This is a genomic window from Amycolatopsis sp. NPDC004368, assembly GCF_053602515.1.
In genome coordinates this window covers 57,672-160,188 of record NZ_JBSGDT010000020.1, presented here as the reverse complement: position 1 = coordinate 160,188, position 102,517 = coordinate 57,672, and the positions used below count along the sequence as shown (strand labels likewise).

General features: G+C 71.9%; 106 protein-coding genes and 2 pseudogenes (1 of these 108 running past the window's edge). 58 read left to right on the top strand and 50 right to left on the bottom strand.

Annotated features, from left to right (window positions below):
* The 6 genes from ACWEOE_RS26165 to ACWEOE_RS26140 form a co-directional block, all read right to left on the bottom strand.
* Positions 1-1,152: chloride channel protein (locus ACWEOE_RS26165; RefSeq protein WP_452013471.1), on the bottom strand; the 1,152-nt coding region annotated here is incomplete at its 3' end.
* Between the two features lie 59 nt (positions 1,153-1,211).
* Positions 1,212-1,643 (bottom strand): ester cyclase, encoded by a 432-nt coding sequence (locus tag ACWEOE_RS26160; RefSeq protein ID WP_452013468.1) that lies wholly within the window; start codon positions 1,641-1,643, stop codon positions 1,212-1,214.
* A gap of 99 nt (positions 1,644-1,742) precedes the next feature.
* Positions 1,743-2,471 (bottom strand): mycothiol-dependent nitroreductase Rv2466c family protein, encoded by a 729-nt coding sequence (locus tag ACWEOE_RS26155; protein WP_452013466.1) that lies wholly within the window; start codon positions 2,469-2,471, stop codon positions 1,743-1,745.
* A 99-nt stretch (positions 2,472-2,570) separates the two neighbouring features.
* Complete coding sequence (locus ACWEOE_RS26150; protein WP_452013464.1) at positions 2,571-3,848, bottom strand: amidohydrolase family protein; 1,278 nt, start codon at positions 3,846-3,848, stop codon at positions 2,571-2,573.
* Positions 3,845-4,747, bottom strand: coding sequence for an isocitrate lyase/PEP mutase family protein (locus tag ACWEOE_RS26145; protein ID WP_452013462.1), 903 nt, complete (start codon positions 4,745-4,747; stop codon positions 3,845-3,847). Before ACWEOE_RS26145 ends, ACWEOE_RS26150 begins: the two co-directional genes overlap by 4 nt.
* A 15-nt stretch (positions 4,748-4,762) precedes the next feature.
* On the bottom strand, positions 4,763-5,404 hold the full coding sequence (locus ACWEOE_RS26140) for a GntR family transcriptional regulator (protein ID WP_452013460.1): 642 nt from the start codon (positions 5,402-5,404) through the stop codon (positions 4,763-4,765).
* A 114-nt stretch (positions 5,405-5,518) separates the two neighbouring features.
* On the opposite strand from ACWEOE_RS26140, the gene ACWEOE_RS26135 reads away from it, so the two are divergent.
* The 3 genes from ACWEOE_RS26135 to ACWEOE_RS26125 all read left to right on the top strand — a co-directional run bounded on the left by ACWEOE_RS26135 (position 5,519) and on the right by ACWEOE_RS26125 (position 9,022).
* The gene (locus ACWEOE_RS26135) at positions 5,519-6,058 is read left to right on the top strand and encodes an N-acetyltransferase family protein (RefSeq protein WP_452013457.1); all 540 of its coding nucleotides are present in this window, start codon (positions 5,519-5,521) and stop codon (positions 6,056-6,058) included.
* A 166-nt stretch (positions 6,059-6,224) separates the two neighbouring features.
* Positions 6,225-6,545, top strand: coding sequence for a VOC family protein (locus ACWEOE_RS26130; RefSeq protein WP_452013482.1), 321 nt, complete (start codon positions 6,225-6,227; stop codon positions 6,543-6,545).
* 86 nt (positions 6,546-6,631) lie between these two features.
* Positions 6,632-9,022, top strand: a complete 2,391-nt coding sequence (locus ACWEOE_RS26125) for an ATP-binding cassette domain-containing protein (RefSeq protein ID WP_452013455.1) — start codon at positions 6,632-6,634, stop codon at positions 9,020-9,022.
* A gap of 207 nt (positions 9,023-9,229) precedes the next feature.
* Here ACWEOE_RS26125 and sigJ read toward each other — a convergent pair whose 3' ends face one another.
* Positions 9,230-10,117 carry an RNA polymerase sigma factor SigJ gene (sigJ, locus tag ACWEOE_RS26120; protein WP_452013452.1) on the bottom strand — a complete coding sequence of 296 codons (888 nt, stop codon included), beginning with the start codon at positions 10,115-10,117 and terminating at the stop codon, positions 9,230-9,232.
* Between the two features lie 237 nt (positions 10,118-10,354).
* Here sigJ and ACWEOE_RS26115 point away from each other — a divergent pair, with 237 nt between their 5' ends.
* The gene (locus ACWEOE_RS26115) at positions 10,355-11,134 is read left to right on the top strand and encodes a lysozyme (protein ID WP_452013479.1); all 780 of its coding nucleotides are present in this window, start codon (positions 10,355-10,357) and stop codon (positions 11,132-11,134) included.
* A 48-nt stretch (positions 11,135-11,182) separates the two neighbouring features.
* Complete coding sequence (locus ACWEOE_RS26110) at positions 11,183-12,265, top strand: winged helix DNA-binding domain-containing protein (RefSeq protein ID WP_452013449.1); 1,083 nt, start codon at positions 11,183-11,185, stop codon at positions 12,263-12,265.
* 128 nt (positions 12,266-12,393) lie between these two features.
* On the opposite strand, the gene ACWEOE_RS26105 is transcribed toward ACWEOE_RS26110, so the two are convergent.
* The 3 genes from ACWEOE_RS26105 to ACWEOE_RS26095 all read right to left on the bottom strand — a co-directional run bounded on the left by ACWEOE_RS26105 (position 12,394) and on the right by ACWEOE_RS26095 (position 17,511).
* Complete coding sequence (locus ACWEOE_RS26105; protein WP_452013447.1) at positions 12,394-13,875, bottom strand: metallophosphoesterase; 1,482 nt, start codon at positions 13,873-13,875, stop codon at positions 12,394-12,396.
* Positions 13,876-13,998: 123 nt separating this feature from the next.
* Complete coding sequence (locus ACWEOE_RS26100) at positions 13,999-15,321, bottom strand: dihydrolipoamide acetyltransferase family protein (protein WP_452013444.1); 1,323 nt, start codon at positions 15,319-15,321, stop codon at positions 13,999-14,001.
* A gap of 27 nt (positions 15,322-15,348) precedes the next feature.
* The gene (locus ACWEOE_RS26095) at positions 15,349-17,511 is read right to left on the bottom strand and encodes an alpha-ketoacid dehydrogenase subunit alpha/beta (protein WP_452013442.1); all 2,163 of its coding nucleotides are present in this window, start codon (positions 17,509-17,511) and stop codon (positions 15,349-15,351) included.
* A 105-nt stretch (positions 17,512-17,616) separates the two neighbouring features.
* On the opposite strand from ACWEOE_RS26095, the gene ACWEOE_RS26090 reads away from it, so the two are divergent.
* The gene (locus tag ACWEOE_RS26090; protein ID WP_452013439.1) at positions 17,617-18,117 is read left to right on the top strand and encodes a VOC family protein; all 501 of its coding nucleotides are present in this window, start codon (positions 17,617-17,619) and stop codon (positions 18,115-18,117) included.
* Positions 18,118-18,161: 44 nt separating this feature from the next.
* Complete coding sequence (locus ACWEOE_RS26085; RefSeq protein WP_452013437.1) at positions 18,162-18,827, top strand: GntR family transcriptional regulator; 666 nt, start codon at positions 18,162-18,164, stop codon at positions 18,825-18,827.
* Positions 18,828-18,831: 4 nt separating this feature from the next.
* Here ACWEOE_RS26085 and ACWEOE_RS26080 read toward each other — a convergent pair whose 3' ends face one another.
* Entirely contained in the window at positions 18,832-19,119 is a 288-nt protein-coding gene (locus tag ACWEOE_RS26080) for a hypothetical protein (RefSeq protein ID WP_452013434.1), read from the bottom strand.
* 49 nt (positions 19,120-19,168) lie between these two features.
* On the opposite strand from ACWEOE_RS26080, the gene ACWEOE_RS26075 reads away from it, so the two are divergent.
* Positions 19,169-19,834 (top strand): ABC transporter permease, encoded by a 666-nt coding sequence (locus tag ACWEOE_RS26075; protein WP_452013431.1) that lies wholly within the window; start codon positions 19,169-19,171, stop codon positions 19,832-19,834.
* Positions 19,835-19,844: 10 nt separating this feature from the next.
* Here ACWEOE_RS26075 and ACWEOE_RS26070 read toward each other — a convergent pair whose 3' ends face one another.
* Positions 19,845-20,354: a CGNR zinc finger domain-containing protein gene (locus ACWEOE_RS26070; RefSeq protein WP_452013429.1), complete on the bottom strand. Its 510-nt coding sequence runs from the start codon at positions 20,352-20,354 to the stop codon at positions 19,845-19,847.
* 120 nt (positions 20,355-20,474) lie between these two features.
* Between ACWEOE_RS26070 and ACWEOE_RS26065 the strand changes: the two genes are divergently transcribed.
* Together ACWEOE_RS26065 and ACWEOE_RS26060 are read left to right on the top strand one after the other, a co-directional pair.
* Entirely contained in the window at positions 20,475-22,406 is a 1,932-nt protein-coding gene (locus tag ACWEOE_RS26065; protein WP_452013427.1) for a Na+/H+ antiporter NhaA, read from the top strand.
* 303 nt (positions 22,407-22,709) lie between these two features.
* Positions 22,710-23,165, top strand: coding sequence for a DUF6010 family protein (locus tag ACWEOE_RS26060; RefSeq protein WP_452013424.1), 456 nt, complete (start codon positions 22,710-22,712; stop codon positions 23,163-23,165).
* Here the strand turns inward: ACWEOE_RS26060 and ACWEOE_RS26055 are convergent.
* The 14 genes from ACWEOE_RS26055 to ACWEOE_RS25990 form a co-directional block, all read right to left on the bottom strand.
* On the bottom strand, positions 23,088-23,318 hold the full coding sequence (locus tag ACWEOE_RS26055; RefSeq protein ID WP_452013422.1) for a hypothetical protein: 231 nt from the start codon (positions 23,316-23,318) through the stop codon (positions 23,088-23,090). The two genes, ACWEOE_RS26060 and ACWEOE_RS26055, sit on opposite strands and share 78 nt — an antisense overlap.
* Before the next feature lie 72 nt (positions 23,319-23,390).
* Positions 23,391-24,221, bottom strand: coding sequence for an HpcH/HpaI aldolase/citrate lyase family protein (locus ACWEOE_RS26050; RefSeq protein WP_452013419.1), 831 nt, complete (start codon positions 24,219-24,221; stop codon positions 23,391-23,393).
* 112 nt (positions 24,222-24,333) lie between these two features.
* Positions 24,334-25,542 carry a CaiB/BaiF CoA transferase family protein gene (locus ACWEOE_RS26045; RefSeq protein ID WP_452013417.1) on the bottom strand — a complete coding sequence of 403 codons (1,209 nt, stop codon included), beginning with the start codon at positions 25,540-25,542 and terminating at the stop codon, positions 24,334-24,336.
* On the bottom strand, positions 25,539-27,470 hold the full coding sequence (locus ACWEOE_RS26040) for an SUMF1/EgtB/PvdO family nonheme iron enzyme (protein WP_452013415.1): 1,932 nt from the start codon (positions 27,468-27,470) through the stop codon (positions 25,539-25,541). The genes ACWEOE_RS26045 and ACWEOE_RS26040 overlap by 4 nt, the downstream gene beginning before the upstream one ends.
* Complete coding sequence (locus ACWEOE_RS26035; RefSeq protein ID WP_452013413.1) at positions 27,467-28,351, bottom strand: ribokinase; 885 nt, start codon at positions 28,349-28,351, stop codon at positions 27,467-27,469. The genes ACWEOE_RS26040 and ACWEOE_RS26035 overlap by 4 nt, the downstream gene beginning before the upstream one ends.
* Positions 28,348-29,694, bottom strand: a complete 1,347-nt coding sequence (locus tag ACWEOE_RS26030; protein WP_452013411.1) for an ADP-ribosylglycohydrolase family protein — start codon at positions 29,692-29,694, stop codon at positions 28,348-28,350. Before ACWEOE_RS26030 ends, ACWEOE_RS26035 begins: the two co-directional genes overlap by 4 nt.
* 2 nt (positions 29,695-29,696) lie before the next feature.
* Positions 29,697-30,872 carry an ADP-ribosylglycohydrolase family protein gene (locus tag ACWEOE_RS26025; protein WP_452013409.1) on the bottom strand — a complete coding sequence of 392 codons (1,176 nt, stop codon included), beginning with the start codon at positions 30,870-30,872 and terminating at the stop codon, positions 29,697-29,699.
* Between the two features lie 36 nt (positions 30,873-30,908).
* On the bottom strand, positions 30,909-32,192 hold the full coding sequence (locus ACWEOE_RS26020) for an ABC transporter substrate-binding protein (protein ID WP_452013407.1): 1,284 nt from the start codon (positions 32,190-32,192) through the stop codon (positions 30,909-30,911).
* A 56-nt stretch (positions 32,193-32,248) separates the two neighbouring features.
* Positions 32,249-33,076: a carbohydrate ABC transporter permease gene (locus ACWEOE_RS26015; protein WP_452013405.1), complete on the bottom strand. Its 828-nt coding sequence runs from the start codon at positions 33,074-33,076 to the stop codon at positions 32,249-32,251.
* Between the two features lie 3 nt (positions 33,077-33,079).
* Entirely contained in the window at positions 33,080-34,051 is a 972-nt protein-coding gene (locus ACWEOE_RS26010; protein ID WP_452013403.1) for a carbohydrate ABC transporter permease, read from the bottom strand.
* 133 nt (positions 34,052-34,184) lie between these two features.
* Positions 34,185-35,219 (bottom strand): LacI family DNA-binding transcriptional regulator, encoded by a 1,035-nt coding sequence (locus ACWEOE_RS26005; RefSeq protein WP_452013401.1) that lies wholly within the window; start codon positions 35,217-35,219, stop codon positions 34,185-34,187.
* A gap of 289 nt (positions 35,220-35,508) precedes the next feature.
* Positions 35,509-37,743, bottom strand: a complete 2,235-nt coding sequence (katG, locus tag ACWEOE_RS26000) for a catalase/peroxidase HPI (RefSeq protein ID WP_452013398.1) — start codon at positions 37,741-37,743, stop codon at positions 35,509-35,511.
* Positions 37,736-38,191, bottom strand: a complete 456-nt coding sequence (locus ACWEOE_RS25995) for a Fur family transcriptional regulator (RefSeq protein WP_452013395.1) — start codon at positions 38,189-38,191, stop codon at positions 37,736-37,738. The genes katG and ACWEOE_RS25995 overlap by 8 nt, the downstream gene beginning before the upstream one ends.
* Positions 38,192-38,471: 280 nt before the next feature.
* Positions 38,472-39,263: a class I SAM-dependent methyltransferase gene (locus ACWEOE_RS25990; protein ID WP_452013393.1), complete on the bottom strand. Its 792-nt coding sequence runs from the start codon at positions 39,261-39,263 to the stop codon at positions 38,472-38,474.
* A 130-nt stretch (positions 39,264-39,393) separates the two neighbouring features.
* On the opposite strand from ACWEOE_RS25990, the gene ACWEOE_RS25985 reads away from it, so the two are divergent.
* From ACWEOE_RS25985 to ACWEOE_RS25970, 4 genes are read left to right on the top strand one after another with little or no spacing between them, the layout of a single operon-like run.
* Complete coding sequence (locus ACWEOE_RS25985) at positions 39,394-40,791, top strand: fatty acid desaturase (RefSeq protein WP_452013390.1); 1,398 nt, start codon at positions 39,394-39,396, stop codon at positions 40,789-40,791.
* Positions 40,791-40,982, top strand: coding sequence for a ferredoxin (locus ACWEOE_RS25980; RefSeq protein ID WP_452013388.1), 192 nt, complete (start codon positions 40,791-40,793; stop codon positions 40,980-40,982). Before ACWEOE_RS25985 ends, ACWEOE_RS25980 begins: the two co-directional genes overlap by 1 nt.
* 39 nt (positions 40,983-41,021) lie before the next feature.
* Positions 41,022-41,651 carry a TetR family transcriptional regulator gene (locus tag ACWEOE_RS25975; protein WP_452013385.1) on the top strand — a complete coding sequence of 210 codons (630 nt, stop codon included), beginning with the start codon at positions 41,022-41,024 and terminating at the stop codon, positions 41,649-41,651.
* Positions 41,652-41,679: 28 nt separating this feature from the next.
* Positions 41,680-42,045: an RNA-binding S4 domain-containing protein gene (locus tag ACWEOE_RS25970; RefSeq protein WP_452013382.1), complete on the top strand. Its 366-nt coding sequence runs from the start codon at positions 41,680-41,682 to the stop codon at positions 42,043-42,045.
* Between the two features lie 4 nt (positions 42,046-42,049).
* Here the strand turns inward: ACWEOE_RS25970 and bla (ACWEOE_RS25965) are convergent, their stop codons facing one another.
* The 3 genes from bla (ACWEOE_RS25965) to bla (ACWEOE_RS25955) are packed head-to-tail and all read right to left on the bottom strand — an operon-like array spanning position 42,050 to position 44,444.
* A complete protein-coding gene (bla, locus tag ACWEOE_RS25965) occupies positions 42,050-42,970 on the bottom strand; it encodes a class A beta-lactamase (RefSeq protein ID WP_452013380.1) in 921 nt (306 codons plus the stop codon).
* A gap of 11 nt (positions 42,971-42,981) precedes the next feature.
* A complete protein-coding gene (locus ACWEOE_RS25960; protein WP_452013378.1) occupies positions 42,982-43,530 on the bottom strand; it encodes a D-alanyl-D-alanine carboxypeptidase in 549 nt (182 codons plus the stop codon).
* Positions 43,527-44,444 carry a class A beta-lactamase gene (gene bla / locus ACWEOE_RS25955; protein ID WP_452013376.1) on the bottom strand — a complete coding sequence of 306 codons (918 nt, stop codon included), beginning with the start codon at positions 44,442-44,444 and terminating at the stop codon, positions 43,527-43,529. The genes ACWEOE_RS25960 and bla (ACWEOE_RS25955) overlap by 4 nt, the downstream gene beginning before the upstream one ends.
* A gap of 73 nt (positions 44,445-44,517) precedes the next feature.
* Here bla (ACWEOE_RS25955) and ACWEOE_RS25950 point away from each other — a divergent pair, with 73 nt between their 5' ends.
* The 3 genes from ACWEOE_RS25950 to ACWEOE_RS25940 all read left to right on the top strand — a co-directional run bounded on the left by ACWEOE_RS25950 (position 44,518) and on the right by ACWEOE_RS25940 (position 47,256).
* The gene (locus tag ACWEOE_RS25950) at positions 44,518-45,414 is read left to right on the top strand and encodes a LysR family transcriptional regulator (RefSeq protein ID WP_452013374.1); all 897 of its coding nucleotides are present in this window, start codon (positions 44,518-44,520) and stop codon (positions 45,412-45,414) included.
* Positions 45,411-46,313 (top strand): serine hydrolase, encoded by a 903-nt coding sequence (locus ACWEOE_RS25945; protein ID WP_452013372.1) that lies wholly within the window; start codon positions 45,411-45,413, stop codon positions 46,311-46,313. Before ACWEOE_RS25950 ends, ACWEOE_RS25945 begins: the two co-directional genes overlap by 4 nt.
* 178 nt (positions 46,314-46,491) lie before the next feature.
* Positions 46,492-47,256, top strand: a complete 765-nt coding sequence (locus ACWEOE_RS25940; protein ID WP_452013369.1) for a crotonase/enoyl-CoA hydratase family protein — start codon at positions 46,492-46,494, stop codon at positions 47,254-47,256.
* Between the two features lie 35 nt (positions 47,257-47,291).
* Here ACWEOE_RS25940 and ACWEOE_RS25935 read toward each other — a convergent pair whose 3' ends face one another.
* The 6 genes from ACWEOE_RS25935 to ACWEOE_RS25910 all read right to left on the bottom strand — a co-directional run bounded on the left by ACWEOE_RS25935 (position 47,292) and on the right by ACWEOE_RS25910 (position 55,113).
* A complete protein-coding gene (locus ACWEOE_RS25935) occupies positions 47,292-48,590 on the bottom strand; it encodes a cation:dicarboxylate symporter family transporter (protein WP_452013367.1) in 1,299 nt (432 codons plus the stop codon).
* A 46-nt stretch (positions 48,591-48,636) separates the two neighbouring features.
* Positions 48,637-49,521: a hypothetical protein gene (locus ACWEOE_RS25930; protein WP_452013364.1), complete on the bottom strand. Its 885-nt coding sequence runs from the start codon at positions 49,519-49,521 to the stop codon at positions 48,637-48,639.
* Positions 49,514-50,374, bottom strand: coding sequence for an amidohydrolase family protein (locus tag ACWEOE_RS25925; RefSeq protein ID WP_452013361.1), 861 nt, complete (start codon positions 50,372-50,374; stop codon positions 49,514-49,516). Before ACWEOE_RS25925 ends, ACWEOE_RS25930 begins: the two co-directional genes overlap by 8 nt.
* A gap of 379 nt (positions 50,375-50,753) precedes the next feature.
* Positions 50,754-51,227, bottom strand: a complete 474-nt coding sequence (locus tag ACWEOE_RS25920) for a carboxymuconolactone decarboxylase family protein (RefSeq protein WP_452013359.1) — start codon at positions 51,225-51,227, stop codon at positions 50,754-50,756.
* A gap of 79 nt (positions 51,228-51,306) precedes the next feature.
* Positions 51,307-53,202: a beta-N-acetylglucosaminidase domain-containing protein gene (locus ACWEOE_RS25915; protein WP_452013356.1), complete on the bottom strand. Its 1,896-nt coding sequence runs from the start codon at positions 53,200-53,202 to the stop codon at positions 51,307-51,309.
* A gap of 15 nt (positions 53,203-53,217) precedes the next feature.
* Positions 53,218-55,113 (bottom strand): alpha-L-fucosidase, encoded by a 1,896-nt coding sequence (locus ACWEOE_RS25910; protein ID WP_452013353.1) that lies wholly within the window; start codon positions 55,111-55,113, stop codon positions 53,218-53,220.
* 289 nt (positions 55,114-55,402) lie between these two features.
* On the opposite strand from ACWEOE_RS25910, the gene ACWEOE_RS25905 reads away from it, so the two are divergent.
* The 4 genes and pseudogenes from ACWEOE_RS25905 (at position 55,403) to ACWEOE_RS25890 (ending at position 56,424) form a co-directional block, all read left to right on the top strand.
* Entirely contained in the window at positions 55,403-55,807 is a 405-nt protein-coding gene (locus tag ACWEOE_RS25905) for a glycosyltransferase (protein ID WP_452013350.1), read from the top strand.
* Positions 55,789-55,977, top strand: coding sequence for a hypothetical protein (locus tag ACWEOE_RS25900; protein WP_452013348.1), 189 nt, complete (start codon positions 55,789-55,791; stop codon positions 55,975-55,977). Before ACWEOE_RS25905 ends, ACWEOE_RS25900 begins: the two co-directional genes overlap by 19 nt.
* A pseudogene (locus ACWEOE_RS25895) lies at positions 55,962-56,030 on the top strand (hypothetical protein); the annotation flags it as partial. The gene ACWEOE_RS25900 and the pseudogene ACWEOE_RS25895, both read left to right, overlap by 16 nt.
* A gap of 160 nt (positions 56,031-56,190) precedes the next feature.
* On the top strand, positions 56,191-56,424 hold the full coding sequence (locus tag ACWEOE_RS25890) for a hypothetical protein (protein WP_452013483.1): 234 nt from the start codon (positions 56,191-56,193) through the stop codon (positions 56,422-56,424).
* Here the strand turns inward: ACWEOE_RS25890 and ACWEOE_RS25885 are convergent.
* Positions 56,397-56,837 (bottom strand): YkgB family protein, encoded by a 441-nt coding sequence (locus ACWEOE_RS25885; RefSeq protein ID WP_452013345.1) that lies wholly within the window; start codon positions 56,835-56,837, stop codon positions 56,397-56,399. The two genes, ACWEOE_RS25890 and ACWEOE_RS25885, sit on opposite strands and share 28 nt — an antisense overlap.
* 247 nt (positions 56,838-57,084) lie before the next feature.
* Between ACWEOE_RS25885 and ACWEOE_RS25880 the strand changes: the two genes are divergently transcribed.
* The 3 genes from ACWEOE_RS25880 to ACWEOE_RS25870 all read left to right on the top strand — a co-directional run bounded on the left by ACWEOE_RS25880 (position 57,085) and on the right by ACWEOE_RS25870 (position 60,677).
* A complete protein-coding gene (locus ACWEOE_RS25880; protein WP_452013343.1) occupies positions 57,085-57,855 on the top strand; it encodes a class I SAM-dependent methyltransferase in 771 nt (256 codons plus the stop codon).
* A 15-nt stretch (positions 57,856-57,870) separates the two neighbouring features.
* The gene (locus ACWEOE_RS25875; protein WP_452013340.1) at positions 57,871-58,476 is read left to right on the top strand and encodes a TetR/AcrR family transcriptional regulator; all 606 of its coding nucleotides are present in this window, start codon (positions 57,871-57,873) and stop codon (positions 58,474-58,476) included.
* 761 nt (positions 58,477-59,237) lie between these two features.
* Positions 59,238-60,677: an MFS transporter gene (locus ACWEOE_RS25870; RefSeq protein ID WP_452013338.1), complete on the top strand. Its 1,440-nt coding sequence runs from the start codon at positions 59,238-59,240 to the stop codon at positions 60,675-60,677.
* Positions 60,678-60,716: 39 nt separating this feature from the next.
* On the opposite strand, the pseudogene ACWEOE_RS25865 reads toward ACWEOE_RS25870, so the two are convergent.
* Positions 60,717-60,932 (bottom strand): annotated as a pseudogene (locus ACWEOE_RS25865) (potassium channel family protein); the annotation flags it as partial.
* A 245-nt stretch (positions 60,933-61,177) separates the two neighbouring features.
* Complete coding sequence (locus ACWEOE_RS25860; RefSeq protein WP_452013336.1) at positions 61,178-62,590, bottom strand: DUF2252 domain-containing protein; 1,413 nt, start codon at positions 62,588-62,590, stop codon at positions 61,178-61,180.
* A 112-nt stretch (positions 62,591-62,702) separates the two neighbouring features.
* On the opposite strand from ACWEOE_RS25860, the gene ACWEOE_RS25855 reads away from it, so the two are divergent.
* The 9 genes from ACWEOE_RS25855 to ACWEOE_RS25815 all read left to right on the top strand — a co-directional run bounded on the left by ACWEOE_RS25855 (position 62,703) and on the right by ACWEOE_RS25815 (position 69,794).
* Complete coding sequence (locus ACWEOE_RS25855; protein WP_452013334.1) at positions 62,703-64,037, top strand: diacylglycerol/lipid kinase family protein; 1,335 nt, start codon at positions 62,703-62,705, stop codon at positions 64,035-64,037.
* Between the two features lie 91 nt (positions 64,038-64,128).
* Entirely contained in the window at positions 64,129-64,560 is a 432-nt protein-coding gene (locus ACWEOE_RS25850; protein WP_452013331.1) for a DUF7144 family membrane protein, read from the top strand.
* Positions 64,529-65,239 carry an HD domain-containing protein gene (locus ACWEOE_RS25845; protein ID WP_452013329.1) on the top strand — a complete coding sequence of 237 codons (711 nt, stop codon included), beginning with the start codon at positions 64,529-64,531 and terminating at the stop codon, positions 65,237-65,239. The genes ACWEOE_RS25850 and ACWEOE_RS25845 overlap by 32 nt, the downstream gene beginning before the upstream one ends.
* Positions 65,236-65,727, top strand: a complete 492-nt coding sequence (locus tag ACWEOE_RS25840) for a DUF1269 domain-containing protein (protein WP_452013327.1) — start codon at positions 65,236-65,238, stop codon at positions 65,725-65,727. The genes ACWEOE_RS25845 and ACWEOE_RS25840 overlap by 4 nt, the downstream gene beginning before the upstream one ends.
* Positions 65,728-65,740: 13 nt before the next feature.
* Entirely contained in the window at positions 65,741-67,057 is a 1,317-nt protein-coding gene (locus tag ACWEOE_RS25835) for a hypothetical protein (RefSeq protein ID WP_452013325.1), read from the top strand.
* Positions 67,054-67,506 carry a hypothetical protein gene (locus ACWEOE_RS25830; protein WP_452013323.1) on the top strand — a complete coding sequence of 151 codons (453 nt, stop codon included), beginning with the start codon at positions 67,054-67,056 and terminating at the stop codon, positions 67,504-67,506. The genes ACWEOE_RS25835 and ACWEOE_RS25830 overlap by 4 nt, the downstream gene beginning before the upstream one ends.
* On the top strand, positions 67,490-67,957 hold the full coding sequence (locus ACWEOE_RS25825) for an RDD family protein (RefSeq protein WP_452013321.1): 468 nt from the start codon (positions 67,490-67,492) through the stop codon (positions 67,955-67,957). Before ACWEOE_RS25830 ends, ACWEOE_RS25825 begins: the two co-directional genes overlap by 17 nt.
* A 125-nt stretch (positions 67,958-68,082) precedes the next feature.
* A complete protein-coding gene (locus tag ACWEOE_RS25820; protein WP_452013319.1) occupies positions 68,083-68,817 on the top strand; it encodes an SDR family oxidoreductase in 735 nt (244 codons plus the stop codon).
* Positions 68,818-68,858: 41 nt separating this feature from the next.
* The gene (locus ACWEOE_RS25815) at positions 68,859-69,794 is read left to right on the top strand and encodes an RNA polymerase subunit sigma-70 (RefSeq protein ID WP_452013316.1); all 936 of its coding nucleotides are present in this window, start codon (positions 68,859-68,861) and stop codon (positions 69,792-69,794) included.
* 41 nt (positions 69,795-69,835) lie between these two features.
* Here the strand turns inward: ACWEOE_RS25815 and ACWEOE_RS25810 are convergent, their stop codons facing one another.
* Positions 69,836-70,204, bottom strand: a complete 369-nt coding sequence (locus ACWEOE_RS25810) for a YciI family protein (RefSeq protein ID WP_452013314.1) — start codon at positions 70,202-70,204, stop codon at positions 69,836-69,838.
* A 240-nt stretch (positions 70,205-70,444) separates the two neighbouring features.
* Between ACWEOE_RS25810 and lexA the strand changes: the two genes are divergently transcribed.
* Positions 70,445-71,098, top strand: coding sequence for a transcriptional repressor LexA (lexA, locus tag ACWEOE_RS25805; RefSeq protein ID WP_452013311.1), 654 nt, complete (start codon positions 70,445-70,447; stop codon positions 71,096-71,098).
* A 64-nt stretch (positions 71,099-71,162) separates the two neighbouring features.
* On the opposite strand, the gene ACWEOE_RS25800 is transcribed toward lexA, so the two are convergent.
* Positions 71,163-71,882, bottom strand: coding sequence for an SDR family oxidoreductase (locus ACWEOE_RS25800; protein WP_452013309.1), 720 nt, complete (start codon positions 71,880-71,882; stop codon positions 71,163-71,165).
* Between the two features lie 197 nt (positions 71,883-72,079).
* Between ACWEOE_RS25800 and ACWEOE_RS25795 the strand changes: the two genes are divergently transcribed.
* The 3 genes from ACWEOE_RS25795 (at position 72,080) to ACWEOE_RS25785 (ending at position 74,061) form a co-directional block, all read left to right on the top strand.
* Positions 72,080-73,072: a LacI family DNA-binding transcriptional regulator gene (locus tag ACWEOE_RS25795; protein ID WP_452013307.1), complete on the top strand. Its 993-nt coding sequence runs from the start codon at positions 72,080-72,082 to the stop codon at positions 73,070-73,072.
* A gap of 160 nt (positions 73,073-73,232) precedes the next feature.
* A complete protein-coding gene (locus tag ACWEOE_RS25790) occupies positions 73,233-73,613 on the top strand; it encodes a histone-like nucleoid-structuring protein Lsr2 (protein ID WP_452013304.1) in 381 nt (126 codons plus the stop codon).
* A gap of 94 nt (positions 73,614-73,707) precedes the next feature.
* On the top strand, positions 73,708-74,061 hold the full coding sequence (locus ACWEOE_RS25785; protein ID WP_452013301.1) for a DUF1622 domain-containing protein: 354 nt from the start codon (positions 73,708-73,710) through the stop codon (positions 74,059-74,061).
* A gap of 15 nt (positions 74,062-74,076) precedes the next feature.
* Here ACWEOE_RS25785 and ACWEOE_RS25780 read toward each other — a convergent pair whose 3' ends face one another.
* On the bottom strand, positions 74,077-74,658 hold the full coding sequence (locus ACWEOE_RS25780) for a TIGR03086 family metal-binding protein (RefSeq protein ID WP_452013299.1): 582 nt from the start codon (positions 74,656-74,658) through the stop codon (positions 74,077-74,079).
* 105 nt (positions 74,659-74,763) lie between these two features.
* Between ACWEOE_RS25780 and ACWEOE_RS25775 the strand changes: the two genes are divergently transcribed.
* From ACWEOE_RS25775 to ACWEOE_RS25725, 11 genes are all read left to right on the top strand, one after another.
* Complete coding sequence (locus ACWEOE_RS25775) at positions 74,764-75,099, top strand: cupin domain-containing protein (RefSeq protein WP_452013297.1); 336 nt, start codon at positions 74,764-74,766, stop codon at positions 75,097-75,099.
* 301 nt (positions 75,100-75,400) lie between these two features.
* Entirely contained in the window at positions 75,401-76,375 is a 975-nt protein-coding gene (locus tag ACWEOE_RS25770) for a dihydroorotate dehydrogenase (RefSeq protein WP_452013295.1), read from the top strand.
* A 40-nt stretch (positions 76,376-76,415) separates the two neighbouring features.
* Positions 76,416-77,663 carry an MFS transporter gene (locus ACWEOE_RS25765; RefSeq protein WP_452013292.1) on the top strand — a complete coding sequence of 416 codons (1,248 nt, stop codon included), beginning with the start codon at positions 76,416-76,418 and terminating at the stop codon, positions 77,661-77,663.
* Between the two features lie 21 nt (positions 77,664-77,684).
* Positions 77,685-78,482, top strand: coding sequence for an IclR family transcriptional regulator (locus ACWEOE_RS25760; protein ID WP_452013289.1), 798 nt, complete (start codon positions 77,685-77,687; stop codon positions 78,480-78,482).
* Positions 78,479-78,955 carry a hypothetical protein gene (locus tag ACWEOE_RS25755; protein ID WP_452013287.1) on the top strand — a complete coding sequence of 159 codons (477 nt, stop codon included), beginning with the start codon at positions 78,479-78,481 and terminating at the stop codon, positions 78,953-78,955. Before ACWEOE_RS25760 ends, ACWEOE_RS25755 begins: the two co-directional genes overlap by 4 nt.
* A complete protein-coding gene (locus ACWEOE_RS25750) occupies positions 78,952-79,419 on the top strand; it encodes a hypothetical protein (protein ID WP_452013284.1) in 468 nt (155 codons plus the stop codon). Before ACWEOE_RS25755 ends, ACWEOE_RS25750 begins: the two co-directional genes overlap by 4 nt.
* Positions 79,416-80,711 carry an allantoate amidohydrolase gene (locus ACWEOE_RS25745; protein ID WP_452013281.1) on the top strand — a complete coding sequence of 432 codons (1,296 nt, stop codon included), beginning with the start codon at positions 79,416-79,418 and terminating at the stop codon, positions 80,709-80,711. Before ACWEOE_RS25750 ends, ACWEOE_RS25745 begins: the two co-directional genes overlap by 4 nt.
* Positions 80,708-81,565, top strand: a complete 858-nt coding sequence (locus ACWEOE_RS25740) for an iron-sulfur cluster-binding protein (RefSeq protein ID WP_452013279.1) — start codon at positions 80,708-80,710, stop codon at positions 81,563-81,565. Before ACWEOE_RS25745 ends, ACWEOE_RS25740 begins: the two co-directional genes overlap by 4 nt.
* On the top strand, positions 81,562-82,884 hold the full coding sequence (locus ACWEOE_RS25735) for a dihydroorotase (protein ID WP_452013277.1): 1,323 nt from the start codon (positions 81,562-81,564) through the stop codon (positions 82,882-82,884). The genes ACWEOE_RS25740 and ACWEOE_RS25735 overlap by 4 nt, the downstream gene beginning before the upstream one ends.
* The gene (locus ACWEOE_RS25730) at positions 82,881-84,272 is read left to right on the top strand and encodes an aspartate ammonia-lyase (RefSeq protein ID WP_452013275.1); all 1,392 of its coding nucleotides are present in this window, start codon (positions 82,881-82,883) and stop codon (positions 84,270-84,272) included. The genes ACWEOE_RS25735 and ACWEOE_RS25730 overlap by 4 nt, the downstream gene beginning before the upstream one ends.
* Before the next feature lie 352 nt (positions 84,273-84,624).
* A complete protein-coding gene (locus ACWEOE_RS25725) occupies positions 84,625-85,524 on the top strand; it encodes a MurR/RpiR family transcriptional regulator (RefSeq protein ID WP_452013272.1) in 900 nt (299 codons plus the stop codon).
* Positions 85,525-85,547: 23 nt separating this feature from the next.
* Here the strand turns inward: ACWEOE_RS25725 and proC are convergent, their stop codons facing one another.
* Positions 85,548-86,357: a pyrroline-5-carboxylate reductase gene (gene proC / locus ACWEOE_RS25720; RefSeq protein WP_452013270.1), complete on the bottom strand. Its 810-nt coding sequence runs from the start codon at positions 86,355-86,357 to the stop codon at positions 85,548-85,550.
* Positions 86,354-87,346: a proline racemase family protein gene (locus ACWEOE_RS25715; RefSeq protein WP_452013267.1), complete on the bottom strand. Its 993-nt coding sequence runs from the start codon at positions 87,344-87,346 to the stop codon at positions 86,354-86,356. Before ACWEOE_RS25715 ends, proC begins: the two co-directional genes overlap by 4 nt.
* Positions 87,347-87,582: 236 nt before the next feature.
* Between ACWEOE_RS25715 and ACWEOE_RS25710 the strand changes: the two genes are divergently transcribed.
* The 9 genes from ACWEOE_RS25710 to ACWEOE_RS25670 all read left to right on the top strand — a co-directional run bounded on the left by ACWEOE_RS25710 (position 87,583) and on the right by ACWEOE_RS25670 (position 94,145).
* Positions 87,583-88,221 (top strand): HD domain-containing protein, encoded by a 639-nt coding sequence (locus ACWEOE_RS25710; protein ID WP_452013264.1) that lies wholly within the window; start codon positions 87,583-87,585, stop codon positions 88,219-88,221.
* 123 nt (positions 88,222-88,344) lie between these two features.
* Positions 88,345-88,686, top strand: a complete 342-nt coding sequence (locus tag ACWEOE_RS25705; protein WP_452013262.1) for a hypothetical protein — start codon at positions 88,345-88,347, stop codon at positions 88,684-88,686.
* A 124-nt stretch (positions 88,687-88,810) separates the two neighbouring features.
* Positions 88,811-89,050 carry a DUF6745 domain-containing protein gene (locus tag ACWEOE_RS25700; protein ID WP_452013259.1) on the top strand — a complete coding sequence of 80 codons (240 nt, stop codon included), beginning with the start codon at positions 88,811-88,813 and terminating at the stop codon, positions 89,048-89,050.
* Between the two features lie 40 nt (positions 89,051-89,090).
* Positions 89,091-89,372 carry a hypothetical protein gene (locus tag ACWEOE_RS25695; protein WP_452013257.1) on the top strand — a complete coding sequence of 94 codons (282 nt, stop codon included), beginning with the start codon at positions 89,091-89,093 and terminating at the stop codon, positions 89,370-89,372.
* A 93-nt stretch (positions 89,373-89,465) separates the two neighbouring features.
* Positions 89,466-90,299 carry a peptidoglycan-binding protein gene (locus ACWEOE_RS25690; RefSeq protein ID WP_452013255.1) on the top strand — a complete coding sequence of 278 codons (834 nt, stop codon included), beginning with the start codon at positions 89,466-89,468 and terminating at the stop codon, positions 90,297-90,299.
* A gap of 73 nt (positions 90,300-90,372) precedes the next feature.
* Positions 90,373-91,200 (top strand): LLM class flavin-dependent oxidoreductase, encoded by an 828-nt coding sequence (locus ACWEOE_RS25685; RefSeq protein WP_452013252.1) that lies wholly within the window; start codon positions 90,373-90,375, stop codon positions 91,198-91,200.
* Between the two features lie 110 nt (positions 91,201-91,310).
* A complete protein-coding gene (locus tag ACWEOE_RS25680) occupies positions 91,311-91,952 on the top strand; it encodes a hypothetical protein (protein WP_452013249.1) in 642 nt (213 codons plus the stop codon).
* A 21-nt stretch (positions 91,953-91,973) separates the two neighbouring features.
* On the top strand, positions 91,974-92,843 hold the full coding sequence (locus ACWEOE_RS25675) for a hypothetical protein (RefSeq protein WP_452013247.1): 870 nt from the start codon (positions 91,974-91,976) through the stop codon (positions 92,841-92,843).
* 81 nt (positions 92,844-92,924) lie between these two features.
* The gene (locus ACWEOE_RS25670; protein ID WP_452013245.1) at positions 92,925-94,145 is read left to right on the top strand and encodes a TetR/AcrR family transcriptional regulator; all 1,221 of its coding nucleotides are present in this window, start codon (positions 92,925-92,927) and stop codon (positions 94,143-94,145) included.
* A gap of 534 nt (positions 94,146-94,679) precedes the next feature.
* Here the strand turns inward: ACWEOE_RS25670 and ACWEOE_RS25665 are convergent.
* Genes ACWEOE_RS25665 through ACWEOE_RS25650 form a run of 4 tightly spaced genes read right to left on the bottom strand, consistent with a single transcriptional unit; the run spans position 94,680 to position 99,402 of the window.
* Complete coding sequence (locus tag ACWEOE_RS25665; RefSeq protein WP_452013242.1) at positions 94,680-95,453, bottom strand: enoyl-CoA hydratase/isomerase family protein; 774 nt, start codon at positions 95,451-95,453, stop codon at positions 94,680-94,682.
* The gene (locus tag ACWEOE_RS25660) at positions 95,450-96,955 is read right to left on the bottom strand and encodes a class I adenylate-forming enzyme family protein (protein WP_452013240.1); all 1,506 of its coding nucleotides are present in this window, start codon (positions 96,953-96,955) and stop codon (positions 95,450-95,452) included. Before ACWEOE_RS25660 ends, ACWEOE_RS25665 begins: the two co-directional genes overlap by 4 nt.
* Entirely contained in the window at positions 96,956-98,104 is a 1,149-nt protein-coding gene (locus tag ACWEOE_RS25655; RefSeq protein WP_452013238.1) for an acyl-CoA dehydrogenase family protein, read from the bottom strand.
* 14 nt (positions 98,105-98,118) lie between these two features.
* Complete coding sequence (locus ACWEOE_RS25650) at positions 98,119-99,402, bottom strand: MFS transporter (protein WP_452013236.1); 1,284 nt, start codon at positions 99,400-99,402, stop codon at positions 98,119-98,121.
* A gap of 210 nt (positions 99,403-99,612) precedes the next feature.
* Here ACWEOE_RS25650 and ACWEOE_RS25645 point away from each other — a divergent pair, with 210 nt between their 5' ends.
* A complete protein-coding gene (locus ACWEOE_RS25645) occupies positions 99,613-100,260 on the top strand; it encodes a response regulator transcription factor (RefSeq protein WP_452013476.1) in 648 nt (215 codons plus the stop codon).
* A 40-nt stretch (positions 100,261-100,300) separates the two neighbouring features.
* Here ACWEOE_RS25645 and ACWEOE_RS25640 read toward each other — a convergent pair whose 3' ends face one another.
* The 3 genes from ACWEOE_RS25640 to ACWEOE_RS25630 all read right to left on the bottom strand — a co-directional run.
* Positions 100,301-100,675: a response regulator gene (locus ACWEOE_RS25640; protein ID WP_452013234.1), complete on the bottom strand. Its 375-nt coding sequence runs from the start codon at positions 100,673-100,675 to the stop codon at positions 100,301-100,303.
* 62 nt (positions 100,676-100,737) lie between these two features.
* Positions 100,738-101,784: a PAS domain-containing protein gene (locus ACWEOE_RS25635; protein ID WP_452013231.1), complete on the bottom strand. Its 1,047-nt coding sequence runs from the start codon at positions 101,782-101,784 to the stop codon at positions 100,738-100,740.
* A gap of 139 nt (positions 101,785-101,923) precedes the next feature.
* A protein-coding gene (locus tag ACWEOE_RS25630; protein ID WP_452013228.1) for an alpha/beta hydrolase crosses the window boundary here: on the bottom strand, positions 101,924-102,517 show its 3' portion. 366 nt of this gene lie beyond the right edge of the window; only the last 594 of its 960 coding nucleotides appear in the window; its start codon lies beyond the right edge, outside the window; it ends in the stop codon at positions 101,924-101,926.

Genomic DNA, 102,517 nt, shown 5'->3' with positions numbered 1-102,517 from the left:
ACACGACGCTCTTCCGCACTCCCGCGACGCCGCCGCCAGGCAAGCCGCCATCCCGGCCGCGGCCCCGCCCGCCCCGGGCAGCGCCGACCCCACCGCCGCCCCCACGAACAACGCCGGCCCGATCGTCCCCACCACCCCGCCCGCCCCGACGGTCACCCCCGTCGCGACGACCTTCCCGGCTGCCAGCGCCAGCAACGCCGCCGTACTGCCGATCGCCACTCCAGGTTGCCCGACACCGGCCACGGCGGGGGCTGCGAGCACCAGCAGCCCGACGGCGACTCCACCGATGACCGCACGAACCCCGTCCGACGCGGCCCACCCCACGACCCGCCGAAACCGGCCGACGCGAGGGGCAGCAGAGCCGTCCATGCCGGGCCCAGCACGAAACCAGGCCGAACCAGCGAGCCCCGCGTCCCCCTGAACCTGACCATCGGCAACCGCATCCGAGTGATCCGCAACCGCACGAGCACGACCCGACAGGGCCCGTCGAGCCGAACCCGAACCAGCCGCCCCACGGACCCACCCCGCCCACGCACCACCGAAATACAGCACCCACGCCAGCGCCACCCCGAACAACCCCGCCACCACCGCACCCCACGGCAACCCACCCACCGCGGCGTCCGGCAGCCGCAACGGCGAACCCGGCAGTGCCCACCCCGTCACGGCGCCCGCGGCCGACCCCACCACCACGGCGAGCAGCTCGACGCAGGTCGGCCCGTCCACCAGCACCTCCGCTACGAGCACCACGCCCGCCAGCGGCGCCCCGAACGAAGCGGCCACCCCGCCGGCCACGGCGGCCGCCGCGACGGGACGAAAGAAAACCCCCGGCAACCGGACCGCGGTGGCCACGGCGGTGCCCAGCGCGGCCGAGATGTGCACCACGGGACCTTCAGCCCCACCGGACCCACCGGAGCCCAGCACTGCGGACGCCGCCGCAGCCTTGGCCCCAGCCACCCGGCCGCGCACCGGGGACCCGGCAAACGCCCGCCGCACCTGGGGAATCCCGCCACCGCCGGCGTCGGGCACGAGGCGGAGCACGGCGGCGCACACCAGCACCCCCACGACCGGCGCGACGACGACCACCACCGCCGGAGCAGAGGACACCAGGGTCCGCAGCAAAGCCACGGTCTGTCCGAACGCGACAGCCGCCACGCCGGCCACCGCGCCCGCCCCGCCGGCCGCGAGGAGCAACGAGCCGCAGCGCACCGCGATCAGGCCGCGGTCAGGCGCTGGTACAGCTCATGCGAAGCGCGCTCCACGTGGTTGCTCACGAGCTTGCCGTCCCGAACCTCCCAGACGGCGGTGCCGCTGAAGGAGATGGGCCGCCCGTCGGGAGCGGAGCCGAGCACGCCGTTGTTGCGCCCGTGCACGTTCCAGCGCGAGGCGACGCGGCTGCCGTCGTGGTTCTCGAAGGTTTCGACGGTCTCCAGCTCCAGGTCGTGCACCTGCTCGAGGAACGCGCCGATCCACGCCTTGAAGTTCTCGCGGCCCTCGATCCGCACGCCCGCGTTGACGATCACGAAATCCTCGACCACGAAATCGTCCGCAGCGTCGGGGTTGTGGGCGTTCCAGACCTCGTTCCAGAACGATTCGACGAGCTCTGCCGAGTTCGACAAGGTGACCTCCGGAGTCATGTTTGACATTGCTGTCAAAGATAGCTCCGTCGGCAGCCGCGCCGAACCCGTTTGCGAGCAGTGCCACACCCCCACCTGCGGACCGATCTCCGTCGGTACCCAGTACTACTACTTCTTCTGCCGTCGGCTCCCGCCGTGCCAGTCCTCCTGCTTGCCGGCCTCGTCGGCGCTGACGCCGAAGGCCGGCAGCTGCGGCCGCTCGCGCAGGCTGCGCTTGAGCTCGGCGAACCCGGGAAAGCGCGAGAGCGCCACGACGTGGTCCCACAGCTCCACGGCCGAGTCGTCGTCGGGCAGCCGGCTGATCACCGGGCCGAACAACGCGGTGCCGCGCGGCGGCTCGAAGTGCAGGATCGGGGTGCCGACGTCCTTGCCGGTGAGGGTGAGGGCCACGTCGGTCTCGGCCTGGATCACCGCGTCCCAGGCGTCGTCCTCGAGGGCGTCGGCGTAGGCGTGCGGCAGGTCGCAGGTGTCGAGCGCCGTGGTCGCGAGCTCGCGCACACCCTGGTGCACGGCCGCGGCGGTACCACCGGGCACGACGTCCTTCTCGAACGTGTGCTGCCCGAGCGTCTCGTAGAAGCGGCCGATCGGGCCGGGGCCGTGGTCGCGGCGGATGCGCGCGGCGACCCGCAGCAGCTTCAGGCCGGACGTGTGCGACTCCTCGTACTCCGGCGGGAAGTGCGCGGCGTAGTCGATGTGGGAGTTGAGCAGGCGCAGGGAGATGAAGCGCCACTCGACGTCGTACTGCTTGAGCCGCGCGACGGTGCGCACCCACTTGCTCGTCATCCAGGCGAAGGGACAGACCGGATCGAAGTAGAAGTGCAGGTCGGGCTCGCTCATGAGGTGAGCGTACCAGCCCTCGCTCATGTTCTCGTACCGATCGATCCCTGATCACCACCGAACTGTCCACATGAGACGAACAAGACCGACACCAAGGCTTCAGCCGTTCCGCCAGCCTTCACGCAATCCTTCCCGGTCCACCCGAACGCCTTCCAGATACACCTCGGAAATCCGGCGCGTCGCCGTGATGTCCCGCAGCGGATCCTCATCCAGCACCACGAAGTCGGCCCGCTTGCCGACCGCCAGCGAGCCCCGGTCGGCCAGGCCCAGCAGTTCGGCGGAGGTCTCCGTGGCCAGCCGCAACGCCGTCAGCGGCGACAGCCCCGCCGCCACCAGGGCTTCCAGCTCACGGTGCTCGGCGAACCCGATGATCTGCGCGAGCAGCCCCGTGTCGGCGGAGAACACCAGGCGCACGCCCGCGTCGGCGAGCGTCACGAGGGTCTTTTCCATGCCGCGGTAGGCGTCGGCGGTGTCGAACAGGGGTTGCGGTGCCTTCGCGCGGATCGTGGCGCGCAGCGTCTCCACGGCCTCGCGCGGCAGGATGTCCGCGAACGCCGGCTCGTCGAGCCAGCTCTCGCCCGGCGGTCGCTGGATGGCCATCGACGTGAACACCGCGACGTCGTGGTCCTTGAGCAGCGCGACGAGCTCGTCGTCGGCACCGGTGCGAGGCAGGTGCGCGATGATGTCGGCGCCCGCGCGGATCACGGCTTTCGCCTCTTCGAGCGTGTAGATGTGCGCGGCCACGGTGATGCCGTGGGCGTGCGCCTCGTCGATCACGGCCTCGTAGATCTCCGGGGCGAGCTTCTCCTTGGTGCCGTGGCGGCTGTCGAGCCAGAACTTCACGGCGTCGACCCGTTTCGCGGCCAGCCCGCGCACGAACGCGCGGACCTCGTCGGGCCCGGTGGCCTCGTGCACGGCGTCGGCGGCGAAGAAGGGGCCGCCGTTGGTGTCGCCCGGCGTCGGCGCGACGATGCCGGCGCCGGCGGTGAACAGCTGCGCCACGTCGCGCTCGCCGAGGGTGCCGGCGCGCTGGGCGTCGCGCACCGCGAGCTCAGTGTCGGCGCGGTCGGTGCCGAGCGACTGGAACGTGCTCACACCGTAGTAGGCGAGCCGGTGCAGGTGGTCGATCACGTTGGCACGGGAGTAGAAGCTCGCGTCCGACGTGGTCCCGCGCAGGTACCCGATGTGGCCGTGGGGGTTCACGATCGCGGGGATCACCGCCTTGCCGCGCAGGGAAACCACGGCGCCGTCCGACGTGACTCCGGCCGCCGGGCCGACCTCGCGGATCACGCCGTCACGCACGACCAGCGCCGCGTCGTCGAGCACCTGCTCGCCGGTGATCAGGCGCGCTCCCGTGTAGACGGTCTCCTCGCTCACGCCGGGGCCTGCTGTCCGCTCGCGTACCGCGCACTGCGCTTTTCGTACTCGTCGTACCCCATCGCGGCCTCGAACGCGTGCTGCTCGGTCACGTACTGCTTCACCGCGGCCACATCGGCGCCTTCGCGCAGCGCGTCGAGCACCGCCGTCACGTTCTTCGACGCGGCACCGATCACCGTGTACCACAACAGGATCACGTCGGCGCCGGCCGCGCCGTACTGCTCGATCGTGCTGGAGGGCTCATCGGACCCCGGCACGTCGAGCAGGTCGCCGGCCACCATCACCGGCACCGGGATGCGGTCGCGCACGCGCGCGAGATCGGTGGCCGGGATGGCGGGGGCGAACACCATGTCGGCGCCAGCCGCGGCGTAGCTCTCCAGCCGGCGCACGCAGCCTTCGAGGTCGTGCTCGACCCACGCCGCGTCGGAACGGGCGATCACGAGGAAATCGGGGTCGGTGCGGGCGTCGACCGCCGCGCGGACCTTGTTCGCCATCTTGTCGGCCGGCAGCAGCCCCGCCGGCTTCGAGGTGTGCTTGCCGCCGAGGTTGTCCTCGATGTGCACGCCGGCGACCCCGGCGTCTTCGAAGACCTTGACGGCACGCCAGACGTTGGCGACGTCGTAGAACCCGTTCTCCGCGTCGGCGAGCACGGGCACGCCGACGGCGTCGGCGACGCGGCGCGCCTGCTCGGCGATCTCGTTGAGCGTGAGCAGCCCGACGTCGGGCAGCCCGAACGCCGACGCGGCGGCGGCGAAGCTGCCCAGGTAGGTCGCCGGGTATCCGGCCTTTTCGACGAGGCGGGCGCTGAACGCGTCGTACGCGCCGGGCAGCACCAGCGGATCCGGCCCGGCGAGGAGCGTCTTCAACGCCTTCCTGCGCTCGTTCGGGGTGTTCGGCATGGCAGTCCTTCTCGGTCAGACGAGAAAATCGCGGTAGCGGCGCAACCGCTTGCGCGCGGTTTTCATGTTGTGGCGCTTGAGTTCTTCGGCCCGAGCGGCGTCACCGGCCACGAGCGCGCCGATGATCTCGCGGTGCTCGGCGAGGCTTTCCTCCATGCGGCCCGGGGTCATCAGGATCCGGCGGCGCAACAGGTGTGCCTGGTCCTGCACGCCGGCGAGGGTCTCGGCGAGGAAAACCTGGTCCGCCAGGCGGATCACGGTGTCGCGGTAGCGGTCGATGGCGGCGAGGAACGTCTCGAGGTCACCGCTCGCGGCGGCCTCGTCGAGCCGGCCCGGCGCGAAGAGCTCCTGCAGCTGCCCCCAGTCGCCCGGTTCGGCGTTCTCCGCCGCGAGCCGCGCGGCCAGACCTTCCAGCACTTCGAGGACGTCGTAGATCTCCTCGACGCGGTCGAAATCGACCTTCGCCACGACCGTGCCGACGTTGGGGATCCGCTCCACCAGCTTGCGCGCCTCGAGCGCCAGCAGGGCCGACCGGACGGCGTTGCGCGTGGTGCCGAGCTCGGCGGCCAGCTTCACCTCCGGCAGCCGGCTGCCCGGCGTGAAGTCCCCGCGCAACAGCCGCTCCCGCAGGTGCAGCTCCACCTCTTCGCTCTTCATGGCCGTCCCTTCGTGATGACACCAGGGTACGAAGGTGTCGCTTGGATTGTCAACAATGCAAGCGACACTGTTGTCGCGTGGTCCTGGTCACGCCTTCCTCGCTAGGGTGAGGACGTGACGATCTCGGTACGCAGATCCGGCCCTGCCGACCGCCCCGCCGTCCTCGCGCTGCTCAACGGCGCCCGCGGGCTCGACCTCTCCCCCGCCGAACGCGCCGCGCAGGGCTTCGTGCAGGGCAGCTTCACCGAGGAACGACTCGGCGCCTTCGACACGACCACCGGCATCTACCTCGCGGAAGCCGACGGAGACGCGGCCGGCGTCGCTCTCACCTCCCCGTCCGGGTCGGGCTTCGGTGGCCCGCCCGGGCGCACGGTCGAGGTCGCGCGCGCCGCGGGCCTGACCGACGGCGTGTTCCTGTACGGCCCCGTCACCGTCGCACCGTCCCACCGCGGCCAGGGCGTGGTGCGGCTGCTGCTGGCCGCCGTGGCCGAGCACCTCGCCGACCACACCGCGGGCGTGCTGTTCGTCGAGCGCGCCAACGAGAAATCGCTGGCCGTGCACACCCATCTCGGGATGACGCACATCGGCGACTTCACGCACGCCGAGCGGGAGTACGCGGTGTTCTCGTTCAGCCCGAAGCAGTTCCTGTCCTGACGGACCGGGCGACGCACCGTCCACACTCGACCACCCACCGTCTCCGGGTGAACCGAGCAGGAATCGAGAAGCGCGCGCCCCGGCGCCGCGATTAGCGTCGGGGACAACGCACTCGAAGCCACGACAGGAGCCACCATGTCCCCCCACCCAGGGTGTCAAGACCGTCCTGCACTCCGTCTCCGACCTCGGCAAGGCCAAGGAGGTCTACACCGCGCTGCTCGGCGTCGCACCGCAGGTCGACAGCGAGTACTACGTCGGGTTCGACACCGCCGGCCAGCACATCGGACTCGTGCCGAACGGCGGCCCGCAGGCCACGCCCTCGCCGGTGGCCTACTGGCACGTCGACGACATCGTGGCGAAGCTGGCGGAGGTCACCGCGGCCGGTGGCGTGGTGCGCGAGGAGCCGAAGAACGTCGGCGGCGGCCGCCTGGTCGCGACCGTCGCCGACCCGGACGGCAACGTCCTCGGCGTGCTCCAGGACCGCTGAACCCACCACCCGATCCCGTCCGGCTGGTTCAATCGACGCCAGCGATCCGACCCAGCGACAGTGCCGCTTCAGCAGAGGGAGACCCGATGACCAAGGCCACGGCGAAGGGCCGGCCCTCGGCCGCACCGCAGGGCGCCGACAGCCACGACGTGATCCGTGTGCACGGTGCACGCGTGAACAACCTCAAGGACGTGAGCGTCGAGCTCCCCAAGCGGCGCCTGACCGTGTTCACCGGCGTCTCGGGGTCAGGCAAGAGCTCGCTCGTCTTCGGCACGATCGCCGCGGAGTCGCAGCGGCTGATCAACGAGACCTACAGCGCGTTCGTGCAGGGCTTCATGCCCACGCTCGCCCGGCCCGACGTCGACGTGCTCGAAGGCCTCACCACGGCCATCATCGTGGACCAGGAACGGATGGGCGCCGACCCGAGGTCCACTGTGGGCACCGCGACCGACGCCAACGCCATGCTCCGCATCCTCTTCAGCCGGCTCGGCAAGCCGCACATCGGGTCGCCCCAGGCGTTCTCGTTCAACGTCGCCTCCATCAGCGGCGGCGGCGCGGTCACGTTCGAGCGCGCCGGGCGTACGGTGAAGGAGCGCCGCACGTTCAGCATCACCGGCGGCATGTGCCCGCGCTGCGAGGGCCGGGGCCGGGTCAACGACATCGATCTCACCGCGCTGTTCGACGAGAACAAGTCGCTCAACGAAGGCGCCATCACCATCCCCGGCTACAGCATGGAGGGCTGGTACGGCCGCATCTTCCGCGGCAGCGGCTTCTTCGATCCCGACAAGCCGATCAAGAAGTTCACCAAGCGGCAGTTCGAGGACCTCGTCTACAAGGAACCGACGAAGATCAAGGTCGAGGGCATCAACCTCACCTACTCGGGCCTCGTGCCGGCGATCCAGAAGTCGTTCCTGTCCAAGGACGTCGAAGCGATGCAGCCGCACATCCGCGCGTTCGTGGAGCGCGCCGTCACCTTCACCACCTGCCCCGACTGCGAAGGCACGCGCCTGTCGGCGGAGGCGCGCTCGTCGAAGATCGGCAAGCTGTCGATCGCCGACGCGTGCGCGATGCAGATCAGCGACCTCGCCGAGTGGGTCAGCGGGCTGAAGGAACCTTCGGTGGCTCCGCTGCTGGCGTCGCTGCGGCACACGCTCGACTCGTTCGTCGAGATCGGGCTCGGGTACCTCTCGCTCGACCGGCCGTCGGGCACGCTCTCGGGCGGCGAGGCGCAGCGCACCAAGATGATCCGGCACCTGGGCTCGTCGCTCACCGATGTGACGTACGTGTTCGACGAGCCGAGCATCGGCCTGCACCCCCACGACATCCAGCGCATGAACGGCCTGCTGCGGCAGCTGCGGGACAAGGGCAACACGGTGCTCGTCGTGGAGCACAAGCCGGAGACGATCGCGATCGGCGACCACGTCGTCGACCTGGGTCCCGACGCGGGCAGCGGCGGCGGCGAGGTCGTGTACGAGGGCAGTGTCGAAGGGCTGCGCACGTCCGGCACGCGCACCGGACGGCACCTCGACGACCGCGCGAAGCTGAAGCCGCAGGTGCGCACGCCGGCGGGCGGGCTGGAGGTGCGCGGCGCGAACACGCACAACCTGCAGGACGTGGACGTCGACATCCCGCTCGGCGTTCTCGTGGTCGTCACGGGCGTGGCGGGCTCGGGCAAGAGCTCGCTGATCCACGGCTCGGTCTCCGGCCGCGACGGCGTGGTGACGGTGGACCAGGGAGCGATCCGCGGCTCGCGGCGCAGCAACCCGGCCACCTACACCGGCCTGCTCGACCCGATCCGCAAGGCGTTCGCCAAGGCCAACGGCGTGAAGCCGGCCCTGTTCAGCGCCAACTCCGAGGGCGCGTGCCCGAACTGCAACGGCGCGGGGGTCGTGTACACGGACCTCGCGATGATGGCGGGCGTGGCCACGCCGTGCGAGGTGTGCGAGGGCAAGCGGTTCCAGGCCTCGGTGCTCGAGTACCGCCTCGGCGGGCGCGACATCAGCGAGGTCCTCACGATGCCGGTGGCCGAGGCCGTGGACTTCTTCGCCGACGGCGAGGCCAAGATCCCCGCGGCGCACAAGATCCTGCAACGCCTGGCCGACGTCGGCCTCGGCTACCTCACCCTCGGCCAGCCGCTGACCACCCTCTCGGGCGGCGAGCGCCAGCGCGTCAAGCTGGCCACGCACATGGGCACCGACGGCGGCGTGTACGTGCTCGACGAGCCCACCGCGGGCCTGCACCTCGCGGACGTGGAGCAGCTGCTGAGCCTGCTGGACCGTCTGGTGGACGCCGGGAAGTCGGTGATCGTCATCGAGCACCACCAGGCCGTGATGGCCCATGCGGACTGGATCATCGACCTGGGCCCGGGCGCCGGCCACGACGGCGGGCGGGTGGTGTTCGAGGGGACGCCGGGTGATCTGGTGGCGAAGCGGGCGACGTTGACTGGGGAGCATTTGGCGGATTACGTCGGGGGGTGAGGTGTAGGGCTCAGGATCCTTGGTGGTGCTCAGGGTTCTCGGGCAGGTTCGGGGCGGCTGCGTTTGGCGAGGGCGCCTTCGGCGAGCGCGGCCTCGAGAGTCTGCGGCGCGCCACGCCGGTGAGTGCCGGATCGACGCCAGAACCCCGTCGAGGATCCAGCGGCGGGCGGCAGTGAGCTGGGTCTGCACGTCGGCCCAGGGCACCGGTCAGCCCGTGGGCAGGGCGGCGGTGAGCTTGCCCGGGTTCAGCATCCACAGGATCTGGTCGATCCCGTCGTCCGTCGTGGTCAAGGTGAGCACGCCGAACACCGTGCCGTCGCGGGTGAGGACCGCGGACAGGGCGCCGTTGACGTGGGTGTAGACGATCTCCGCGCCCGTCCAGAAGAACGGCTGGTACGCGCGGATGACCTTCGCCAACGTGGCGCCGCCGTGGATGGCCGAGCGGGCGGCGCGGGCGACGCCGCCGCCGTCGGAGTAGCTGACCACGTCGGCGGCGAAGAGTTGTTCCAGCGCGGGCAGGTCGCCGGCTTGCGCGGCGGCCAGGAAGGCGTCGAGGAGTTTCTTGCGTTCGGCGTCGTCCACCGGCTTGCGCTTCTGCGCGGCCAGGTGCTTGCGGGCGCGGCTGACGTACTGGCGCGCCGTGACCTCGGTGGTCTGGATGATGTCGGCAATCTGCGCGTGCGGGTAGTCGAACGCTTCACGCAGCACGTACGCCGCACGCTCGGTCGGCGTGAGTTTCTCCAGCAGCATCAGCACGGCGACCTCCAGCGCGGCCGCGCGCTCGGCGCCCAGCTGCGGATCGGCGGTCGTGTCGACGGGCTCGGGCAGCCACGGCCCGATGTAGGTCTCGCGACGCGCGTACGCGGTGCGGGTGGCGTTGATGGCCAGGCGGGTGGTCGTCGTCGCGAGGTAGGCCGCCGGGTTCTCGACCACCGAGCGGTCGGCCTTCTGCCAGCGCAGCCACACCTCCTGCAGCACGTCCTCGGCGTCGGCCGCACTGCCCAGCATGCGGTAGGCGATGCCGAACAGCCGCGGGCGGACCTCGGCGAAGACCCGGGCCGCGTCGTCGAGAGTGGCGCTCCCGCTCTCTTCCATACTGCCCTTCCGCCGCCGGGGTGCGAGTGACGGGGCCAGCTTACTCCCGGCCGCCGCTGACTCCGTCTACAGTGGAGCCTTCCACGATCGAGTGACACAAGGCTCGCGAAGTGTCCACACCGCAGGCACGATGATCACGGACCTGCCCGTGACAGGATCGGAGCCGGAATGCGGACACAGCCGGGAAACGACCGTGGCGGCCGGTGGCGGAAGGGCCTCCTGATCGCCGCCGGGGCCATGCTGGCGGGACCACTGCTCACCGCGGCGCCTGCCCGGGCCGCCGACTACTCGCTGGCCGGGCAGAACTACGCCGGATCGCAGATCGCCGCCCACGAAGGGGTCCACGGCAGCCCTGACCTGGCCCGGGTCGACGTGGACCAGACGCTCGGCCACGACGTGAGCGGTCACCAGGGCGTGGTCGACTGGGCGGCCGCGAGCGGCGGCGGCGCGCGGTTCACCTATGTCAAGGCGACGGAGGGCACGGGATTCGTCAACCCCCAGTTCGGCGCCCAGTACGACGGCGCGCACGCCGCCGGCATCATCCGCGGCGCCTACCACTTCGCGCGCCCGGACGTGTCCGGCGGCGCCGAGCAGGCCGAGTACTTCCTCGCCCACGGCGGCGCCTGGCGCGGCGACGGCAAAACCCTGCCGGGCGCGCTCGACATCGAGTACAACCCCTACGGCGACGCCTGTTACGGCAAGAACGCCGCCGACATGACGAACTGGATCGCCGACTTCACCCGCACCTACCTCGCGAAAGCCGGGCGCAGCGCGCTGATCTACACGTCGACGTCGTGGTGGAAGCTCTGCACCGGCAACACCAACCGGTTCGGCGACACCGACCCGCTGTGGCTCGCGCGCTACGCCCCGCAGGTCGGCGAGCTGCCCGCGGGCTGGGACAAGCAGAGCATCTGGCAGTTCTCCCGCACCGGCGGCCTGCCGGGCGACCAGAACTACTACAACGGCCCGTTCAACCGCGTCCAGGCCCTGGCGAGCGGACCGGCCGCCGCGGCGTGAGGCGGCCGGCGGCCGGTTCCTGACCGCTATTGCTGCGACGCTGGCGGCATGACCACCCTGGACGCCCGCGCGCTCAACCGCGCGACGCTCGCCCGCCAGCTGCTGCTGGAGCGCGCCGACCTGCCCGCGCTCGACGCCGTCGCGCACCTGTGCGGCCTGCAAGCACAGGAGCCGCAGGAACCGTTCACCGGCCTGTGGTCGCGAGTGCGGGCGTTCGATCCGGCGGAGCTGTCGACGCGGCTCGTCGAGCGCCGGGTGGTCCGGACCCACCTCATGCGCCGCACCGTCCACCTCGTCACCGCGGACGACGCCCTCGCCTGGCGCACCCGCCACGACGCGATGCTGCGCCGGCGCGTCCTCGGCGTCTACCGGCGCGACCTGGCCGACGTCGACCTCACCGAACTCGCCGAGGCCGGCCACGCCGTGCTGGCCGACGGCGCGCCGCGGACGATGCCGGAGCTCGCCCAGGCCGTGGCGGACCGCTGGCCGGAGCCGCCGCCACGAGCGTTGGGCGAGATGCTGGTGGCCGCGCTCGTGCCCGTGGTGCAACTTCCGCCGCGCGGCGTCTGGCGGCAGCGGGCCGGTGCGCGCTACCTACCGTTGTCCGCCTGGCTGGGTCGCGAAATCCCGGCACAACCCGACGACGTCGTGGGCGCTTCGCTGGTCCGCCGCTATCTCGCGGCCTACGGCCCCGCCCTCACCGCCGACCTGCGCGCGTGGTCCGGCCTCGCCGGGCTGCCCGCCGCTGTCGCCGCCCTGCGGCCCGAACTCGTGTCCTTCCGCGACGAGAGCGGCCGCGAACTGCTCGACCTTCCCGGCGCCCCGCGCCCCACCCCGGACACCCCGGCGCCCGTTCGCTTCCTCCCCGCGTTCGACAACGCCCTCCTCGGCTACGCCGACCGCACCCGCATCGTCGACGACGCCCACCGCGCCCTGTCCGTCGCGGGCACCCGCGTGGCCCTCCTCGACGGCCGCGTCTCGGCGGCGTGGACCTTCGAAGCGGATACGGTGGTGGTGACGCCGCTGCGCTGCCTCAGCCGAACGGAACGGACTGCGGTCGGCACGGAGGGCGAGGCACTGGCGCGATTCCTGTCCGACGGCGAGCACGGCGGCGTCCGGATCGAAGGCTGATCGCCGGTGGCCCGGGGAAGGCGTGACCATGGTGCCGGGTCACCCGGCTTGACCGGCCGACCACCGTAACCATCCACACAGGACGGTGCCACCACCGAACCCTCCGGCAGTGGCACCCGTTCCCCGCGTCAGCGCCGCTTCAACCCCGTCAGATCACGTTTGACCACCGTGTTGCGGTCGGCCACCGTGTTGCCGAACGCGAACTGCGGCCAGTACCCCATGATCTCCTGCCGGCTGCGCTCACTCCACTCCCGCGCGAGCGCGCCGCGGGACTTGGAGAAGTTCAGCGCATAGCCGTGGGTGTGCAGGCGCAGGATCGAGAACCCGCCCGGGTACTCCTTGGCCGCGGCCACTTCCTGCAGCGTCACGCGCGGGGCCGTCGGGCTGGTCGAGCGGTGGTTGCGGTGGGTGTGGCCCGCGTGGTGCAGGAACACGCCCGGCGTCTGCGAGTACCAGTCGAGGATCTGGACGGCCTGCGTCGCCTCGACGGAGCTGCTCGGGGTGATCGGGAAGGCCGAGTTCTCCACCACGAGCGGGTGGTGGCCGAACACGAGCGTCGGCTGGTCGCGGTGCGTGCGCAGGTCCGTGTGGAACCAGTCGAGCTGCTCGGGCGACAGACCGCCGGCGTCACCGCCGTTGCCGGGCTTGTCGTAGGTGTCGAGGCCGACCACGTGCAGGCCCGACAGATCGCGCGAGAAATACGTGCGCTCGGTGTGGGGGAAGTACGCATCGTGGAAGCAGTCGTTGCCCTGCCACTGCCCGACGCGGCACGTCGAGTACGCGTCGCCGATGTGCACGCGGTCGTGGTTGCCGCGCGTGACGAAGTAGTCCTCCTGGTAGCGGCCGAAGCGCGAGAGCAGGTGCCCCGCGCGGCTGAGGTCCGTCGGCACGGCCTCGGCGGAGATGTCGCCCGCGGCGAGCAGGTAGCGCGGGTCGAAGCGCTTCACGTCCTGCACCAGCGATTCCAGCATCACCTCGGGGTACGGCGGCAAGCCGGGCACCTGCTCGATCCCGATGTACTGCGGCTGGCCGCCGACGAGCCCTGCCTGTGTCTCGCCCATGTGCAGGTCGTTGCACAGCACCATCGAGAACACGTGACTGCCCTCGGGCGGCTGCGGCGTCTTGAACTCGAACGGTCCCGTCGTGCCGAGGCCCCGGTTCGTCGTGCCCACGGCGTTGCCGGCGATGAGCGTGAACGCGGTGGGTGCGGCGAGCTTGCCGTGGGAACGGGCCTGGTAGTAGTACGTCTGGCCCGGCTCGAGGTCGTGCAGCTCGACGTAGTGGTACGGCGTGTGGCCGGAGATGTCGTGGGCGACGCGGTCGAGGCGGTTCGGGTTGGTGCCGTAGCGGACCTCGCCGTCGGCGGCGGCGGGTACCATGCGGCCGAGCCCGTCGTCGGTGCCGGCGTGGCCGGTGTACCACGTGATCACGGCGCGGTCTTCCGCGAGCGTCACGAGTTCGAGGTTGACCGGCGTGACCGTGCCGGAGCCGGAGGTGTCGGTGGCGGCCAGGGCGCGAGCGGGATCGAGCAGGGTCGCCGAACCCGCCGCGGCGGCGGCGTAAGCGGTCCAGCGCAACATGTCCCGGCGGGTGAAATCGCAAGCAGGCATGTGCAGCAAGCTAAAGCCGGTCGTTGAACGGAACCTCGCGCGCGGGCGAAGCCGAAGTGGCGACACCCGGAACCTGCCGCCGGTTCCGCCCGCCGGAACACCGTGCGGGCGGAACCGGACGAGTCAGGCGAGCAGCCGCAGGGGCTTTTCGAGAGCGTCGACGAGCGCCGCGAGCCACTGCGCCGCCAGCGCTCCGTCGATCGCGCGGTGGTCGACGGCCAGTGTCAGCGCCAGCTGCGTCGCCACGGTCAGCTCGCCGTCGACGACGACCGCACCGGGTTTTCCGGCGCCCACCGCGAGGATCGACGATTGCGGCGGGTTGATGATCGCCGTGAAGTCGTCGACGCCGAACATCCCGAGGTTGCTCACCGAGATCGAGCCGCCTTCGAGGTCGTGCTGCTTGAGCTTGCCCTCGTCGGCCTGGCGCGCGAACGCCTTGATCTGACCCGAAATCCCGCTCGGCGCCAGCTTTTCGACCCCGCGCACGACCGGGGTGACGAGACCCCGCTCGGACGCGATCGCGACGCCCACGTCGACCGAGTCGTACTTGCGCAGCGCGTCTTCGGTCCAGGTCACGTTGGCGTCGGGCACTTCGGTGTGCGCGACGGCCACGGCCCGGATGATCAGGTCGTTGACCGAGATCCGCGCCGGTGACACCGCGTTGAGTTCCTTGCGCAACGCCAGCAACGCGTCGATCCGCGCGGTGCGCCGCACGGTGAAGTGCGGCACGGTCTGCTTGCTCATCGTCAGCCGGCTCGCGATCGCGCGGCGGATACGTGAGTGCACGACCTCGGTGAACGACGCGCCGGCCGCCGGTTCCCGACGTGCCGGCGCGGCCGCCGATTCGGCCTGCGGTGCCGGTTTCGAGGGCTGCGCAACGGAGTGCGCGGCCGGTTGCGCCGCCGGTTGCGCCGCCGCTCGTGCCACTCGGGTGATCGCGGCCTCGACGTCCTTGCGCACGATCCGCCCGTTCGGCCCGGTCCCGGTGACCTCGTCGAGTCCCAGGCCGGCTTCCTTCAACAGCTTGCGCGCCAGCGGACTCGCGAAGATCCGCGCACCGGAACCATTCGACGCGGCCGGAGCCGGACTCTGCGCCGCGCCACTCGGCACAGACTCGGGAGCAGCAGCTTCCACCACCTGGCCGATTCCGGTCCCGGTGTGCGAAGCCGGCTCGCCCAGCTCCGCGAGCAGCCCGCTCACGTCCTCCCCCGCGACACCCAGCACGGCGATCGGCGTACCGACCTCCACCGTGGTGCCGCGTTCCACCAGTTGCCGCAGCACGGTCGCGCCGGCTTCGGCCTCGACCTCCACGGCCGCCTTGTCCGTCTCCAGCACGGCCAGTGCCGTGCCGGCGTCGAACGCCTCGTTCTCGGGCACCAGCCAGTCACTCAGCACGGCCTCGGTCGAGCCCGTGGCGACCTCGGGCACCCGCAACAGCGTTGCCATCGTCGGAAACTCCTCGCTGCCAGTGCGTCAGTCGGAAAGGCGCCGCAGCGCCGCGGTCACTTCCTCGGTCCGCGCGATCGCCGCGCGTTCGAGGACCTTGCTGATGCTGGGCGACGCCTCGCCGCCGGTGACGCGCTCGATCGGCGCGTCGAGCCAGTCGAACAGCCGCCGCTGGATCTCGTCGGCGAGCCGGCCGCCGTAGGAGGTGCCGATCGCGCCCTGTTCCACGATCAGCACGCGGTTCGTCTTGCGGACACTGGCTTCGATCGTGTCCCAGTCGAGGCTCGCGCGGTCGAGCCAGCGCAGGTCGATGAGGTCGGCGCTCACGCCGGTCTCGTCGAGGGCTTCGAGGCAGTGCCCGACCATGGACAGGTAGCTGATCACGGTGAGGTCGTCGCCGGTGCGGCGCACCGCGGCCTTCCCGACCGGGATGCGGTAGTCGAAGTCGTCGACCGGCGCGGTGCCGGTGGTGGCGTAGAGGTCCACGTGTTCGAGGACGACCACCGGGTCGTCGCAGGCCAGCGCGGTGTTCAGCAGGCCGACGTAGTCGAACGGGTTCGACGGCGCCACCACCCGCAGCCCGGGCGCCGTGGTGAGAACGCCGGCCGGGTCCATCGAGTGCTGGGAGCCGTAGCCGGTGCCCGCGGCGAGCTTGCTGCGCAGCACGAACGGCACGCTGCCGCTGCCGCCGAACATGTGCCGCGCCTTGGCGACCTGGTTGAACAGCTGGTCGGCGGCGACCCACATGAAGTCGGCGTACATGAACTCGACGATCGGGCGCGTCCGGCCGTCGATGGCCATGCCGCCGGCCAGGCCGGTGAACGCGTTCTCGCTGATCGGCGTGCCGAGCACGCGCTCGGGCGCGGTCTCGATGGCCCGGCGGGTGGCACCGTTGGTGCCGCCCTTGAGCCGGTCGACGTCCTCGCCGAGCACGACCACGCGCTCGTCGGTCTCCAGACGACGGGCGATCACGTCGCTGACGGCGTCGATGAAACGCCGGTCCTTGAGCGTGCCGCTGAACGTGTCGGCTTCCTCGTAGCGGCTGCCGTCCAGTTCGGACAGATCACCGCGCACACCGACGTCGACGAACGCGGGGTCGGGCCACGCGGAGTCCTTGATGCGGGGCTTGCCGTCGGCGCCGTCTTCGAGGAAGCTGTCGCCGATCTCGCGCAGCGTGCGGGTGATCTCCTCGTCGAACGCCTTGAGCCGGTCGTCGTCCACGAGCCCGCGGCGCAGGACGTGGCCGCGCAGCAGGTCGATCGGGTCGCGGTCGCGCCAGGACTTCTCCTCTTCCTTCGTGCGGTAGCCGAAGGCGCTGCCCGGGTAGGGCCCGTTCTGGTGGAAGTAGCGGTAGACCTCGGCCTCGACGATCGTCGGGCCGTTACCCGCGCGCATGTGGTCCACGGCCTCGCTCATCGCCAGGTGCACGGCGAGTGGATCCATTCCGTCCACCTGCCAGCTCGGGATGTGGAACCCGAGGCCCCGCGCGGAAAGCCGCGGTTCGGCCGTGGCCGTGCCCACCGGCGTGGACACCGCGTACTGGTTGTTCTCGATGAAGAAGCAGACGGGCAGCTGCCAAGCGGCGGCGAGGTTGAACGTCTCCAGCACCGAGCCGATGTTCACGGCGCCGTCGCCGAAGTAGGTGACGCTGACGGCGTCGGTGCCGGTGTGGCGCTGGTTCCAGGCGAAGCCCGCGGCCTGCGGCACACCGCCGCCGACGATGGCGTTGGTGCCCATCGCGCCGGCCTCGCGCCACTGCAGGTGCATCGACCCGCCGCGTCCGCTGCCGAATCCCTCGGCCAGGCCGCAGATCTCGGCGAGGGTGCGGCGCAGCACGGTGCGCACGTCGTCGTCGAGCGCCGGCAGCCCGCCGGCCTGCGTGGCGACGTGGCCGAACGCCTTGGCGAGGAACTGGTGGTGGCCGCGGTGCGAGCCGTTCACGAAGTCGTCGCTGCGCAGCGGCGAGATCGAGCCGACGGCACCGCCCTCCTGGCCGATGCTCGAGTGCGCCGGGCCGTGCACGAGACCTTGGCCCGCGAGCTCCAGCACGTACTCCTCGAACGACCGGATCCACTGCGCCCGGCCGAGCAGGCGCAGCAACAGGTCGGGGTCGGCTCGGTCCCAGTCCTCCGGCGTGGTGCCCAGGCGGATCCAGGGCGCGCCGGCGACCAGTGACTCGTGAGTGGCCATCAGGGCTCCTCATCTTCGAATGGATCCATTGCTAAAGTCTTGACGGAGACTATGCCGTCAAGTAGCTATGAAAAGCAAGTGAATGGATCCATTGGAGGTGTGCTCATGCCGCTCCCCGGAGTGACGGGCGTCGACCACTTCGGCCTCACGGTGCCGGACCTCGACCAGGCCCACGAGTTCTTCACCGACGTCCTGGGCTGCGAGTACCTGTACCGGCTGGGGCCCTACCAGCACGACGACAGCTGGATGAGCGAGCACCTCGGCGTCGACGACAAGGCCGTGATGCGGCGCCTGCACTTCTACCGGCTCGGCGGGCAGGCGATCTTCGAGGTGTTCCAGTACGAGGCGCCGGACCAGGCGACGGTGCCGCCGCGCAACTCCGATGTCGGCGGCCACCACATCGCGCTCTACACCGACGACCTCGACGCCGCCGTCGCCGACCTGCACCGGCGCGGCCTGCGCGTGCTCGGCGAGCCGACCACCAGCAGCGGTGCGAGCGAGGGGCAGCGCTGGGTGTACTTCCTGTCACCGTGGGGTCTGCAGTGTGAGCTAGTGTCCTATCCGAACGGCAAGGCGTTCGACCACGACCCGAAGGCGTTCGACTGAGCCCTGCCCCACCGTCCGGTGGCGTCCGATCGAGAGGAACCGGTGTGGCCGTACCCGCGGGCGTGGCGAGCCAGCGCGTCGCCGACGAACTGCGCGAGCGCATCCTCGACGGCCGCCTCGCCCCGGGCACGCGCATCATCCAGGACGAGCTGGCCGAGGAGCTGCGCACCAGCCGCCTGCCGGTGCGCGAGGCCCTGCGCATCCTCGAGTCCCGTGGCCTCGTGACCCTGCGCGCCAACTCCGGCGCGTGGGTCGCGTCCATGGACGTGCGCGAGTGCGAGCTCACCTACAAGATGCGCGAACGCCTCGAACCCTTGCTCCTGGCCGAATCCGCACCACGACTGTCCGATGAGGACATCGACGAGCTCGAGGCGATCGAGGACCGTATCGAGCAGACCACCGACGTCGAGGAGTTCCTCGTGCTCGACCGGCGGCTGCACTGGACCGTCTACCGCCACCACGACGCCCACGACCTCGCCGCCATCCTCAACCGCCTGTGGGACACCACGCAGCACTACCGCCGCGCGTTCATCCGCCTCGCCGGCGAACGCCGCAACTGGATCATCCGCGCGGAGCACCGCTTGCTCATCGAGGCCCTGCGCCAGCGCGACCACACCTCGGCCGAGCGGATCCTGGAGCTGCACATCCGCCGGACGAGGGTGGAGCTGGTGAAACACCCGGAGGTCTTCGCGGTGCCCGCGCCGTCGTGACCGGCTACGCGAAAACCTCCCGGGCGTAGTCGCCGAGCGAGCGGGGCGCGTGTCCGGTGAGCCGTTCGACGTGGTCGGTCACGCCGTCGAAGACATCGGCCCGGACGAGGGCGAACAAGTGCATCATGTGCTCGACCCAGGCGGCCGGGCGGCCCGACCGCGCGAAGTGGGCGCGGTGCTGGTCGAGGTCGGCGTCGACGTGGCGGATGGGCCACCCCGACGCTTGCGCCAGAGCCGCGGCGACCTCGCCGAAGGGCAGCAACTGCTGCGCGGCGCGACCGGGGGAAGCCACGGCGCCGTCGCGGTTCCTCAATGAACGCGGGCTTTCCCTCGGCGGCACGGTGACGGTGGAGCTGGGCGGAAATCGCACGCGGGTGACGTTCGTCGGGGTCACGCTGACCAACAACGCCGACACGATCTACGCCGACTGGTCCACGCTCGACCTGCTCGCACCGGGCGCCCGCGCGGATTCCTACGACGTGCAGCTGGGCCCTGGCACCTCGCGCGAGGCCCTCGTGGCCGCGGCGAAGGCGCAGGATCCCGGGCTGGACGCCGCTCCCCCGCGCGACGGAACGTCTTCCCAGGCGGTGGTGCTGGTGAGCAGTGCGTCGATCCTCACGCTGGTGCTGGCGATCGTCGCGGCGCTCGGGGTGTTCAACACCGTGGCGCTCAACGCCCACGAACGCCGCCGCGACCTCGGGATGCTCAAGGCGATCGGGATGACCCCGCGGCAGGTGACGGTCATGATGATCACGTCCACGGCCGCGCTCGGCGTGGCCGGTGGGCTGATCGGGCTGCCGCTCGGCTTCTTCGTGCACCGGCTGGTGGGGCCGGCCATGCTGCGCGCGGCGCAGTCGGACGTGTTCGGGTTCGTGATCGACGTCTACCGCGCGCCGACGCTGGTGCTGCTCGGGCGGGCCGGGATCGCGATCGCGGTGCTCGGCGCGGTGATCCCGGCGGGCAGGGCGGCGCGGCTGCCGATAGCTTCGGTGCTGCACAACGAGTGAAGCCGCCCGTTCAGTCCACTTCGGACTGTTGCACGCGGAGGTAGTGCCGGCGAGCCTTCAACCGGTTGCCGCACGCGGACATCGAGCACCAGCGGGCGGTGTTGGCCCGGCTGTGGTCGACGAGGAACCGCCGGCACTCCGGGTTCGCGCACGCGCGCAGCCGGCCGGACTCGCCGAGCGCGGCCCAGGTGAGGACCACGCGCGCGGCCGTTTCGCGGCCGGGCGGGGCGTGCAGTGTCCAGTCGATGCCGTTTTCGCCGAGGTTCGCGTGGTAACCGACGCCTTCGACGAAGCGGGCGACCGCGGCCGGCCGGGCGTGCCCGCGGACGACGTCCTGCAGGATCGGGCGGAGGTCCAGGAGGGTGCGCCGCTCCTGCTCGGTCGCCGGTTGACCGTGGGCGGTGAGCCATTGCAGGGCGGGTTCGGTGGCGGCGAGGTCGTCGTGGGTCGTGCCGTCGAGCGCGGTGGTGTTGAGCAGATTCAGGACGAGCGTCTCGTCGTCCTCCGTCGTGGTGTCCACCCTGCCCAACCTTTCCAATCCTGCCTAACTCTTACAACCCCTCTTGACAGGTTAGTTATACCATGTTTCAGTTCTAACTACCAGCAGCCACTTGAGGGGTTAGAAGTGACCGTGACACAGATGCACCCAGCACCCGAGCCGAGCGCTCTCCCCATGTCGATGTCCGGGCCGTCGTCGAGTGCCTTGCGCACCTTCCTGCGCACGGAGTCCGGCAGCGCGCGCGTGCTCGTCGCGGCGATCGCGGTGGCCCTGGCCTGGGCGAACCTGGCACCCGGCGCGTACGACGCGGTGTGGAGCTGGGTGCTCAGCGTGCGGATCGGGCCGCTGGGGGTGGCGCTGCCGGTGCGCGACTGGGTCAACAGCGGCCTGATGACGTTGTTCTTCCTGGTGGCGGGACTGGAGGCGCGGCGCGAGTTCGACCTCGGCGACCTGCGTGACCGTCGGCGTCTGGTCCTGCCCGCCGTCGCCGGGCTGGCCGGCATGGCGGTGCCGGTGCTGATCTTCCTCGCGCTCAACGGCGGCGGGCCCGGCGCGCACGGCTGGGGTGCGGCGATGTCCACCGACACCGCGCTGGCGCTGGGGGTGTTCACCGTGGTCGGGCGGGGTGCGCCGGAGCGGATCCGCACGTTCGTGCTCACGGTGTTCGTGGTCGACGACATCGTGGCGCTCGTGGTGATCGCGCTGGCCTACAGCGGCCACGTGGATCTGATGGCAGTCGGGATCGCGGCGGGCGCGTACGCCGGGGTGCTGGCGAGCCGGCGGCTCGACTACCGCTACCGCAAGCCGGTGTTCACCGTGCTGGCCCTCACGGTCTGGGGCGCGCTGCTGACCAGCGGGATCGACCCGGTCGTGGCCGGGCTGGCGGTGGGGCTGGCCACGTCGGCGTACGTGCCGAAGCGCGATTCGCTGGAGGAGGCGACCACGCTGGTGCGGCTGTTCCGCGAGCAGCCGACCGCGGAGACGGCCAGCTCGGCGAGCAGGAGCCTGAGCGCGACGCTGTCGGCCAACGCCCGGCTGCGGCACGCGTTCCACCGCGTCACGAGCTACGCGGTCGTGCCGCTGTTCGCGCTGGCCAACGCCGGCATCAGCGTGAACACCGAGGTGCTCGCGGCGGCCGTCACGGCGCCGATCACCGTCGGCATCTTCCTGGCATACGTGGTGGGGAAGCCGATCGCGGTGTTCGGCACGTCGTGGCTGCTGACGAGGGTGAGCGGCGGTGCGCTGCGGCCGCAGGTCGGCTGGGCGGGCGTGCTGAGCGGCGGCGCGATGGCGGGCGTCGGGTTCACCGTGTCACTCCTGATCGCCGACCTGGCGTTCACCGGCCGGGAGCTCGAGGAGGCGAAGCTCGGCGTGCTGGCCGCCGCGGCGGGTGCGACGCTGCTGACGTTCGTGGTGCAGAAGGCCACCGCGGCGCTGCCGGAAGCCGTCCGAACCCGCGCGCTCCTGGGCGATGCCCCGGCGCTGACCGACCTGGTCGGCCCCGTGGACCTGACCCGCGACCACGTCCGCGGCCCGGAGGACGCCACCGTGACCGTGGTCGAATACGGCGACTTCGAATGCCCCTGGACCGGCATGGCGGCCCCGACCGCCCGCGAGCTGCTGGCGGAGAACCGCGACATCCGCTACGTCTGGCGCCACCTCCCCCTGCACGACATCCACCCCCACGCCCAGCTGGCCGCGGAAGCCGCCGAGGCGGCCGGCGCGCAGGGCGCCTTCTGGCCCATGCACGACCTGCTGCTCACCAACCAGAGCGACCTCCACTTCGACGCCCTGGTCTCCTACGCCCACCAGCTCCAGCTCGACGTCCCCCGCTTCCGCGAGGACCTCCTCCACCGCCGCTTCGCCTCCCACGTCGAGCGCGACGTCGAGTCCGCCGACCTGAGCGGCGTGGCGGGCACCCCGACCTTCTTCGTCAACGACCAACGCCACGACGGGCCCCCGGACCTCGCCACGCTCACGACGGTGATCACCGGCGCCCGCGACCGCGTGGCCGCCTTCGCCCAGCGCACCACGACATCCCTCGACGACGACCCCGCGGTGGCCGCGGCGTAGGGACCGTCCACAGACCACAATCCATTCAGGACAACCCGGAGGAAGCCATGTCCCCCACCACCACCCGTCCCGACGCCTCCACCGCCGGCGGTCTCACCCCGGCTCTCCCCCTGATCCCTTCCCTCTACATCACCCGCCGAGGCACCCGGCTGCCGATCTGGCCACGGCGTCGCCGGGCCGTCTCGCCGAAACCCCGCTGATCCCGCCGGACGGCAGCGAATTCCCGCCACCTGGCGAAAACCCGCGGAGGTCTGGCGCGAAGGCCCATCGCCTGCACCCCACGGCGTTCCTACCGTGGCGGACATGACCGAAGTCCTGCTCCCGATCCTCATCGGCGTCGGGTACGTGCTGCTCTCGTCCCTCATCCCCGAGCCCAACCGGCAGCGGATCAACGCGTTGATGGTCGCCGGAGCCGGGGCGGCCTACCTGTCCGGCGGCGGGCTCGGGGCGGGGGAGGTCGTGTTCTGCGCCGTGATGACCGTGGTGGCGTGGCGGGGGCTGGATTCGTGGACGTTCATCGGGATCGGGTGGCTGTTGCACACCGCGTGGGACGTCGTACACCACCTGAAGGGGGCGCCGATCCTGCCGTTCGCGGCGGATTCGTCGTTCGGGTGCGCGTGGTGCGACCCGGTGATCGCGGTGTGGGCGTTCGCGGGTGGGCGGAGTCCGTGGAAACGGCGGTCAGTCGCTGCGGCCGCGGAGGGTGAGGACGACGCGAAGCACGTGTTCGACCGCCGCGGGGAAGACCGCGGCGCGTAGTTCGCCGCGGGTGGCGAGGTTCTGGGCGGCGAAGTCGAGCATGAGGTCGGGGCCGAGGCGGCGGACGACGAGCGCCGCGATCTCCTCCAGGTCGAGGTCGGGATTGTCCAGGCGCCGCAGTGCGAACTCGACGACGAGTTCTTCGTCGGTCATGGGCCCTCCCTTCGAAATCCGACACACGGTCGTGTCCCAGAGTAGTCGAAACAGGACCGCCGCCGCCTGTGTTCAGGATCGCTCGGCCAGCGCCAGCACGGTGCGGGCGCGCTCGACCATCGCGACGTCGAGGAACGTGCCGTCGGCCAGGGCGATCGCGCCGACGCCGGCCGCGGTGGCGTCGGCGACGCGGGCGACGACCTCGGTAGCCCGCGCCACCTCCTCGGCGCTCGGCAGGAACGCGGCGCGGATCGTGGCGAGCTGCACCGGGTGGATCGCCGTGCGGCCGCGGAAGCCGAGCGCGCGCCCGGCACGGCACGAAGCGGCCAGGCCGTCGAGGTCGCGCACGTGGGTGTACGCGGACATCGCGGGCGGCACCAGGCGCGCCGCCCGCGCCGCGACGATCACGCGGCTGCGCGGCCACGTGAGGCCGGCTTCGTCGTCGATTCCCAGGTCCGACCGCAGGTCCGCCTCGCCGAGACCGATCGACGCGATCTGCGGCGAAGCGGTCGCGATCTGCAACGCGTGCTCCACCCCCAGCGCCGACTCGATCAGCGCGTGCAGCTCCCGCCCGGGCAACACGGCCGCGAGCGCCAGCACCTCCTCGGCCGACTCGACCTTCGGCATGCGCGCCCCGACCGGCAGCGGCAGCCCAGCGAGCGCCGCGACGTCGTCGGCGTGCCACGGCGTGCTCGGGTGGTTGATCCGCACCTGCACCCGCCGCTGCACGGGCAGACCCGCCAGCAGCTCGACGACGTTCGCCCGCGCCGCAGCCTTGTGCGCGGGCGCCACGGCGTCCTCCAGGTCGACCAGCACCACGTCGGCCTCCGACGCAAGCGCCTTCTCCACGCGGTCGGGCCGATCGGCGGGTGCGTACAGGAACGTCAGCGCGGGAGCGCTCACACCGCACCCCCCTCACGCAACTCGGCGATCCGCTCGGCCGAGCACCCCAACCCCTTCTCCACGCGGTCAGCTCGGTCGGCCGGCGCACGCAACAACGCCAACGCAGGCACGCTCACACCGCACCCCCCTCACGCAACTCGGCGATCCGCTCGGCCGAGAATCCCAGCTCCTTCAACACGGCGTCGGTGTCGGCGCCGTGTGCGCGGCCGGTGAAGCCGATCACGCCGTCGTTGTCCGAGAGCCGGAACAGCGGGCCCTGCATGAGCATCGGGCCGAGCTCCGGGTCGTCGATCTCGTGGATCGTGCCGAGCGCGCGGAACTGCGGGTCCTCGACGATGTCTTCGGCCGAGTAGATCGGCGCGACCGCCGCCTGGGCCTGCTCGAACGCGGCGACGACCTCGTCGCGCGTGCGCGCCGCGATCCAGCCGCCCACGGCCTCGTCGAGTTCGTCGGCGTGCTGCGCGCGGTCGGCGCCGCGCGCGAACCACGGCTGTTCGGTGAGGTCGGGCCGGCCGACCAGGCGCAGTACGCGCTCGGCCACCGACTGCGCCGAGGTGGACACGGCGACCCACTGCCCGTCGGACGTCTGGTACGTGTTGCGCGGCGCGTTGTTGATCGACCGGTTGCCGGTGCGCGGCTGCACGGTGCCCAGCTGGTCCCAGCGGGTGATCTGCGGGCCGAGCATGGCGAGGATCGGCTCGATGATCGCCGTGTCCACGACCTGCCCGCGCCCGCTGGTCGCGCGGGCGGCGAGCGCGACCATGATCGCGTACGCCGTGGCCAGGGAAGCGACGCCGTCGGCCAGGCCGAACGGTGGCAGCGTCGGCGGGCCGTCCGGCTCACCCGTCGTGGCGGCGAACCCGCTCATCGCCTCGGCGAGGGTGCCGAAGCCGGGTCGCGAGCGGTACGGGCCGAACTGGCCGAACCCGGTCACCCGCGCCAGCACGAGCTTCGGGTTGCGGGCCGAAAGCACGTCGTAGCCGAGGTTCCAGCGCTCCAACGTGCCCGGGCGGAAGTTCTCGATCACCACGTCGGCCTCGGCGGCCAGCGCGAGGAACACCTCACGCCCGCCTTCGCTGCCCAGGTCGGCGGTGACGGTGCGCTTGTTGCGCCCGAGCGTTTTCCACCACAGGTTCACGCCGTCCTTCGCCACCCCGTGCGAACGCGACGGGTCGGGCCGGCTCGGGTGTTCGACCTTCACCACGTCGGCACCCATGTCGCCCAGGTGCATCGCGGCCATCGGCCCGGCGAACAGCGTCGACGCGTCCACCACCCGCAGCCCGGCCAGTGCGCCGCCGGCGGGGTCCCGGGATGTCGTCATGCCGTCACGTCCCAGGCGCACCGGAAGCCGACCGTCGCGGCGCGCGCGAGGCCCAGACCGGGCAGCAGCAGCTTCACGCTCACGTCCGGCGCGTGCCGGCCACCCTCGACGTACCACTCGGAGCCCTCGGCGCGGAAGTCGCTGCCGCCCTTGAGCATCACGAAGCGGGTGCGCCCGTCGGAGTGCTCGCTCTCCGTCCAGTTCCACACAGCGGGCTCGCCGCGGCGCAGGCCACCGGTCTCCCCCGCCAGCTGCCACTCGTCCTCGGTGGGCAGCCGACCGCCGCGCCAAGCGCAGTACGCCCGGGCGTCCTCGAGGTCCACATAGGTCACCGGTGCATCGGACTCGTTACTGTGCAACAGGAACCGGTGCGGCTGCGTGGGCCGGTAGCCGGTGGCGGCGACGAACTCCGCGAACTGCGCCTGCGTCACCTCCGTGGCGGCCACGGCGACGGTGTTGGCGAGCTCACCCTCGCGCTGCAGGGTGCGGGCGTCGTGCAACCGCGGCGGGAGAGGCTTCCACTCGTCGACGTAGGGCGCGCCCTGGTACATCCCGGTTTCGCGGGCCTGGTAGCGCACGGTCAGCACGTACGGGCCGGCCGGCACCTTCACCGCGTCCGAGTCGGGGGCACCGGAAGTCCGTTGTGGACTCACCCGCGCGGCGATCCGGTGCGGGAAACGGGAGTCGGCGTCGTGCGGTGCTTCCTTCAGTGCGTCGAGCAGGCTCGGCAGCCACGCTGGTTCGGGCGCACCCTCCGCCAGCCGCAGCACCGCGCCGATGCCCCGCGCGGGCACGCCGCCGAGCAGATCCCGGCCCGCCACCGACGGGCCGCGGTAGTCCGTGTCCCCGCGGTTGACGAGTGTCCACAGTGTCACGCCGTCGAGCGCCCAGCTCGACGCGTAGACCCCGGCGGCATCGGCCTCGGGTGCCAGCTCGGCGAGCGGGGTCCACTCCCCCTTCAGCAGGACCTCGGCCGCCGCGCGCTGCACGGTCACCATGCGCCGCACGGTCGCGGCGTCGCGGGCGGACCAACCGACCCACACGCCGAACACGACCTCCCACACCATCACGCCGGCGCCGTTGAGCCACGCCGACTGCAGCTCCTCGGAGTGGTCGCGGTGCCAGCGGCGCACGTGGTGCTGCATGTGGCGCCGCTCGTACCAGTGCGCGCGCAGCACGCCGGGCACGGGCGAGTCGGCGAAGAACTGGGCCCAGGACGCCGTGTGGTCGGCGATGCGCTCAACCGGCAGCTTCGACTCGCCCTCGAGCACGATGCCGGGCCGCGCGGCTTCGAGCCGTTCGACGAAGCCCGGTTCGGCTTTTTTGAGCGTGTCGAGGAAAACGCCGTCGGCTTCGAAGTCCGCGACGAGGGCGGCGAGCTCGGTCAGGTCGTCGGCGCCGCGGCGGGTGCCGACGTCCCACGGGTTGTAGTCCACGAACACGTGCAGGCCGGCGTCGTGCAGCGCGGCGATGAGCTCGGTCAGTCCGGGGACGTCGCGGTAGAAGTCCCACTGGTTGCGGTCGTCGAGGCCGATCACGGGGTAGGCGTGCCAGAGCACCACGGCGTCGAGGCCGCCGAAGCGTTCGCGGGCGTCGGCGAGGAAGCGGTCGGGGGTGAACTTGCCGTCGGCGAACGAGTACAGCAGCTCGTCCCACAGCCAGACCTGCGCGACGGTGTGGCAGCGAGCCGCCCACGCGGCCCCGGGCCGGTCGTAGGCCTCGCCCGTGTAGCCGTGGCGCCGACGGGAGTCCTCGCGCCAGCGCCGCAGGTTTTCGCGCCACGCCGGCCGGTCGGCGGGGTCGCTCGGCGCGGCGAAGATCTTGGCTTCGTCGAGCGCGACGAGCTGCTCCTCGGTGAGCGGGGTCAGGGGTACCTCGGCCGGCCGGTCGATCGGGCGCGGCACGAGGGGGTCGAACGGGGTGGTCATCGCACCTTTTCTCCGGCCGCGAGTGCTGCGACCTCTTCAGCGGTGGGAACGGCGGCCTGCGCACCGGGCCGCGTGACGGCGAGCGCACCGGCCACGCACGCGACACGCGCGGCCTCGGCGAGCGCTCGCCCTTGGGCGAGGCCCGCGGCGAGCACTCCGCAGAACGTGTCGCCGGCTCCGGTGGTGTCCACTGTGGTCACCCGGATCCCGGGCACGCGCACGGTTTCCCGGCCGCGTTCGGCGACGAGACAACCGTCGCCGCCGAGCGTGACCACGACGGCCGGCACGCGGCCGAGCAGGGTTTCGAGGCCACCGAGGTCGGCGGCTTCGTGCTCGTTGACCACGAGCACGTCGAGCGCGGCCCAGACGTCGGCCGGCAGCTCCCGCGAAGGCGCGGCGTTGAGCACGAACAGTGCCCCCGGCCTGCGCGCGGCCGCGGCTGCGCGCACCACCGAGAGCGGGATCTCCAGCTGCGCCAGCACGACGTCGGCCACCGCGATCCGCGCGGCTTCCACCTCACCGATCCGCACGCGCTCATTGGCTCCCGGCGCGACGACGATCGCGTTCTCGCCGTCGGGCGACACGGTGATGAACGCCGTGCCCGTGGCCGCCTTCGTCCGCGCGACGAGGTCCGTTCGCACGCCGGCGCCACCCAGTGACAGCAGGAGCAGGTCCGCGGCCTCGTCCTCGCCGAGGGCACCCACGAACGTCGTGTGCGCTCCCCCGGCCAGCGCGGCCCCCACGGCCTGGTTCGCGCCCTTGCCGCCGGGGCTGCGCCGCAACCGCCCACCGAGAACCGTCTCCCCGGCCCGCGGCGGCCGCGGCGCGTCGACGACCAGGTCGACATTCGCCGACCCGACCACCACCACGGTCCCGGTCACGCCGCACGCTCCCCACCCGCAAGCGCCACCGTCCGCGCCGCCAGATCCGCGATCCGCTGCTCGCCGCCCGGCAACGACGTCGCGATCCGGCCGTCCAACGGTGAAACCCACTGCGCGCCGATCCCCGGCACGCCGAGCAGCGCACCGACCACCCCGCCGACCGTGGCGGCCGCGGAGTCGGTGTCCCAGCCCGCCGTGACGGCGATCGAGACGCTGGGGCCGAAGTCGCCGGCGCCCTTGGCCAGGGCGTAGGCGATCACGGCGGCGTTGCCGAGCACGTGGACCCAGTGCAGGTCGCCGTAGGCGGCGTGCAGGCGGTCCAGGCCGGTGCGCACGTCGCCCTCCGAGGCCGCCGAGCGGCCGAGCGCGATCGCCTCCGCGAGGCGGCTGCCGGGGGGAACCACCGCGAACGCGGCGTCGAGCACGTCGTCGACCGTGTCGCACACCATCGCGGCCGAGGCGAGGGCCGCGGCCCACATCGCGCCGTAGATGCCGTTGCGCGTGTGGCTCAGCCGCGCGTCGGTCCACGCCAACCGGGCCGCGGCGCGCACGTCGCCCGGCGAGACCCAGCCGAACACGTCCGTGCGGATCAGCGCGCCGATCCACTCGCGGAACGGGTTGAGGTGCGTGGCGGTCTCGGGTACCGGACGCGCGTCGAGGATGTTGCGGTAGGCCGCCCGCTCGGCCGTGAACACCCGCCCGGCCGGGAGGTTGTCCAGCCACAGCTGCGCGACGTCGTCCGTGGTGAACGCAAAACCGCGGGTTTCGAGCAACGTCAGGGCGAGCATCGGGTAGTTGAGGTCGTCGTCCTCGGGCATGCCGTGGATGTTCTCCTCGAGCGACGTCGGCGCCGAGCGCTTGTTCCACGGCCAGCGCGCGGCGACCTCGGCCGGCAGCCCGACCGCGGTGAACCACGTCTCGAGCGGCCAGCGCCCGGTGGCCCGCAGGATCTCCTCGATGCCCTCACGCGGGATCTTCTCCACCGGCTTGCCGAGCAGACAGCCGGCGGCCCGCCCGGTCCACGCGCCGAGCACCCGCCCGCCGCGCAGGCCGCGCGGCAGGTCCGGCGCGGCCGGCAGGAGCGCCTCGATGGCGGCCCAGTCGTCCGGCTCGGCGGGAGCCGCCGCGGCCGGGACCGCGGCGAGCTCCCCGAGCAACGTGCGGGCCAGCTCCCGCAGGGTGGGTGGCGCCGGGTTCGGCCCGGCGCCGCTCACGGCGGGAACCGGGTCGCCGCCCGCCGCCACCCAGCGCTCGCGCACGCCCGCGGTTTCGCGACCCTCCACAGCGGACTGCACGAGCTCGTGCGCGAGCAGGTCCTCGGGCTGGGCCCAGGTCAGCCTCACGCTCAGGCCTCCGAAACGAGTGCCGACAGGGTCTCGTCGAGCGCCTTGAGCCGGGCCTGCGCCCGCTCGCGGTCGGCCCGCATGATGTCCGCCGCGGCCGAGGCCAGCAGCCGGCCGGTCGCCGCGATGTCCATCTTGCTGGCCTCGCTGATCGGGTCGAGCCACTCGGCGGGCACCACGTCGGTGCCGCCGAGCGCCGCGCAGATCGCCCCGGCCATGGCGGCGATCGAGTCCGCGTCGCGGCCGTAGTTCACGGCCGCGAGCACGGCACCGCGGAAGTCGCCGCGGTGCGCGAGCACGAAGGCCAGCGCCGCGGGCAGCTCCTCGATCGACTTGGTGCGCGATGGGCGCCGCGCGTCCATCGACATCTGCCGGTACTCCGGGCCGACCGAGTCGAACGGCGCCACGACCTCCCGCACCCGGCGGGCCAGCGCACGCTCTTCCTCGTCGGTCTTCGGCGCGGCAGCCGTCGCGCCGAAGGCGGCCACGACCGCGCGAAGCGCTTCCGCGGTGCCGTCGTGCGCGAGCTCCAGCGCCGCCGTGGTGACGTCGTCGAGCGTCGCGCCCGGGGCCGCCGCGGCCGCGATCACGGCCGCCAGCACGCCGGCCGCCTCGCGTCCGTAGCTGGCCTGGTGCGCGCCGGTGAGGTCGATCGCCTCGGCGTAGGCGCCGCGAGGGTCGCCGGCATTGACCACGCCGACCGGTGCGATGTACATCGCCGCGCCGCAGTTGACGACGTTGCCCACACCCGCTTCACGCGGGTCCACGTGTCCGTAGTGCAGCCGCGCCACGATCCACTTCTCGGCCAGGAACACCCGCTGCAGCAGCAAAGCCGTGGATTCGAGCTCCGGCACCCACCGCGGCTCGCCGATCATCAGCGGCACGAGGTCCTCGGCCATCGCGAACGCGTCGAGGTGGTCGCGGCGCTTCGCGTAGACCTCCACCAGCGCCTGCGTCATGAGGGTGTCGTCGGTGATGTGCCCGTCGCCCTTGTGGTACGGCGCGATGGGACGCGCGTCGCGCCAGTTCGGGTACCAGGGCCCGACGATGCCGGTCACTCGGCCGCCGTGGCGCTGCTCGATCTGCTCAGGGGTCCACCCTTCGACCGCACCGCCGAGGGCGTCGCCCACGGCCGAGCCGGTGATCACCGCGACCGCCCGGTCTTCCAGCCAGGTCAAGAGAATCCGCTCCAGTCCGTACTTCAGTTGGTGACTTCAGTTGGTGGTGACGCTCTTCCAGCCGTTCTGCAGCTGGGTGGCGAGACCTCCTGCGTCGATCTTCTGTCCGAGGAACTGCTGGTACGCCGGCGTGGCGATGGTGTCCTTCCACTGCGGGTACTTGCTCGCGAACAGGTACGGCGCCGAGGTGAGGTACTGGCCCGAGGCGAGGATCTGGTCCCAGCCGGTCTTCCCGGCGAGCTTCGTGGCAAGCGCCTGGCGAGCCGAGTTCGTGGGCGGGATCAGCGCGTCGGCCTCGTTCATCGCGGCCAGGTTGTCGGTGTTGGTGAAGTAGTCGATGAACTCGGCCGCTTCCTTGACGTGCTTGGAGTCCTTGTTCACCGACAGCGTCTGCGGGCTGGCGGCCTGCGCGGGACCGGCCGGGCCGGCGAGCGGGGGCAGCACGACCCAGTCGAAGCCCTTCGGCGCGTCCTTCGCGATGTTCGCGGCCTGGTACGAACCCTGCACGGTCATCGCGATCTGGCCGGCGTAGAACGGCGCGAGCGCCTTGGAACCCGACTGCGTGAGCGTGACGGGCAGGATCGACTTGTCCTGGTACGCCATCTCGTCCACGAGCTTCGGCAGCGCCTGCTCGCCTTCGCCCACCGTCAGGTTCGCCTGGTCACCGGTGCCCTGGAAGTACTTGCCACCGAAGGCCGGGGCCAGCGCGACGAACGCGGCGGTCGGGCTCGAGAGCCCCCAGCCGAGGCCGTACTTGCCGCCCTTCGTCGTGGCCTTCGAGATCTGGCGCAGCTGGTCCCAGGTCATCGTCTTGCCGGTCGGCACGGTCACGCCGGCCTGCTGCAGCAGCTTCTTGTTCGCGAAGACCACATAGGACTGCACCTCGGTCGGGTACGCGACGACCTTGCCGTCGAACGTCACCGAGTCCAGCACGCCCTTCTGGAAGTCGGCGCGCTTGTCCTGCGACAGGTACGGCGTGAGGTCGGCGAGGTAGTCGTCCTCGGCGAACGGCTCGATGCCGGCCGCCTCGTAGTGCACGACGTCCGGCGCGGTGCCCGCGTTGAACTGGGTGATCAGCTTGTCGTAGACGCTGTCCCAGCCGGCCTGCACGATCTTGACCTGGACGTCCTTGTGGGAGGAGTTCCAGGCGCCCACGATCTTCTGCGTCTCGGCGATCGCCGCGGGCTGGTCGGACAAGGACTGGAACGTGAGGGTCACGGGACCGCTCGCGTCGTCGCTGCCACTGCCGCTGCCACACGCGGCGACGAGCAGGGCGGTGACCATCAGGCTGGCGGCCGCCAGCACGCGTCGTGTCTTCATCGACCGACCTTTCGGGGATTTCTGTTGGGGGACTTGGGGTGTTCGAGCGGCGCGGGTCATCCCTTCACCGCTCCGGCCATGAGCCCGCCGGTGAGCTTCCTCCGCAGGATGCTGAAGAAGACGATGCTGGGGATCGCGGCCAGCACGGCCCCGGCGGCGAGCGGCCCGAGGGCGGTCTTGCCCTCGCCGCCCACGAACATGTTCAAGGTGATGGGCAGCGTGTAGTTCTCGGGTGACTGCAACAACACCAGGGCGAAGAAGAACTCGTTCCACGACGACACGAAGCTGAACATCGCCGTCGCCACCACACCGGGCATCAGCAGCGGGAAGACGATCGTGCGCAGCACGGTGAACCGGCCGGCGCCGTCCATCGCGCCCGCTTCTTCGAGCTCCGCGGGAATCGCGGCCACGTAACCCTGCAGCATCCACAACGCGAACGGCAACATGTACGTGGTGTGCACGAGCGTGAGCCCGACGAGGTTGTCGGCCAGCCCGAGCGTGCGCAGGATCAGGAACAGCGGCAGGATGATCAGCACCACCGGGAAGACCTGGCTCACCAGGATCCAGCCGACGCCCGCGATGCGGACCTTCCCCTTCAGCCGGGCCAGCACGTAGGACGCCGGCACCGAGATGATGATCGACAGCACCGTCGAGGCCAGCGCCACGAGCAGGCTGTTCCACGCCGAGTGCAGAAGTCCTTGGCGCGTCAGGGCTTCGCTGTAGTTCTCCCAGTGCCACTCGTGCGGCAGGATGCTCACGGTGAGCGAGTTGAGCTCACCCGAGGACTTCACCGACGCCGAGATCAGCCACAGCAGCGGGAAACCGAGGAACAGGATGTACAACGCCAGGGCCACGTACTGGGCCGGGCGAGCGAGTGAACGCATGGCTCAGCGCCCCTTTTCCGCGCGGTCCTCGGTGCGGAACTGCGACCGCAGGTACACGGCGAGGATCAGCACCACCACGATCACGACGACGAGTCCCATCGCCGCGGCGTAGCCGATCTCGCGGTTCTTGAAGGCTTCCAGGTAGATGAACAGCACCGGCACCATCGTCTTGCCGCCCGGCCCACCGGCGGTGAGCACGTAGACCAGCGAGAACGAGTTGAAGTTCCAGATGAAGTTCAGCGAGGTGATCGACGTGACGATCGGCCGCATCGCCGGCCACGTCACGGCCGTGAACTTCCGCCACGCGCCGGCGCCGTCGACCGCCGCGGCCTCCAGCAGCTCGCCGGGGATCTGCTGCAGCCCGGCCAGGAGCGTCACCGTGGTCTGCGGCATCCCGACCCACACGCCGACGACGATCACCGCCGGCAGCGCCGTGGAGAAGTCGCCGAGCCAGTTGATGTCGCTGGGCAGGCCCACCGACCCGAGGAACGCGTTGAGCGGACCGCCGTTGGCCGAGTAGATCATCTGCCACATGATCGCCACGACCACGGGCGGCATCGCCCACGGCACGAGCGCCAGCACGCGGGTCAGGCCTTGCAGCTTCAGGCCGGAGTTGAGCAGCAGCGCCAAACCCATCGCCGCCGCGAGCTGCAACAGCGTCACGCCGACGGTCCAGATCATGCCGATCCGCAGCGAGTCCCAGAACAACGCGTTGCCGCCGAGGCGCGCGAAGTTGTCCAGCCCCGCGAAGCCGTAATCCGGGTGGCGCACGAGGCGTGCGTTCGTGAAGGCGAGGAACACGCCGACCACGAGCGGTGCCACGCTCAGCACCAGGATCGGGATCAACGACGGCAGCACCAGCGCGATCGCCTCACGCCGGCGCGTGCGGGCCATGGGCTTCACGCGCTTGGCCGAGCGCGGCGCCGGGGGCCGCGCGGTGCCGCGGGCCGGCTCGGTCAGCGACGGGCTGGTCATCGGTCACCTCGCTCGGCACCGGCCGGTGCCGGGTCCACCCGGCCGGAGACCGGCGCGACGGGCCGCTCGCGGCGGTCCGGTGCGGGTCCGGTTTCGGGCGCCGCCGGTCGAAGGCACACAAGCCGTACTGTCATCACGCACCCCGTCCGGTGGTCATCGTCGATTCGCGCACCACGAGCTCCGCGCCCACCGACACCTGCTGGGCCGGCTGGCCGGGGTCGTCGGCGAGCTGCAGCATGAGCCGGGCCGCGGCGCGCCCGCGTTCGGTCGCGCCGAGGGAGACGCTGGTGAGGCTGGGCTGGAAAACCCGGCCGATCTCGGTGTCGTCCATGCCCGTCACGGCGACGTCCTCCGGCACCGACAAACCCAGCTCGCGCACGGCGCGGATGGCGCCGATGGCGAGCAGGTCGTTGGCCGCGACCAGTGCGTCGAGCTGGGGCTCGCCTTCGGGCACCCGGGCCAGGATCCGGCGAGCGGCCTCGAGGCCGGCGCCGACGGTGAAGTCCTCGGCGGTCTCGCGCTCGATCCGCTCGGCGACGAGGTCGCCGGCGCCGACCGCGGCGTCGAAACCGCGCTGGCGAGAAGCACCCGGTGTCGTGTCGAGGGGGCCGTTGAGGAATCCGATGCGGCGGCGGCCGATCGCGTGCAGGTGGCGCACGGCCTCGCCGATCCCGCCGGCGGAGTCCGTGGACACGGAGCTGATGCCGCGATCGTCCATCGCCCGCCCGATCACCACGACCGGCACGGGAGCCTGCTGGATCTCGGCGATCAGGCCGTCGTCGGTGCGCAGCGGGCTCACGACCATGCCGTCGACGAAGCCGCTGCCCAGGCTGCGGACCAGCTCGATCGTCGAGTCGGAGGTGTCCCCTGTCGACATGACGACCACCCGGTACCCGTGCGGCGCCAGCACCTCGTGGATCGCGCGCATCATCTCGACGTAGACCGGGTTGCCGATGTCCGCCACCGCGAACGCGACCTGGAACGTCTTCTTCATCCGCAACGAGCGGCCGATCGCGTCGGCGCTGTACCCCAGCTCTTCCGCGGCGGCCCGGACGCGCTCGACCATCGCTTTGCTCGCCCCCACCCCGTGCAGGGCACGGGAGGTGGACGCCAGTGACACCCCGGCGCGCTCGGCCACCTGGATCAGCGTGGCCCGTGTTGACGTCATCGTCGCTCAAACCTCGGTAGTGGTCCGGGTCCCGGATCTCTATCTGGAAACGTTTCCAAAGTTGCGATCCGAGTAGTTGGAAACGTTTCCAACGGGATTAATCATGATAGTGCACCCCGAGGCGGCGCTGTGTCAACCAGCGGTACACCACACCGTGACCTCCAGGCCCGCACCACGACCGCGACCTGCGGCACCGCGGTTGTCCAGGCACGAGAAAAGGGGGCGAGGACCCGCGGTCCCCGCCCCCTTCTCCGACGTCACCGGGAGCCCGAGGGCCCCCGCGTCACGCTCAGACCAGGTCGTACCGGTCCAGCATCATGACCTTGTCCCACGCGGCGACGAAGTCCTTCACGAACTTCTCCTTGGCGTCGTCGGCGGCGTAGACCTCGGCCACGGCCCGCAGCTCCGAGTTCGACCCGAAGAGCAGGTCGACGCGGCTGCCGGTCCACTTGACCTCGCCGGTGGCGCGGTCGCGGCCCTCGAAGGCCTCGCCGTCCTCCGACACCGTCTTCCACTCCACGCCCATGTCGAGCAGGTTGGCGAAGAAGTCGTTGGTCAGCGCGCCCGGCGTGTCGGTGAACACGCCCTGCTTCGACGCCTGGTAGTTGGCGCCCAGCACGCGCAGGCCGCCCACGAGCACGGTCATCTCGGGCGCACTCAGGTTCAGCAGGTTCGCGCGGTCGATGAGCAGGTACTCGCTCGGCAGGCGGTTGCCCTTGCCGCGGTAGTTGCGGAAGCCGTCGGCCTTCGGCTCGAGCGGCACGAACGACTCGGCGTCGGTCTGCTCCTCCGTCGCGTCGGTGCGGCCCGGGGTGAACGGCACCGTGATGGTGACGCCCGCCTCCTTCGCGGCCTTCTCGACACCCGCGGCGCCGCCGAGCACGATCAGGTCGGCGAGGGAGATCTTCTTGCCGCCCGACTGGGCGCTGTTGAAGGCTTCCTGCACACCTTCGAGCGTGCGCAGCACCTGCGCCAGCTCGTCGGGGTTGTTGACCTCCCAGCCGCGCTGCGGCTCGAGGCGCAGGCGGGCACCGTTGGCGCCACCGCGCTTGTCCCCGATGCGGAACGTCGAGGCCGACGCCCACGCGGTGGACACCAGCTGCGCCGTGGTGAGGCCCGAGTCGAGCAGCTTGGCCTTGAGGTCCGCGACATCGGCGTCGTCGACCAGCTCGTGGTCCACGGCCGGCACGCGGTCCTGCCAGATGAGGGCCTCGTCCGGGACGAGCGGGCCGAGGTAGCGCTGGACCGGACCCATGTCGCGGTGGGTCAGCTTGTACCAGGCGCGGGCGAAGGTGTCCGCGAACTCCTGCGGGTTCTCGTAGAAGCGGCGCGAGATCGGCTCGTAGATCGGGTCGAAGCGCAGCGCGAGGTCCGCGGTCAGCATGCCCGGCGCGCGGTTGAGCTCACCGGTCTCGGGGTCCGGCACGGTGTTCGCGGCCGCGCCGTTGGCCGGCTTCCACTGGTGCGCACCACCGGGGCCGGTCTCCAGCTCCCACTCGTATTCGAACAGGTTGTGGAAGAACCAGTTGCTCCACTTGGTCGGGGTCGGGGTCCAGGTGACCTCGATGCCACTGGTGATGGCGTCGCGGCCCTTGCCCGAGCCGAAGCTGTTCTTCCAGCCCAGGCCCTGCTCCTCGAGCGGCGCGCCCTCGGGCTCGGCGGAGACGAACTCGTCGGCGTCGGCCGCACCGTGGGTCTTGCCGAAGGTGTGGCCGCCGGCGATCAGGGCGACGGTCTCCTCGTCGTTCATCGCCATGCGGCGGAACGTCTCGCGGATGTCGCGACCCGAGGCCACCGGGTCCGGGTTCCCGTTCGGGCCCTCGGGGTTGACGTAGATCAGGCCCATCTGCACGGCGGCCAGCGGTGCCTCGAGCTCGCGGTCACCGGTGTAGCGCTCGTCGCCCAGCCAGGTGCGCTCCGGGCCCCAGTACACGTCCTGGTCGGGCTCGTACACGTCTTCGCGGCCACCGGCGAAGCCGAAAGTCTTGAAGCCCATGGTCTCCAGGGCGCGGTTGCCCGTGAAGATCATGAGGTCGGCCCACGAGATCTTCTTGCCGTACTTCTTCTTCACCGGCCACAGCAGACGGCGGGCCTTGTCCAGGTTGCCGTTGTCCGGCCAGCTGTTCAGCGGCGCGAAACGCTGCATGCCGGCGCCCGCGCCACCGCGGCCGTCCTCGATGCGGTAGGTGCCGGCGCTGTGCCACGCCATGCGGATCATGAAGCCGCCGTAGTGACCGAAGTCGGCGGGCCACCAGTCCTGCGAGGTGGTCAGGACCGCGTCGACGTCGCGCGCCAGCTCGTCGAGGTCGACGGTCTGGAACTCCTTGGCGTAGTCGAAGTCCTCGTCCATGGGGTTGGCCACGGTCGAGTGCTTCCGGAGGATCGAGAGGTTGAGCTGGTTCGGCCACCAGTCACGGTTGCTGCCGCCCTCCGTGGGGTGCGCGAAGCGCCCCGTGTGGACGGGGCACCCGCCCGCGCTCTCCACGTTCATCTCGCCGACTTCGGCGTTGGGGGTGTCAGACACGGGAATCCTTCCGGGAATCGGTGCGGGAAACGGTGGTGCAGTCGGGGCACAGGCCCCAGTAGATGACCTCGGCCTCGTCGATGACGAACCCGTGGTCGTCGGACGCGGTCAGGCAGGGCGCGGCCCCGACGGCGCAGTCGACATCGGCGATCGCACCGCACGAGCGGCACACGACGTGGTGGTGGTTGTCCCCCACCCGGGCCTCGTACCGCGCGACCGAGCCCTCGGGCTCGATCCGCCGCACGAGCCCCGCGGAGGTCAGCACGGCCAGGACGTCGTAGACGGCCTGGTGGGACACCTCGCCGAGGTCCGCGCGCACGGCACCGATCAGCGACGCGGTGTCGGCGTGGGGACGATCGTGCACCGCGGACAACACCGCCACCCGAGGACGCGTCACCCGCAGAGCCGCCCCGCGCAGCATGCGCTCGAAGTCCGAAGTCGTTGGCACGCCAGGCAGTGTGCCGCAGATTCTGGAATGAATCAAGAATGACTCGTCGTCGTGCACCTGCCGGATGACCCGCCACCACCGTCGCACGCCGGGCGGCCGCGGCAAACCTACAGTGACGGGAAGTTCGGGCGAAGCCCGCGTGAGTGCGGGAGTTTCGGCTGCTCGCGCAGCGTCAGCCGCCGGTGTTCGCGCGGCGTGCGGCACGGGTCGGTTTTGCTCCGTCCGGGCTTTTCCCGGCCGGGTTTTCACCCGGGTGGCGCCTTTCGCCGTTTCCCGCGAATCAGCGTGGTGGCACGCTGCCCCTCACGGCCCACGCCCGCGCCGTGAGGGTGATCGAGCCGTCGGCGGCGATCGGCAGCCGGGCGTGCAGCAGGTCGCGCAGCGCCTGGCGGCGATCTTCGCGTAGCTGCACGGTGTACCCGGGCGCCGGGCCCTGCCCGCCGAGGAACGGGAGCCAGTAGTCGTCGAAGCCGGCGAACGCGGTGCGCACGCCGATCGCGCGCACCACCACACCGGTCAGTCCGGCGTCCGTCCACAGTCGACTCAGCGGCTCGGGACGGCACAAGGGAAAGCGGCGGCCCTCGTCGAGCTCGGCGACGGCCGGGTCGAGCACCGCGGCGGCGTCCCAGAACCACCTCATCAGCTCCATGCCCTCGGCGTAGTCCCACACGTACGCGGCGACCACTCCCCCGGGCTTCACGACCCGCGCCCACTCGGCGACCGCGCGCGCCGGGTCGGGCAGGAAGTTGAGCGCCAGCCCGCTCACGGCGGCGTCGAACGCGTGGCTGCGCATCGGCAGCGACTGGGCGTCCCCGGCGACGAACGCCGCGCGCGGGTCCCCGACCCTCGTCGCCGCGTGGCCGACGAACGCCTCGGCCGCGTCCAACCCGACCACACAACCGGGGTCGGCCGCGGCCAGCACCGCGTTCGTCAGCGCGCCGGTACCGCAGCCCACGTCGAGCCAGCGCGCGCCGGGCGCGACCACCGTGGCCTCGACGAACGCCGCGGCCACCCGGCGGCTCCAGCGTCCGACGTACCGCTCGTACGCCTCACCCGAAGACCACTCGGTCATCGTTCGAATCTACGCCGCCGGCCAGGCAACCGACCTTGCTTTACATTTTCGCTCGACTTGTCAAGGAAGGTGTACATCACTTACCGTCTTGTCAACCGCGTCGGCAGCGTCGTCGACAGAGGAGGACGAGATGAGCGAAGCCGTGGGAACGGTGCCCGCCGGGTCGACCGAGTCGTGGACGGACCGCAAGCGGTACCTGTGGCTGATCGGGCTCGTGGTGCCCTCGCTCGCGTTCCTGGCCATCGGCCTGCACGCGGCCACCGGCTGGGGCGGGTGGTTCTGGACCGGGCCGATCGTGATCCTCGGGGTGGTGCCCTTGATCGACCTGGTCGCGGGGCTCGACCGCAGCAACCCGCCCGACGACGTGCTCGACCGGCTCGAGAAGGACCGCTACTACCGCTGGATCACGTACCTGTTCCTGCCGATCCAGTACGTCGGGTTCGTGACCGCGTTCTGGCTGATCGGGCGCGGGGACCTCACGGTCGTGGACAAGATCGGGCTGGCCGCCTCCATCGGGTGCATCGGCGGCATCGGCATCAACACCGCCCACGAACTGGGCCACAAGAAGGAAAGCCACGAGCGCTGGCTGTCGAAGATCGCGCTCGCGCAGAGCTTCTACGGGCACTTCTACATCGAGCACAACCGCGGCCACCACGTGCGCGTGGCCACGCCCGAGGACCCCGCCTCGAGCCGCGTCGGCGAGAGCTTCTACCGCTTCTGGCCGCGGACGGTCGGCGGGTCGCTCAGGTCGGCGTGGCGGCTGGAACGCAAGCGCTACGCCCGGCACGGCAAGCACCCGTTGCGCATCGGCAACGACGTGCTCAACGCCTGGCTGATGTCGGCCGTGCTGTGGGCGGCGATGCTGGTGTGGCTGGGGATCGGGATCCTGCCGTACCTGCTGATCCAGGCGGTGGTGGGGTTCTCGCTGCTGGAGGTCGTGAACTACATGGAGCACTACGGGATGCTGCGCCGGCGCGTGGGCCCGCCGGAGCGGCGCCGCTACGAGCGGGTGGACCCGAGCCACAGCTGGAACTCCAACAACATCGCCACCAACGTGCTGCTGTACCACCTGCAGCGCCACAGCGACCACCACGCCAACCCCACGCGCCGCTACCAAACGCTGCGCGACTTCGCCGAATCACCGGTGCTGCCCACCGGGTACGCGGGGATGATCGTGCTGGCGCTGGTGCCGCCGTTGTGGCGGCGAGTCATGGACCCGCGCGTGCTCGCGCACTTCGACGGCGACCTGTCCCGGGCGAACATCCAGCCACGCAAGCGGGACAAGATCCTGGCCCTATCCGGCACCGGCAGGACCGCCGAGCAGACCGTGGCGGACACGCACGGCGACGCCACCGAGGGCGGTATGTGCCCCGGCTGCGGGTACGTCTACGACGAGCAGCGCGGTGATCCGCGCGAGGGTTTCCCGGCCGGCACGCCGTGGTCGGCGATCCCGGACTCGTGGTGCTGCCCGGACTGCGGCGTGCGCGAGAAGGTCGACTTCGTGGCTCCGGGAACGGTGGGCGCGTGATGCGGATCGAGGCGGACCGCGAGCTGTGCGCGGGGCTGGGCATGTGCGAGGCGATGGCGCCGGACTTCTTCGAGGTGGGTGACGACGGCGTGGTGATCGTCCTCGACGAGACTCCCGCCGAGGAACACCGTACGGACCTCACGGCCGCGACGGACGCGTGCCCGATGCTGGCGTTGAAGGTGCGGGGCTGACGGTGGAGCTCGCCCGGACCACACGGGAGGCGACCTAGGATGACGATCGTGAGCTGGGCAGTGCGGGCCGCGCCGCCCGAGGGCGGGCAGCACCGGCAGGCGATCGTCGCCGCGGCCATCGAGCTGACCGCGGCGCGGGGCTGGTCGGCGGTCACCATGGCGCGGCTGGCCGACGCCGCCGGCGTGAGCCGCCAGACCGTGTACAACGAGATCGGCTCCAAGGCGGCGCTGGCCGAGGTGATGATCTCCCACGAGCTGGCCCGGTTCCTCGCCGTGGTGCGCACCGCGTTCGACCGCCACCCCGACGACCTGGTCGAGGCTATCTACGAAGCCGTCCGCGCCGTGCTCGACCTGGCTGACGACAACACGCTGCTGCGCGCCATCGCGTCGGCGACCCACGGCACGAACACCGAGCTGCTGCCCCTGCTCACCACGCGCGCGGGCTCGCTGCTCACCGAGGCGAAGACGATGCTGGTCGAGCGTGTGCGCCCCTACGAACCACCGCTGGACGACGACCAGGTCGCCGTGGTGGTGGACCTCGTGGTGCGCACCGTGCTCAGCCACGTGATGCAGCCGTCCGACACGCCGGCGCGCACGGCCGACGCCCTGGCCTGGGTGGTGGGGCGCGTGCTGGGCACGTCGGCGGCGCGGCCCATGCGCGGGCGCTGACCCGCGCGGGTTGGGGCATGATGGGACCGTGGAATCGACCAGGGTCGACCGCTGGCTGTGGGCCGTCCGGCTGGCGAAGACGCGCTCGGACGCCGCCGCGGCGTGCCGGGGCGGGCACGTGCGCGTGAACGACCGCCCGGCCAAACCCGCCACCTCGGTCGTTCCCGGCGACGAGGTCCGTGCCCGCATCGGCACGACCACCCGCGTGGTCGAGGTCGTGCAGGTCATCCAGAAACGCGTCGGCGCGCCCGAGGCCGCGAAGTGCCTCATCGACCGCACGCCGAAACCCCCGCCGGAAGCGGCGATCCCGGTGGCTCGCCGCGAGCGCGGCACGGGCCGGCCGACGAAACGCGAACGCCGGGTGCTGGACGAGTTCCGGTCGCGCCAGGGCTGAGCTGTCACGCCAGGTGCGCGGCGAGGTACTTCGCCGCCTCGGCGATCAGGGTGTAAGGCGGATCGTCGTCGTAGGCGGTGCGGTCGGACATGATGGCGAGGACCAGCGGCGCCGCGCCGGGCGGGGTGACGACGGCGACGTCGTTGACGCGGCCGTAGTCGCCGTGGCCGGTTTTGCCGAGCACGCGCCAGTCGGCGGGCACGCCCGCGCGGATGGTCTGCGCGCCCGTGGTGCTGCGCGCGAGCCAGTCCTCGACGAGCACGCGGCGGTCGGCAGTCAGCGCGTCCCCGAGCAACAGGCGACGGTGAGCGTGGGCGAGGGCTCGTGGGGTGGTGGTGTCGCGCGGATCCTCGGGGCGATCGCGGTTGAGCTCGGGTTCGTACTGGTCCATGCGGCTCACCGCGTCGCCCAGGCTCCGCAGGTACGCGGTGAGCCCGGCCGGGCCTCCGGCTTCGCGCATCAGGAGATTGCCGGCGGTGCCGTCGCTGTAACGGATGGCGGCGTCGCACAGCTCCCGCACGGTCATCCCGGTGGCGGTGTGGCGTTCGGTGATGGGTGAGAACGAGTTGACCTCGGCTCGGGTGTAGCGCACGGTGGTGTCCAGATAGGACAGTGGATGGCGCTGGAGCACGGCGGCGACGGCGAAGGTCTTGAAGGTGGAGCAGAAGGCGAAGCGTTCGTCCGCACGGTAGTCCAGGGTGGCGCCGGTCTTGGTGGCCAGGGCGTGGATGCCCAGGCGGGCGCGGTGCTTCCGCTCCAACGCGGCCAGCGGCGCGGTGGACACCGGCGTCGGGGCGGGAGCCGGGATCGGGCGGGGTGGCGGTTGCGCTGGTTCGCTCGGTTCGGCCGGTGCCGCGCAGCCCGCGATCGGGGCGGCCACCGCGGCAGCGAGCAGGGTCCGGCGGGTGAGGCGACGGCCGGGCAACGGGTTTCCTTTCACGATTTCGCCTCCGCCAAGGAAAAGCCCGGGTGCGGCACCCGCGGCGGGCGGCCTTCGGGATGGTATTCGAAGTGCCACCACTCGTTGTCGTAGACGCGGTACAGGTGGTGGGCGGCGCCGTGGCGTTCGAGCCAGACGGCGCCGTCGCGGGGGCGGACGTCGAGGGCCGTGCCGGTGACGTGGTGGGACTCGGCCGGCGGCAGGGTGTGGCGGGCCATGCCGGTGCGGCGGACTTCCGCGGCGAAGAGGTGGTGCTGGGTGCGGGCGTCGCGGTGGCCGGACGTGAGGCCGAGCAGTGTGCCATCGCGCCAGAGGGCCGTGGTGCGCGCCGCGGTGAAGGCGGCCAGGGTGCCGGGTGAGAGGCCGGTGAGGTCTTCCGACGGGAACCGGATCCTGAGCGCCCAGGCGCAGGCGAGCTGGCGCGTAGGCCGGCCCCGCGCGAAGACCGCCGCGAGTGGCCACAGTGCGAAGGCCAGCACGCGGGTGATCACCCGATAACCGAGGTCGCGGCGGCGACGGTCGCTTCCTCCAGGAGACCGTCTCATCCCAGCGCCTTGATCGCGGCGGCCGCGGCGTGGGCGACGAGTGCGTCTTCGGTGGAGGCGTCGGCGGCGGTGTGGTCGGACAGCACCACGAGCACGATCGGCGCGCGGCCCGGGGGCCAGGCGAGGGCGATGTCGTTGCGGGTGCCGTGGTCGGCGGTGCCGCTCTTGTCGGCGACGGTCCAGTTGGCGGGCACTCCCGCGCGGATGAGCTTGCCGCCGGTGGCGCTCGCGCGCATGGTGTCGGTCAGCACCTTGCGCAGGGGCGCGGGCAGGGTGTCGCCGAGCGTCACCGTGCGCAGGTTGCGGGCCCAGGCGCGCGGGGTGCTCGTGTCGCGAAGATCGCCGGGCGCGGTTTCGTTGAGGGTCGGTTCGATGCGGTCGACGTGGGTGGTGGTGTCGCCGATCGAGCGCAGCCAGGTCGTGAGGGCAGCGGGCCCGCCGATCTCGCGGAAGAGCAGGTTGCCGCCGGTGTTGTCGCTGTAGCGCAGGGCGGCGTCCATGATCGCGCGCAACGTCATGCCCTCGCCCGCGTGCTTCTCGGTGATCGGCGAGTCCGAGACGACGTCGCCCGGGCCGTACTGCACCACGCGGTCGAGACCGGCGAGCCCGACCTTCTGCAGCACGGCCGCGGCGGTGAACACCTTGTGGGTCGAGGCGTAGGCGAAACGCTCGTCGGCGCGGTAGGCGACTTCGTGGCCCGAGCCGGTGTCCACGGCGTAGACGCCGAGCCGGGCGCCGAAGGACCGTTCGAGGTCGGCGAAGTCGTGGGTGGTCACCACGGCCGCGGCGGCCTGGTTGGCGGGCGGCGCGGCGGGTGCGACGGGCGCGGCGCACCCGGCGAGCACCACGAGGGCCGAAACCGTCACGACGGATTTGCGGAACACGGGTCCCCCTTTGGGAAAAGTGATCGACATCCGCAGTCTCACGTCGCGCGTTCATGCTGTCCAAGACAGAAGTGGGCAATTCCATGCTGATCTGGCATACAGTGTGGTCGTGGACTTGATCGGCAGTTGCCGCGCGTTCGTGGGTGTGAGCGAGACCGGGAGCTTCACGGCCGGGGCGGCGGTTGCCGGCATCCCCCAGCCCGTGGCGAGCCGCCGGATCGCGGCGCTCGAACGTCACCTCGGCGAGCGCCTCTTCGACCGCGCGACCCGGCGGGCGCAGCTCACCGCGTTCGGCCGCGACATGCTGCCCTCCGCGCGCCGTCTCGTGCACCTGGCCGACGCCATGGAGCACGACGCCAAGCGCGCCAAGCTTCGCCCGCTGCGCCTCGCCGTCCCCGGCACCTGCCCGACGCGTGACCTCGCCGAGCTCGACGCCGAGGCCCGCGCGCTCGGCGTTTTCCTCGAGTTCCGGCCCGCCCCGCCGGGCGAGCGGGCCGAACTCGTGCGCACGCAGGAGGTGCGCGCGGCGCTGGTCGCCGTCCCCGAGACCGAAGCCGTGTGGACGGTTCCGCTCGGCGTCGCCGCCACCGATCGCCGACCGCTGCCGCCCGTCGTGCACCTCGAAACGTTGCGCGCCGGCCGCGCCGCCCGTGCGGAGCGCCGCCGCGTGTGGATCCAGCCCGAGGACGACGTCCCCCACCTGCGCGACTGCGTGTTCCGCGGCCGCGACTCCGTCGGCCTCCAGCCGGCGCAGGTCGCGGTCGCCGACTCCCTCACCGCCGCCGCGGCGGCCGTCTACGGCTCCGCCGACCTGCTCCTGTGCTCCCCCACCCAGGCCACCGAGCTCGGCCTCACCTGGCGCCCTCTCGGCGACGCCCCGCTCGCCCGCGGCTTCGACGTCGCGGCCGCCCTCGGCGAAGACGCCCAGCACCTGCGTACCCGGCTCCGTTCAGGCATCGCGCGGTGCCTCGGCGCACCGGAAGAGGAGGATCCCGCGTGACCACCCCATCGCTGCTGCACGACCTGCGCGCCGAACTCGACAGCGGTGGGCTGCGGGGCTCGTTCCTCGTGCGTGATCTGCGCACCGGGCGCGAGCTCGGGCTCGACGCGGACCTGGAGTTCCCCAGCGCGTCGCTGGTGAAGGTGCCGCTCGCGGCGGCCACGCTCGAGCGCGTGCGGCGGGGTGAGCTGGACGGCGCGACGCAGCTGGAGGTGCAGCCCGGGCGGGTCACCACCGCGGGGCCCGCGGGGCTGGCCCGGTTCCGCCACCCCGCGCGGGTCGCGATCGACGACCTGCTCTACCTGAGCGTGGCGATCAGCGACGGCACCGCGGCCGACACGTTGTTCGAGCTCACGCCGCCCGCCGAGGTCACGCGGATGCTGCGCGGCTGGGGCATCACCGGCGTCTCCGTGCGGCACCCCACGGCCGAGCTGGCCGACACCCCCGCCGAGCGGTTCGAGCCCGGTGAGGTCCACCTGGCCCACGCGCTGGCCATCCGCGCGGGCACGGCCGGGCGGGGGCATCCGGTTTCGCAGTTGGACGTCAGCCGCGCGAGCTCCGGTTCGGCCCGGGCGTATGTGGCGTTGCTGGAAGCGTTGTGGCGGCCGTCCACAATAGACCCCTGGGTGGCGGCGCGGGTGCGGGACCTGATGGCCCACAACCTGCTGCGGCAGCGGCTCACGCCCGATTTCGGGTCCGACGCCACGAAGTGGTCGTCGAAAACCGGCACGCTGCTGAACCTCCGGCACGAGGTGGGCGTCGCCGAGCACGCCGACGGGCAGGTGTTCGCGGTGGCCGCGCTCACCGAGTCGCGGGTGCCGGCGGCGATCCAGCCCGAGGCGGAGATCCTGATGGCGCGGGTCGCCCGTGCCCTGCGCGACCACCTGCGGGCGCACTGATTTCTCAGCGGTCGCACCACCGCCGCACCACGGCGGCGCCGGGCCGCGGTGTCCGTCGAGGACTTGCGCGGGCTGCTCGCGGGGTACAAGGTGCCGGAGAGCGTGTCGACGCCACACCGAAGTCCGCGGCGGGGAAGATCCTGCGCCGCGCCCTGCGTGATCCCCTGTGGGAGGGCCGATGAACGTCCTGGTCGAGAAGCGCGGCCCGGTCACGATCGTCACGATCAACCGCCCCGAGCGGCGCAACGCCGTGGACCGCGCCACGGCTTCGGCGCTCGCCGACGCCTTCCGCGCCTTCGACGCCGATCCGGGTGCGTCCGTCGCCGTGCTCCAGGGCGCCGGCGGCACCTTCTGCGCGGGCGCCGACCTCAAGGCCGTGGCCGACGGCGCCGGCAACCGCACCGAATCCACGGGCGACGGCCCGATGGGGCCGACGCGCCTGCGCCTGACCAAACCGGTCATCGCCGCGGTCACCGGCCACGCCGTCGCCGGCGGTCTGGAACTGGCGATCTGGTGCGACCTGCGCGTCGCCGACGAAACGGCGGTCTTCGGCGTCTTCTGCCGCCGCTGGGGCGTCCCCCTCATCGACGGCGGCACCGTGCGGCTGCCGCGGCTGATCGGGCAGAGCCACGCGCTGGACCTGATCCTCACGGGCCGCCCCGTCGCCGCCGACGAGGCCCTGCGGATGGGGCTGGCCAACCGCGTGGTCCCCGCCGGCGGGGCCCTCGACGCGGCGGTGGAGCTGGCTCAAGACCTCGCGGCGTTTCCCCAGACCTGCCTGCGCGAGGACCGCGCGTCGGTACTGGAGCAACACGGCTTGCCCGAGGAAGCCGCCCTGGCCAACGAATTCACCCACGGCCAGACCTCCCTGGCCACCGACACCGTCGCCGGCGCCACTCGCTTCACGGACGGCGCCGGCCGGCACGGCTCGTTCGAAGGCTGAATCCGGGGCGAGGCACAAGACCCGCCCCGCATTCCTCACGCCGCCACGTACCCCGCGTCCAGTTCGCGGTGCAGGGTCACCCTGTCGATCGCCTTCTCCCACTTGCCCACGACCAGCGTGGCCACGCAGTTGCCCGCGATGTTGGTGAACACGAACGCCGCCGACAGGACGCTGTGGACACCCAGCACCAGGGCGATGCTGCTGACCGGGATGGTGTGAGTGGCCGCCAGGGTCAGGGCCAGCACGGCGATCGCCGAGCCCGAGACGCCGGCGCCGCCCTTGGAGGTGAGCAGCAGCACGACCAGGAGGCCCAGCTGGGCCTGCCAGCTGAGGTCCGTGCCGGTGGCCTGCGCCAGGAACACGCTCACCGCCGCGAAGTACAGGCAGGTGCCGTCGTGGTTGAAGCTGTACGCGGTGGGCAGGACGAGGCCCACCACGGGTTCGTCGACGCCCAGCTTCTCGAGCTTGTGCGTGAGCTGGGGGAACACGCTCTCCGACGAGCTCGTGCCGAGCACCAGCACCAGTTCGGCGCGGAAGTAGCGCAACACCTTCCACAGGCTCACGCCGGCGTAGTGCGAGACCGGCCACAGCACCAGCACGAAAAACAGCACCACGATCAGGTAGAACACACCCACGAGCTTGGCCAACGGGAGCAAAGTGGACAGTCCGTACTTCGACACCGTGAAGGCGATCGCGCCGAACGCGGCGAACGGGGCCAGGCGCATCACCTTCTTGATGATCCAGAACAGCGACTGCTGCACGGTCCCCACGATGTTCAGCACCGGCTGCGCCTTCTCGCCCAGTGCGGCGAGGCCGCAGGCGAACAGGACGGAGAACACCAGCACCTGCAGGATCTCACCCTTGGCGAAGGCGTCGACGGCCGACGTCGGCACGAGGCTCACCAGGAAGTCGTCGAAGCCCTCGGACTTGGCGGGCGCCGCCGAGGCCGGTGCGTGCAGCGTCGAGGGGTCGATGTTCATGCCGACGCCGGGCTTGAGCACGTTGACCACCACGAGGCCGATCACGAGCGCGATGGTGGTGATCACCTCGAAGTACACAATGGACTTCACCGCGATGCGGCCGACCTTGCCGAGGTCGCGCACGCTGGCGATGCCGTGCGTGACCGTGCAGAAGATGATCAGGCCGACGACCATCTGGATGAGGTGGATGAAGATGTCGCCGAGGAAGTCGACGTGGTGGCCGACCGAGGGCGCGAGCGCACCCACGAGCACACCGACGACAACGCCGGCGAAGACCTGGAACGTGAGGTCCTGGTAGAACGGCTTGCGCTTGCGGGTCTGCTCGGGGGCGCCCGCGGACGTGGTTTCGCTCATCGTGTTTCCGGTTTCTCCGTTGAAAACTCCGGTGGGGAGCTGGGGACTAGCCGAGGATCTTCCTGGCCGGGGCGAACACCTCGTCGGCGCCGAGGCGGCGCGGGAGCAGGCCCTGTTCGAGGCACGCGTCGACGATCAGCTCGATCGAGCCGCTCAGCTGCTCGAAGCCGAACATCGTCGGGACGGGAGCCCCTTCGGGTCGCGAGACGGTCGCGTCGGCGCGGCGCAGCAGCTCGTAGGCCTCGCGCACCGCGCCGGGATCGCGGCCGGCCACGGACGCGCCCGCGACGACCATGTGGTTGATCGGCATGAAACCGTGCTCACGCCACCACTTTTCGTCGCGCGTGGCGGCGTCGGGGATCACCCGCACGAACTCGTCGCCCTCGGGCAGGTCGTTGCCGAGGATGGTGGCGTCGATGCGGCCTTCGCGCAGCAGGTCGGGCAGGCTCGCGTCGCCGACGCCGTGCTCGACGAAGCCCGGGTCCTCGTACTCGGCGACGTGGGCGCCGTCGCGCGTGAGCCAGCGGATGTCGCGCGAGGCGAGGCCGAAGTCCTCGGTGAGGTGCGCGCGCACCCACATGCCCGTGGTCTGGGTGAAGGCCCGCACCCCGATGCGCTTGCCCGCGAGGTCCGCCGGGTTCACCGGCCGCGCCGCGTGCGCGATGAGGCAGCCGCGCTGGAACCGCGACGCGACCACGGCCGGCAGCAGCACCACGGGCCGGCCGTACGCGATCGCCTGCAGCGCCGTGACGACGGCGAGCTCGCTCAGGTCGTACGCCTCGTCGCGCACCATCGGCGCGAAAGCCTTGTGCACGGGCGACACGGCGTGGAAATCGAGCGTGACCGACGCGCTGGTCACCTCGCCGTTCTTGAGCGGCTCGGTGTGCGGGTAGTCGGCGAGGACGGTCTTCAGGATCGTGGGCTCAGGCACGGCCGGCACCCTTCAGCGACGGGTAGAAGGCGGTGGTGGTCCCGCCGAAGATCTGGTCGAGGTCGGCTTCCGGCAGCACGGACACCGTCTCGCGGGCCTCGGCCAGCAGGTCGGGCAGCACGCCCTCGGCCGCGGGGAAGTTCGAGCCCCACGTGAGCCGGCCGGCGCCGTAGGCCGCGACCAGGTCGGTGAGGAAGTCCTCGGTCGTCGACGCGCCCTTCGCCGACGCGGCCAGCGCGCGGTGCGTGAGCTTCAGGTGCACGCCGGGGTAGGCGGCCAGGTCGAACAGGTCCTTGGCCAGCCGGTAGGGCCGTCCGTCGGAGAGGTCGGGACGCGCGCAGTGGTCGAGCAGCACGCGGACGCCGGGGAAGCGGTCGAGCAGCTCGCGCAGCTTCGGCAAGCCCTGGATCGTCATCTGCAGGCACACGGGGATGTCGTGCTTCTCGGCGTGGGCCCAGGCGGGAAAGGAGTCTTCGTGGCCGAGCCAGTCGGCCTGACCCGGCATGGTCGTGCCGGTGGTGAAGAGCCGGAAACCGGACAGGCCGAGGCCCTGCCAGTGGTCGATCTTCTCGACGGCGTCGGGGGCCATCGCGTCGATCGAGTAGACGCCGGCGAAGCGGTCGGGGTGGCGCCGCAGCGCTTCGGCGACGTAGCGGTTGTCGTGCCCGTACACCGTCGAGGCCTGCACGACCACGGCCTTGGCTATGCCCGCCGCGTCCAGCGCCCGCACCAGGCCGTCGATGTCGACCGGGTGGGCCTTCGACCACTCGCTCTGCTTGCCGCCGATGGGGTCGACCGGGTACTGCTCCGCGTCCGGGGAGATGACGTGGGTGTGCGTATCGATGATGTCCATGTGACCTCCTGTGAGCCGGGGGAACAGCACCGCACCGGATCCCCGGCGACCCGTCGCCGGAGCCCGCGCGCTCCGGCGACGAGGACCATACACGATTGTTAACAATCTCGTAGAAGATTGTGGGAACGATTTCGTAGGGGATCACCGGCCGCCGCGCCTCGTGAGCGCAGAGCGAGCCGGCCGGGTCGAGTTCATCCAGGTGCAAGGGACAGGGCGCGGGTCATCCTGACTCGCGGCGGCAACGGCGGGCACTTCGCCCCGGTCAAACCCGCACGAACCACCCCGGACGGCACAACGCCCTGGGTTCCGGATTTCCGGAACCCAGGGCGTCGCCGTGGCGGGAGCGAGGCGGCCCCACGACAGGGCCGCCGACCGGCGATCAGCCGAACATGCCGGCCTCGTAGTGGCCCGCGGGCTGCTGGGTGATCACGTTGATGCGGTTGTAGGTGTTGATGAGCGCGATGAGCATGACGAGGCCGTTGAGCTGGTCCTCGTCGTAGTGCTTCACAGCCTGCTGCCACGTCTCGTCGGGAACGCCGCCCGCCGCGTCGGCGATGCGGGTGCCCTCCTCGGCCAGGGCGAGGGCCGCGCGCTCCGCGTCGGTGAAGACCGTGGCTTCACGCCAGGCCGCGACGAGGTTGAGGCGGGTCACGTCCTCACCGGCGGCGACGGCGTCCTTGAAGTGCATGTCGGTGCAGAAGCCGCAGCCGTTGATCTGGCTGGCGCGCAGCTTCACGAGCTCCTGGGTCGCCGCGGGCAGGCCCGACTCGGCGATCGGCTTGTTCGCCGCCGTCAGGTACTTCAGGAACTTGCCGGAGATCGCGTTCTCGAAGACGTTGAGTCGTGCTTCCACTGTCTGCTCCTTCACTGGGTTACGCACTCTTGACGGGTGCGCCGGCGAAGTCGTGACAGCAGCGGGTGTGACCCGCGTCTCAGCTCCCGAGCGTCGCGGACCGGGCCTGGGTGATGAACGCGTCGAGCACACCGTCGCCGACGAGGGCCTGTCGCACGCCCCATCGGTTGGTGTCGCCGGTTTTCACAGCCTGGGCCTTGGCCACCAGCGCGTCGGCGGAAGCGGTGAGCCGCTGCGCCGCCTTCTCGTCGCCGCGCCCGGCGGCCGCGAGGGCATCGAGCTGGTCGACCATCGCTGCGCCCCACAACGTGGTGGCGTCGAGCCAGGGCGCGGCCTCGGCGACGAACGCGGCCGAAACCCGGCCACCACGGATGACCGAAGCGGCGTCGCGGATCTGCACCGCGTAGGCCCGCAGCGAACCGACCTCGACCTCACCCGCGTTCCACCGCTGCCAGAACACCTTCGTCTTCGCCGCGAGCACGGGGGCCTGCGGCTGCCACGGCGTCGGGCCGAACGTCGGAGCCAGGTGCTCGAGGTCGGCGAACACCTGCAGTGCCGCAGTGGCGCGCGCGTCGCCGCCGGCCAGCCGCGCGAGCGCTTGCGGCCACGAGCGTTCCGGTGAGTAGCCCGCGTCGTTCCAGGCGAAGTCGGTGGCACCGAACTCCGCGACCTCGCTGGCCGCCTCCTGGTTCATCGGGTTGGCGACGATTCCGTTGAGGTACCGCGAAAGGCCGGCCTCGCGCTGCGCGTACGGCGCGAGCAGCAACCGGCCGGCCGACTGCTCGTAGTCGTTCACCGGGTAGTTGTCCCAGAGGAACACCTTGCGTCCGTACACAGTGGACACCTGCTGCGCCTCGTCGGTGGTCACGCTCGGCGGCACCACGTCCGTGCCGGTCCACTGCACGACCACCGACGGATCGAGGTGCTCCCGCAGCTCGGTCTTGTACGGCGAGTCCTTGAGGTCGCTGTACTCGGTGGGCACCGTCTGAAGTGGACGTGCGCCGTCGTGGGTCTTGATGAAGTCCGTGGTGACCGCGTTGAGCAGCGACACCTGCGCCTTGCCCGCGGCGGCCTGCCCGGGCGCGCCGAACGCCGTCTGGTCGGCGGCGCAGTTCCACTTCGTGTAGGAGATGTCGTCGAACGGCATCGAGAACGAGCGCACGCCGAGGTCGTACACCGACTGCAGTTTCGCCCGCACCGCCGCGAGGTCCTCGGGCGAGGAGAAGCAGATCGACACACCGGGCGAGAGCGCGTAGGTGAAGTCGACGTGGTGCGCCGTCGCCGACTGCACCAGCTGACCGAGCGTGGCCAGCTCGGCCGCGGGGTACGGATCCCGCCACTGGGCCCGCAGGTAGACGTCGTCCTTGGCGCTGTAGACGTAGGTGTTGGCCTTCACCTCACCGAGGAACGCGATCTGCCGCAGGCGGTCGGCGGTGCTCCACGGCGGGCCGTAGAAGCCCTCGATCGACCCGCGCAGCGCCATGTTCGGCCAGTCGCGCACGGCCACGCCGCTGATGGCCCACCCGTGGCCGGACCGCACGAACAGCTGCCGCAGCGTCTGCGCGCCGTAGTACTGGCCCGCGCCGTCGCGGCCGGCGATCACCAGCTCGCCGCGGGCGGTGCTCACCGTGTAACCCTCGGCCGGCACGGTCTCGGTGCTGCCGAGGCGGACCACCAGGGCGTGGCGGGGTTCGTGCCCGCGCGAGACGACGCTGACCTTGCGGGCGCCGTGCTGCCGCAGCAGCGAGGTGACCAGGTCCTTCGCGGCGGCGTCGGTGGTGCTGTCGGTGACGAGCGCGACCTCGGCGGGCACGGCGAGGTCGGCCGAGTCGCGGCTGAGCGACTGTGGTGTGGGCGTGACGATCGGCAGCGACCCGTGGCGGTCGGGTGCGGCCGCGGCGGGCTGCGTGACGAGTGCGGCGAGCGTGACCCCGGCCGCGAGCACGGCGGCGAGGTGACGGGTGCGTCGAGTCATGGGGAGTCCCTCGGGTCAGGCGGCGGGCGCCACGGAGCGGTACAGGGCGAAGGTCGCGAGGTACGGCGTGGCCCGCGCCTGCGTGATCACCACGCGCAGGTGGCTCGTGGTGACGGGCGCGGGCAGCGTGACCAGCCGGGTGTAGCCGATCGTGGTCACGGTGGTGAGCGTCTGCCACTTGCCGTCGACCTCGGCCTGCACGGTCGCGCCTTCCACGTGCTGGCCGTGGCTGATGTCCTCGCCCAGGCGGATCTGGTCGAACGTCGCGGGCCGGGCGAGCGGCACGTCGAGCGTGCCCTCCGACGCACCGCGCGGCGGGGTCCACGACGTGGTCAGGGAACCGTCGGTGACCGCGGCGACCGCCTTGTCGCCGGGCCGCGCGTGGGCCTGGTTGACCTGGGTCGCCGCGACGGAGCTGCCGAAGGCGGCCAGCGCCGCGACGTCCGCGGGGGCGAGCTCACCGTCGGGGCCGGGCGGCACGTTGAGCAGCAGCGACGAGTTCCGGCCCACCGTGCGCCGGTAGAGGTCCACGAGCTGCGCGGCGGTTTTCGGCTGCTCGTCCGGGTGGAAGAACCAGCCGGGCCGGATCGAGACGTCGGACTCGGCCGGCGCCCACTGCAGGAACCGCACGGACGGGTCGGCCAGGACGGTGCGCGAGCCGAGGTCCGTGGCCGTGGCGCCGCCGAGGAACAGCTCCTCGTTGTGCGCGGTGTTCGGGTCGCCCGTCGTCGGCAGCGGGCTCCACTCGGTCGTGCGTGCCTGGCCGGCCTCGTTGCCGACCCAGCGCACGCCGGCGGGCCCGGCGAACGTGACGGTGTTCGGCGAGAGCGAGTGGATCATCGAGAACCAGGTGGTGAAGTCGTAGTTCTCACTGATGCCGTTGTCTCGCCACGGGTTCGCGCCGTCGAGCCACAGCTCGTCGATCGGGCCGTACTGGGTGAACAGTTCGTAGAGCTGGTTGAGGTAGTAGGTGTTGTAGTCGTCCTCAGTCACGGTGAAGCGCGGCAGCTTGCCGGCGGCGAGGGCGGCGGCGCGGTCGTCGTGGGCCACGAGCGTGGGAATCGTCCGCCGGGTCACGGCGCTGCCGGTGCCGTAGCGGCCCTGGCCCTGCGGGGCGCTCGCACGGTCGTCGTAGGTGGCCTGCTCCTCGATGGAAAGCTTCTGGCCCGCCGCGACTTTCGCCTCGACACGCTTGACCTCGTCGGTGAAGAAGCTCGCCGGCAGCTCGGCGCCGTCGGCGGGCGAGAGGTACACGCCGACCTTGAGCCCGGCCCTGCGCGCGGATTCGACGTAGTCACCCAGGATGTCGCCGCGCGGGTTGGCGCAGGCCGCGGCGCGCGTCTGCCAGAACGCCGACGGGTCCTGCGTGCGCGTGGCCTGGGCGGCTTCGCGGACGGCGCCGGTTTTCGGGTCGGCGCAGCCGGCGCTGACCCACCAGGGGCTCGCGACCACGGAGTGGTTGGTGTAGCGGGAGGGGTAGAGCACGAACCCGTCATGGTGCTTGGCGGTGAGCATCACCTGCGTGACACCGGCGGCCTTGAGCGAGCGCATCCACTGGTCGGTGTCGACGGCGCTCGGCGCGAACGTCGACTCCTTTTCCGCGCCCGAACCCCATTCGCGGTCGGTGAAGGTGTTCATGCCGAAGTGGGTGAACGCGGTCACGGGCCGCTGCTGCCACGCGAGCTGACCGGCCCGCGGCACAACCGCGGCGGCCTTCTGCAGCACGCGGTCCATGCCGTCGCACGGCTGGACGACCATGATCGTGGCGGGTCTGATCGGTCCGGTGCAGCCGTGGTCCGGCGGGCTCGCGGTGGCCGCGGTGGTCGCGCCCGCGGCGGTGACGGCGAGCGAGAACACTGCGGCAGAGAACACTGCGGCCAGAACGGCGTTCCGGCGCGTCGAGATCGGCACGTGCTCCTCCTGACGAGTCCGCGCGGCCGCGTGCCCCGGTCGGCGGCCGGCGACGAGCTGGTGGATTGCCCAGCACACTAGGTGCCCGATCCATCGGATGTCTAGACCTACTCAGGGGGTTTCGCCGGACTGTCCATTCCTTGTCCCGGCGAACGAATCGGGTTTCCGGCCTGGTTGACGCCGTTCACCAGCCGCCCGGACCTCCCTGAAAGCAAGGTCAGTCGTCCGATGGCTCTTGACCGATGCGGTCAGAGCGCCACGAAGGCATTGCCGGGCTAGGATCCGCGGGGTGCTGACAGTGCTGGGGTGGCTCACCCTCGTGGTGTGGCTGGGGCTCGCGTTCGGCCACGGCTGGTTCTGGCGAGCGGATCAGCGGCTGCCGGCCGGCGACTCACCACCCGATGACTGGCCCTCGGTGGCGGTCGTCGTGCCCGCGCGCGACGAGGCGGCCGTGCTGCCGGCGACCTGGCCCGCCCTGCTCGCGCAACAGTACCCCGGTGCGGCGCGCGTGATCCTCGTCGACGACGACAGCTCCGACGGCACCGGCGACCTGGCCCGGCGGCTCGGCGCGGCGCCCGGCACGTTGCCGCTGACCGTGGTCACACCGGAAGGGCGGCCGGCGGGCTGGACCGGCAAGCTGTGGGCGGCCGCGCGCGGCGTCGGGGAGCGGGTGCCGTGGACCTCGTCCTGCTGACCGACGCCGACATCCTCCACGGGCCGCGTTCGCTCGAAACGCTCGTGATCGCGTGCGGCGAAGAATTCGACCTGGTTTCACAGATGGCCCTGCTGCGCGCCGAAGTGTGCTGGTGCGCCGCACGGCGCTCGACCGCGCGGGCGGTCTCGCGGCGATCCGCGGCGCCGTGATCGACGACGTCGCCCTGGCCCGCGCGGTGTCGTCGGCCGGCGGCCGCACGTGGCTGGGCTTCGCGACGAACGTCCACGGTGTCCGGCCGTACCCACGCCTGGCCGACCTGTGGCAGATGGTCGCGCGCACGGCGTCTACGCAGCTGCGCCACTCGCCGCTCGTCCTGGGCGGGCACGGTGGCCGGGCTGGCGTTGGTGTTCCTCGCTCCCCCAGTGCTGACGTTCACCGGGCCGTCGTGGCCCGCGCTCGCCGCGTGGCTGCTGATGGCGGCGGCGTTCGTGCCGATCGCGCGCTACTACCGGCAGTGGCCGCTGCTGGGTGTGCTGCTGCCGGCGACGGCGCTGCTGTACACGCTGATGACCCTCGATTCCGCGCGCCGGCACTTCGCCGGGCGCGGCGCCGGGTGGAAGGGCCGGCATTACTCGTCCACTGAGGACGGTCGATGACCGAGAGAGCGGCCCAGGGTCCAGATCGACGCGCCGAGCAGCACGACGTCCTTCAGCAGGAACTGGCCCACCGGTGACAGTGCGGGGAAGCCGCCCGCGGCCGCGTCGCCGACGCCGGGCGTGGTGACGAAAAAGCTGAGCGTGGTGAGGAAAACGAGGACCCCGAGGGCACTGCCCACAGCGGAGACTCTCGGCAGCCACGGGCCGGCGGCGATGAGCACGGCGGCCGCGAACTCCACCGCACCGAGGACGACGGCGAGGGGCCGCGGGGCCAGCAGGTCGTTCAGCCACCCCAGCAACGGGCTGTGCGAGACGTACTGCTGGATCCGCATGGCCTCCGACGCGGTGAGCTTCAGCACCGCGATCCACGCGATCACCAGCACGAGCCCGTAGCGGACCACGAGCCCGCCCACTGCTTCGACTCGTCGCCCCCAGCTGACCCGAGCTTGCACGGACTCCCCTTTCGTGGTGATCGGCTGTCCGGCCGACGGTAACCAAGATCAGGTCGGGAACGCGGGCGCTGAGCCTTACGAATCGCTGACGGCACGATGACCGTCCACATCGGACGTCGTCGCTTCGGCGGTTGACAGCGCCCTGGGCCGCGGTCATGATGAACAGACGTTCATGAACGTGTGTTCATAACGTCTGGAGGATGAGGTCATGATCGTGAACACCGCGCAAGCGGCCGCGTGGAACGGCTACGAGGGCGAGCACTGGGCGAGGCACACCGAGCGCTACGACGCCGTGAACAGCGGATTCAACTCCGCGCTCCTGGCTTCGGTGGGGCCGGGCGACGACGTCGTCGACCTCGGGTGCGGCACCGGGCAGCTGACCCGGCTCGCGGGGCGGCGCTCGGGGTCGGGCCGGGTGGTGGGCGTCGACCTGTCCGCGCCGATGCTGGCAGCGGCCCGGGCGCGGGCGGCGGACACGTCGAACGTGGTGTTCGAGCGCGCGGACGTGCAGGTGCACCCGTTCGCCGAGGGGGCGTTCGACGTGGCGCTGAGCCGGTTCGGGGTGATGTTCTTCGCCGATCCGGTGGCGGCCTTCGCCCGGGTGCGCCACGCGCTGCGGCCCGGCGGCCGGCTGGCGTTCGTGTGCTTGACCGACGTCGAGGGCACCGATCTCGGGGCCGTGTTCGGCGCGCTGGGGCCGCTGCCGGTGCGCAGCGGGCCGACCTCGCTGGCCGATCCCGCGCACGCGCGAGCGGTGCTGACGGACGCGGGGTTCCGCGACGTCACGTGCACGCACGTCGAAGCCGACCAGATCTGGGGCCGCGACGTGGCCGACGCGGCCGAGTTCGTCGCCGGCTGGGGTCCGGTGCGCCACCTCCGTCCCGACACCGCGGTGCTGACCGAGGCCCTGCGTCCCTTCGCCGAACCCGGCGGTGTGCGCCTGCGCGGCACGGCGTGGCTCGTCGCCGCCACCCGGTGAATACGATGTCGGCTGATGTCACCCCGAACAGCCGCGGCCCTGCGCGACGGCGACCGCAGCCTGCGCGAGCACCTCATCGCGACGGCCGGCGCCCTCATGGCCGAGGAAGGCGCGGCGAAGCTGACGGTCCGCGCGATCGCCCGCCGCGCCGGCGTCGCGGACGGCGTGCTGTACAACCACTTCGCGGACAAGGAAGAGCTGCTGGCCCACGCGCTGCGAGCCCACGTCCGCGCGGCCGAAGGCCCGCTCGGACAGCTGCCGGTCGCCGGGTCCGCCACCGTCGAGGCCAACCTGCGCGCGTACGTGGACTACGGGCTCGCCCTGCACCGCGCCATCCTGCCCACCTTCGCCGGCCTGCTGGCCCACCCCGCGGTCCTCACCCGCTTCGCCGCGCTGCCGCCCACGGGCCACGACTGGCGCGACCGCCTCCTGGCCTACCTCCGCTCCGAACGCGACCTGGGCCGCCTGTCGCCCACCGCGCACGTGGACGCCGCGGCGGCACTGCTGGTGGGCGTCTGCCACGAGACGGTGTTCTCGGCGCTGATCCCGCACACCGGTCCGACGGCGGGGCCTTCAGTGGCGGACGTGGTGACGACGGTGCTCGAGGGCATCACCGCCTGACGACCGCGGTGCCACCAGCAGGCCCGCCAGTTGCACCGGCCGCACCCGCTGCGTCTCCGTCGACGCCGCCGCCAGCGCGTCGGGCCGGCGACCCACCTCCGCCTCACCCGTGCGAGTCAGGGCGCGGCCCTCGGGCCTGAGCGAGACCAGCACCCCGCAGCCCTCGTACGGGGACCGGGTGTGGGGACAGGGCGCGCTGGACCAGACCGCGGCATTCGGCGCGGGTGACCAGCCCCGTGGTGCTCGATTTGCCGAGCTCCAGGTGGTGGGCCTGCTGCCGGACGGGCGGCGCGGGTAGTTCGTCGCCGACGGCGGAACGATGGCGGAGCGGGCGGTGATCGAGCCGCAGCGGGCGGTGGAGCTACCGGCCGACGCCGACGCCGACGCCGTGACGGTGGCGGCGGCGATGAACCCGGCGGCCACTGACCTGGGTTCAGATCGGCTCCCCGCCGACCCCGACATCACTGCCCTCGGCCGTACTGCACGCCGCCAACCTGCAGCTCCTGGGCGGCGGCCAGGGCTCCCTGACCACGGCCGGCATCGTCGCCGAGCTGCCGGCGCTGCTGGAGCGCCTGGGCACCTTCACCACCGCCGCCCGCGCCGTGCCCCTCGCCGACGTCGAACGCGCGTAGCCGGAACCGGTGGACCCGGTGAGCGGATCGTGTTCACCGTGGGGAGCTGATCGGCGGGTCATCCGCAGCAGGTGATGCCGTCCGCAACGGATGCTCCACAGGGTGAAGCATCCGAGGAGAGGGGCCGCGATGGCCACGGAATCGAAGAGCGCCTCGGCGTCCGCGGTCGTGTTGCCGCTCGCGCTCGGGCAGTTCATCGCGAGCTACGCGGCCACGAACATGAACGTGGCGATCAGCACGATCGCCGAGGACATCGGCACCACGGTGACCGGCATCCAGACCGCCATCACCCTCTTCACGCTGACCATGGCCGCGTTGATGATCCCCGGCAGCAAGCTCACGGACTACCTCGGCCGCAAGGTCTGCTTCATCGCCGGCCTCGTCATCTACGGCGCGGGGGCGCTGCTTTCCGGGTTCGCGCAGGGCATCGGGTTGCTGGTGGTCGGCTACTCCCTGCTCGAGGGCATCGGGTCGGCGCTGCTGATCCCGCCGATCTACATCCTCGTGACCGTGGTGTTCGACGACGTGAACGCCCGGGCGCGCAACTTCGGGATCGTGAGCGGAGCGGCGGGGCTGGGCGCGGCGGCGGGACCGCTGCTGGGCGGGCTGATCACGAGCACGCTGGGCTGGCGGGCGTCGTTTTACTTCCAGGTGGCCGTGATCGTGGTGATCATCCTGCTGGCGCTGCGCATCACCGACCCGCCGCTGACGCAGAAGCCCGCGCGCTTCGACGTGTGGGGCGCGGTCCTCTCGGCCCTGGGGCTGTTCTTCGTGGTGTTCGGGGTGCTGCAGACCTCCACCTACGGCTGGCTCGCGGCCCGCGAGGACTTCACGGTCGGCGGCACGGTGGTGATCGCGGCGGGCGGGGTGTCGCCGGTGTGGATCTACGTCGCGATCGGGGCGGTGCTGCTCACGGTGTTCGTCTTCCACCTGCGCCGCGTGGAGCACCGGGACCGGTCGCCGTTGTTCTCGCTGAAGATCTTCCGCAGCCGCGCATCGAACCTGGGGCTGGTCACGCAGATCCTGCAGTGGCTGGTCATGCAGGGCGCGTTCTTCGTGACATCGGTGTTCCTGCAGCAGATCCGCGGGTACAGCGCGATCGAGACGGGGCTGGTGCTCGTGCCGGCCACCATCGGCATCCTCAGCGCCTCGGCGCTGGCGGGGCGGATGTCGCGCCGGCACTCGCAGCGGCGCCTGATCCGGTTCGGGTTCAGCGCCACGACGCTGGGGCTCGTGCTGATGCTGCTGCTGGTCCGGGAGGATTCGAGCATCTGGACGTTCGTGCCCGGGCTGTTGCTGATGGGCCTCGGGATCGGCGTGATGCTGACGGCGTCGGTCAACCTCGTGCAGTCGAGCTCGCCCGAAGAGGCGCAGGGCGACATCTCGGGTGTGTCGCGCAGCGTGTCGAACCTCGGCTCGTCACTGGGCACCGCGCTGGTCGGCTCCGTGCTCGCCGGCGCGGCCGTCCCCGGCAACGGGCCGTTCGGGATCGCCTTCGTCATGCTCGTGTGCTTCGGCCTCATCGGGGTCGGCACGGCGCTGCTGATCCCACGCCACGCGAAGCGGTAGCCCGCGGCCCGGGCGCGCTCGGCTGCGCTGCACGGCCGTGAGGATCACCCGCAACGCCACGCCCACCACGAGCAGGTTGCCGATCATCTGCCCCGTGACGAGCAGCCGCGCGCCCTGGGTGACCGGGGTGATGTCGCCGAACCCGACCGTGGCGAACACCGTGACCACGAAGTACAGCGCGTCGGTGCGGGTCAACGGCGTGGTGAAGCTGTCGGGCCGGTTGTACTCCAGTACGTAGTAGACGTTCGCGAACACCAGCAGGAACAGAGGCACGACCAGCGCGAGCGCCTGCACCCCCTGCAACGCGGGGCGCGTCGACCGCAGGATCACCCGCGCCTCCACCACCACGAGCACCACGACCAGCACGGTGCCCACCGCCAGCCCGACGACCGTCCACACGTCGAACGGCCGGTCCACCGGCAGCAGGTAGTACACGGCGACGAGCGTGACCACGGTGAACAGCGGGCGCAGCACCACCGGGGCGAACAGCTGCCGGGCCTTCACTTCCCCGACTCGGCCTTGACCGTCCCCGCCCGGATGGCTTCGCGCAGGGCTGCGTAGTCCTTTTCGTTCTGGTCGGCGTAGTCGTGGGTGAAGTCGGCGATCGCCCGGTCGAAGGACTCCCCGGACCCGAGGTAGGCGCCGATGGCGATGCCGTCGCCGGTGCGGGCGTGGGCGCGCGCGAGCGTCCACGCGCACAGCATCCCGTACGTGCGCAGGTCGCGCGGGTCCATGGACTCGACGTTCGCCGAGCCCTTCCAGTCGCGCAGCTGGCGCAGGTAGAAGTCACGGGGCTGGTCGTCGATGCCGGTCACGTGGATCCAGCCGAGGAAGATGTCGCTCACCGTCTGCATCAACCGCTGCCCCACGACGACCCTGCGCCCGGCGTTGTCGTAGTCGCCGGCGCCCACGAACTCCTCCAGCACCGAGGCGCTCGCTTCCTTCGCCTGCAGGAACAACGGATCGCGGTCGTCGTTGCCGAGCATCAGGACCATCCAGCACCGCGTGCCCACGCTGCCGACACCCACCACTTTCAGTGCCATGTCCACGAGCCGGTACCGGTCGAGCAGCACGCGCCGCTCGGGTTCCAGCGTCATGCGGTAGGCCTGCACGATCTCGCCCAGCCGCGCGCGCACCTCGGCGGCCTCCGCGTGGTCGCTCTCGAAGGCCTCCACCGGCAACACGATCGGTGGGTCGGGCGCGATGCGCACCTGCCCGCCGGAGGTGGTCGTGAACCGGCGCAGGGCACCGAGGTTGTCGCGCGCGACGGCCGAGGCCATGCCCTTCTCGATCAACTTCCGCCGGCGTCCGCCCAGCCGGTCGGCGTAAAGGGCCTTCACCTGGTCGACGTCGGCGTGGGCGTACCAGACGTCGAGCGCGGTGCGGTCGGAGAAGCTCCGCATCGCGGTGCGGTACTGCGCGACCGTCGCGGCCACCGTGCCGCGGCACTGCCGGGGTGTGAACCCGTTGTTCCGGCCGGCTATCTCGAGACTCGTGGCCAGGCGCTTCACGTCCCACTCCCACGGGCCGGGCAACGTCTCGTCGAAGTCGTTGATGTCGAACACCAGCTTGCGCTCCGGCGAGGCGAACACCCCGAAGTTCATCAGGTGCGCATCCCCGCACGCCTGCACCCGCACCCCGCTCACGGGCGTGCCCGACAGGTCGCTCGCCATCGGCAGCGCGGCTCCGCGGAAGTAGGTGAAAGGCGAGACCGCCATGCGCCCGTAGCGGATCGGCAGCAGCTCCTGGACGCGGGTGGCGTCCTGGCGGGCGAGCAGTTCCAGGGGATCCGGGCTGCCGTTCGGGCGCGTGAAGCCGGCGTGGCTCGAGCGGGGTGCGGCCGCGCGGGCGGCTTTGCCCCTCGCGATGCGGTCCGCTCGGGATTCGGCTGTCCGTCGTGAGGTGAGCACCATCGGGGAAGCTTCACCCGCCGGCGGGCGCCTTTCCTCGCCCGCACGGGGTGAGACGAGGCATCATCCGGACCGGGTGACGACACGGTGGCCCGCGGCCGCGTTGGGTCGGCGGATGACCGGCCCTCGTCCCTCGCCCGCGCGGCGGTTGTGCGCGCTGGGCGCGCTGCTCGCACTGGCCGCCGCGCTCGTCGTCGCGATCGTCGCGGCCGTGCGCAGCCCGGGGCAGCTGGTGCTCGCCGTGGTGCTGCTGGCGATCGCCACGACCGCGGCCTGGGCCGCGCTCGTCCGCCGCGGCGCGCCGCGGGTCGTGCTCGCGATCGTGGCGGTCCTCGCGCTCGCCGCCGTCGCCTTCCTGCCCGACCTGCGTACGTTCGTGGTGCTGCCGCTGGTGCTCGGGTTGACGGTGCTGGCCGCGGTGGCCGCGCGGGTGGCGATCGGCCACGACCTGGCCCGGCGCGCATCGGCCGATCGCGTCGGCCCCGCGCACCACGGCGTGCTGCTGATGAACCCCCGCTCGGGCGGCGGGAAGGTGGCGCAGTTCGACCTCGAGCGCGAGGCCCGGGCCCGCGGTGTCACCCCCGTGGTGCTGCGCCGCGGCGACGACCTGCGGGCGCTCGCGGAGGAAGCGGCCCAGCACGCCGACGTGCTCGGCATGGCCGGCGGCGACGGGTCCCAGGCGCTGGTGGCCGACGTCGCGCGCCGCCACGGCCTGCCGTACGTGTGCGTGCCCGCCGGCACCCGCAACCACTTCGCGCTCGATCTCGGGCTCGACCGCGACGACGTGACGGCTGCCCTCGACGCCTACGGTGAGGCGGCCGAGCACCGCATCGACCTGGCGCTGATCGGCGACCGGGTGTTCGTGAACAACGCCTCGCTCGGCGTCTACGCCACGGTGGTGCAGTCGCCGGGTTACCGCGACGCCAAGGTCTCCACGGTCGCCGGGCAGCTGCCGCAGCTGCTCGGACCGGACGCCGAGCACTTCGACCTCCAGTACCGGGTGCCCGGCGACGACAACCGGCCACCGGCCGACATCGTGCTCGTGTCCAACGGCGCCTACCGCCTCGACCGGCTCAGCGGGTTCGGTTCCCGCGAACGGCTCGACAGCGGCTCGCTCGGCATCGTCACCGTGAGCGTCGACCGGGCGCGCGACCTGCCGGCGCTGATCACCGCGGAGCTCACGGGACAGCTTGCCCGCTACCCCGGATACCGTGCGTGGCAGACGGAAGAGTTCGTGGTCGCCTCGGGACAGTCCCTTGTGGACATCGGCGTCGACGGCGAGGCGCTGCGGCTCGAACCACCGCTGCGCTTCCGGACCCTGCCCGGCGCGCTGCGCGTGCGCGTTCCGCTCAACGCACCCGGCGTCGCTCCGGCGGCGACCACCCCCGCCGGAATGGGCGACGCGCTGCGGGTGCTCCTGCGCGTGCTCGCCGGCCGGCCCGCCCGCTGACGTGCGGAGTGGACGCTCTCATCCGCACCGGGCGAAGCGCACACGAGCGTGGGTGCCGTAGACGTCGGCGGCCACGAGAAGGGAGCCGGCCATGAGCGATCGAACCGTGCGCCCGGTCGAACCCGTCGTCACCGAGGAGACCGGCTGGGCCCGCTGGATCTTCTTCGGTGCCGCGATGATGTTCCTGCTCGGCAGCTTCACCCTGGTCGAGGGACTCACCGCGCTGCTCGATCCGGACCACTACGCCGTGACCCCGCACGGGACGATCCTGTTCAGCCTCACCGGCTGGGGCTGGGTGCACCTCGTGCTGGGCTGCGCCGCGGTCCTCACCGGGATCGGGCTGTTCGCGCGCAAGAGCTGGGCGCGCTACCCCGGCATCGCGATCGCCGGCCTGAGTGCCTTGGCGCACTTGACGTTCCTCCCCTCCGCACCGTTCTGGGCGCTGGTGGTCCTGACCCTCGACGTGCTCGTGATCTGGGCGCTGGTCGTACATGCCTCCGACGCACTCCGCGACCGTCGGTGACCCGGCGGCGGTCCGCCCGCGCGGCGCGCTGACCGCGTGGGCGTGGAGCCTCGCCCAGCGCCACCTCGCGCGTGAGCTGCCTCGCCGGTGGCAGCACGTGCGAGGAGTCGCCGCGTGCGGGCGGCAGATCGCCCGCCGGCTGCTCACCGCCGACGAGGAGGAGCTGCTCGTGGCCTCGGCGCTGCTGCACGACATCGGGTACGCGCCGGGGCTCGTCGTCTCCGGCTACCACCCGCTCGACGGCGCGCGGTTCCTCGTCGCGGTGTCGGCGCCGCCGCGGCTGGTCAACCTCGTCGCCCGGCACTCGGCCGCCGAGTTCGTCGCCGAGCAGCGCGGCCTGGCCGCCGACCTCGCCCGCTTCCCCGACGAACACTCGACCCTGCGCGACGCCCTGTGGTTCTGCGACATGCGCACCACCCAGGACGGGCACCCCACGACGTTCGGCGAACGCATCGCGAGCATCCGCGCGCGCCACGGCCCGGATTCGCACCTCGTGCGCGCGCTCGACGCCGGCGGGCTCACCGCCCGGCACGACGCCGTGCGGCGCACCGAGCTGCGGCTGGGCGCCGCGGTGGCGCGGCGGCACCGGGTCTCACCTCCAAGGGGCGAGGCGCCCGCGCCGCCGTGGGGCGACGGTGACGGCGGCGGAGCCCGCGAACCCGACAGGAGACGACCATGACGACGCTGACGGTGTGGAAGTTCGACAGTCCCGAGGGAGCCGACAAGGCGGTCTCCACCCTTCAGGGTCTGGCCAAGCAGGAACTCATCAACATCCACGACGCGGCCACCGTGTCCTGGCAACCCGGCGCCAAGAAGCCGAAGACCCGCCAGCTGCGCAACATGACCGCCGGCGGCGCCATGGGCGGGATGTTCTGGGGCATGCTGTTCGGCCTGATCTTCCTGATGCCGCTCATCGGCGCCGCGATCGGCGCGGCCACCGGCGCGCTCGCCGGTTCGCTGACCGACGTCGGCATCGACGACGACTTCATCAAGTCCGTGCGCGACAAGATCACGCCCGGCACGTCGGCCCTGTTCCTCATGTCGAGCGACGCGGTCGTCGACAAGGTGAAGGCCGCGATCGAGGCCGGCGGCCACGCGCCGGAGCTGGTGCAGTCCAACCTGTCCGCGGAGCAGGAAGCCGCGCTGCGGGAGATGATGGCCGGCTGAACCCGGCGGCGTCATGTCGGAGAACACCGGGAGCACGACCCACTTCACCGAGCCGACCGCCGACGAGCGCGCCGAGCTGGCTCGGCTGCGTCTCGAGGTTGCCCGGCTGCGCGCCACCCGTGAACGCCGCCGGTTCAGCTGGCGGCCGTGGGTTTCGTCGATCCTGATCGTGCTCGGGTGCGTGCTCGCCCCGCTGGCGCTCGCGTCGGTGTGGGTGCACAACCAGATCTCCGACACCGACCGGTTCACCGCGACGATGAGCCCGCTGATCCGCGATCCCGCGGTGCAGGCCGCCGTGACGGACCGGGTCACCGAGACGATCTTCACCAACGTCAACGTGCAGGGCATCGCGACCGACGCCGTCGGCGCGCTCGCGGCCCAGGGCGTCCCGCCGGCCGTCACCGACCGGCTCCAGGCGCTGACCGGTCCGCTCGCGTCGGGCGTGCAGAACTTCGTGCACGGCCGTGTCGCCACGCTCGTCGCGAGCGAGCAGATCGCCGAGACGTGGGACCGCGTGATCCGCGTGGCCCACACGCAGATGGTCGCCGTGCTCGACGGGTCGGCCTCGGCGATCGCGATCCAGGGCGACAAGGTCGTGCTCGACCTCGCGCCGTTCATCGACGCCGCGAAGCAGCAGCTCGCTGCCGACGGGCTCACGATCGTCAACCGCATCCCCGAGGTGCATCCCACGATCGAGGTCGCCGACGCGGCCGGCCTGGTGAAGGCGCGCTCGCTCTACACCGCCACGGACCGGCTCGCGACCTGGCTGCCGTGGATCGCGATCGTGCTGCTGGCCGCGGGCGTGTACATCGCACGGCACAAACGGCGGGCGCTCGTGGGCGCGGCGCTCGGCTTCGCCTTCAGCATGCTGGTCCTCGCCATCGGGCTCGCGATCGGGCGCACCATCGTCGTCGACGCGGTGCCGAGCCGCTCGGCGGCACCGGTCTCGGCGGCGTTCGACATCGTGGTGCGGTTCCTGCGCGACGGGCTGAGAACCCTGTTCGCGGTCGGGATCGTGGTGGCGCTGGGTGCGTTCCTCGCCGGTCCTTCGTCGACCGCCGTGCACATCCGCCAGGGTGTGGTGAGGGGCTTGACGTGGCTTCGCTCGCGCAGCGGCCTGCGCGCGACCGGCCTCGGCAAGTGGGTGCACTCCTACCGGGTGGCCCTGCGCGCCGGTGCCGTCGCGATCGCCGTGCTCGTGTTCCTGTTCCTCGACCGGCCGAGCGGGCTCGCCGTGCTGCTGATCGCCATCGTGCTGCTGGTGGTCCTGGCCGTGATCCAGTTCCTCGACCACCCCGGCGACCGGACGGCCGAGGGAAGCGCGCCGTGAACGACGAACCCGATCACGTCGGGGTGGTCCTGGGGCTGGGGGCGGTGGCGCTCAAGGCCGGCTGGTGGGCGTCCACTCCCCTGCGCCGGGCGGGCTGGGCGGTGCTGACGACCGCCGTGCCGGAGGACGTGGCGCGCCGCGCGGTGCGGGAGGTGGTGAACGCGGCCGCCGCGGCCGTGCTCGACGCGGCCGACCTGCCGAAGCTCCTCAGCCGGCACGTGGACCTGGACGCCGTGGTCGCCGAGGTCGACGTGGCGGCCGTCGTGGCACGGCTGGACTTCGCCGAGCTGGTGGCCGCGATGGACCTGCCCGAGGTGATGCGCCAGTCGACCGGAACCGTTGCGGGAGAAGCGATCCGGGGCGTGCGCGCGGCCGGGGTGAACGCCGACGACGCCGCCGCGCGTGTGGTCGGCCGCGTGCTGCGACGCCGTGGTGACCGGCCCGCCTGAGGGGCCGGCGGGCATCGTCACGCGCCTGCTCGCCGCGTTCCTCGACGCGGCGGTGACCGGCCTGATCACGGTCGGCGGTTACTTCGCGGTGGTGGCGGGCCTGTTCGCGGCCTCGCCGCTGTCGTTCCGGTGGCCCGCGGCACCGCCGGCGCTGGCCGGCGCGATCACCGTGGCCGTCGCGATCGCCTACCTGACAGTGTCCTGGGCCACCATCGGCCGCACCTACGGCGAAGCGCTGCTCGGCCTCCGGGTCCTGGGCCGTCGCCGCAGGCTGGGCTGGCCGCGGTCGGCGGCGCGCGCGGTGTTCTGCGTGGTCTTCCCGATCGGGCTGCTGTGGGCCGCCGTGAGCCGCCACCGGCGGTCCGTGCAGGACGTCGTCCTGCGGACGACGGTCGTCTACGACTGGCGCACCGACGGCGGTGACCGGGTGTCCACAAGGGACGACGTATAGGTCGTTATACGGTCAGATGACCCAAGTGCCCCGTGTGACACAGTTCACAGCCGGGCGCCGACGGTTTCCCGGCCGCCGGCCGGTCTTGATGCGGACCGATTTCCCTCACCTCGCAGGAGTGTCCGATGTCTTTCCAGACCGCCGTCGTCACCGGAGCCGGCCGGGGGTTCGGGCGGGCGATCTCGCTCGCGCTCGTGGCCGCCGGCACGCGAGTCGTCGGGATCGCGCGCAGCGCACCTGAGCTGCACGCCGTCCGAGACGAGGCCGGCGAGCTCTTCACACCCCTGGCCGCCGACGCGACCGACCCCCGGCTGGCCGAAACCGTGCTGCGCGAACACCGGCCGGATCTGCTCGTGCTCAACGCCGGCGCCACGCCGCTCATGGCGCCGGTGCACGAGCAGAACTGGGAAACCTTCAGCCGCACCTGGGAGACCGACACGCGGCACGTGTTCGAGTGGACGCGCGCGGCGTTGCGGGAGCCGCTCGCGCCCGGTGGTGTGGTCGTGTCGATGTCGTCGGGCGCGGCGCTGGCGGGCTCACCGCTCAGCGGCGGTTACGCGAGCGCGAAGGCCGCGATCCGCTTCCTGCGCGGCTACGCGGCCGACGAGGCCGACCGCGCCGGGCTCGACCTGCGGTTCTTGACGCTGCTGCCCCAGCTCACGCCGACGGCCGGGGTCGGTTCGGCGGGTGTCACCGGCTACGCGGCACGCGCGGGCGTGGACCGGGACACGTTCATCGAAGGCCTGCAACCGGTGCTCACGCCCGAGCAGGTGGCCAAGGCCGTGCTGGATCTGGCGGCCGACAAGGGCGCGGCGCCCGAGCACGTGGTCGGCGGCGCCGGCCTGCGTCCGCTGCCGTGAGCGCCCTCTACAGTGGACTCCCGCGCACCACGGGAGAGACCATGCCGGCCGACGACGGGTTCAGCGCGCTGACCGAACGCTTCCGCCCGGAGCTGCTCGCGCACTGCTACCGGTTGATGGGCTCGATCCACGACGCCGAGGACCTGGTGCAGGAGACGTACGTGCGGGCGTGGCGCGGCTTCGGCGGGTTCGAGGGCCGGTCCTCGGTGCGGCGGTGGCTGTACCGGATCGCCACCACCGCGTGCCTCACGGCGCTGGAGAACCGGGCCCGGCGCCCGCTGCCGTCGGGGCTGGGCGCGCCGGCCGACGACCACCGCGTGCCCGTGGCGTCGCGTGAGCCGGCGGTCGCGTGGCTGCAGCCGGCCCCGGAGTTCGGCGGCGGCGACCCGGCGGTGGCCGCCGCCGCGCGGGCCGGCGTGCGGCTGGCGTTCATCGCCGCGCTGCAGCTGCTGCCCGCGCGGCAGCGGGCCGTGCTGACGTTGCGCGACGTGCTGGCCTTCCCCGCCGCCGAGGTCGCCGAGCTGCTCGGCACGACCACCGCGGCCGTCGACAGCGCCCTGCGCCGGGCGCGGACCCACCTGGCCGAGGCCGCGCCGAGCGAGGACGACCTGATCGAACCGACCCGCGAACCCGACCGGACCCTGCTCGAGGACTACGTGGCCGCGTTCACCCGTGCCGACGCCCAAGCGCTGGTCCGCCTGCTGCGCACCGATGTCGAGCTGGAGATGCCGCCGATCCCGACGTGGTTCACCGGCCGGGACGCGGTGGCGGGCTTCCTCGCCGCCCGCGTGGTGCACCCGGGCCGCTGGCGCCTCACGCCCACGCGCGCCAACGGTCAGCCCGCCTTCGTCGTGCACCACCGCACCGCCGGGGGCGACGAGCCCTACGGCGTGCAGGTCCTCACCGTGCGGGGCGGCCGCGTCGCACGGATCACGTCGTTCAACGACCCTGCGCTGGTGCCGGTGTTCACCCGGTGACCCGGCCGGTCCGCCCTCGCGCGGGCGGACCGGCCGGGACGTCACGCGGTGGGCAGCTCGTCGAACTCGACGACCTGGCGCACCTCGACCTCGATCTCGTCCTCGAACAGCGCCGCGTAGGTCTTCGCGTACTCCACGGCCTGCTCGCGGTTGTCGAAGTTCAGCAGCGCGAAGCCGCCGATGACCTCCTTGGCCTCGGTGAAGGGGCCGTCGGTGGTCTTGATCGCGCCCCCGCGCGTCTTGCGCACCAGCGCACCCTTCTCCGACGGGTGGACCCCCTCGGCCGTGATCAGGATGCCCTTCTCGGCCGAGTCCTGGATGAACTCGCCCATCTTGGCGATGAATTCCTGGCTGGGGTTCCACGCCGACTCGGACTGCTCCGACACTCGGTGCATCATGAGAAACCGCATGTCCACTCCCTTGTCACCCGGGCCGGGCCCCGGGTCGTCCCGGGGGCGCTGACCGGCCCACACCGACGCGTCGAACAGCGTCGCTCACGATTCGACAAATCGTCCGCGAAGATTTTCGGGGAACTCGCGAGCGGCGACCAGGCGGGGTGGTCGTGGGTCCGGCGGGCCGGACGAGGGAACTTCGCCGACGCACCGGAGGGGTCCCGTTCGTGGGGCGGGCCTACGTCTACGATTCGGCGGGTGACCACCTACGACGACACCTTCGACCACCTCGACGCCGGCTCCCTGCCGATGCGCCAGCAGCAGATCCTGGTCACGATCCGCGACTGGGTGGTCCGCCACGGTTACGCGCCGAGCAGCCGCGAGATCGGCGAGGCCGTCGGGCTGCGATCGTCGTCGTCGGTGTCGAAGCACCTGGCGAGCCTCGAGGACAAGGGTTTCCTGCGCCGCGCCACCTCGGTGTCGCGGCCGATCGACGTGCGGGCGTTCCTCGGCACGGCCGCGCCCGAGCAGAACGGTGACTCCGTGGCGGTGCCGGTGGTCGGCCACATCGCCGCCGGCACGCCGATCTCGGCCGAGGAGCACCTCGACGACACGCTGCAGCTGCCGCGCGGGCTCATCGGGCGCGGCAACGTCTTCGGCCTGCGCGTGCGCGGTGACTCGATGATCGACGCGGCGATCTGCGACGGCGACATCGTGGTGGTGCGCCAGCAGTCGGAGGCGCACTCGGGCCAGATCGTCGCCGCGATGATCGACGAAGAGGCGACCGTGAAGGTGTACCGCCGGCGCGGGGGGCACGTGTACCTCGAACCGCGAAACCCGGCCTACGACGTGATCGACGGTGACCGGGCCGTGGTGCTGGGCACCGTGGTGTCGGTGCTGCGCAGCATGTGACCACCGCGGTACGTGATCACCGCGGCCGCTGACCACCGTGGCCGGTCATCACCACCGTCGGCGATCACCGCATGAACAGGCCGCCGTTGATGTCGAACGTCGCTCCCGTGATGTACCCGGTGTTCTCGCCGCAGAGGTAGGCCACGAGGTCCGCCACCTCCTCGACGCGGCCGAAGCGGCCCACCGGGATGGCGGCTTCGGCGGCCGCGAGCTCACCCGGGTCCATCTCGTCCATCACCGGCGTCCGCGTGGCCGCCGGGGCGACCGCGTTGACGGTGACACCCGAGGCCGCCAGCTCCTTCGCGAACACCTTCGTGAGCACCAGGATCCCCGCCTTCGACGACGCGTAGTGCGCACCGGCGACGAGCCCGCCCTGCTGCCCGGCCAGTGACGCCAGGTTGACCACGCGGCCCCACCCACGTTCGCGCATCGCGGGCGCGAGCTCGCGCGTCAGGAGGAAAACGCTGCGCAGGTTGGTCGTGAGCACGTCGTCCCACTCGGCCACGTCGATGTCCCACACCGACCGGCTCTGCGTGCGCGCCGCGTTGTTGACCAGGATGTCCGGCACGCCGAACTCCCGCGCCACCTGTGCGGCGACGGCCCGCACCGCATCGGGATCGCGCACGTCGACGCCGTAGGCGGCCGCGGTGGCGCCGGAACCGTCGAGGTCACGGGCCCGGGCGGCCGCGTTGTCCGCGTCGAGGTCGAGCAGGGCCACGCGGTGACCCAGCTCGTGCAGCCGCGCCGCGACCGCGGCCCCGATCCCCCGTCCGGCGCCGGTCACGACGGCCGTCCTCCGAGCAACCCGAGTGTCCCGTGTGTCCCGAGTGTCCACAGTGTCCTCTCGTGCCCGTCTCATCGTGATCTCCGGCTCGAGGCTACCGGCCGCGGCTCGTCGCGCTCCGTGTCGGGCGCACGGCAGAGCAGAAGCCCTGGAGCCGGGGCCCTACAATCAGGACCGGCCGTGGGTGAAGGAGGACCGTGCGAGTCACGATCCGCGATGTCGCGCGGCGGGCAGAGGTGTCGGTGGCCACGGTGTCCCGCGCGCTCGGCTCGCCCGACCGCGTCAGCGACGCCACCCGGGACCGCGTGCTCGCCGTCGTCCGGGAGCTGGGCTACCGGCCGAGCCCGGCGGCACGCAGCCTGATCACCGGCAAGACCGGCGCGATCGCCATCGTGGTGCCGGACCTCGGGAACCCGTTTTTCACGGGCCTGCTCAAGAGCGTGCAGGCCCGGGCGCGGGAGACCGGGCACGCCGTGCTGGTCGGCGACAGCGACGAGGACCCGGCGACCGAGCAGGAGCTCGTGCGCACGCTCGCGAAGCAGGCCGACGGCGCACTGCTGTGCTCACCGGGCATCGACGACGCCACCATCACCGACCTCGCCGGCCTCACGTCGCTCGCGTTGCTCAACCGCCGCGTCGCCGGGATCGGCGCCACGGTGATGGACAGCGCCGGCGGGATGCGCGAGATCGTGACGCACCTGGCCGCTCTCGGGCACCGGCGCTGCGCCTACCTCAACGGCCCGGACAGCTCGTGGTCCAACCACGAACGGCTGCGCGGCCTGCGTCCCGCCGCGGTGCGCCACGGTGTCGAGATCGTCGAGCTGGGGCCGTTCGCGCCACGCTTTGAGGACGGCGCGCGCGCCGCCGACCAGGCGCTGGCCGCCGGGGTCACCGCGGTGCTCGCCTACAACGACGTGATGGCGCTCGGGGTGCTGGCGCGCCTGCGCGACCGCGGGGTCGACGTGCCGGGCGAGCTGAGCGTGACCGGGTTCGACGACCTCGTGTACGCCGCGGTGTCGGCACCGCCGCTCACCACCGTCGCCATGCCGCTGGCCGAGGCCGGCCGTCACGGCGTGGACCTGGTGCTGGCGCGCGCCGCCGCCGACCCGGCCGGGCTGGCCGTGACCGCACTGGCGACGCGGCTTGTCGTGCGCGCCACCACCGCCCGCGCGCCCGGGCACCTCCGCTGAGCATTTTCCGCGCTCGCGGGGAAATGCCGGAAAATGATCGGCACCGAAGCGGTAATCGCGGCGCGCCGAATACTGCGTTCCACTGTGGATCGATGTTACAGTTCTGCCCAGGCCACGGAAAACGCGGTCGTCGGATACGCCCGAGGAGGATTCACCCGCCATGGCGCACAAAGTCCTGGTCCAGATGGTGGACGACATCGACGGCGGGGTCGCGCACCAGACCGTGCCCTTCGGCCTCGACGGCATCCAGTACGAAATCGATCTCTCCGACGAGAACGCCGGAACCCTGCGCGAGGAGTTCGCCCGCTACATCGCCGCGTCCCGCCGCACCGGCGGCCGCAAGGTGCGCGCCGGCAGCGGTTCGGGCACGCCCACGCCCGAGGACCGCGAACGGTCGCGCAGCATCCGCGCGTGGGCCGCGGACAATGGCTGGAGCATTTCCGAACGCGGCCGCATTCCGACCGACGTGGTGACCGCCTACGAAAACAGCCGCGGCGCGAAGCCGCGTTCACGAGGTGGCCGCGCAAAGGCGAAGGCGTAAAACCGATCCGCGAGGGCGCGGTCATTTCCGAAACCGCGGGTCGGCGACTTCTCCCGACAGGAGCCGGCACCGTTTCGCCAGTGGGGGTTCGCGGGTGAGTTACACCGAGGTGTTCGACACCGTCGCCGCCGTGATCGAAGGCCTCGGGGTCGGCATCATGGCGATCGGGCTCGTGGTGGTGCTGGTGCGCTACGTCGCCGACGCCCTGGGCCGGCGAAGCAGCTACGACCGGCTGCGCGTGCACCTCGGCCGGATCATCCTGCTCGGGCTCGAGATCCTCATCATCGGCGACATCATCCGGACCGTGATCGTCAACGCGTCGCTGCAGAACGTGGTGGTGCTGGGGCTGATCGTGCTGATCCGGACCGTGCTGAGCTTCGCGCTGGAGGTCGAGATCTCCGGCTCGTGGCCGTGGCAGGCCGAGCGGGAGCCGCGGCCGCCCGCCTGACCGGCCACCCGGGCGCTACGCGGGAAGCCACGCCTCGCGGCCGAGGAACGCGAGCAGCCGCGTGGTCTCGTCGGCACCCTCCGGCGGCGTCCGTTCCGGCCCGAAGAACTCCGGTCGCCGCACCGCGTTCCCGCGCATCCGCTCGTGCGTCTCGGTCACCAGCCGGGGATCGAGCGTCACCTCGACGCCCGTGGCGTGGGCCAGGTCCCACGTGTGCACGAGCGCATCGGTGACGAACACCGGCAACAGCCCCGAAAGGGGTCCGGTGCCGAAGCCGTCGATGGTCCTGACGCGCGCCAGCCCTTCGCCGGTCAGGGCCGGGGCCGTCTCGGCGCACGCCGTTTTCCACGCCCGCGCCGGGTCACCGGCACACAGCGCACCCGGGTGCGGCGCGCCGGGCTCACCCGCCGTCTCGGGGTAGTCCTCGCCGGTCACCCACGCGGCCAGCCGGTACCGGCCCCACAGCACGTGCCCGGCGATGTCGCGCGCCGTCCAGGTCGCACACGGCGACGGCGCGTCCCACCGTCCGGGCGGCACCGCGGCCACCACCGCGCCGAACCCGTCCTGCGCCACGAAGTACTGCTCCAGCAGATCCATTTCCGCGCCTTCCACCGACGTCGGTCACACACCCGACAACCGGCGAACCGCGAAACAGACCGATCCCGGTTCCGGGTTTCCGCCGACCGGGCTACCGTGGCGGGAATGACCGATTCGACCAGTACGGAAGACCCGACCGGGGCGCTGACGCGCAACGTCGAGGGCCACGAGGTCGGCGCGAGCGTGTCCATCATCCGCGAAAGCACCGACGTGGCCGGCTCCGGACCGCGCCTGCACCGCCACCCCTACCGCGAGACCTTCGTGATCCAGCGTGGGCGTGCCCTGTTCACCATCGGCGACACCGAGCGGGAAGGCCGGGCCGGAGACGTGCTCGCGGTCGCGGCGGGTGTCGCGCACAAGTTCGTGGTTCTGGGACCCGAACGCTACGAAGCCGTGCACATCCACGAAAACGACCGGTTCGTCACGGAGTGGCTCGAGTAGGTTCCACCCCTTTCCGACCGGCGCCGGACGTCGGCCCGCGCGCGTTCGCGTTCGCACATTTATCGGGTCGGGCCACCCGCCGGCTCCGGAATCCCCGAATCCCCCGCTGACCTGCGGAAGCTTCCGACACCACGGAGTCCCGGTTTCCGCCTCGCGGAAACGCGGAACGCCCCCACCGCCGTGTCGTGAAAACCGGCTCTGACCACCAGGAATGGATCAAGCCGCCACTGTCTTGACACCGCGCTGGGCCCGACTCATCCTCACTTCTCTCGTTTCCGTTCGATGGAGGGTGTGATTCCGCATGACGGAGGTGCTGGATCGGACAGCCGGCCGCGACGACCGCGACCGGCTGTTCGCCACCGCGCCCGGATCGGCCGTCGACCTGTCGGTGCCCTTGGGCCCGCTCACGCTCGCCAACCCCGTGATGCCCGCGTCCGGCTGCTTCGGACCCGAGCTCGGTCCCCTGCTGCCGGTGCGTGAGCTCGGCGCCGTCGTGACGAAAACCGTGTTCGCGCAGCGGCGCTCCGGCAACCCGTCGCACCGGCTGACCGAGAGCGCGCTCGGCATGCTCAACAGCGTCGGCATCCCCAGCCCGGGCACGAGCCGGTTCGTGCACGACGTGCTGCCGCGCTACCGCGAGTTCGGCGTTCCCGTGATCGCGAGCGTCGGCGGGCTGACCGTGGACGAGTACTGGCAGGTGGCCGACGAGCTGGCCGGGGCCGAGTGCGCGGCGTTCGAGGTCAACGTGTCGTGTCCCAACCTCGAACACGGCGGGCTCGCGATCGGCGCCGACCCGGCGGCGGTCGAGGCCGTCGTCGCCGGCGTGGTGACGCGCACGCAGCTGCCGGTGCTGGTGAAGCTCACACCCGGCGTCACCGACATCGGCGAGATCGCCCGCGCCGCCGAACGGGCCGGCGCGACCGCCGTGACCGTGAGCAACACCTTCCCCGCGCTGGCCGTCGACGTCCGCTCGCGGCGCGCGGTGCTCGGCAACGGCGTGGGCGGCCTGTCCGGTCCGGCCGTGAAACCACTCGCGCTGCGCCTGGTGTGGCAGGCGGCGAGCGCCGTCGACATCCCCGTGATCGGCTGCGGCGGCATCAGCAGCGCCCGCGACGTCGTCGAGTTCCTCATCGCCGGCGCCACTGCCGTGCAGGTGGGCACCGCGACGTTCACCCGTCCCTACGCGATGGCCGAGATCGTGCGCGACCTCGCCCGCCACTGCGCCGAGCTCGGGGCGGACGCCGTCCACGAGCTCATCGGAACCCTGCGCGCCTGAACAACCCCGTCCCCGCAACGCTGTGAGGAGTGCCCCGACCATGTCCGACGAAACGGTGGCCGAGAGCGCCGCACCACCCGCCGTGTCCGAAGCCACCACCCGCTACGCCCGCAAGGCCGTGTTCGCGTCTTCGCTCGGCTACGCAATGGACGGGTTCGACCTGCTGATCCTCGGCTTCGCCCTGTCCGCCATCTCCGGTGACCTCGGGCTCGGCGGCGCCGAAGCCGGCTCGCTCGCCACCATCACGCTCATCGGTGCCGTGGTCGGCGGGATCGCGTTCGGGATCCTGTCCGACCGCATCGGCCGGGTGAAGGTGCTGACGTACTCGGTGATCTTCTTCGCCGTGTTCACCGGGCTCACCGCGATCTCCACGAGCTACTGGGAGATCGCGGTCTTCCGGTTCCTCGCGGGCGTCGGCATCGGCGGCGAGTTCGGCATCGGCATGACGCTCGCGGCCGAGGCGTGGCCGGCGAAGAAGCGGGCGCGGGCGACGTCGCTGGTCGGCCTCGGCTGGCAGGCCGGCGTGCTGCTCGCGGCGCTCGTCTCGGCTCCGGTCCTCAACGCGTGGGGCTGGCGCGGGCTGTTCCTGCTCGGCGCGTTCCCGGCGGTCGTCGCGATCGTGTTCCGCTCGCGGCTGCACGAGCCCGAGCAGTTCACCCGCCACCGCGACAGCCAGGCCGGCAAGCCCAAGGTTCCGCTCAAGCTGCTCGTGGCCGACGGACCCACGACCCGCGCGACGATCGGCGTCCTCGTGCTCACGTCGGTGCAGAACTTCGGCTACTTCGGCATCATGATCTGGCTGCCCACCTACCTGTCCACCCAGTTCGGGTACAGCCTCACGAAATCCGGCGTGTGGACCGCGGTCACGGTGGTCGGCATGGGTGCCGGGATCCTCGCGTTCGGCGAGATCGCCGACAAGCTGGGGCGGCGCAAGGCGTTCTGGCTCTTCCAGGCCGGCGCCGCGATCTCGGTGCTCGGGTACAGCCAGCTCTCGTCACCGTGGGCGCTGATGGTGGGCGGCGCGATCATGGGCGCGTTCGCCAACGGCATGATCGGCGGCTACGGCGCCCTGATGGCCGAGCTCTACCCCACGGCGATCCGGTCCACGGCGCAGAACGTGCTGTTCAACCTCGGCCGCGCGGTCGGCGGGTTCGCGCCGATCGTGGTCGCGCTCGTCGCCGCCCGCTACGGCTTCGGCTTCGCGATCGGCGGGCTGTCCGTGATCTACCTGCTCGACATGGTCGCAATGGTCTTCATCCCCGACCGGCGCGCCGAGCACCTCGTCTGAGCCCGGGCCCCAAGGAGAACCATGCAGGTCGTCATCCGCGCCTTGTCCGTGCTGCGGGCCCTCGCGACGAAGGGCAAGGGCGCCACGCTCCAGGAGCTGCACGAAGAGCTCGACATTCCCGTGGGCAGCGCGCACCGCGTGCTCACCACACTGATGGAGGAGAACTTCGTGACCCGCTCCCCCACCAACAAGCGGTACTTCCTCGGCCCGGCCGCGCGCCAGCTCGGCGAGCCGGCGCCGCACCGGACGGCGCTGCTGGCCAACCCGCACCAAGCGGTGGTCGACGCGGCCGAGGCGAGCGGCGAGACGGTGTTCCTCACCGAGCTCATCGGCGCCCGCGCGGTGTGCGTCGCACTCGTGGAGGGCCGGCACCCGCTGCGGCTGTTCGTGCGCATCGGCCAGGAGATGCCGCTGCACGCCGCCGCGTCGAGCCGGTCACTGCTGGCCTACCTGCCCGAGCCCGCGGCCCGGCGGGTGCTGGAAACCCAGTCGCTCGACGCGTTCACGCCGGACACACCGACCACAGTGGACGAACTCGTGGAGCACCTCGCCCTCGTGCGGGCCCGCGGGTACGACATCTGCGACGACGAGCTGGACCGCGGGGTCTGGGCCGTCGCCGCGCCGATCTTCACCTCCACGGGCGCGGTGGCCGCGAGCGTCACGCTGGCCGCGGCCGGCAACCGCATGCGTGAGGGCACCGCGCGCACGGTGGCCACGGACGCCGTCCTCACCGCCGCGCGCGAACTGTCCGCGGAGCTCGGTTTCGCCGGCACCGAGGCCACCACGGCGACCAGCGGCCCGGCGAGGAGCGCCCGATGAGCCTCGAAGGCGACCTGGCCGGCACCATCGACACCACCGCGGTGTTCCTGGACGCGGGGCGGCGGCGCGCCGAACTGCGTGCGGACCTGGCGGCGATCGGCCCCGCGTTCACCACCCGGCCGTCGATCCTGCGCCGGGCGGCGGCACTGCTCGCCGACGAACTGCCGACGGCGACCGACCGCCTCGTCACCACCGCGACGGCCGACGCGGTCGCGGTGACCACGGCGCTGGCGTTGCACACCGGTCTGCCGTTCGCGGTGGACGCCGGCCAGGTGCACCGGGGCGACCGCGTCGCCGTGGTGACGCCGATCGCCGACGAACCGACCGGAACCCCCACCGACGGCACCGCCGCCGCGCTGGCCGAGCGCGTGCGCGCGGCCGGCGCCGAGCCCGTCGTCGTCCTCACCGTGCTCGCGGCCGACGGCACCCCCGCCCTCGCGGGCACTCGAACCCCTTCGGAGAACCCGTCATGACCACTCCCGTCCAGGACACCGCCGCCGCGGTGCGCAAGCTCGGCGTCAGCCCCGACACCTACGGCTCCTCACTCGACACGGCCACCGATCCCGCCGCCACCGAGGTCGTCGGCGCGGCGCTGGCCGACCTGCTCACCACACCCGAGGTCGACCGGGTCGCGGTGTGGCACGGCGCCGACGACGCCGTGCTCGCCCACGTCGTCGCCCGGCAGCTGGGGGCCACGGTGACCCGCGCGTCCGAGCTCGAAGGGGTCGTCGGGTTCCACCCGCCGGTCGCGGCCGGCGAGCGGATCGCGCTGGTCGCCACCGCGTGGGAACCCGCACGGCTGCGGACGCTGCTGAACCTCGCGACCACCACCCAAGCCGAAGTCGTGGCGGTGGCGGCGGTTCTGGCCACGCCCGCGCTCGCCGAGACGACCGATACGGTGGCACTGCTGACCGAGCTGCCGGGTGGACCGCGATGACCGCGTCCACTGTGGACTTCCGGCTGCGGGCCGACGCGGAGCGGATCTCGCACTGGCTCGACACGTTCGCCGCACTGTCTGAACCGGACTCCGGGCCGGGTGTGACCCGGCTCGCGCACACCCCGCTCGAACGCCGCGCGCACGCGCTGTTCGCCGAGTACGCCGGCGGGCTCGGCCTCGCCGTGCGCACCGACGCCGTGGGCAACACGATCGCCGAGCTCCCCGGCACCGTGGCGGGCGCGCCCGCGCTCGGCACCGGCTCGCACCTCGACAGCGTGCCCAACGCGGGTACGTTCGACGGCATCGCCGGCGTGGTCGCGGCGATGGAGACCGCGCGGCTCTACACCGAGCACGAGGTGCGCCTGGCCCATCCGGTGTGCTTCGTGGTGTTCGCCGCGGAGGAAGGCGCCCGCTTCGGCCAGGCGTGCACCGGCAGCCGCGTCGTCGCCGGGCTCACCGGGGCCGATGACCTGGAGACCAAGTTCGACGCCGCCGGGACGAGCCTCGCCGACGCGATGCGCTCGGTCGGCCTCGACCCGGCGGGTGCGGCCGGCGCCCGCTGGCGCGCCGAGGACTGGGCCGCGTTCCTGGAGCTGCACATCGAACAGGGCAGCGTGCTCGAGTCGACCGGCTTGCCCCTCGGTGTCGTCGACCTCATCTCCGGCAGCACCCGCCTGCGCCTCGACCTCACCGGCCGCGCGTCGCACACCGGCGGCACACCCATGCACCAGCGCGCCGACGCGCTCGCCGCGGCGGCCGAGATCGTGCTGCTGATCGAAGCCATCGCCACCGACAGCCGCCACCACGGCACCCGCGCGACGGTCGGGCGGCTCGACTCCGCACCCGGCTCCATCACGACGATCGCGGGCCAGGCGCAGCTGCACGTGGACGTGCGCGACGTCGACAGCGACCGCCAGCGCCAGACCGCGGCGGAGATCGTCGAGCGCGCCCACGCCCTGGCCGCCCGCCGCGGGATCGGGTTCAGCGCCCGGACCCTCGCCGACGCCTCCCCGGTGCTGTTGCCCCGCCGGGTCACCGACGTCGTCGCCGCCACGTGCGCGGCCCTCGGCCACGCGCACCGCGTGCTGCCCAGCGGCGCGAGCCACGACGCACAGATGGTCAACCACGTCACGCCGACCGGCATGCTCTTCGTGCCCAGCCGCGACGGCGTCAGCCACAGCCCCGACGAGTGGACCGACGTCGCCGACCTCGTCGTCGGCACCGAAGTACTCGCCCACAGCCTCCTTCAGCTCGACACCGCGTTCCCCGTCGCGGGATCGGAGCAGTCATGACCACCACCGAGACCCGGGCCGTCCGCGACCACGTGACACCCCTGCCCGGCACCGGCCCCGTCCCGGCTCCGACGTGGCACCACGCCGAGATCCTGGAGCACCGGGGAGAAGCCGACCGCTACCAGTACCTGCGGCTGCACGCGCCGAGCATCGCGCGGACCGCGACCGCCGGGCAGTTCGTGATGCTCACCGCCGCACGAGCCGGCGAACGCGGCCCCGTGCTGCCCCGGCCGATGGCGATCTACCGCCGCGACGCCGAGGCCGGCACCATCGAGGTCGTCTACGGCGTGGTCGGCGACGGCACGCGCAAGCTCACCACGTTCGCCGCGGGCGAGACGATGCTCGTGGTCGGCCCGCTCGGGCGTGGGTTCCACGTACCCGCCGACACCACCCGCGTACTGCTGGTGGGCCGGGGCATCGGCACGTGTTCGCTCACGACTGTCGCCCAGGACCTCGCGGGCAGCGGCACGAAACTCGTCGCCGTCGCGAGTGGACGAACGCCGCAGGCCGTGATCGGCGCGGATTTCTACCGCGAGTGCGGCGCCGAGCGCGTGCTCACCGTGACCGATGCCGAAGGCACCAGCGAGATCGCGCGGCTGCGCGCGCAGCTGACCTCCACTTTGGATGGTGCGCCGCCGCAGCGGATCCTCACGTGCGGCTCCGACCGGCTGGCCTGGCTGTGCCGCGAGCTGGCCGACCGCTGGGGCGCCGAGGTGCAGGTGTCGCTGGAAGCGCACATGGCCTGCGGCCTCGGCTACTGCCACGGCTGCGCCACCGGCACTCGCGGCGGCCCGGAGGAGTCGCCGCTGATCTGCAAGGACGGGCCCGTCTTCCGGCTGGCGGAGCACGCATGAGCCCGCTCACGCAGGCTCCGCTCGGCCACGCGGTGCTCGGCGGCGTGGCCCCGTTCGGCGGTCCCGCGATCGACCTCGTGGTGCGGGACGGCCGCATCGCCGAACTGCGGCCCCGCGGCAGCGCCGACGCACCGAACCGGTTCGCCGCCGACGGTCTCGTGCTGCTGCCCGCGTTCGTCGACCTGCACACGCACCTGCGCGAGCCGGGCGGCGAAGACGCGGAAACCATCGCCACGGGCACCGCCGCGGCGGCGGCCGGCGGGTACTCCGACGTGTTCGCCATGGCCAACTGCAGTCCGGTCACCGACTCCCCCGAGCGGATCCGCCACGTGCTCGACCTGGCCGAGCGCACCGCGTCCTGTCGGGTGCACGCGGTCGGTGCCATCACCGAAGGCCTCGCGGGCGAACGCCTCGCGCCGCTGGAGGCCATGGCCGCGGCCGGTGCGCGCCTGTTCTCCGACGACGGCCGCTGCGTCGACGACCCGGTGCTCGTGCGCGAAGCCCTGGCGCTGACCCGGCGGACCGGCACCGTCCTGGCCCAGCACGCGCAGTCCGGCCCGCTCGCCGGAGCCGGCCAGATCAACGCCGGGCCCGCGGCCGAGCGCACCGGCCTGCCGCCGTGGCCGGGCACGGGCGAGGAAACCGTGGTGGCGCGCGACATCGTGCTCGCCGCCGACGCCGGGGCACCGCTGCACGTCTGCCACGTGTCGACCGCGCGCACGGCCGCCCTCGTGCGGTGGGCGAAGGACCAGGGCTGGGCCGTGACCGCCGAGGTGACGCCGCACCACCTGCTGCTCACCGACGCGGAGGCCGCGAGCACGGATACCCGGTTCAAGGTCAACCCGCCCCTGCGCTCCCCCGCCGACGTGCGCGCGCTGCGGGCCGCCCTGGTCGACGGCACGATCGACGCCGTCGCCACCGACCACGCGCCGCACCCCGCCGAAGCGAAGGCCGCGGACTGGTGCGGCGCGCCGTTCGGGATGACCGGGCTGGAGACCGCGCTCGCGGTGGTGGCCGAGGTGCTGAACACCGGCCGCGGCGTGGACTGGGCGCTGGTGGCCGAGCGCCTGTCCCACGCACCGGCGCGCATCGGCGGCATCACCGCGTCCGCCGGTCGTCCCATCGCCGTGGGCGAGCCGGCCACGTTCACCCTCGTCGACCCGCGAGCCGGCTGGACGGTCGACCCCGCCGACACCGCGGGCCGTTCGCACAACACCCCGTTCGGGGGCCTGTCCTTCACCCACCGGCCCGTCGCGACGATCGTCGCGGGCGCCGTGACCGCCGACCGCGGCGGGTTGTTCACCAGGAGTGCCCGATGACCACCACCCGCACCGAAGCGGACCTGCTCGGCGAGCTGGCCGTGCCCGCCGACGCGTACTACGGCGTGCACACCCGCCGCGCCATGGCCAACTTCCCGATCAGCGGCCGCCCGCTGTCGACGCATTCCGAGCTCGTGGTCGCGCTGGCCCGCGTGAAGCACGCCGCCGCGCTGGCCAACCACGACCTCGGCCTGCTGCCGGGCGACAAGACCGCCGCGATCGTGGCCGCGTGCGAGGAGATCGCGGCCGGCCGGCTGCACGAGCAGTTCACCGTGGACGTGATCCAGGGCGGCGCGGGCACCTCGTCGAACATGAACGTGAACGAGGTCGTGACCAACCGCGCGCTGGAGCTGCTCGGTCACCCGCGCGGGGACTACTCGCGGCTGCACCCGATCGACGACGTGAACCTGGGCCAGTCGACCAACGACGTCTACCCCACCGCCGTGAAGCTCGCGGTGCACGCGGCCGCGACCGAGCTGCTCGGCGCCATGGCCGAGCTGCGGGGTGCGCTGCAGGCGAAAGGCGCCGAGTTCGCCGACGTCGTGAAGATCGGGCGCACCCAGCTGCAGGACGCCGTGCCGATGACGCTGGGCCGCGAGTTCACCGCGTTCGCCGTGACGCTCGGCGAAGACGAGCAGCGGCTGGCCGAGGCACTCACGCTGCTGACGGAGATCAACCTCGGTGGCACCGCGATCGGCACCGGCCTCAACGCGCACCCCGACTACGCGCGCCTGGCGTGCGAGCACCTCGCGCAGCTCACCGGGACCCCGCTCGTCACCGCGACCGACCTCGTGGAGGCGACGGCCGACGTCGGGGTGTTCGTGCAGCTCTCCGGCGTGCTCAAGCGCGTGGCGGTGAAACTTTCCAAGACCTGCAACGATCTTCGCCTGCTGTCCTCGGGTCCACAGGCCGGGCTCAACGAGCTGCGGCTGCCGAAGGTGCAGGCCGGCTCCAGCATCATGCCGGGCAAGGTCAACCCCGTGATCCCCGAGGTGGTCAACCAGATCGCGTTCGAGGTGATCGGCAACGACACCACCGTCACGCTCGCCGCCGAGGCCGGGCAGCTGCAGCTCAACGCGTTCGAGCCGATCATCGCCCACTCGCTGCTCAAGTCGCTGCACCACCTGCGCACCGGCGCGCAGACCCTGGCCCGCCGCTGCGTCACCGGCATCACGGCCAACACCGGGCACCTGAGCCGCCAGGTCCGCGAGTCCATCGGCCTCGTCACGGCGCTGAACCCGGTGATCGGCTACGAAGCGGCGAGCGCGCTGGCGAAGCAGGCGTCGGCCACCGGCCGCTCGATCCACGAGCTCGTGGTCGACGCCGGTCTGCTCACCGCGGGCCAGCTCGACACCCTGCTGGGCCTGCCGGCCACCGCCGAAACCTGACACCGCGCAGAGCACTGTCGTCTACCCGTGGTTTACCTGGATGTACTCCAATGAACCTCCATCGGGTGGCCCCAGGAGTTTCCTGAGCACGCAGACCCTCCCCGCTCTGGTACCGGAGAAGCCCGACGCGCCCTTCGAGTATTTGGAGGACCGCCCGACCCCCGACTTCGCGGCCGTCGGCCCGGGCCTCGGTGCACGAGCTCGTGGAGCGCCAGCGGGGCCCGCTTCAGGGCCGTGCGGGCCGTACTCAGCTCGCTGCCCGCGGCGCGCTGAAAATCAGCGAGCCCAACCGTCCACTGTGCACTGACGAGTGCGAGGCGGCGCGAGACCGCTGCTCGGTAGGCTCTCGGACGTGACCGCCCACGACGAGAAGCCCGACCCGCTCAGCGCCCGCGTCGAGGAGCGGCTCGCCGGGCTTTCGCCGGCCGAGCAGCGCGTGGCGGAGTACCTGCGCAGCCACCAGCAGGCGATCCTGCTGTCCACGGCCGGCGACCTCGGCACGCTGAGCGGCACGAGCGACGCGACGGTCGTGCGCGCGGTGAAAGCACTCGGCTATTCCGGCCTGCCCGAGCTCAAGCGTGAGGTGGGCCGGTACGTGGTGGGCGACACCAACCCGGCCACCCGGCTGCGCGAGCGCATCGAGCAGACCGGCGGCGACACCACGACCTTGCTCGACGAGGTCCTCACCGAGTCGGTCGAGCGGCTCACCGAGACGCGCCGGCTGCTGGCCGCGCCCGAGTTCACCGCCGCCGTGGACCTGCTCGACTCCGCCACCGAGGTGCTCGGCTTCGGGCTCGGCCCGTCGGAGCTGCCGATGCAGTACCTGGTCACGCGGCTGCACCGGCTCGGCCGGCGGGCGTGGAGCACGTCGGCCACGGGCTTCCGGCTCGCCGACGACCTGGTGCGGCTGCGGGAGCACGACGTCGTGGTGCTGTGTGTGCCCGACCGGATGCTGCACGACGTGAAGACGATCGTCGAGCACGCGCGTTTGGTCGGTGCCCGCCTGCTGCTGATCACCAATTCGCTGCGCCCCACGCTCGGCGAGCAGGTCGACGTCGTGCTCACCGCCGTGCACTCCGTGAGCGGGCTGACCCACGAGGGCCTCGGCGCGACGCTGGTCGTCGACTGCCTGCTGGCCGGGCTGGCGCGCAAGGACCCGGCGGTCGTCTCGGAGCGGATCGACCTGCTCACGGCCCTGCGCACCGCCCTCGTGCCGCGCGACATGCGCACGCGGTGGCCCGGCCGGGAGTGACCCGGCCGGGCTCCGGCGAACGCTCAGCGGCCCATCTCGCCCGCGCGATCGCGGGCCGCCTCGATGGCCGCCATCACGGCCGCGCGCACCCCGCGTTCCTCGAACTGCCGGATCGCCGCGATCGTCGCCCCGCCGGGGCTGGTCACGGCCGTGCGCATGCGGACCGCGTCGGCGTCCGGCGCCTGGAGCATCTCGGCCGCGCCGGCCGCGTTGGCCTTCACGAGCTCTTCGGCCAGCGGGCGCGGCAAGCCGAGCAGGATCCCGGCCTCGATCATCGCCTCGGCGAGGAAGAAGTAGTACGCCGGACCGCTGCCCGACAGCGCGGTGATGGCGTCCATGCGGGTCTCCTCGACGCGCACGACCTTTCCGGCGTTGGCGAACAGGTCCTGCGCCCGGTCGAGCTCGGCTTCCCCCGCGTACGTGCCCGCGCTGATCGCGACAACCCCCTTGCCCACGGAAACGGGGGTGTTGGGCATGCAGCGCACCACCGCGGGTTTGCCCGGCAGCAACGCTTCCAGCCGCGAGATCCGCACCCCTCCGACGGCCGAGACGAAGAGCTGGTCGTCGCGCACGTCGTCCGCGACGGCGGCGAAGAGATCGTCCACGTGGTAGGGCTTCACCACGAGCAGCACGGTTTCCGCCTCGCGAATCGCCGGCCCGGCTTCCGCCGCGGTGGCCACGCCGTAGCGCTCACGCAGGTACGCCGCCCGCTCTTCGGCGAGCTCGACCACGACGACGTCGGCCGCCGTGAACTTCGGGTCGGCGCCCGCCAGCATGCCGGCGAGCAGCGCTTCGCCCATGTTGCCGCCGCCGATGATGGCCAGTTTCGTCATCGCAGGGTGAACCCCGTTCCCAGGTCGTCGGCCGGGTCGAGCGTGAACACGCTCTCGCCGGCCAGGTGTGCGGTGCCTTCGATCTCCGTGGCGACGCTGCCGTCGCCACCGGTCGACAAGATCCGGCCGGTGAAGGTGGTGCCGATGATCGAGCCGTGGGTGAGCACGTCACCCTCCCCCAGCCGCCCCTCGGCCGCGAGCAACGCCAAGCGTGCGGAAGTGCCGGAGCCGCAAGGGGAACGGTCGACCTGACCGTCGGCGAAGATGGTCACGTTGCGCTGGTGCGGCCCAGTCGGGGTGTCGCCGAGGTCGTCGTACAGGATCACGCCGTAGACCCCGCCGAGCCGGCTGTCCGCGGCGTGCTGCGCCCACTGCGTGCCGCTCAGTGCGGCCTTGACCTCGCGGCCGGCGGTGACGAGCTCGGTGTGGTGTTCGGGGACCACCGCGAGGCCGAACGCGGAAGCCGGCACGCACGCGTAGATCGCGCCGCTGTAGGCGAGATCTACCTCGACCGGACCCCATTTCGTGCTGACCTCGACACCGCGGCCGAGCACGGCGGTGTCGACGTTGCGGAACGCCACCTTCCGCACTTCGCCGCCCTCGCACGTCACGGCCGCGACCACGCGGCCCGAGGGCACGTCCATCGGCACCTCGGTCACGCCGTGGGCCGCCGCTTCGACGCGGCCGGTGCGCACGGCCCACGCGCCGAGCGCGATCGTGCCGTGGCCGCAGGCCGTCGAATAGCCCTCGCGGTGCCAGAACAGCACGCCGAACAAGGAGCCCTCGGTCTCGGGCGGCACCAGGAAGCAGCCGTACATCGCGGCGTGCCCGCGCGGCTCGTTCACGAGCAGCTCGCGCACCGCGTCGATCTCCGGCGTCGACCGCGCCGCCTCACGCCGTTCGAGCACGGTGGCGCCGGGGATGTCCGGCGTGCCGCCGGTGACGATGCGGAAGGGCTCTCCCGCCGTGTGGTAGTCGGTGACCGTCACCGCGTCCACTGTGGACCACCCGCCCTCTTTGTAGTGTCCATGACGGAAGACAGTACATGGTAGTTTTCACTACGGGAAGAGAGTCGCCGCCAGCGGGTTGGCCCATCGGTGTGCGCCCGGTCACTCCCGCCGCCCGGATGTCCCTATCGGTGGGGTTTGTGGCCGATCCGGCCACGGCGCCCGGAGCCCGCGCGCGACAGGCTGGGGTCACCACCCCGCTCACCCAAGGAGTCGTGATGACCGAGACGATCGCCGGGATCACCGTGCCGGACACCGAGCTCGTCGCCGAGGCGACGGCGCTGATCCGCGAGAAGTCCACCGAGCTGTTGTTCCACCACTCGCGCCGGGTGTTCCTCTTCGGGAGCCTGCAGGCGCGCGCCCTCGGCATCGACCCCGACCCGGAGCTGCTCTACGTCGCCGCGCTGTTCCACGACACCGGTCTCGTGCCGCCGTGGCGCACCGAGCAGCAGCGCTTCGAGATCGACGGCGCCGATCAGGCCCGCGAGTTCCTGCTCGCCCACGGCCGCTCGGCCGCCGATGCCGACGTGGTCTGGACCTCCATCGCGCTGCACACCACGCCCGAGGTGCCCTACCGGATGGCACCGGAGATCGCCGCCACCACCGCGGGCGTCGAGACCGACGTGCTCGGCCTCAACCTCGGCCGCCTCTCCGCCGACGACCTGGCCGCCGTCACCGCCGCGCACCCGCGGCCGGACTTCAAGCGCCAGATCCTGCAGGCGTTCACCGACGGCTTCGCCCACCGTCCGGACTCGACGTTCGGCACCGTGAACGCCGACGTGCTGGAGCACTTCGTTCCGGGGTTCAAGCACACCGATTTCGTCGACGTGATCCGGAACTCCGACTGGGCGGAGTGAGCTTTCCCGGTCGCCGCCGCTCCCTCTCGCGGCGCGGCGGCGACCAAAACACTTGCGCCGTCACCGCGGTGACTGTCATGACCTCGGCGTGTGTGATGGAAAGGGCGTGTTCGCCCTCGCGCGTTGACCGCGGCCCGCGGCCCCGGCGTCCGCGGTGTCGAAATTCCCGCATTCCCTGAACCGCACCGCGTCCAGTGGCAGCTCGCCGAGGTCGCGCGCGCCGAATGGCTCGACCACGCCCTGTCCTGCGAGCCCGCCGACCGGCCGGCCGCGGAGGCGGCGATCAGCGCGCTGTACGCGCTCGAAGGTAGTTCGTCCCCGCAGTTCGTGTGGGTCGATTCCCCCGGTGCGGCGGCACAACTCGTGCCCCCGAACCGAGGGCTGACCTACGGCGCGGTGCCACAGCTGGAAAATCGGATGGCCGGCTCGGTGTCCACTTCGGACACAGACCCGAGCGGCAGCTGAACCTGTGGGCCGAAACCGTGCGCTCGTGAGGCTGGTGGTGGCCGCGCGAAGGTGCGTGCGTGATCAGTGAGCGGCCGGTGGTGGTCCGCACGGAACCCGCGCCCGGCTCCGCGTACGCCGAGGGATGCACGCGGCCGACGGCCCGGCCATCGCCTACCCCGACGGCTGGCGCGCGTACGCGTGGCACGGCACGCCGGTGCCGGCGTGGGTGATCGAAGACGTGACAGCCGACGCCGTCGACGCTAACCGCATCAGCCTCGCCGACCTCCTCGACCGCAGCGGCCTCGAAGTGCTGGAGCGCCTCGAACGCCAGTCGCCGTCCCCGGGCTCGACGGCTTGCAAGCCCAGGGCGACCTCATCGTGATGCCGCACGCCCTCGTGGCCCGCACCGTGACGCTGAACCGGTGGGCACACTGGCGGCCGGTGGGGGTGGTGGCGTCGAACTCGTGCGCGGCGTGGACGGCCGCAACCCGCACACGCTCGTCGCCGATCCCGGCATGTGCCGGTACATCTCGGTGAACGACGCGCTGCGCCTGGGCATCGCGGTGTTCGAGAACACCGCACCGGCGTACCTGATCCACCCCGAGCACGGTGGCAGCGGCGTGGCGCCGGGCCGCTGGCTCGTGCGCCGGCAGCAGGAGCGCGGCGTCACCCTCGCCCGGAACACCATGCTGATCGCCGACTGAACCCGGCCTGGACCTCCGGGTTGTACGTCGCTTGTATCCCGAGCCTTGATCCTGGCCGGGATTCAACCGTGAGGAGAACGAGGAGGACCGGGGATGCTGACGAAAGCAGCCGCGTGGGCGGCGCTCGCGGTCGTGGCGCTCGGCGTGGCCGCACCGGTTTCGGCCGGTGCGGCCACGCGGGCTCTGCCCGCGGTGAACATGGAGGCCGTGCTGAAGGCCGCGCAGATCGACCCGCGCCGCGCCGACAGCACGCAGACTCCCGGCGCGCACGACAGCGTGCTGCTGGTCGAACAGGCGTTGCTGGACAAGGGGCTGCTCGATGCGCAGTACGTGGACGGGTACTTCGGCACCACGACGATCACGGCCTACTCGAAGTACCAGAAGTCGCTGGGCTACACGGGGATCGACGCCTCGGGCCTGCCCGGCCGCACGTCGCTGGAGACGCTGGGCGCCGACCGGTACACCGTCACCGCCGTGGTCACCGCGGGCAGCCACGTGACCTACCACGGCGTCACGCTCAACACCCGTACCAAGGCCATGCTGGTGAAGGCCGAAGGCCTGCTCGGCCGTCAGCTGAGCCTCAGCCAGGGCTCGTACAACCCGGGCGGGGACCCGATGTCCGCCGGCACGCACGACGGCGGAGGCACGTTCGACGTGTCGGTGTCGGGCCTGTCCACCGCGACGCGCACCAGCGTGGTCAAGACCCTGCGCCAGGTCGGGTTCGCGGCCTGGCTGCGCACGCCGGAGCAGGCCGACTGGCCGTACCACATCCACGCCGTCGCGATCTCCGACCCGGATCTGTCCTCGGCCGCCCAGCACCAGACGGGCGACTACTACCTGGGCCTCAACGGCCTGGCCGGGCGCGAGGCCGACGACGGCCCGGCCGTGAACCCGAAGAAGACCTGGGAGGAGTACCAGCGCGGCTGACCCGCGGTGGTGGCCGCCGGACCCCGAACGGTGGTTGTATCGGGATCACCGACGTCCCGGGGGTGTTGTTCTCATGACCAGGAAACCGTTCCGCTTCGGCGTGGTCGCGACGGCCGACGGCAGCGGCGCTCGCTGGCAGCAGACGGCCAGGCGCGCGGAAGAGCTGGGCTACTCGACCCTGCTCTCGCCCGACAACCTGAACCTGCCGTCGCCGACGGCGGCGCTCGCGGCCGCGGCGGCCGCCACCACGACGTTGCGGGTCGGGTCGTTCGTGCTGGCCGGCCCACTGCGCACACCGCGCGCCGCCGCGTGGGAGGCCCACAGCCTCACCCGCGTCACCGACGGCCGCTTCGAGCTCGGCCTCGGCACGGGCCTGCCGACCATGCGGCAGCAGGCCGAGGAGCTCGGCCTGCCCTACGGCTCCGGCCAGGACCGCCTCGACGGGCGGTCGGAGACCATCGACCACGTGCGGCGCCTCGACGGCGACACGCACACGCCGGTGATGATCGCGGCGGGCGGGCCCAAGGCGCGCCGGCTGGCCGCGGCCAAGGCCGACATCGTCGCGCTCGCCGGTGGCGTGCTCACCACACGCGCCGAAATGGCGGGTCACGTCGACGAGATCCGCACGGCCGCGGGTGATCGCGCCGACGACCTCGAGTTCTCGCTCAACCTCTTCGTGGTCGGCGACGAGGCCCCGCCGTGGCTGAGCGGGTTCCTCGGCGGCCTCGACGTGAAAACCCTCGTCGAGCGCGACTCGCTGACCGTGCTGCGCGGCGACCTCGACGCGATGGCCGGCGAGCTCGAACGCCGCCGCGACGAGCTCGGCGTGTCCTACATCAGCGTCAACGGCGCGTTCCTGGAGCAGTTCGCCCCGGTCGTGGAGCACCTCGCGGGGAGGTGACCGGAGTCCACTTCGGACGCGGTCACCGGTGAAACCTCGTGACCGTGTTGTGTCCTGGCGTGGTTTTCGGCCCGGCTCACCCGTTTTACGGTGGGTGAGAGGGGGGAACCATGTCACTCCGTCACCATTTCGGCGCGCTCGGGGGCGCCGCACTGCTCGTGCTCGCCGGTGCCTGCGGCAGCCCGGGCGCCGGTTCGGGGACCGACAGCGCTCAACCGAGCGCAACGTCCGACGTCACCACGACCGGCGAACCGCGCACCGAGGACACCGGGACGGAAAGCCCGCGCCCGTCCGACGGCGGGAACTCGCTGCAGCTCGCCGGCCTGCCGATCGGCGGCAGCAACGACGAGCGCGGCAAGGACGACTGCATCAACGTCAGCCTGCTGAACACCCCGCCCGACGGGGTGCGCGTGCTCGTGGCCGAAGTCCACGCCGGACCCGGCGACCAGGTGAGCGCCGGGGGCAAGTGCGACGGCAATCCCGCTTGCCCGGCCTACACCTTCAGCTCGCGGGACACGGCGTGCTCGGTCGCCCTCACCTGGCTGAAGCCGGGCTCGGGCGCGACCCTCACCATGTCCGGCTCCCTGCAGTGCGAGCGCGAAGGGTGCGAGGGCTACCGGCTCGAACCGAACACCATCGACCTGCGCAACCCGCTGGGTGAGAGCAGCAGTTCCACGACGAGCTCCGAATCGTCGTCGGAAACCACCGAGACGACCGCCGAGTCCGCCACTTCGACGACGACCTCGGGCTGACCGGTGCCCGACGAGGGGGACGTGACCGGCCGGATCGAGCACTGGGTCCGGGCCGTCGGGAGTGTCGTCGCGCCGGCGACCCTGCTCACCACGCTGCTGTTCTACTTCGGTTACGTCTCCACGCGCTCGCAGTACGAGTACTTCGGTCTCGACGTCGACCTGATCGGCCTGGCCACGCAGGACTACGTGATGCGCAGCCCGCAACCGCTGCTGACGCCGTTGCTGGTGCTCACGCTGGCGAGCGTCGGGGCGCTCGTGCTGCATGCGGCCGTGCAGCGGCGCATCGCGGCCGCTTCCGACACGACGCGGATCCGGACCGCGGTGCGGGTGCTCACGGCCATCGGCCTCACGGTGCTGGGCGCGGGTGTCGTGTTGCTGCTGCTGTACGGCCTCGTGCGCGGCTGGGCGTGGTACGCCCTCGTCACTCCTCTGCTGATCGCCGTGGGCGGCGTGCTGGTGGTCTACGGCTTCCACGTGCTGCGGCGGCTCGAGCCCGAGGCGCCGCCGACGTCGGCCGTGCGGCGGGTGTCTCTCGCGCTGGTGCTGGTGGTCGTCGCCGTGAGCTTGTTCTGGACCACGGCCACGGTCGCGCAGTGGTCGGGCCGCGGGCTCGCCCTCGCACAGGCGCGGGCGCTGGACCGGCTGCCCACCGTGATCGTGGACACGAAGGAGCGGCTGTTCCCGCGCAGCCCGGGCCTCGACGAGACCGCGTTGCCGCCGGCGCCCGGCCAGACCTTCCACTACCGCTACCGCAACCTGCGGCTGCTCGTGCTGGGGAACGACCGCATGTTCCTGGTGCCGCGCACGTGGTCGGCGAGCAACACCACCCTCGTCGTGCCGCTCGACGGGTCCGTGCGGGTGCAGTTCCAGTTCCAGAACGAGGCTCCGTGAGCAAAGGCGCTCTGGCCACCTCGCGCGTGCCCGAGACGGTAGCCTGGAGGGAACTGGGCGACGACGCGACGAGGAGAACGAGTGAGCCGGGCGGAAGTTCGCGGGACGAAGCGGCAGTCGTCGCCGTCCGCGCGGCCCAACCGCCGGGCCGGGCTGCTCGAGGCCGCCGCGCGGCTGTTCCGCGAGCGGGGCTACGGCGGGGTTTCCGTGGCCGACATCGCCGAGCAGGTCGGCATCACGGCCGGCGCGGTGTACAAGCACTTCCCCGACAAGCGCGCGCTGCTCGCCGAGCCGATCCGCGAAATGGTCCTCACCTGGCGCAACCGCGAGGTGCTCGCGCTCGCCCAGGGCGGCGACACCGACGAAGTCCTGCGGCGGCTGGCGACGTCGGTGGTCGGCGTCGTGCTCGAACGCCCCGACGTGGTGCGCCTGTGGCACCAGGAAGCCCACTACCTCACGAGTGAGGTGCGCGAAGAGCTGGTGGCCGTGCGCGTCGAGGGCGTGGGGCTGTGGCTGCGCGTGCTGGTCGACGCGCGGCCGGACCTGAGCCCGAGCCAGGCCGAGTTCCGCATCCGCGCCGCGCTCGGCCTGCTCAACTCCGTGCCCGCCCTGCCCCGGCGGCGCTTGTCCGCGCACGCGGCCACCCTGGAAACGGTGCTGCTGGCCACCTTGCTCGCTCCCCCGGCGCCGCGGTCCCTGCCCGAAATCCGCGTGGTGGACCGGGAATCCCCCGCCGCGGCCGAGAACACCCGCGGCCGCGCCATCCTCGACGAAGCGGCCAGACTGTTCCGCGAACGCGGCTACCACGCCGTGGGCATCGACGACATCGCTGCGGGCGTCGGCATCGCCGGACCGTCGATCTACAGCCACTTCCCCAGCAAGGCCGCCGTCCTCACCGCCGTCGTCGCGGAAATCGCCGACGAACTCTGCTGGGGCGGCGCCCTGGCCATGACCTCGGACGGCACCCCGGCCGAACGCCTCGAGCTGCTGGTGACCACCCACGTACGCACGGCACTCGCGAAGAGCGACCTGATCGCGGTGTGGATGACCGAAGAACACCATGTCCCGGACGACCTCGGCGAGACCGTCCGCCGCGACCGCAAGCGCTACCTGGACTACTGGGTGTCCGCAGTCCTCGCCGCAAACCCCGGCGTGGAGGAGGCGGTCGCCGAAACCGCCAGCCTGGCAGTCATGGAACTCATCGACGCCGTCGCCCGCTCCCGCCGCTTCGCGGCCGTGCCGGAGCGTCCCGAGTGGACGGTCGGCCTGGCTTTGTCGGCACTCACCAGCGTCGGTGACTGACCCCGCCCGCACCGGGTTGCCGCAGTACCAGAACGCTCCGCGCGGACGGTCGGCCCAGCGCTGCCAGCACTCAGGAGCCTCAGCAGCTAACCCACCCGTACCAGTTCGCGGCAGTACCAGAGCGCGCCGCGCGGACCATCGCCCGCTCGGCGCCAACACTCACCAGGAGCGCGAACCGACCCACCTGCACCGGTTCGCCGCAGCACCGGAACACCCCCGAGCGGACCATCGCCCCCTCACCGCCAACACTCACCAGCCCTGCGAACTGACCCACCGAGCCGAACCCCAAAACCTACGCAACCGAACCCCCACGAACCACCGCAACTGGCCTCACAAACGCGAGTCCACCCAGACCCCCGCCCAGCACCTCGATCCCCGCCTTCTCCGCGGTCTGGACCACGTGTCAAGGTACTCTTTCCCGCCTTGACACGTGGTCCAGACCGTGGTGACACTCAAAGATCGGGGTGCGCTCCCACACCCGGACCCGGCAACGTCGCGCGCCAGCGCGACGAGCCGTCCCGGGATGGCACAGCCTCAATCGCTAGCCCTCTCCGACCCTTTCCACCGCTCGGTCCCCTTCCGAGCAAACGACCACAGCTGCGCACTCTGCTCCAACGGCACCGCCGCCTGCCAACTCAACCCCGGCGGCCCCACCTCAGCCCGCAAACTCCGAATCGCCGCCCGCGTCAGCGCCGGATCGACCCCGCCCCGAGCAGCCAGCTCAAGAGCCCGCGACTCGACCTCACCATCAGCCCGAGCCTCATACGCCAACCCGAGCTCAACCGCCCGAACACCGCTCACCGTCTCACCCAGTACCCCGAGCACAGTCGCCGCCTCAGGCGTCACCACCCGCGTCAGCAACGTGTAGTGCCCCCCACCCGGATGCACACCCAGACGCGTGAACCCCGACGCAAGCCGAGCATCCTCGGCCACCACCCGCACATCAGCGGCCAGGGCGAGATTCATCCCCGCCCCCACGGCCCCACCACGCACAGCAGCGACCGTCGGCACCTTCACTGCACCGAAACGCAGGAACGCGTCATAAATCCGTTGCGTCGCCCGAATTCCCTCATCCGACGCCGGCGCCCCGGAAATCGCCGCGAGCTCATCCCGATCCCCACCCGAGCAGAAATACCCACCCGAGCCCTGGATCACCGCCGCGCCGATTTCGAGATCCGCGTCGATCCGCTCACACGCCTCCACCAACGCCCCGGCCAGCGCCCCGTCGATCGCGTTGCGCTTGTGCGGCGCGTTGAGGGTGAGCACGGCGACCCCATCGGTCACCTCGAACAACACAGGTTCGGTCATGAACGGGCTCCCCGAAGGTCGACGTCATCGTTTTCATGCGTGCGCAACAGAGCCGAACGCACCTTCTGCGTCGCGGTCTTGGGCAGCGCCGACCGCACGGAAATGTAACGCGGCCACGCGAACTTCGGCAGCTTCCCCTCCAGGAACGCCGGCAGCGCAAGCGGATCGAACTCGCCTCGCGGCACGATCACGGCGCGCACCTCCTGGCCCACGACCTCGTCGGGCACCCCGACCACGGCCACCTCGTCCACCCCGGGATGCTCGGCGATCGCCGCCTCGACGTCGCCCGGCCGCACGTTTTCGCCGGCACGGCGGATCATGTCGTCGGCCCGCCCGTGGAACACGAGGTAGCCCTCGTCGTCGACCGCGCCCAGGTCGCCGGTGTGGAACCACAGGTTGCGGAACTTCTGCAGCGTCAGCTCGGCTTTGCCGTGGTAGCCGTCGAAGAGCACGAACGCCTCACGCGGGCGCACGCAGATCTGACCGGGCTGCCCGACCGGCACGGGGTGGTCGTCCGCGTCGAGGATCGCCAGCTCCATGTCGGGCCGGACGGTACCGCAAGTGCCCCGCCGACGCTGTCCGGCGCGACCGGCCGTGACCCAGCCGCCGGTCTCGGTCATGCCGTAGAGCTCGTGCACGTCGACACCGACGTGGTCCTCGATCGTGGTCCACAGGCCCATCGGTGCGCCGCCGCCGGTGCAGAACCGCAGCTTGTGCGGCGGGATGTGCTCGGGCAGCTTGCGCACGAGCATCGCCAGCATCGTGCCGACGTAGGTGAATCCCGTGGCCTCGTACCGGATCGCCTGCTCCAGGAAGCGCGCCGGCTCGAACTTCTCCAGCAGCGCCAGGGAACAGCCCGTGGCGATGGCGGTCATCACCGCGTACACCTGCGGGTTGGTGTGGAACAGCGGCAGCGCCACCATGATCCGGTCGTCGGCCCGGATGCCGATCGCGTCCGCGAGCTCACGCCCGCCGGCGAGGAACGCGCCGTCGGACAGCACAGCGCCCTTCGGCGGGCCGGTGGTGCCCGAGGTGTAGAGCAGGCTGCTCTCGGCGTCGAGGCCCGCCTCGTGCATCGGGTGCGGCGCGAGCCCGCCGACGGCCTGCTCGAGGTCCCCGGCCGTGGCGAACCCCAGCGTGTGGCCGGGGTCGAAGCCCGCGTCGGCGACCAGGCGCGCGATGCTCGGGGTGTCGCCGACCGCGAACTCGATGCCCGCGTCGGCCACGACCTGGCGGATGTGCGCCCCGGTCGCCTGGTTGTGCAGCGGCACGCAGGTTGCGCCGAGCCAGCGCAGCGCGAACCACAGGTAGGGGAACGTCGGCGTGTTGCCGCAGGCGAGCAGCACGCGGTCACCGGCCCGGACGCCGTTGCTCTGCAGCAGCGTCGCGGTGCGGGTGACGACGTCGAGCAGGCCGGCCCAGGTGATGACCTTGTCGTCCTGCAGCAGGAACGGTGCTTCGCCACTGGCCTCGCACCGGTCCCTGAGCGTTACCGCGAACATCTAGCGATCCTCCACCCTGACGGCCTTCACCAGGCTCTTCGCAACGGTGTTCTTGAGCACCTCGGCCGACCCGCCGGCCACCTCGTAGGCCTTCGCGTCGCGCAGGTACCGGCCGAACGGCTGCGTCTCGCGCGTGCCGTGAGCGCCACACACCTGCACGGCCGTGGAGGCGACCTTCGTGGCGAGCGAGGCCGCCAGCAGCTTCGCCGACGAGGACGAGCGCGCGATGTCGCGGCCCGCGTCGAGGTCGCGCGCGGCCTCGTAGGTGAGCAGCCGCGTGGCGTCGATCTGCGCGGCCAGCTCGGCGAAGTACCACTGGATGCCCTGGAAGTCGATCACCTTCGTGCCGAACGCGGAGCGCTGGTCCACGTACTGCAGCGCGCCCTCGAACGCCGCGCGCGCGATGCCGAGGCTGATGCCGGCGGCGAGCGTGCGCGAGTTCGCGAGGGTGACCATCACCTGCTTGAGGCCGCGGCCCTCGGTGCCGATCAGGTGGTCGGCGGGAACCTCGACGTCTTCGAGCACCAGGTTCACGTGGGGGCCGTTGCGCAGCCCGAACGTCTCGGCCTCGTGGCCCTGGTAGCTCGACACACCCGGGGTGTCCTTGGTGACGGCGAACGTCGAGACGCCGGTGTCGGTCTCCGCGAGCACCACGAACAGCTCGGCGGCCGCGCCCGAGGTGATGAAGGCCTTCTCGCCGTTGAGGACCCAGCCCTTGTCGGTGCGCTGCGCCTTCGTGTCGAGGGTGCGGATGTCGCTGCCGTGGCCCTCCTCGGTGAGCGCGAACGACGCGGGCAGCCCGCCGGCGTAACGCGGCAGGAAGCGCTCCTTGAGCGACTCCTCGCCGTAGAGCTCGATGCAGCGCTGGCTCTGGAAGATCGTGATCAGCGAAATACCCAGGATCGCGCTGGCGACCGAAAGCTCCTCGAGCACGGCGAGCAGTTCCGTCATCGGCCGGCCCTCGCCGCCGTAGCGGGGGTCGAGCGTCATCGAGTTCCAGCCGCGCTCGGCGGTGAGCCGCACGAGGTCGAGCGGGTAGCGGTCGTCGCGGTCGAGGGCGTCCGCGACCGGGGCCACGTGCTCGCGGGTGAACTCGCGGGCCTCGAGCGCGAGGCGCTCGTCGACGTGGTCCCTCCAGAGGTGCTGCAAGTCGGTCTCCTTCCTCATTCCGCGGCTGTGATGGCCCGGCCCGAACGGTCGGCCAGGAACAGCGCGGTGATCATCATCAACGCCACGGCGAACAGGCCCGTCGAGATACCGCCGCCCAGGCCGTAACGGGCGGCGAGCAGGCCGACGATGCCCGGGCCGAAGCTGGCGATGCCGCGGCCCACCGAGTAGCAGAAGCTCGAGCCGGTGGCCCGGATCGGGGTGGCGAACAGCTCGCCGAACCACGTGCCGAACACCGCGAAGTAGCCCAGCCCGAACGAGATCACGAAGTACATCGCGATCACCGCCCCGGTCGCGGCCCCGGTGGCGATCAGCACGGCGAAGGCGATGAACGCGACCAACTGCACCGAGGCGAACGCGAGCAGCGCCTTGCGCCGGCCCCACCGGTCGCCGAGCGCGCCGGCCGCGATGTAGGAGACGAGCGAGATGGCGGCGCTGACGTAGAGCACCGTCTGCGTCGGTCCCGCCCCCAGGTGCAGGCCGGCCTTGAGGAAGGTCGGCATCCAGGACGAGTAGACGTAGTAGGAGTACTGCGCCCCGAACACCACGACGGTGCCGAGCACGACCATCTTCAGCGCGTTCTTCTTGAACAGCATCGCGAGCCCGGCGGTCGCGGACTCGCGCGCGACGGCGGTGCCGGCGTCGCGGCCTTCGGCCTTGGCCCGCTGCAGCTCCAGCCACTGCTTCGACTCCGGGCAGGCGAGCCGGATCGCGACCGCGGCCAGCGCCGGCAGCGCACCGATGGCGAACGCCCAGCGCCAGTTGGGCACGGCGCCGGCGACGAAGATGCCGATCGCGTACGCGGGCCAGATCGCGGCCTGCACCATGCCGCCCGCGAGACCGCGGCGCTTGGGCGACCACGCCTCGTTGAGCAGCGCGAAGCCGATGGCCCACTCGCCGCCGATGCCGATCCCGGCGATCATCCGGCACACCACGAACAAACCGAAGTTCGGCGCGAGCGCGCCGAGCCCCGTCCCGATCGCGAACACCCAGATCGTCCAGGTGAGCACGCGGCGGCGGCCGAACCGGTCGGCCAGCGGGCCGAACAGGATGCCACCGATGGCCGTGGCGGCAAGCTGCGCGGTGAACACCGCGCCCACGGCGGCCGTGGAGACGCCGAACGTCTTCCCGACGTCGCCAGCCACCAGCGACAGGATCACGAGATCGAAGTACTCCATCCCCCAGCCGCTGACCGCGGCCGCGATGATCAGACCACGCTCTCTTCGGGTGTAGGCGGACCCGGCCACGCCGGCCGGGGCGTTGGTCGCCACTTCGGACATGGGCCACCTGCTTCTTTGCGGGAGGTGAATACTGGTTAGGCGGACGGTAACTCGTCGTTAGCCAGAACTCAAGGGGGTGCGCGGTGTCGATCCGGTAGCGCGGCAGCCGGTCACCGGCCCGGTACGCACCGCGCCCGGGCCCGGCTCGCGGGGCCGACGAACGCGCCCGGGCGGACACGCGCCGGTAGCGTGAGCCCGATGGCGGAGCGGATCCGGGTGGTCGTCGGCGAGGACCAGGCCCTGGTGCGGGAGGGGGTCGTCCGCGTGCTCGAACGCGCCGGGTTCGAGGTCGTCGGCGTGGCCGCGGACGCCGCCGACCTGCTGCGCCAGGCCCGGACGCACCAGCCCGACGTGGTGCTCACCGACATCCGCATGCCCCCTGACCTGACCGACGACGGGCTGCGCGCGGCGCTGGAGATCCGCGCGACCGAGCCGGGCGTCGGGGTGATCGTGCTGTCGCAGTTCCTGGAGAACCGCTACGCCTTCGAACTCGTCGGCGACCGCGCGGAAGGCGTCGGGTACCTGCTCAAGGAGAAGGTGGCCGACCCGGCGATCCTGGTCGACGCCGTCCGCCGCGTGGCCGAGGGCGGCACGGCACTGGACCCGGACGTGATCTCCCGCCTCGTCGGGCGCAAACGCGCCGGCAGCCCGCTCGACGACCTGACCCCGCGCGAACGCGAGGTGCTCGCGCTGATGGCCGAGGGGCATTCCAACGTGGGCATCGCCGAGAAGCTCGTGGTGACCGTGCCCGCCGTGGAACGCCACGTGACGGGCATCTTCAGCAAGCTGGGCCTGCACCAGTCGGCGAGCAGCCGGCACCGGCGGGTGCTGGCGGTGCTGCGGTACCTCGACAGCTGACGCCCTCGCGGGTCCGGTGTGGGGCGAGGCCCGGCGAGCGTCAACCCGGCCGGAAGCCGAACAGCACCCACAGGTCCACCGTCGCCAGGCGGTCCTTCGCCGCGAAGCCCACCACGCCCGGCTCTGCCAGGTCGAGGTCGGGCGTGGCGAAGACCGGGAGGTCGGTGGACGTCACCAGGATGCGCGGCCGCGGGCCGGCCAGGGCGGCGAGGGTGCGCGCGAGCGCGAGGCCGTCGCCGTCGGGGAGGTGGACGTCGAGCAGGACGCAGTCCGGGTGGTGGGTGCGCACGGCGGCGAGGGCGTGCGCCGCGTCGGCGGCTTCGGCGACCACGGCGAAGCCGCGCGCGGCAAGCAGCCGCCCGGCCGCGCGGCGGAAGCCGGCGTCGTCGTCGACGATCAGCGCGGTGGGCGGCATGGGGTTCAGCGTCCCCGGGCCACCTGCTTCCCCGCCATGGGGGTGTCCCCACAGTTCGGTGCTCACAGGGGGAATTCGGCCCGCAGCGTCGTGCCGCCGCCGGCCGGCGAGGACAGGGTGAACCGGCCGTCGAGGGCGTCGACGCGGTCGGCCAGCCCGGCGAGGCCGGAACCGGTGCCGCCCGCGACGGCGCCGCCGACACCGTCGTCGCGCACCTCGACCTCCAGCCGCGGCCCGCTCGCCGCCACGGTGACCGTGACCCGCGACGCGCGGGAGTGCTTGACCGCGTTCGTGAGGGCCTCGGCGGCGAAGAAGTACGCGCACGCCTCGACCCCTTCGGGCAGGTCGACGTCGACCTGCCCGGTCACCGTCACCGGCAGGGCCGCCCGCGCGGCGAGGGACTCGACGGCGAACCGGAGCCCGCGCGAGGTCAGCACGGCCGGGTGGATCCCGGCGGCGAGCTCGCGCAGCTCGGTGATGGCCGCGTGCGTGTGCTGCACCGCCTCTTCGAGCAGCGCGGGCACCCGGTCCGGCGCCACGGCCAGCTCTTCACGGGCGAGCTGCAGGTCGATGAGCAGGGCGACGAGCCGTTGCTGGGCGCCGTCGTGCAGGTCGCGGGCCAGCTGGCGCCGCGCCGCAGTCGCGCTCTCGACGATGCGCCGGCCGGTGGCGCGCGACTCCGCGGTGCGGATCCGCGCCGCGTCGCGCTCGCGTACCGCCTGCTCGGCTTCGCGGCGTGAAGTGGTGTCCTCGAACGCGAGCACGGCGCCGCGGCCGCCGGGCAGGTCCAGTGGCGCCGACCACCAGGCGATCGGGAACCGCGAGCCGTCGCGGCGGAAGAACCAGTCCTCGTCGCTGTGCACGGTTTCCCCGGCTTGGCGCGACCGCAGCATCGGGCACTCCGACGCCGGGAACGGCGAACCGTCCGGGTAGTGGTGGTGCACGGTCTGGTGGCTGGGCCGGCCGAGCAGCTCGGCCAGGTCGTCGTAGCCGAGCACGGAAACGGCCGCGGGGTTGGCGAACACGATCGCGCCGTCGTGGTCGATCACCCAGACCGGTTGCGGGACGGTGTGCAGGATCAGCTCCAGGTCCTCACGGGGAGAGTCCATGGCAGCCTCCGGACGGTCCCACCCACCGTACCCGGGAAGCCGTCCGGAAATCCCGCGAGCCGCGGGCCGGCCATGACGGGGGGATGGCCGGCCCGCGGGTGCCGCCCGTGTGCGGGGAGGGGGGCGGCGGCACGCCCTGTCAGTGCAGGGCCCCTCGAAGGACCGCGATCGCTTGCGCAGTGGCGGCCTTCGCCGCGTGCGTGTCCCGGACCGGGTCGAGCATCATGAAGTCGTGGAGGATGCCGTCGTAGCGCACCGTCGTCACGGCCACGCCCGCCTGACGCAGCTTCGCCGCGTACGCCTCGCCTTCGTCGCGGAGCACGTCGTACTCGTCCACGATCAGGAAGGCCGGCGGCAGCCCGGCGAGCTGTTCGAGGCTCGCCTGCAGCGGTGACGCGGTGATCCGCTTGCGCTCGGCGACGTCGGGCAGGTAGGCGTCCCAGAACCATTCCATCGCCTTCGCGGTGAGGAACGGGCCGTGGGCGAACAGGTGGTAGGACGTGGTGTCCATGCCCGCGTCGGTGACCGGGTAGTACATCGAGTGCTGCACGAAGGTGACGTCGCCGCGTTCCTTGGCCATCAGCGCGAGCGCGGCGGTCATGTTCCCGCCCACGGAGTCGCCCGCGACGGCCATGCGCGAGGCGTCGAGCCCCTTGGCCGCGCCCTCACGGCCGACCCACTGCGCGGTGGCGTAGGCCTGCTCGATCGCCACGGGGTAGCGCGCCTCCGGCGA

Excerpts from the sequence above, each read along its gene's own strand:
- ACWEOE_RS26160 (WP_452013468.1), bottom strand. The coding sequence starts at position 1,643 with ATGTCAAACATGACTCCGGAGGTCACCTTGTCGAACTCGGCAGAGCTC.
- ACWEOE_RS26155 (WP_452013466.1), bottom strand. The coding sequence starts at position 2,471 with ATGAGCGAGCCCGACCTGCACTTCTACTTCGATCCGGTCTGTCCCTTC.
- ACWEOE_RS26145 (WP_452013462.1), bottom strand. The coding sequence starts at position 4,747 with ATGCCGAACACCCCGAACGAGCGCAGGAAGGCGTTGAAGACGCTCCTC.
- ACWEOE_RS26140 (WP_452013460.1), bottom strand. The coding sequence starts at position 5,404 with ATGAAGAGCGAAGAGGTGGAGCTGCACCTGCGGGAGCGGCTGTTGCGC.
- ACWEOE_RS26125 (WP_452013455.1), top strand. The coding sequence starts at position 6,632 with ATGACCAAGGCCACGGCGAAGGGCCGGCCCTCGGCCGCACCGCAGGGC.
- sigJ (WP_452013452.1), bottom strand. The coding sequence starts at position 10,117 with ATGGAAGAGAGCGGGAGCGCCACTCTCGACGACGCGGCCCGGGTCTTC.
- ACWEOE_RS26115 (WP_452013479.1), top strand. The coding sequence starts at position 10,355 with ATGCTGGCGGGACCACTGCTCACCGCGGCGCCTGCCCGGGCCGCCGAC.
- ACWEOE_RS26110 (WP_452013449.1), top strand. The coding sequence starts at position 11,183 with ATGACCACCCTGGACGCCCGCGCGCTCAACCGCGCGACGCTCGCCCGC.
- ACWEOE_RS26105 (WP_452013447.1), bottom strand. The coding sequence starts at position 13,875 with ATGCCTGCTTGCGATTTCACCCGCCGGGACATGTTGCGCTGGACCGCT.
- ACWEOE_RS26100 (WP_452013444.1), bottom strand. The coding sequence starts at position 15,321 with ATGGCAACGCTGTTGCGGGTGCCCGAGGTCGCCACGGGCTCGACCGAG.
- ACWEOE_RS26095 (WP_452013442.1), bottom strand. The coding sequence starts at position 17,511 with ATGGCCACTCACGAGTCACTGGTCGCCGGCGCGCCCTGGATCCGCCTG.
- ACWEOE_RS26090 (WP_452013439.1), top strand. The coding sequence starts at position 17,617 with ATGCCGCTCCCCGGAGTGACGGGCGTCGACCACTTCGGCCTCACGGTG.
- ACWEOE_RS26065 (WP_452013427.1), top strand. The coding sequence starts at position 20,475 with ATGCACCCAGCACCCGAGCCGAGCGCTCTCCCCATGTCGATGTCCGGG.
- ACWEOE_RS26060 (WP_452013424.1), top strand. The coding sequence starts at position 22,710 with ATGACCGAAGTCCTGCTCCCGATCCTCATCGGCGTCGGGTACGTGCTG.
- ACWEOE_RS26055 (WP_452013422.1), bottom strand. The coding sequence starts at position 23,318 with ATGACCGACGAAGAACTCGTCGTCGAGTTCGCACTGCGGCGCCTGGAC.
- ACWEOE_RS26045 (WP_452013417.1), bottom strand. The coding sequence starts at position 25,542 with ATGACGACATCCCGGGACCCCGCCGGCGGCGCACTGGCCGGGCTGCGG.
- ACWEOE_RS26040 (WP_452013415.1), bottom strand. The coding sequence starts at position 27,470 with ATGACCACCCCGTTCGACCCCCTCGTGCCGCGCCCGATCGACCGGCCG.
- ACWEOE_RS26020 (WP_452013407.1), bottom strand. The coding sequence starts at position 32,192 with ATGAAGACACGACGCGTGCTGGCGGCCGCCAGCCTGATGGTCACCGCC.
- ACWEOE_RS26015 (WP_452013405.1), bottom strand. The coding sequence starts at position 33,076 with ATGCGTTCACTCGCTCGCCCGGCCCAGTACGTGGCCCTGGCGTTGTAC.
- ACWEOE_RS26010 (WP_452013403.1), bottom strand. The coding sequence starts at position 34,051 with ATGACCAGCCCGTCGCTGACCGAGCCGGCCCGCGGCACCGCGCGGCCC.
- ACWEOE_RS26005 (WP_452013401.1), bottom strand. The coding sequence starts at position 35,219 with ATGACGTCAACACGGGCCACGCTGATCCAGGTGGCCGAGCGCGCCGGG.
- ACWEOE_RS25990 (WP_452013393.1), bottom strand. The coding sequence starts at position 39,263 with ATGACCGAGTGGTCTTCGGGTGAGGCGTACGAGCGGTACGTCGGACGC.
- ACWEOE_RS25985 (WP_452013390.1), top strand. The coding sequence starts at position 39,394 with ATGAGCGAAGCCGTGGGAACGGTGCCCGCCGGGTCGACCGAGTCGTGG.
- ACWEOE_RS25980 (WP_452013388.1), top strand. The coding sequence starts at position 40,791 with ATGCGGATCGAGGCGGACCGCGAGCTGTGCGCGGGGCTGGGCATGTGC.
- ACWEOE_RS25975 (WP_452013385.1), top strand. The coding sequence starts at position 41,022 with ATGACGATCGTGAGCTGGGCAGTGCGGGCCGCGCCGCCCGAGGGCGGG.
- ACWEOE_RS25960 (WP_452013378.1), bottom strand. The coding sequence starts at position 43,530 with ATGAGACGGTCTCCTGGAGGAAGCGACCGTCGCCGCCGCGACCTCGGT.
- bla (WP_452013376.1), bottom strand. The coding sequence starts at position 44,444 with ATGTCGATCACTTTTCCCAAAGGGGGACCCGTGTTCCGCAAATCCGTC.
- ACWEOE_RS25940 (WP_452013369.1), top strand. The coding sequence starts at position 46,492 with ATGAACGTCCTGGTCGAGAAGCGCGGCCCGGTCACGATCGTCACGATC.
- ACWEOE_RS25935 (WP_452013367.1), bottom strand. The coding sequence starts at position 48,590 with ATGAGCGAAACCACGTCCGCGGGCGCCCCCGAGCAGACCCGCAAGCGC.
- ACWEOE_RS25925 (WP_452013361.1), bottom strand. The coding sequence starts at position 50,374 with ATGGACATCATCGATACGCACACCCACGTCATCTCCCCGGACGCGGAG.
- ACWEOE_RS25915 (WP_452013356.1), bottom strand. The coding sequence starts at position 53,202 with ATGACTCGACGCACCCGTCACCTCGCCGCCGTGCTCGCGGCCGGGGTC.
- ACWEOE_RS25880 (WP_452013343.1), top strand. The coding sequence starts at position 57,085 with ATGATCGTGAACACCGCGCAAGCGGCCGCGTGGAACGGCTACGAGGGC.
- ACWEOE_RS25875 (WP_452013340.1), top strand. The coding sequence starts at position 57,871 with ATGTCACCCCGAACAGCCGCGGCCCTGCGCGACGGCGACCGCAGCCTG.
- ACWEOE_RS25870 (WP_452013338.1), top strand. The coding sequence starts at position 59,238 with ATGGCCACGGAATCGAAGAGCGCCTCGGCGTCCGCGGTCGTGTTGCCG.
- ACWEOE_RS25860 (WP_452013336.1), bottom strand. The coding sequence starts at position 62,590 with ATGGTGCTCACCTCACGACGGACAGCCGAATCCCGAGCGGACCGCATC.
- ACWEOE_RS25855 (WP_452013334.1), top strand. The coding sequence starts at position 62,703 with ATGACCGGCCCTCGTCCCTCGCCCGCGCGGCGGTTGTGCGCGCTGGGC.
- ACWEOE_RS25850 (WP_452013331.1), top strand. The coding sequence starts at position 64,129 with ATGAGCGATCGAACCGTGCGCCCGGTCGAACCCGTCGTCACCGAGGAG.
- ACWEOE_RS25845 (WP_452013329.1), top strand. The coding sequence starts at position 64,529 with ATGCCTCCGACGCACTCCGCGACCGTCGGTGACCCGGCGGCGGTCCGC.
- ACWEOE_RS25840 (WP_452013327.1), top strand. The coding sequence starts at position 65,236 with ATGACGACGCTGACGGTGTGGAAGTTCGACAGTCCCGAGGGAGCCGAC.
- ACWEOE_RS25835 (WP_452013325.1), top strand. The coding sequence starts at position 65,741 with ATGTCGGAGAACACCGGGAGCACGACCCACTTCACCGAGCCGACCGCC.
- ACWEOE_RS25820 (WP_452013319.1), top strand. The coding sequence starts at position 68,083 with ATGTCTTTCCAGACCGCCGTCGTCACCGGAGCCGGCCGGGGGTTCGGG.
- ACWEOE_RS25815 (WP_452013316.1), top strand. The coding sequence starts at position 68,859 with ATGCCGGCCGACGACGGGTTCAGCGCGCTGACCGAACGCTTCCGCCCG.
- ACWEOE_RS25810 (WP_452013314.1), bottom strand. The coding sequence starts at position 70,204 with ATGCGGTTTCTCATGATGCACCGAGTGTCGGAGCAGTCCGAGTCGGCG.
- ACWEOE_RS25790 (WP_452013304.1), top strand. The coding sequence starts at position 73,233 with ATGGCGCACAAAGTCCTGGTCCAGATGGTGGACGACATCGACGGCGGG.
- ACWEOE_RS25780 (WP_452013299.1), bottom strand. The coding sequence starts at position 74,658 with ATGGATCTGCTGGAGCAGTACTTCGTGGCGCAGGACGGGTTCGGCGCG.
- ACWEOE_RS25775 (WP_452013297.1), top strand. The coding sequence starts at position 74,764 with ATGACCGATTCGACCAGTACGGAAGACCCGACCGGGGCGCTGACGCGC.
- ACWEOE_RS25770 (WP_452013295.1), top strand. The coding sequence starts at position 75,401 with ATGACGGAGGTGCTGGATCGGACAGCCGGCCGCGACGACCGCGACCGG.
- ACWEOE_RS25765 (WP_452013292.1), top strand. The coding sequence starts at position 76,416 with ATGTCCGACGAAACGGTGGCCGAGAGCGCCGCACCACCCGCCGTGTCC.
- ACWEOE_RS25760 (WP_452013289.1), top strand. The coding sequence starts at position 77,685 with ATGCAGGTCGTCATCCGCGCCTTGTCCGTGCTGCGGGCCCTCGCGACG.
- ACWEOE_RS25755 (WP_452013287.1), top strand. The coding sequence starts at position 78,479 with ATGAGCCTCGAAGGCGACCTGGCCGGCACCATCGACACCACCGCGGTG.
- ACWEOE_RS25750 (WP_452013284.1), top strand. The coding sequence starts at position 78,952 with ATGACCACTCCCGTCCAGGACACCGCCGCCGCGGTGCGCAAGCTCGGC.
- ACWEOE_RS25745 (WP_452013281.1), top strand. The coding sequence starts at position 79,416 with ATGACCGCGTCCACTGTGGACTTCCGGCTGCGGGCCGACGCGGAGCGG.
- ACWEOE_RS25740 (WP_452013279.1), top strand. The coding sequence starts at position 80,708 with ATGACCACCACCGAGACCCGGGCCGTCCGCGACCACGTGACACCCCTG.
- ACWEOE_RS25735 (WP_452013277.1), top strand. The coding sequence starts at position 81,562 with ATGAGCCCGCTCACGCAGGCTCCGCTCGGCCACGCGGTGCTCGGCGGC.
- ACWEOE_RS25730 (WP_452013275.1), top strand. The coding sequence starts at position 82,881 with ATGACCACCACCCGCACCGAAGCGGACCTGCTCGGCGAGCTGGCCGTG.
- proC (WP_452013270.1), bottom strand. The coding sequence starts at position 86,357 with ATGACGAAACTGGCCATCATCGGCGGCGGCAACATGGGCGAAGCGCTG.
- ACWEOE_RS25710 (WP_452013264.1), top strand. The coding sequence starts at position 87,583 with ATGACCGAGACGATCGCCGGGATCACCGTGCCGGACACCGAGCTCGTC.
- ACWEOE_RS25700 (WP_452013259.1), top strand. The coding sequence starts at position 88,811 with ATGCACGCGGCCGACGGCCCGGCCATCGCCTACCCCGACGGCTGGCGC.
- ACWEOE_RS25690 (WP_452013255.1), top strand. The coding sequence starts at position 89,466 with ATGCTGACGAAAGCAGCCGCGTGGGCGGCGCTCGCGGTCGTGGCGCTC.
- ACWEOE_RS25685 (WP_452013252.1), top strand. The coding sequence starts at position 90,373 with ATGACCAGGAAACCGTTCCGCTTCGGCGTGGTCGCGACGGCCGACGGC.
- ACWEOE_RS25680 (WP_452013249.1), top strand. The coding sequence starts at position 91,311 with ATGTCACTCCGTCACCATTTCGGCGCGCTCGGGGGCGCCGCACTGCTC.
- ACWEOE_RS25665 (WP_452013242.1), bottom strand. The coding sequence starts at position 95,453 with ATGACCGAACCTGTGTTGTTCGAGGTGACCGATGGGGTCGCCGTGCTC.
- ACWEOE_RS25660 (WP_452013240.1), bottom strand. The coding sequence starts at position 96,955 with ATGTTCGCGGTAACGCTCAGGGACCGGTGCGAGGCCAGTGGCGAAGCA.
- ACWEOE_RS25650 (WP_452013236.1), bottom strand. The coding sequence starts at position 99,402 with ATGTCCGAAGTGGCGACCAACGCCCCGGCCGGCGTGGCCGGGTCCGCC.
- ACWEOE_RS25640 (WP_452013234.1), bottom strand. The coding sequence starts at position 100,675 with ATGCCGCCCACCGCGCTGATCGTCGACGACGACGCCGGCTTCCGCCGC.
- ACWEOE_RS25635 (WP_452013231.1), bottom strand. The coding sequence starts at position 101,784 with ATGGACTCTCCCCGTGAGGACCTGGAGCTGATCCTGCACACCGTCCCG.